105 protein-coding genes and 1 other annotated feature (1 of these 106 only partly in view) are annotated in these 115,343 nt (G+C 43.7%); of the genes, 23 read left to right on the forward strand and 82 right to left on the reverse strand.

What is annotated here, in order from left to right; genetic code table 11:
* Positions 1-70: 70 nt before the first annotated feature.
* The 16 genes from MHI15_RS01095 to MHI15_RS01170 form a co-directional block, all read right to left on the reverse strand.
* A complete protein-coding gene (locus MHI15_RS01095) occupies positions 71-934 on the reverse strand; it encodes a carbohydrate ABC transporter permease (protein ID WP_076129850.1) in 864 nt (287 codons plus the stop codon).
* Positions 935-964: 30 nt separating this feature from the next.
* Complete coding sequence (locus tag MHI15_RS01100; protein WP_076217808.1) at positions 965-1,939, reverse strand: ABC transporter permease; 975 nt, start codon at positions 1,937-1,939, stop codon at positions 965-967.
* A 195-nt stretch (positions 1,940-2,134) separates the two neighbouring features.
* Positions 2,135-4,366 carry an AraC family transcriptional regulator gene (locus MHI15_RS01105; protein ID WP_341164044.1) on the reverse strand — a complete coding sequence of 744 codons (2,232 nt, stop codon included), beginning with the start codon at positions 4,364-4,366 and terminating at the stop codon, positions 2,135-2,137.
* A 224-nt stretch (positions 4,367-4,590) separates the two neighbouring features.
* Positions 4,591-5,208, reverse strand: a complete 618-nt coding sequence (locus tag MHI15_RS01110) for a glycerol-3-phosphate acyltransferase (RefSeq protein WP_341164045.1) — start codon at positions 5,206-5,208, stop codon at positions 4,591-4,593.
* Positions 5,208-6,299, reverse strand: coding sequence for a glycosyltransferase (locus tag MHI15_RS01115; protein WP_076280111.1), 1,092 nt, complete (start codon positions 6,297-6,299; stop codon positions 5,208-5,210). Before MHI15_RS01115 ends, MHI15_RS01110 begins: the two co-directional genes overlap by 1 nt.
* Before the next feature lie 65 nt (positions 6,300-6,364).
* Entirely contained in the window at positions 6,365-7,567 is a 1,203-nt protein-coding gene (locus MHI15_RS01120; RefSeq protein ID WP_076129845.1) for an MFS transporter, read from the reverse strand.
* A 10-nt stretch (positions 7,568-7,577) separates the two neighbouring features.
* Entirely contained in the window at positions 7,578-8,615 is a 1,038-nt protein-coding gene (locus MHI15_RS01125; RefSeq protein WP_341164046.1) for an ROK family transcriptional regulator, read from the reverse strand.
* A 186-nt stretch (positions 8,616-8,801) separates the two neighbouring features.
* Entirely contained in the window at positions 8,802-9,317 is a 516-nt protein-coding gene (locus tag MHI15_RS01130) for a GNAT family N-acetyltransferase (protein WP_076307236.1), read from the reverse strand.
* 2 nt (positions 9,318-9,319) lie between these two features.
* A complete protein-coding gene (locus MHI15_RS01135; protein WP_341164047.1) occupies positions 9,320-10,522 on the reverse strand; it encodes a Gfo/Idh/MocA family protein in 1,203 nt (400 codons plus the stop codon).
* Positions 10,519-11,379: a metallophosphoesterase family protein gene (locus MHI15_RS01140; protein WP_076217815.1), complete on the reverse strand. Its 861-nt coding sequence runs from the start codon at positions 11,377-11,379 to the stop codon at positions 10,519-10,521. The genes MHI15_RS01135 and MHI15_RS01140 overlap by 4 nt, the downstream gene beginning before the upstream one ends.
* A gap of 12 nt (positions 11,380-11,391) precedes the next feature.
* Positions 11,392-12,228 (reverse strand): carbohydrate ABC transporter permease, encoded by an 837-nt coding sequence (locus tag MHI15_RS01145; protein WP_081386465.1) that lies wholly within the window; start codon positions 12,226-12,228, stop codon positions 11,392-11,394.
* An 84-nt stretch (positions 12,229-12,312) separates the two neighbouring features.
* A complete protein-coding gene (locus tag MHI15_RS01150; protein ID WP_076277788.1) occupies positions 12,313-13,203 on the reverse strand; it encodes a carbohydrate ABC transporter permease in 891 nt (296 codons plus the stop codon).
* 104 nt (positions 13,204-13,307) lie between these two features.
* Positions 13,308-14,684: an ABC transporter substrate-binding protein gene (locus MHI15_RS01155; protein WP_341164048.1), complete on the reverse strand. Its 1,377-nt coding sequence runs from the start codon at positions 14,682-14,684 to the stop codon at positions 13,308-13,310.
* A 33-nt stretch (positions 14,685-14,717) separates the two neighbouring features.
* On the reverse strand, positions 14,718-15,605 hold the full coding sequence (locus MHI15_RS01160) for a DUF6923 family protein (RefSeq protein WP_341164049.1): 888 nt from the start codon (positions 15,603-15,605) through the stop codon (positions 14,718-14,720).
* 138 nt (positions 15,606-15,743) lie between these two features.
* The gene (locus tag MHI15_RS01165) at positions 15,744-16,598 is read right to left on the reverse strand and encodes an AraC family transcriptional regulator (RefSeq protein WP_076129836.1); all 855 of its coding nucleotides are present in this window, start codon (positions 16,596-16,598) and stop codon (positions 15,744-15,746) included.
* Positions 16,599-16,782: 184 nt separating this feature from the next.
* Positions 16,783-18,894: a glycoside hydrolase family 52 protein gene (locus MHI15_RS01170; protein WP_341164050.1), complete on the reverse strand. Its 2,112-nt coding sequence runs from the start codon at positions 18,892-18,894 to the stop codon at positions 16,783-16,785.
* 173 nt (positions 18,895-19,067) lie between these two features.
* Between MHI15_RS01170 and MHI15_RS01175 the strand changes: the two genes are divergently transcribed.
* Entirely contained in the window at positions 19,068-19,982 is a 915-nt protein-coding gene (locus MHI15_RS01175; RefSeq protein ID WP_076217819.1) for a helix-turn-helix domain-containing protein, read from the forward strand.
* A gap of 78 nt (positions 19,983-20,060) precedes the next feature.
* On the opposite strand, the gene MHI15_RS01180 is transcribed toward MHI15_RS01175, so the two are convergent.
* The 5 genes from MHI15_RS01180 to MHI15_RS01200 all read right to left on the reverse strand — a co-directional run bounded on the left by MHI15_RS01180 (position 20,061) and on the right by MHI15_RS01200 (position 26,888).
* Positions 20,061-20,897 carry a carbohydrate ABC transporter permease gene (locus MHI15_RS01180; RefSeq protein ID WP_175619013.1) on the reverse strand — a complete coding sequence of 279 codons (837 nt, stop codon included), beginning with the start codon at positions 20,895-20,897 and terminating at the stop codon, positions 20,061-20,063.
* Position 20,898: 1 nt separating this feature from the next.
* Complete coding sequence (locus tag MHI15_RS01185) at positions 20,899-21,837, reverse strand: carbohydrate ABC transporter permease (protein WP_076129834.1); 939 nt, start codon at positions 21,835-21,837, stop codon at positions 20,899-20,901.
* Between the two features lie 83 nt (positions 21,838-21,920).
* Positions 21,921-23,270, reverse strand: coding sequence for an ABC transporter substrate-binding protein (locus tag MHI15_RS01190; RefSeq protein WP_076129833.1), 1,350 nt, complete (start codon positions 23,268-23,270; stop codon positions 21,921-21,923).
* A 202-nt stretch (positions 23,271-23,472) separates the two neighbouring features.
* Entirely contained in the window at positions 23,473-25,254 is a 1,782-nt protein-coding gene (locus tag MHI15_RS01195) for a cache domain-containing sensor histidine kinase (RefSeq protein ID WP_076182507.1), read from the reverse strand.
* A 32-nt stretch (positions 25,255-25,286) separates the two neighbouring features.
* On the reverse strand, positions 25,287-26,888 hold the full coding sequence (locus MHI15_RS01200; RefSeq protein ID WP_076129831.1) for a response regulator: 1,602 nt from the start codon (positions 26,886-26,888) through the stop codon (positions 25,287-25,289).
* A 279-nt stretch (positions 26,889-27,167) separates the two neighbouring features.
* Between MHI15_RS01200 and MHI15_RS01205 the strand changes: the two genes are divergently transcribed.
* The 3 genes from MHI15_RS01205 to MHI15_RS01215 all read left to right on the forward strand — a co-directional run bounded on the left by MHI15_RS01205 (position 27,168) and on the right by MHI15_RS01215 (position 29,856).
* A complete protein-coding gene (locus tag MHI15_RS01205; RefSeq protein WP_076182515.1) occupies positions 27,168-27,650 on the forward strand; it encodes a MarR family transcriptional regulator in 483 nt (160 codons plus the stop codon).
* A 156-nt stretch (positions 27,651-27,806) separates the two neighbouring features.
* Positions 27,807-29,042 carry an MFS transporter gene (locus MHI15_RS01210; RefSeq protein WP_341164051.1) on the forward strand — a complete coding sequence of 412 codons (1,236 nt, stop codon included), beginning with the start codon at positions 27,807-27,809 and terminating at the stop codon, positions 29,040-29,042.
* 61 nt (positions 29,043-29,103) lie between these two features.
* Positions 29,104-29,856, forward strand: coding sequence for a YdcF family protein (locus tag MHI15_RS01215; protein ID WP_341164052.1), 753 nt, complete (start codon positions 29,104-29,106; stop codon positions 29,854-29,856).
* Here MHI15_RS01215 and ybaK read toward each other — a convergent pair.
* From ybaK to MHI15_RS01240, 5 genes are all read right to left on the reverse strand, one after another.
* Positions 29,845-30,318 (reverse strand): Cys-tRNA(Pro) deacylase, encoded by a 474-nt coding sequence (ybaK, locus tag MHI15_RS01220; RefSeq protein ID WP_076129827.1) that lies wholly within the window; start codon positions 30,316-30,318, stop codon positions 29,845-29,847. The two genes, MHI15_RS01215 and ybaK, sit on opposite strands and share 12 nt — an antisense overlap.
* A gap of 100 nt (positions 30,319-30,418) precedes the next feature.
* Positions 30,419-30,670 carry a YolD-like family protein gene (locus MHI15_RS01225; RefSeq protein ID WP_036688306.1) on the reverse strand — a complete coding sequence of 84 codons (252 nt, stop codon included), beginning with the start codon at positions 30,668-30,670 and terminating at the stop codon, positions 30,419-30,421.
* Between the two features lie 85 nt (positions 30,671-30,755).
* A complete protein-coding gene (locus MHI15_RS01230) occupies positions 30,756-31,574 on the reverse strand; it encodes an SPL family radical SAM protein (RefSeq protein ID WP_076304455.1) in 819 nt (272 codons plus the stop codon).
* Positions 31,571-32,104, reverse strand: a complete 534-nt coding sequence (locus tag MHI15_RS01235) for a methylated-DNA--[protein]-cysteine S-methyltransferase (RefSeq protein ID WP_312149806.1) — start codon at positions 32,102-32,104, stop codon at positions 31,571-31,573. The genes MHI15_RS01230 and MHI15_RS01235 overlap by 4 nt, the downstream gene beginning before the upstream one ends.
* On the reverse strand, positions 32,094-32,714 hold the full coding sequence (locus MHI15_RS01240) for a bifunctional transcriptional activator/DNA repair enzyme AdaA (protein WP_076281633.1): 621 nt from the start codon (positions 32,712-32,714) through the stop codon (positions 32,094-32,096). Before MHI15_RS01240 ends, MHI15_RS01235 begins: the two co-directional genes overlap by 11 nt.
* Positions 32,715-32,772: 58 nt before the next feature.
* Here MHI15_RS01240 and MHI15_RS01245 point away from each other — a divergent pair, with 58 nt between their 5' ends.
* Together MHI15_RS01245 and MHI15_RS01250 are read left to right on the forward strand one after the other, a co-directional pair.
* Positions 32,773-32,904, forward strand: a complete 132-nt coding sequence (locus tag MHI15_RS01245) for a hypothetical protein (protein WP_256716016.1) — start codon at positions 32,773-32,775, stop codon at positions 32,902-32,904.
* A gap of 23 nt (positions 32,905-32,927) precedes the next feature.
* Entirely contained in the window at positions 32,928-33,470 is a 543-nt protein-coding gene (locus MHI15_RS01250; RefSeq protein ID WP_076182537.1) for a MerR family transcriptional regulator, read from the forward strand.
* A 148-nt stretch (positions 33,471-33,618) separates the two neighbouring features.
* On the opposite strand, the gene aspA is transcribed toward MHI15_RS01250, so the two are convergent.
* Entirely contained in the window at positions 33,619-35,043 is a 1,425-nt protein-coding gene (gene aspA / locus MHI15_RS01255; RefSeq protein ID WP_036689072.1) for an aspartate ammonia-lyase, read from the reverse strand.
* A gap of 398 nt (positions 35,044-35,441) precedes the next feature.
* Positions 35,442-37,118: a hypothetical protein gene (locus MHI15_RS01260; RefSeq protein ID WP_312149808.1), complete on the reverse strand. Its 1,677-nt coding sequence runs from the start codon at positions 37,116-37,118 to the stop codon at positions 35,442-35,444.
* Between the two features lie 229 nt (positions 37,119-37,347).
* Between MHI15_RS01260 and kduI the strand changes: the two genes are divergently transcribed.
* The 3 genes from kduI to kduD are packed head-to-tail and all read left to right on the forward strand — an operon-like array spanning position 37,348 to position 39,770.
* Positions 37,348-38,181, forward strand: coding sequence for a 5-dehydro-4-deoxy-D-glucuronate isomerase (kduI, locus tag MHI15_RS01265; RefSeq protein ID WP_036688322.1), 834 nt, complete (start codon positions 37,348-37,350; stop codon positions 38,179-38,181).
* Positions 38,182-38,215: 34 nt separating this feature from the next.
* Positions 38,216-38,971 (forward strand): DeoR/GlpR family DNA-binding transcription regulator, encoded by a 756-nt coding sequence (locus MHI15_RS01270; RefSeq protein WP_076129821.1) that lies wholly within the window; start codon positions 38,216-38,218, stop codon positions 38,969-38,971.
* A gap of 43 nt (positions 38,972-39,014) precedes the next feature.
* Positions 39,015-39,770, forward strand: coding sequence for a 2-dehydro-3-deoxy-D-gluconate 5-dehydrogenase KduD (kduD, locus tag MHI15_RS01275; protein ID WP_036688326.1), 756 nt, complete (start codon positions 39,015-39,017; stop codon positions 39,768-39,770).
* 309 nt (positions 39,771-40,079) lie between these two features.
* On the opposite strand, the gene MHI15_RS01280 is transcribed toward kduD, so the two are convergent.
* Positions 40,080-40,415 carry a hypothetical protein gene (locus MHI15_RS01280; protein WP_341164053.1) on the reverse strand — a complete coding sequence of 112 codons (336 nt, stop codon included), beginning with the start codon at positions 40,413-40,415 and terminating at the stop codon, positions 40,080-40,082.
* Between the two features lie 108 nt (positions 40,416-40,523).
* Positions 40,524-41,048 (reverse strand): hypothetical protein, encoded by a 525-nt coding sequence (locus tag MHI15_RS01285; protein WP_076281630.1) that lies wholly within the window; start codon positions 41,046-41,048, stop codon positions 40,524-40,526.
* A gap of 142 nt (positions 41,049-41,190) precedes the next feature.
* Here MHI15_RS01285 and MHI15_RS01290 point away from each other — a divergent pair, with 142 nt between their 5' ends.
* Together MHI15_RS01290 and MHI15_RS01295 are read left to right on the forward strand one after the other, a co-directional pair.
* Entirely contained in the window at positions 41,191-41,841 is a 651-nt protein-coding gene (locus tag MHI15_RS01290; RefSeq protein ID WP_076217832.1) for an NUDIX hydrolase, read from the forward strand.
* The gene (locus MHI15_RS01295) at positions 41,838-42,383 is read left to right on the forward strand and encodes a GNAT family N-acetyltransferase (RefSeq protein WP_076129818.1); all 546 of its coding nucleotides are present in this window, start codon (positions 41,838-41,840) and stop codon (positions 42,381-42,383) included. Before MHI15_RS01290 ends, MHI15_RS01295 begins: the two co-directional genes overlap by 4 nt.
* Before the next feature lie 49 nt (positions 42,384-42,432).
* Here the strand turns inward: MHI15_RS01295 and MHI15_RS01300 are convergent, their stop codons facing one another.
* Positions 42,433-44,508: a beta-galactosidase gene (locus MHI15_RS01300; RefSeq protein ID WP_076280096.1), complete on the reverse strand. Its 2,076-nt coding sequence runs from the start codon at positions 44,506-44,508 to the stop codon at positions 42,433-42,435.
* A gap of 155 nt (positions 44,509-44,663) precedes the next feature.
* Between MHI15_RS01300 and MHI15_RS01305 the strand changes: the two genes are divergently transcribed.
* The 6 genes from MHI15_RS01305 (at position 44,664) to MHI15_RS01330 (ending at position 49,154) form a co-directional block, all read left to right on the forward strand.
* Positions 44,664-45,569, forward strand: coding sequence for a helix-turn-helix transcriptional regulator (locus MHI15_RS01305; RefSeq protein ID WP_254847677.1), 906 nt, complete (start codon positions 44,664-44,666; stop codon positions 45,567-45,569).
* Positions 45,570-45,637: 68 nt separating this feature from the next.
* A complete protein-coding gene (locus MHI15_RS01310) occupies positions 45,638-45,940 on the forward strand; it encodes a family 43 glycosylhydrolase (RefSeq protein ID WP_341164054.1) in 303 nt (100 codons plus the stop codon).
* Between the two features lie 47 nt (positions 45,941-45,987).
* Positions 45,988-46,509 (forward strand): family 43 glycosylhydrolase, encoded by a 522-nt coding sequence (locus MHI15_RS01315; RefSeq protein WP_341164503.1) that lies wholly within the window; start codon positions 45,988-45,990, stop codon positions 46,507-46,509.
* Positions 46,510-46,529: 20 nt separating this feature from the next.
* Positions 46,530-47,516, forward strand: a complete 987-nt coding sequence (locus tag MHI15_RS01320) for a phosphotransferase enzyme family protein (protein WP_076309723.1) — start codon at positions 46,530-46,532, stop codon at positions 47,514-47,516.
* A gap of 187 nt (positions 47,517-47,703) precedes the next feature.
* A complete protein-coding gene (locus MHI15_RS01325) occupies positions 47,704-48,441 on the forward strand; it encodes a glycosyltransferase (RefSeq protein WP_076280093.1) in 738 nt (245 codons plus the stop codon).
* Positions 48,438-49,154 carry a glycosyltransferase family 2 protein gene (locus MHI15_RS01330; protein ID WP_341164055.1) on the forward strand — a complete coding sequence of 239 codons (717 nt, stop codon included), beginning with the start codon at positions 48,438-48,440 and terminating at the stop codon, positions 49,152-49,154. Before MHI15_RS01325 ends, MHI15_RS01330 begins: the two co-directional genes overlap by 4 nt.
* Positions 49,155-49,254: 100 nt before the next feature.
* On the opposite strand, the gene MHI15_RS01335 is transcribed toward MHI15_RS01330, so the two are convergent.
* A complete protein-coding gene (locus MHI15_RS01335) occupies positions 49,255-50,865 on the reverse strand; it encodes an S-layer homology domain-containing protein (protein ID WP_341164056.1) in 1,611 nt (536 codons plus the stop codon).
* Between the two features lie 94 nt (positions 50,866-50,959).
* Entirely contained in the window at positions 50,960-52,393 is a 1,434-nt protein-coding gene (locus tag MHI15_RS01340) for an MDR family MFS transporter (RefSeq protein ID WP_341164057.1), read from the reverse strand.
* A gap of 231 nt (positions 52,394-52,624) precedes the next feature.
* Here MHI15_RS01340 and MHI15_RS01345 point away from each other — a divergent pair, with 231 nt between their 5' ends.
* Positions 52,625-53,338 carry a TetR/AcrR family transcriptional regulator gene (locus MHI15_RS01345; protein WP_341164058.1) on the forward strand — a complete coding sequence of 238 codons (714 nt, stop codon included), beginning with the start codon at positions 52,625-52,627 and terminating at the stop codon, positions 53,336-53,338.
* An 86-nt stretch (positions 53,339-53,424) separates the two neighbouring features.
* On the opposite strand, the gene MHI15_RS01350 is transcribed toward MHI15_RS01345, so the two are convergent.
* From MHI15_RS01350 to MHI15_RS01365, 4 genes are all read right to left on the reverse strand, one after another.
* Positions 53,425-55,026 (reverse strand): hypothetical protein, encoded by a 1,602-nt coding sequence (locus MHI15_RS01350; RefSeq protein WP_341164059.1) that lies wholly within the window; start codon positions 55,024-55,026, stop codon positions 53,425-53,427.
* Positions 55,019-55,732 carry an ABC transporter ATP-binding protein gene (locus tag MHI15_RS01355; protein WP_341164060.1) on the reverse strand — a complete coding sequence of 238 codons (714 nt, stop codon included), beginning with the start codon at positions 55,730-55,732 and terminating at the stop codon, positions 55,019-55,021. The genes MHI15_RS01350 and MHI15_RS01355 overlap by 8 nt, the downstream gene beginning before the upstream one ends.
* Before the next feature lie 1,059 nt (positions 55,733-56,791).
* A complete protein-coding gene (locus MHI15_RS01360; protein ID WP_341164061.1) occupies positions 56,792-58,531 on the reverse strand; it encodes an ABC transporter ATP-binding protein in 1,740 nt (579 codons plus the stop codon).
* Positions 58,528-60,264, reverse strand: coding sequence for an ABC transporter ATP-binding protein (locus tag MHI15_RS01365; RefSeq protein WP_341164062.1), 1,737 nt, complete (start codon positions 60,262-60,264; stop codon positions 58,528-58,530). Before MHI15_RS01365 ends, MHI15_RS01360 begins: the two co-directional genes overlap by 4 nt.
* Before the next feature lie 150 nt (positions 60,265-60,414).
* Here MHI15_RS01365 and MHI15_RS01370 point away from each other — a divergent pair, with 150 nt between their 5' ends.
* Positions 60,415-61,284, forward strand: coding sequence for a LysR family transcriptional regulator (locus tag MHI15_RS01370; protein WP_076179895.1), 870 nt, complete (start codon positions 60,415-60,417; stop codon positions 61,282-61,284).
* 9 nt (positions 61,285-61,293) lie between these two features.
* Here the strand turns inward: MHI15_RS01370 and metG are convergent, their stop codons facing one another.
* On the reverse strand, positions 61,294-62,940 hold the full coding sequence (gene metG, locus MHI15_RS01375) for a methionine--tRNA ligase (RefSeq protein ID WP_341164063.1): 1,647 nt from the start codon (positions 62,938-62,940) through the stop codon (positions 61,294-61,296).
* Between the two features lie 43 nt (positions 62,941-62,983).
* Positions 62,984-63,245 (reverse strand) — a binding site (T-box leader).
* 125 nt (positions 63,246-63,370) lie between these two features.
* Here metG and MHI15_RS01380 point away from each other — a divergent pair.
* Complete coding sequence (locus MHI15_RS01380; RefSeq protein WP_076301612.1) at positions 63,371-63,835, forward strand: DUF4362 domain-containing protein; 465 nt, start codon at positions 63,371-63,373, stop codon at positions 63,833-63,835.
* Positions 63,836-63,896: 61 nt separating this feature from the next.
* Here the strand turns inward: MHI15_RS01380 and htpG are convergent, their stop codons facing one another.
* Positions 63,897-65,777, reverse strand: a complete 1,881-nt coding sequence (gene htpG, locus MHI15_RS01385; protein WP_076127889.1) for a molecular chaperone HtpG — start codon at positions 65,775-65,777, stop codon at positions 63,897-63,899.
* Between the two features lie 280 nt (positions 65,778-66,057).
* Between htpG and MHI15_RS01390 the strand changes: the two genes are divergently transcribed.
* Positions 66,058-66,480, forward strand: coding sequence for a VOC family protein (locus tag MHI15_RS01390; RefSeq protein WP_076179899.1), 423 nt, complete (start codon positions 66,058-66,060; stop codon positions 66,478-66,480).
* On the opposite strand, the gene MHI15_RS01395 is transcribed toward MHI15_RS01390, so the two are convergent.
* Positions 66,451-67,326, reverse strand: a complete 876-nt coding sequence (locus tag MHI15_RS01395; RefSeq protein ID WP_076127886.1) for a LysR family transcriptional regulator — start codon at positions 67,324-67,326, stop codon at positions 66,451-66,453. The genes MHI15_RS01390 and MHI15_RS01395 overlap by 30 nt on opposite strands.
* A gap of 121 nt (positions 67,327-67,447) precedes the next feature.
* Between MHI15_RS01395 and dapA (MHI15_RS01400) the strand changes: the two genes are divergently transcribed.
* Positions 67,448-68,344, forward strand: coding sequence for a 4-hydroxy-tetrahydrodipicolinate synthase (dapA, locus tag MHI15_RS01400; protein ID WP_076179900.1), 897 nt, complete (start codon positions 67,448-67,450; stop codon positions 68,342-68,344).
* 149 nt (positions 68,345-68,493) lie between these two features.
* Here dapA (MHI15_RS01400) and MHI15_RS01405 read toward each other — a convergent pair whose 3' ends face one another.
* The 19 genes from MHI15_RS01405 to sleB all read right to left on the reverse strand — a co-directional run bounded on the left by MHI15_RS01405 (position 68,494) and on the right by sleB (position 87,830).
* Positions 68,494-69,882 carry a DEAD/DEAH box helicase gene (locus tag MHI15_RS01405; protein WP_081383205.1) on the reverse strand — a complete coding sequence of 463 codons (1,389 nt, stop codon included), beginning with the start codon at positions 69,880-69,882 and terminating at the stop codon, positions 68,494-68,496.
* Positions 69,883-70,724: 842 nt separating this feature from the next.
* On the reverse strand, positions 70,725-71,297 hold the full coding sequence (gene pduL / locus MHI15_RS01410) for a phosphate propanoyltransferase (protein ID WP_036688383.1): 573 nt from the start codon (positions 71,295-71,297) through the stop codon (positions 70,725-70,727).
* Between the two features lie 138 nt (positions 71,298-71,435).
* Positions 71,436-72,401 (reverse strand): dipeptidase, encoded by a 966-nt coding sequence (locus tag MHI15_RS01415; RefSeq protein ID WP_076182593.1) that lies wholly within the window; start codon positions 72,399-72,401, stop codon positions 71,436-71,438.
* A 121-nt stretch (positions 72,402-72,522) separates the two neighbouring features.
* Positions 72,523-72,783: a stage V sporulation protein S gene (locus tag MHI15_RS01420; protein ID WP_019910496.1), complete on the reverse strand. Its 261-nt coding sequence runs from the start codon at positions 72,781-72,783 to the stop codon at positions 72,523-72,525.
* A 199-nt stretch (positions 72,784-72,982) separates the two neighbouring features.
* Positions 72,983-73,777, reverse strand: coding sequence for a TIGR00282 family metallophosphoesterase (locus tag MHI15_RS01425; protein WP_076276224.1), 795 nt, complete (start codon positions 73,775-73,777; stop codon positions 72,983-72,985).
* A gap of 211 nt (positions 73,778-73,988) precedes the next feature.
* The gene (gene rny, locus MHI15_RS01430) at positions 73,989-75,533 is read right to left on the reverse strand and encodes a ribonuclease Y (protein ID WP_370510565.1); all 1,545 of its coding nucleotides are present in this window, start codon (positions 75,531-75,533) and stop codon (positions 73,989-73,991) included.
* Positions 75,534-75,849: 316 nt separating this feature from the next.
* The gene (locus MHI15_RS01435; RefSeq protein ID WP_076127881.1) at positions 75,850-76,575 is read right to left on the reverse strand and encodes a regulatory protein RecX; all 726 of its coding nucleotides are present in this window, start codon (positions 76,573-76,575) and stop codon (positions 75,850-75,852) included.
* Between the two features lie 110 nt (positions 76,576-76,685).
* Positions 76,686-77,750: a recombinase RecA gene (gene recA / locus MHI15_RS01440; protein WP_076127879.1), complete on the reverse strand. Its 1,065-nt coding sequence runs from the start codon at positions 77,748-77,750 to the stop codon at positions 76,686-76,688.
* Positions 77,751-78,050: 300 nt separating this feature from the next.
* A complete protein-coding gene (locus tag MHI15_RS01445) occupies positions 78,051-79,337 on the reverse strand; it encodes a competence/damage-inducible protein A (protein WP_036688393.1) in 1,287 nt (428 codons plus the stop codon).
* A gap of 108 nt (positions 79,338-79,445) precedes the next feature.
* Positions 79,446-80,033: a CDP-diacylglycerol--glycerol-3-phosphate 3-phosphatidyltransferase gene (pgsA, locus tag MHI15_RS01450; protein WP_036688397.1), complete on the reverse strand. Its 588-nt coding sequence runs from the start codon at positions 80,031-80,033 to the stop codon at positions 79,446-79,448.
* A 155-nt stretch (positions 80,034-80,188) separates the two neighbouring features.
* Complete coding sequence (locus MHI15_RS01455) at positions 80,189-80,680, reverse strand: YajQ family cyclic di-GMP-binding protein (RefSeq protein WP_076127877.1); 492 nt, start codon at positions 80,678-80,680, stop codon at positions 80,189-80,191.
* A 210-nt stretch (positions 80,681-80,890) separates the two neighbouring features.
* Complete coding sequence (locus MHI15_RS01460; protein ID WP_169744781.1) at positions 80,891-81,052, reverse strand: hypothetical protein; 162 nt, start codon at positions 81,050-81,052, stop codon at positions 80,891-80,893.
* Between the two features lie 79 nt (positions 81,053-81,131).
* Positions 81,132-82,058 (reverse strand): helix-turn-helix domain-containing protein, encoded by a 927-nt coding sequence (locus MHI15_RS01465; protein ID WP_076127875.1) that lies wholly within the window; start codon positions 82,056-82,058, stop codon positions 81,132-81,134.
* A 93-nt stretch (positions 82,059-82,151) separates the two neighbouring features.
* Complete coding sequence (locus tag MHI15_RS01470) at positions 82,152-82,919, reverse strand: DUF3388 domain-containing protein (protein ID WP_036688406.1); 768 nt, start codon at positions 82,917-82,919, stop codon at positions 82,152-82,154.
* 177 nt (positions 82,920-83,096) lie between these two features.
* Positions 83,097-83,360, reverse strand: a complete 264-nt coding sequence (locus MHI15_RS01475) for a DUF3243 domain-containing protein (RefSeq protein ID WP_036688409.1) — start codon at positions 83,358-83,360, stop codon at positions 83,097-83,099.
* A 137-nt stretch (positions 83,361-83,497) separates the two neighbouring features.
* The gene (gene ymfI / locus MHI15_RS01480; protein ID WP_036688412.1) at positions 83,498-84,265 is read right to left on the reverse strand and encodes an elongation factor P 5-aminopentanone reductase; all 768 of its coding nucleotides are present in this window, start codon (positions 84,263-84,265) and stop codon (positions 83,498-83,500) included.
* Positions 84,266-85,546 carry an EF-P 5-aminopentanol modification-associated protein YfmH gene (gene yfmH, locus MHI15_RS01485; protein WP_038571902.1) on the reverse strand — a complete coding sequence of 427 codons (1,281 nt, stop codon included), beginning with the start codon at positions 85,544-85,546 and terminating at the stop codon, positions 84,266-84,268.
* Positions 85,547-85,548: 2 nt separating this feature from the next.
* Positions 85,549-86,787, reverse strand: a complete 1,239-nt coding sequence (gene yfmF, locus MHI15_RS01490) for an EF-P 5-aminopentanol modification-associated protein YfmF (protein ID WP_254848801.1) — start codon at positions 86,785-86,787, stop codon at positions 85,549-85,551.
* 176 nt (positions 86,788-86,963) lie between these two features.
* Positions 86,964-87,830, reverse strand: coding sequence for a spore cortex-lytic enzyme (sleB, locus tag MHI15_RS01495; RefSeq protein ID WP_036688421.1), 867 nt, complete (start codon positions 87,828-87,830; stop codon positions 86,964-86,966).
* Positions 87,831-88,002: 172 nt separating this feature from the next.
* On the opposite strand from sleB, the gene MHI15_RS01500 reads away from it, so the two are divergent.
* Positions 88,003-89,967: an AraC family transcriptional regulator gene (locus MHI15_RS01500; RefSeq protein WP_312148484.1), complete on the forward strand. Its 1,965-nt coding sequence runs from the start codon at positions 88,003-88,005 to the stop codon at positions 89,965-89,967.
* Between the two features lie 89 nt (positions 89,968-90,056).
* On the opposite strand, the gene MHI15_RS01505 is transcribed toward MHI15_RS01500, so the two are convergent.
* The 23 genes from MHI15_RS01505 to MHI15_RS01615 all read right to left on the reverse strand — a co-directional run.
* Positions 90,057-92,717, reverse strand: coding sequence for an FtsK/SpoIIIE family DNA translocase (locus MHI15_RS01505; RefSeq protein ID WP_076301620.1), 2,661 nt, complete (start codon positions 92,715-92,717; stop codon positions 90,057-90,059).
* A gap of 78 nt (positions 92,718-92,795) precedes the next feature.
* A complete protein-coding gene (locus MHI15_RS01510) occupies positions 92,796-93,008 on the reverse strand; it encodes a YlzJ-like family protein (protein WP_076127863.1) in 213 nt (70 codons plus the stop codon).
* Positions 93,005-93,772 carry a ClpP family protease gene (locus MHI15_RS01515; RefSeq protein WP_076136428.1) on the reverse strand — a complete coding sequence of 256 codons (768 nt, stop codon included), beginning with the start codon at positions 93,770-93,772 and terminating at the stop codon, positions 93,005-93,007. The genes MHI15_RS01510 and MHI15_RS01515 overlap by 4 nt, the downstream gene beginning before the upstream one ends.
* A 203-nt stretch (positions 93,773-93,975) precedes the next feature.
* Positions 93,976-95,655: a ribonuclease J gene (locus MHI15_RS01520; RefSeq protein ID WP_076127859.1), complete on the reverse strand. Its 1,680-nt coding sequence runs from the start codon at positions 95,653-95,655 to the stop codon at positions 93,976-93,978.
* Positions 95,656-96,165: 510 nt separating this feature from the next.
* Entirely contained in the window at positions 96,166-97,041 is an 876-nt protein-coding gene (gene dapA / locus MHI15_RS01525) for a 4-hydroxy-tetrahydrodipicolinate synthase (RefSeq protein WP_076179909.1), read from the reverse strand.
* 16 nt (positions 97,042-97,057) lie between these two features.
* Positions 97,058-98,281 (reverse strand): aspartate kinase, encoded by a 1,224-nt coding sequence (dapG, locus tag MHI15_RS01530; protein ID WP_036688442.1) that lies wholly within the window; start codon positions 98,279-98,281, stop codon positions 97,058-97,060.
* A 260-nt stretch (positions 98,282-98,541) separates the two neighbouring features.
* The gene (locus MHI15_RS01535; protein ID WP_036688443.1) at positions 98,542-99,138 is read right to left on the reverse strand and encodes a dipicolinate synthase subunit B; all 597 of its coding nucleotides are present in this window, start codon (positions 99,136-99,138) and stop codon (positions 98,542-98,544) included.
* Between the two features lies 1 nt (position 99,139).
* Entirely contained in the window at positions 99,140-100,036 is an 897-nt protein-coding gene (gene dpsA, locus MHI15_RS01540; protein WP_076127855.1) for a dipicolinate synthase subunit DpsA, read from the reverse strand.
* A gap of 536 nt (positions 100,037-100,572) precedes the next feature.
* Positions 100,573-101,019, reverse strand: coding sequence for a dUTP diphosphatase (gene dut / locus MHI15_RS01545; RefSeq protein ID WP_172628834.1), 447 nt, complete (start codon positions 101,017-101,019; stop codon positions 100,573-100,575).
* Positions 100,994-102,262, reverse strand: coding sequence for a M16 family metallopeptidase (locus MHI15_RS01550; RefSeq protein WP_341164064.1), 1,269 nt, complete (start codon positions 102,260-102,262; stop codon positions 100,994-100,996). The genes dut and MHI15_RS01550 overlap by 26 nt, the downstream gene beginning before the upstream one ends.
* A gap of 78 nt (positions 102,263-102,340) precedes the next feature.
* Entirely contained in the window at positions 102,341-103,324 is a 984-nt protein-coding gene (locus MHI15_RS01555) for a polysaccharide deacetylase family protein (protein WP_340010499.1), read from the reverse strand.
* A 235-nt stretch (positions 103,325-103,559) separates the two neighbouring features.
* Entirely contained in the window at positions 103,560-105,662 is a 2,103-nt protein-coding gene (gene pnp / locus MHI15_RS01560; protein WP_076127850.1) for a polyribonucleotide nucleotidyltransferase, read from the reverse strand.
* A 292-nt stretch (positions 105,663-105,954) separates the two neighbouring features.
* Positions 105,955-106,224 carry a 30S ribosomal protein S15 gene (gene rpsO / locus MHI15_RS01565; protein WP_036656390.1) on the reverse strand — a complete coding sequence of 90 codons (270 nt, stop codon included), beginning with the start codon at positions 106,222-106,224 and terminating at the stop codon, positions 105,955-105,957.
* A 148-nt stretch (positions 106,225-106,372) separates the two neighbouring features.
* Positions 106,373-107,320 (reverse strand): bifunctional riboflavin kinase/FAD synthetase, encoded by a 948-nt coding sequence (locus MHI15_RS01570; protein ID WP_076127848.1) that lies wholly within the window; start codon positions 107,318-107,320, stop codon positions 106,373-106,375.
* A 37-nt stretch (positions 107,321-107,357) separates the two neighbouring features.
* Entirely contained in the window at positions 107,358-108,272 is a 915-nt protein-coding gene (gene truB, locus MHI15_RS01575) for a tRNA pseudouridine(55) synthase TruB (protein ID WP_076127847.1), read from the reverse strand.
* Positions 108,269-109,246 (reverse strand): DHH family phosphoesterase, encoded by a 978-nt coding sequence (locus tag MHI15_RS01580; RefSeq protein ID WP_340010502.1) that lies wholly within the window; start codon positions 109,244-109,246, stop codon positions 108,269-108,271. The genes truB and MHI15_RS01580 overlap by 4 nt, the downstream gene beginning before the upstream one ends.
* 72 nt (positions 109,247-109,318) lie before the next feature.
* A complete protein-coding gene (gene rbfA / locus MHI15_RS01585) occupies positions 109,319-109,666 on the reverse strand; it encodes a 30S ribosome-binding factor RbfA (RefSeq protein ID WP_076127845.1) in 348 nt (115 codons plus the stop codon).
* Between the two features lie 18 nt (positions 109,667-109,684).
* Positions 109,685-112,336 carry a translation initiation factor IF-2 gene (infB, locus tag MHI15_RS01590; RefSeq protein WP_076309717.1) on the reverse strand — a complete coding sequence of 884 codons (2,652 nt, stop codon included), beginning with the start codon at positions 112,334-112,336 and terminating at the stop codon, positions 109,685-109,687.
* Positions 112,329-112,619 carry a L7Ae/L30e/S12e/Gadd45 family ribosomal protein gene (locus MHI15_RS01595; protein ID WP_445667994.1) on the reverse strand — a complete coding sequence of 97 codons (291 nt, stop codon included), beginning with the start codon at positions 112,617-112,619 and terminating at the stop codon, positions 112,329-112,331. The genes infB and MHI15_RS01595 overlap by 8 nt, the downstream gene beginning before the upstream one ends.
* A gap of 25 nt (positions 112,620-112,644) precedes the next feature.
* The gene (gene rnpM / locus MHI15_RS01600; RefSeq protein ID WP_036688467.1) at positions 112,645-112,953 is read right to left on the reverse strand and encodes an RNase P modulator RnpM; all 309 of its coding nucleotides are present in this window, start codon (positions 112,951-112,953) and stop codon (positions 112,645-112,647) included.
* A 28-nt stretch (positions 112,954-112,981) separates the two neighbouring features.
* Complete coding sequence (gene nusA / locus MHI15_RS01605) at positions 112,982-114,079, reverse strand: transcription termination factor NusA (RefSeq protein WP_036688470.1); 1,098 nt, start codon at positions 114,077-114,079, stop codon at positions 112,982-112,984.
* A 26-nt stretch (positions 114,080-114,105) separates the two neighbouring features.
* Positions 114,106-114,573, reverse strand: coding sequence for a ribosome maturation factor RimP (gene rimP / locus MHI15_RS01610; RefSeq protein ID WP_076127842.1), 468 nt, complete (start codon positions 114,571-114,573; stop codon positions 114,106-114,108).
* Between the two features lie 199 nt (positions 114,574-114,772).
* A protein-coding gene (locus MHI15_RS01615) for a PolC-type DNA polymerase III (RefSeq protein ID WP_341164065.1) crosses the window boundary here: on the reverse strand, positions 114,773-115,343 show its 3' end. 3,758 nt of this gene lie beyond the right edge of the window; 571 of the gene's 4,329 nt are visible here — the last part of the coding sequence; the start codon falls outside the window, past its right edge; the stop codon is at positions 114,773-114,775.

Raw genomic sequence — 115,343 nt, forward strand, 5'->3', positions numbered from 1 at the left:
CTTTTTTTGTTCATCTATATATTTAGACAGCCCGCGGATATAGCGGACTGTTTAAACCGTTCTAAGCCTTCTAACCCTTAAGTGATCCAACCATAATTCCTTTGACGAAGAAACGTTGTAGGAATGGATAGATCATTAATATAGGCAGCGCTGTAAACATAATAATAGCCGCTTTGACCATTTCAGGAGCCTGCTCATTGGTAGGAAGTGGTAACATCGGATCTCCTTCGGCTGAAATAACAAGCCGTCTTAAGAAAAGCTGTAGTACAATCTTTGATTGATCCTGCATATACAACATTGCATCAAACCAAGCGTTCCAGTGCCCTACTGCAGTCCATAGGGCTAATGTTGCTAGAACAGGCTTCGACAGCGGAATAACAATCGTAAATAAGATCCGCATATCATTAGCCCCATCTATTTTAGCTGAATCCTCCAGTTCCTCCGGTATACCCATAAAGAAATTTCGCAGGAGCAGAAGATTAAACGTGCTGAGCAGGCCGGGGACAATATAAACCCATAACGAATTTATAAGTCCCAGACTTTTGATTAGCAGATAGGTAGGGATAAGCCCGCCGCCAAAAAACATCGTTACGACAATGAACATTGTATAAAATCCCCGGTGCGGCAAATATTTACGAGATAGCGGATATGCTCCCAGTGACAGAAACACGAGTGTCAGAACTGTTCCTACAACTGTGCGGAAAACCGTATTCCCCATCGTTTGCCAGACCGTATCTGTTGTCAGTACACGCTTCCAAGCAAAGAAGGAAACTTCTTTGGGATAGAAATGAATTCCCGGCCGTAGTGCTTCCGCAGGGGTGCTAAACGATATAGAGAGCACATGCAAGAAGGGATAAATCATCGTAATACAAAGAATGATTACAAATAGGATTAGAAAGACTTGGAATACTTTTTCACCAGTGGATAGCTTCAATTGTAGTTACTCCTTCCTTACATTCATTCATTAATAAAGACCTTCCTGCCCCATTTTTTTCGTTATGAAGTTAGCAAATAACACCAGGATAAGACCCACCACATTTTTAAATAATCCAACAGCCGTCGTTAGACTGAACTGAAAGTTTTGCAGACCTATCCGGTACACATAAGTATCTAACGTATCCGCCACCCCATATACAGCTGGTGAATAAAGTGTTAAGACTTGATCGAAGCCAGCATCCAGCACACTCCCTACCCGAAGAATAAGCAGAATAGCAATCACCGGCAGGATCGAAGGAATGGTGATAAATAACGTTTGTTTCCAGCGATTGGCTCCGTCCAGAACTGCAGCTTCGTACATTTGGGAATCGATGCTTGCTAATGCTGCTAAGTATATAATCGTTCCCCAGCCGATTTCCTTCCATATTCCTGACATAACGAGCGTAAAGCGGAAATATTTCTCGCTGCCTAAAAAGTAAATGGGATCAAAGCCGAGCCACTGAATAATATAATTGACCACACCGGAATTCGGAGATAACAAAGCGATCAATATCCCCCCAATAACGATCCAGGATAAGAAATGGGGTAAATAGGATATCGTCTGTGCAACCTTCTTGAAGAAGGAAAACCTAAGTTCGTTAAATAACAGAGCCAATATGATCGGTGCAGGAAAACCAAAAATGATATGGTAAAAACTGATAATAAGCGTGTTCTTAATGATTTTCAAAAAGTCGGGTGAAGCTGTGAACAAATATTCGAAATGCTTTAAGCCGACCCAAGGACTTCCCCAAATTCCATCACGAATAAAATAATCTTTAAAAGCCAGTTGAATGCCATACATCGGGCCATAAGCAAATACGGTATACCAGATGATCACGGGAGCTAGTAATAAGAATAAATATTTGTTTTTTTTGTATTGGCGCCAAGTATGTGTCCACCTCGAGACTTTCGGCTTAAGATTCTCTCCCTGTTTTTGAATGCCAGCAGTGCTTGCCGGGTTCATAGTTGTTTTCTCCTTCCGAATACGATTTTGCGTTAAGACTGTGTCTGAACACCCCTTACGTTAGGGCATTGTAAGCGCTTTTTCTATTGTAAATTCATTAAAATCAGTAAATTATCTTCGTATTGGGGCTATAATTTTTCGAACAAAAGAAAAGACAATCGCGAGACGATTGCCTTTTCCACATGGATTGGAGAATTATGCACTTGAATGGTTCGAATGGTTTGCATTGCCTGCGTTCCTATACTGGACCGGTGTAACTCCGTAACGTGTTTTGAATTTGTTGTGAAAATATTGCGGGTTACGATAACCCACCTGAGCAGAAATCTCAGCCACGGACAGCTGCTTTTTTTCTCTTAATAAATCAGCCGCCTTCTCCAACCGCACTCGGGTTACATATTCAGTGAACGATTCATTCATAACGGTTCCGAACAAGGTAGAAATATACGATGGCGCCAACGAAGCAACCTCAGATAATTTATTTAGCGATAAATCCTCTTGAATATTATCATCGATAAAGATTTTTAATTTATGAATGATCTCTGTATGTGCGTGATTTCCTGACTCTTGAATATAAGCTGTAATTTGTGCCGATAAATCACGAATGGAATCAAGGGTTTCGGCCAACGTCTCCTTTTTGAACTCATCGAACAGACTGGAAGGCGAAACGATTTGTTGCAGATCAAGCTCAATAATGGTCTGATACAGGACCGTAACCAACTGAAGCAGGCCTAACTCAACTGTCTCCAATTGGACATCACCTTTCTCCATGACCCTTTGGAAATCGTCCATAAACCTGTTCATCGTAACGTCATTGCCTGCCTTTAAGGCATTTTTATAAAGATCAAAAGAGAATAAGTGTGGCGTAACATCGTTAAGCGGGATATGTGAATACCGCGCAATAGCTTCCGAACCATAGATAAACCGATATCGATAGGCATGTAAGGCATTTTGATACGAAAAGGGTATTTCTTCAGGTGCCTGAACCTTCGATCCAAGCGCTGCTCCAAAGTGTAGTTGCTCAGGCAACACATTTTTTATAAGCTCCAGTTCCTTCAATAATAAAAGCTCCAGCTCTTCGTGATCCTTATTCAACTCACTGAAATAGATAAGCGCCGCTTCCTGGGTATTTAAGCTGATAAATTTATAAAAGCTATAGGCAGCATGCTGTTCATAAAAAGCCCTGAATTCCTCGCAATCTCCCTTAGTTATACGAATATAGCTAGTCATGTAATGACATTGCAAAGGTAAATAATCGTAGTAATCCGAGCCAACGCCTGCACCTAATACCAGATTTTTTAGATCATTCACTTTAGCTTTAGATTCTAAGGTTTCGATTTTTTGACCTAGCTTTGAGATTGTACTACCAATAATAGCGAATTCATTTTGCGAATAGTTTACGGTGCCTGGATGATAAAAGCTGCGAACATTGTTAACAAGCTTCTTCATCGGAACATATACACGTTTGGAAATCAAATAAGCGAATAGAAGCCCAATTAACAATACCAGGATACAGCTGACAAATATTTGGCTCTTCAGCTGCTTTGATGAGGATACAAATGAATTCATAGGCCGTATTAATACGTATTTCCATTGATTATTCGAGGTTTGGTCATTTTTAAAAGACAACACATATTTGTCGCGTTTATTATAATGAATTTCCTTATTATTCCCTGCTGACTCCATCCATTGCTTAGCAGTCTTAAGCCCCTCTTCGACGTTCGAGCCCGTATGGATAATAGGGCTGCCCTTTTCATCAAAAGCATATAGCTTTTCCATCGGCGAGCTCATCGTGCTGGAAATCATTTTATTGATGTATTCTAAGCTAACGTCAATGTACATGGTGCCTGTTGATGTTTTTGATAAAGCACCATAGGGAAGGGCGATTGCGTAAGTCAACACCTCTTCTTCATCCGATAACGTTCTATATGTCCAGCGGTTTAAGGCTGGTGTCACTGAAGTTTTCAAGAAGGAAGCATCTGGAGAATTGTCCAGCTTCGAATAAAATTGGCTGTTATCGATGATATAATTTCCTTTCTCGAAGTATGTAGATATTTTGTAAACGCCTTCATTAGTAAGCTTGAAAATTTCGAGATCCTTGCGAAAAGCTAATATTCTGCTCGTATTGCCTTCCCATTCACTATCCAGTAAATAATTCAGCATAGATTGATTTTCTAACGACAAGGTAGACACTGCTCGGTTGCGGATACTGTTTTCGTATTTTTGCAGCAGCGTATTCTCCACAAAATCACTTGAAGTCATCAGTCGTTGCTTACTGTCTCTGGCAATCTCATCCACCATTAAGCGATTAGCCTGAACATACAGATAACTGCCCACAAGTCCGATTAAAACAACGGCTAATAATGTGAATGAAAAAATCAGATGGGTAAACCATGTGCCTCCATTTCTTAATCTGCCGCCGATCTTCATCACAAGCCCCCCTTTAGTTCATAACCCTATCTCTGTAACTTTCTAAATTGAAAGCATTTATAATTAAAGATACTAAAATACACCAACTTTAGCTATTATAAAATCTTCTGTTTAAAGATAACGCATCTTATAAAACCGAAAAAAAACAGGCTTCCCCGAAATTATTCGCTGGAAACCTGTTTATTAACCTATACAAAACATCTATCGCGACAAAGAAAGTAACTTCAATGCCCCCGCTCCCTTTTTGAATATTCCTTCACCCATGCAATCCATTCTAACCTGTGCGTATACACAAGGATCACAAAGCTCCCAAACCATACCCACAGGATAGGAGCAGACCACTTACTGATGCACAAATAAACAAAAAGGAGCAGCATTCCTCTAACCACTTGCACACCATCCGAGACAGGTGAATTCCCTCTGCTTTTGTACCCGCTGCCGAGCACTTTCAACACTGCCAGGATAACTGCTAACGCTAAAGAGGCCTTGAATCCTGTCAACGCGCTCCATACCCCAAAGGTTACGGCAATCGCCTTTCCTCCTTTTCCTTTAAGAAATAGAGAGAAGGCATGACCGGCAATAGGAGCTAAGGCTAGCGGAATAATGAAATAACCCTGACTATAATGACTTTCCATTACCCATAAAAGAGGCAAATATCCTTTTAAAAAATCCAACAACACCCCAAAAATTCCGAATTTATAGCCAGATGACTTCCATAGATTCAAAGCCCCCGGATTACCGTCGCCAATGTCTTTCAAGTTCTTTTTACGCGCAAGACCAAGCCAATAGGAAAACATAAGAGATCCCGACAAAAATAAACCCGCGACCCACAATATGATCATTAGTCCCTAGGGCCTCCCACCTGGATCTGCCTTCCTTTCCAGCTTACATGCCTCAGAAAAACGACCTGATATATCGAATAAAGCATAATCAAGATAAAGAAAACAGTTGCCACCACGTGAAATACAGGAATAACGATGCCAAATACACCTACATATTTTATAAAATAAAAGAGCTGGAACATATAAAGGAGATAACCGATCAATAAAGGCATAAACCATGAAGTATTCGCAAAAATAAACACAGTTTCTGAGATGATGAGTCCGATCACCCAAAGCGCGATTGGAATAATTGTCCGCGGGCTTAACGTTGAGGTGCTTAAGACAGCCCCTTTACTGAAGCCTTCAATCTCACTTTTTATCCCCTTCGGATACATACGAAAAGATACTAAGCCATAACCGATAAAATTTCTAATGGGAACACCTGCAGCGATAAACTTCTCTCCTAAAGACAAATCATCCAGCACTTCAGATCTAATACTTTGATGGCCATTAACTTTTTCATAATCCTGCCTTAAAGCTAGAATACACGAACCGTATAATCCTTTTTTAGCGTTATTCTTTTCAAAAACAGAGGTGAATGTGAAGATCCCCAGCACATTCATGATTAAGGCAAGTTTCTCAAACAGCTTTTCTGTATGATGAAAAGGAACTACCGAAATGACACCTTTCGATAGCTCCCTTGCTTTTAATAATGAGGCCAGAGCGTTAGGCTTTAACCGGATATCTGCATCCAAGAAAGCAAAAATATCGCCCGAGGCTTGTAAATATCCATTCCAGACTGCCCAGCTCTTGCCCGTCCATCCCTCAGGGAGACTGCTGTTGGCAATAACCTTAACTCCATAGCTTTCGGCAATTTCCTTGGTCCGATCCTCCGAGAAATCATCCACAACAATAATTTCATAGGGGGCAATGGTTTGGAGCTGGAGTGAGTCAAGCAGAAAACGCAAATTGTATTCTTCATTTCTTGCGGGGATGATGATGGACAATTTCTCCGGTCCTTGAAAATGTTCGGGATCGGCGGCCAATATATTCTTTCTAAACAATATAAAACCGGAGAGACATCCAACACCTATAATAATTAACAACCACATTTACAGCTCCCCCCTCCTATAGCTATATATATGAAGGGTTAGTCCGTAATATATTCAATTCAAACTTAACCGACATTTACTTTTGCTGAGTATTGATTTAGCTTTTCTGTACACAAGAGCATAACGATGGCGAAAAAAACGATCATCGCAGGAAAAATACCCAGCGTGAATTTCGAAGCTAATAAGCCGATAAAAGGCGGCATCAGCGTGGTGCCGGTATAAGCTGTTGCCATCTGAAAGCCCATAATCGACTGAGCATGTTTCTTCCCGAATCGTACAGGGGTTTCATGTAGCATACACGGAAAAATGGGGGCTAACCCTAAACCTATAATCATAAATCCTACAAGTGAAACTATAGTTGGAAGCGGCAATACTAACAGTACCGTACCGATTAAAGCAATGAGCTGGCCATATCGAATTAGCTGTTTATTACTCATTTTAAAAGTAATGAAACCCGTCACCATTCTACCAAAGGTAATCCCTAGATAAAAAAATGATACCCATGTCGCTGCAGTTGATGCAGGAATGTCTTTAATGTTTACAAGAAAGCTGCTCCCCCATAAGCCCATACTCGTTTCGATGGCAGAATAAAATAAAAAGGTTAACATTGCTAGCTTTACCCCTCTTAATTTCCATGGTTTTGTGTTCTCTGCGGCATGCTCTAGCTCCGGATGGTTGAACTCAGGATCACTTTCAGCATTCGGGTGGTTATTGCTCCCAGCCACTCTATCCCATAAGGGCAGTGTAACGAATAGAATAATGACTAAGCTCAATTGTATGTAAGCAACCGTAAGATAACCTTGCCGCCATAGACCTTCTCCAGAGATAAAAGAGCCCATAATAATAGGACCCAGCGTGGCGCCCACTCCCCAGAAACAGTGTAACCAACTCATATGATGGGCTTTATAATGCGTAGCCACATAACTATTTAATCCGGCATCTACAGATCCTGCACCTAAACCAAGTGGAATTGCAGCAATAATTAACCAGACTAACGAAGGTGACCCTGCAAAACCAAGCAACGCTACAGCAGTCATGATACAGCTAATAAGAGTCACTTTCCCTGTACCAAAACGTTTAAGGATAACACCACTCATCAAACTGGAGACAATTGTCCCTACTGCAATAACCATCGAAAGAATTCCAGCAGTACCTAATGAAGCATTTAAGTCCATTCTCATCACTGGCCAAGCGGAGCCAAGCAATGAATCCGGCAAGCCTAAACTAATAAATGCTAAATAAATAATAATAAGAAAAAAAGTTGCCATAGTTATCTCCTTAATTGTTCTCATCTATTTGTTGTGAAACTAATAAGCCTAATCCAAGACTTTGTAATCCATTCAGATAATCACGTTTCAAGTTACTTACCGCTAACGCTGGAAGATGCTCCTTCGGAACGTATATTGCACTCCGTTCATAGATTTGATTAAGCATGGCTGGAGCTAATTCATCCTCACAAAAAATAATATAATGCGGATTCAAAATAGAAGTCATAGTAGCCACTAATCGACTAATCGCATCCACACTATGATTCGATTGCATATTTGATCCACCAGGATCTCCAGTTAATGCCTCTATGAAATTTTTATGATCATACTGTGGCAAAAATTGAACTTCTCCTGAAAAAAACGTCTTTCCTCGCACGATTTCACCATTAACCGCGATCCCAGCCCCCGGACCATTTTTCCCTAAATACAGATACATTAGAGATATATTCTCTTTCAAATTTCGTTGCGTCATATAGCCGATTACAGCGGCATTCATATCATTTTCCACGATTGTCGGAATAGATAGTTGATCTTCTATGTGTCTTTTCAAATCTAAATTCTGATATTTCTCATAACCCGGAATCAGAAAAATCTGCCCATGATTCACCGCACCTGGAACTCCAATAGCCACAGATTGGATTTTAGGATTGGCCTTTTTTTCATCTTCAATAAGCATGACCAGTTTACTAACATCTTCCTCAAGAATACTGGGCAAACTCCCTTCTTTGATTACCTCCCCAATGCAATTATAGATGGTATAATTGGTTTCATTTTTTTCCAAAAAAACAGCCATCCCTAACCGATAATTCGGATTATAGGTGTATCTTATTGCCCTTCTTCCCCCACTTGACTCATCCAGACCGCTGACCGTTATTTCCCCTGCCTCTTCCATCTGCATTAGAAATTTACTTATCGTTGGGAAACTGTATTGCAATTTATGGCTTAACTCTGCCTTCGTTGCTTTTCCTAGTTCTAATAATGCTGTTCGAATACTTCGGATAATTTCAGATTTCATTTGCTGTGAAGGAAGTCGTTTCTCACTCGCCATGGCTCTCCCACTCTCTCACCTATAGTCATACTGACTTATTAAACGCGTTTAATAAGTCAGTATGACTATAGCAGCAATTAAACCTACCGACAAGTTAATTCTTGAATCAAGTTTCTTCCGTAGGTGCCAGAATGAAATAAGGAGGCGTATAGCCCCCCTAATCCCTAGCATTAATCATTATCAAAATCAAAGCCTTTGCAGGATTCGCTCCCACCTTCCAGGATGACTATCGTCTAAGTACACCGGCTGAAATCCTAATTTCAAATAAATACGGATGGCGGGCAGTCTGAAATCATCGGTCTCTAAAGAGGCTGCCGCTCCACCTGATTCTCTTATTTTGTGCAAAATAGCAAGACTTACAGCATAACCGAGTCCTTTGCCAGAATATTCCGGAAGCACTCCAACCATATGCAAGTACCAGCTCTTAGGGTCTCCACTGTCTAATTCCCAGGCCGTAGCTGTCGCTACAGGCTGATTCCCGCGGCAAATGAACAACAAGCGATCCGAATACAAGGGTACATGATCACTGATTTTATCTACGAATTTAACTTCTCTCGTAAAAGAATGACGGATAAGATCCTCCCAATTTCGCTCGTCCTCCGGCTGGAAGGACGTAAGTCGATACCCAGCGGGGCAATGAAAAGCAGGCAAGTCGGACAGCATTTCTTTTTTCATTACAAGTTTGGAAAGCGCCTGTTCCACCGTCAAATTCTCACCTTCGATCTAAAATCAGGAAAAGCTATAACTTTCCCACCCATCTCTACAGATTCCATAGATAATGTAAACACAGAGCTCCAAGTAACGGCATCATATACGTCCACCGAAGGGGTGCGATCCTCCTGAATCGCGGAAATGAATTCCTCAAGCACCATAAAATCACCTCCGCCATGTTTCGTCCCAGCAGCGTATTCGCCCCATTTTTTCCAGGTTGGATGATCATAAAGTGGCTGATAGCTGCTTAACGGCTCCCACAATTCCTCTCCATCCTCTATATTTTTGGGTGAAAGATTCCTGAACCAGATCAAATCTTCCTCTTGCTGATGGCGGCCCGTAATATACGCCCCTTCAGTTCCTTGCAGCAAATAATGAGTTTTATTATGAGGTCGTACAGAGCTCCAATCTACACGCAGCTCAATCAGTACACCCTTTTCCGTTTGGATGACCGCAACCGCACTGTCGCCTTGCCGCCAGAAACCTTCACGCGCTGCCGGATGATCTTTTCCATAATGCTCTCCAAAATAATATTGTAAGGATCTTGATTTAGAAACAAAAGTCGAGATGCTTTTTAATCGATCTCCATCAGGCTTATTGAGATTAATCCATTGGGCAACTGGACCTATAGAATGCGTCGGATAATTGATCCCGTTATACTGCTGATGTAATTGCCCCCGCCAAGTCAGAGATCCATCCGGATGATGAGTCAAGTGACGTAAATCATGGATGTATCCGCCTTCCAGATAAGTAATTTCACCGAACATGCCTTGATCCGCCATATGTTTAATCGTCAGATTGGAGCGCGAGAAGCAGTAATTTTCAGACATCATATATTTAAGTCCAGTTTGTTCAACAGTTTCGATAAGCTCCCAAGCTTCCTCTAAAGATTGGATCGAAATCACTTCGCTTAGGACATGCTTACCCGCTTTTAAAGCATCAATAGATTGTCTGGCATGCAAATGCATGGGGCTTAAGATAAACACCGCATCAATTACCGAATCTTTTAACATTTCATGATAATCCCGATACGTTCGGATGTCCGGAAATTTCTCTTTCCATTGATTAAGAACCCACTCATTCAAGTCACAAGTGGCGGTCAGATGTATCCGATCCGATAGAGAGTATAGTGCATTCATAAAACTGGCCCCGCGATTCCCGCCTACGATGGCTAATCTTACTGGCTGGCGATTCATTGCTGGTCCACCTGCTTTCTGTCCCTTTGAAGTCGATTGATGATTAGTTCCTGATCTCCCGCCTCCCCTTCAGCCTGCGGATATTTTTCATAATCAAAAATGCTGAGGGTAAATAATGAAGACCATTTACTTAATTGCTCGCTCGCCAGACTCACCATCTCTAACCGGATCTCATCTTCAAGCACAGTGAGAATTCGAGCAGCAGGAATATCCAGAATGGAGGCCGTTTGAATGAAATGCCAGTTTTCTTGTCTAACGATGGAATGTACATGATTATGGCCGTTAAAATAAAAACCCACACCTTGCCACTGCTTCAATATCGGCCAAATATCCAAGCTGGGATCCAGTGACATCATCGGTTCGGTTGATCTAGCCGTCGTATTATACAAGGGATGATGGCCAAAAACGAATAGTGGCTTATCTGTAGTCCGCTTCATTTGTGCTTCGAGCCAGGCTAACTGTTCATCATCAAGCGTTCCGCTCCAATCGTCACGATTTTCCCGTGCGGTATCCAGCAATATAATGATCGCATGGGTCTCTTCAATCACACTGTATCGCTGCTGCCGGGTGACGGAAAGGATTTCTTGCTTAGGATAAGTGTACGTATCATGATTGCCAAGAACATGTAGAAAACGCCTGGAATGCTTGCTGTCCTTAATCTTACCCATGATATAATTAAATTCGCTAAATTCTCCTGCATGCACCATATCTCCCACAGAAATATGATAATCGGCTGGGATGGACAAAAATAGATTCATAAATTGCTCGTAAAAAGCATCTCGTGCCTCTTTAATCAAAACCTTGTTGTTTAACAATTCGTCCGGATAATGTAAGTCTCCGATAATCGCCAGCCTCATAAATGCCTCCTCCTAACCTTTAATGCCAGAGCTCATAAAACTACCTATCACTTGCCGTTGGAACAATAAAAATCCAATCATTAAGGGTGCCGAGACAATCAGCGTAGCCGCGCAGACATCAGACCACTGTGCGCCTGATTCCGTGGCTTTTGCGAACATCGCCAATCCTACAGTTAACAAGCGATTTTCCTCTGAATTGGTTACAATTAACGGCCACAAGAAATCATTCCAATGAAAGCTGACCGACACGATGGCAAAGGACACATAAATCGGGCGTGACAGTGGAACATAGATTCTGGAAAGAATACGCAGCCGTGAGGCGCCTTCCACCCGGGCAGCTTCATCGAGCTCATAGGGTAATTGCTTAAAGGATTGTCTTAAGAGAAACACTCCAAAGGAGGAGGCAAAGTAAGGCAGCATAATCCCCAGCTTGGTATCCAGCAGACCCATTTCGTTCAACACTTGATAGTTGGAAAAGATAAGAACATCCGGCGGCACCATAATTTGCACCAAAAATAACAGGAACAGCAGCTCTTTTCCAAAGAAACGTACTCGTGCGAACGCATAAGCAGCCATTGTCATCGTGACGAGTTGCACAGCTAGCACAACACCGCACACCAGCAATGTATTCATTAAAAATCGTCCAAAAGGCGCTCCATTCCAGACATGAATCAAATTCTCGAACGTAAAGCCCCAAGACCAGCCCGAATCGATAGCGACGTCTTTAGGTAAAAAAGCCGTTCTGACCACCCATAGGAAGGGAATGATCCAGACCGCGGCAAAAGTAAATCCAACCACATGCCACAGTATCTGCTGGATTCGGCGCTTCGTTTTTTCTAAGTTCAACATGCGCTCCTCTTCTAAAGCTTTACGTGTATTCTGCCTTAATACTAAGTGCAGCTTTAATGGATTATCCTCCACGGATTCCACCTCCTATTCATAATGAATTTTCCGATCCCAGCCAAAAAACTGCAAAGAGGAAATCAGGAGCAGCAACACGATCATGACCACCGTCATCGATGCGGCCATTCCTTGATCGTAGAAATTAAAAGTGGACTCGTAGATATAATAAAGCAGCAGGTTGCTTGCATTGTTCGGGCCGCCTTTTGTCATAATCCAGAGATGGTCAACCAGCTTAAAGGAATTCGTTATCGCCACAACAGCCACGAACAATGTTGTTGGCATCGTGAGTGGAATTGTGATTCTACGAATGGAAGTGAACGTACTGACTCCGCTTACTGCAGCCGCTTCATATAAATCCTTAGGAATCTGCTGCATTCCTGCTAAATAAAAAATCATAAAATATCCGGCTTCTTTCCAAATCATCATGATGACTAATGCGCCCATCACCGTATCAGGTGTTCCCAGCAAATTCACAGGCTGATCTGCGATCCAAGAAGCCAGTCTGGCGAAAAGCCCAAAATGAGGGGTATACAGAAACAACCAAATGTTCGCCACCGCGATCATTGGGATCATATTCGGATAGAAAAAGGAAAGACGTGCCAGTCCCCGCCCTTTTATCGCCTTGTCGGCAAACAGTGCCATCAAGAAAGCCAAAACTATTGAGGTTGGTACTGTACCAAGGGCGAACCATATATTGTTACTGAACACCTTCAAAAAAACATGGTCATGCAATAGATTAGCGTAATTCTCAAATCCTACGAACAAAGGCTCAGGAGTTGCTAAGTTTTTCTCATAAAAGCTGAGCCAAAGGGATTTAAACATAGGGTAATAAGTAAACAAGCAAAGAAAGAGCAGCGAAGGCAACACAAGTCCCCAGCCGAATCCGTTTCGTCTAAGCCTCTCACTCCATCCGGCATTCATACCATTCAATCCTTCCCTGTTAAAGGTTTCTAAGATTATTGAATAATGGAATGACGCCAGAACATGCTACCAAGGCTGTCCTGGCGTACCCCATACCTTAATAATTACTTATTGAAGGGAGCTAGTGCCTGATCTGCTTCTGCTTGCGCTTTTTTGAGCGCACCTGCGGCATCAATCTCTCCTGCCAATGCCGCTTGAATCTGATTCGTTATTGCCGTCGATACTTTACCATGATTATGAGTGGATAATTCCCGGAACGCATATTCCAGCTGGTTTCTTGCAACCAATGCTTGCGGGAAATCCGCCGTATATTTCTTCATTGCATCTGTATCATATGCGGATTTTCTTACGCCAACATAACCGGATGAGCTGCTGAAGAGGGCCGCCTGTTCCGAAGCCGTCATGTATTTGGCGAATTCCCAAGCAGCAGCTTGTTTTTCAGGAGATGTGTCCTTGAAAATATACAGATTGCCGCCACCAGTGGGTGATCCAAATTGCTTTTGTGCAGGTGGGAACGCTACACCGAATTCGAATTTCGCATTATTTTTTACATTGGTTAAATTGCCACTTGTGTGCATCATCATGGCTGCTTTACCTTGAATGAAATCCGTTGGAACCGTAGCCCAATCAATAACACCTTCCGGCATCGCCTTATATTTATGGGACAAATCCAACCAGAATTGCAATGCCTCCACATTCTCCGGTGTATCAAACATCGCTTTTTTGCCATCAGAAGACATTATGTTTTGCTTCGGATCAGAAGCATTTTGCCGAGCAAGCATTTGAAACATCCAATATGAATCATCATTGCCCGGAATTTCCAGCCCAACGTGACCGTCTTTGTTCAGCTTCTCAGCATAAGTTACAAGCTCATCCCATGTAGTGGGTGGCTTCTCTGGATCAAGTCCTGCGGCTTTGAACATTTCTTTGTTGTAATACATAACAATCGTGCTTCGCTGAAAGGGCAGGCTGTACGTTTTACCTTCAGACTGAGTATCTTCCACAAAGGCGGGATAAAAGTCTTCCATTTGAATATTCGTGTCCTTTGCAATATAATCATCCAGCGGAACAATCGCATTCATATCGAGCATGCTGTATAGCTCTGTTGACATCATGACCGCTACATCCGGTGGCTGCTTAGCTTGTACACCCGCTTGGATTTTTACGGTATTATCACCGTAATTGCCTGTGTACACGGGATTAACTTTAATCTCTGGGTGCTGTTCCATGAATGTATTAGCCATCCCATCGATTACTTTAGTAAGAGGACCCCCCACATTAACCGGATAATAAAAAGTAATCTCCACCGGCTTAGTAGCTGGAGTCTCTGTGGATTCAGGAGTTGCTGCGATTGCTGTAGGCTGAGCGTTATTAGCTTTCGCTTTGGCTTCAACTGTACTGTTATTGGCTTGACCGCAGCCCGCTACTGCCAACATCGAAATGGATAATAGCGTCAGAATGATTTTGGATTGCTTTAGCATTTCTGTTAGCCCCTTTTTTCGCTTGGATTTGAATTAGAATGCATAATGGCGAAAGTTCACACTAATACGATTTGAGCCTACATCAAGAATATGAAGCTGGGCACCATCAGCGGTGGGCAATACAGCAATTCCTTGAGCTTCTGTACCACTAGGCAGATTGCGATCAAAGGCCACAGATACGTTTCCAGTCTCCGGATCAATCTGGTAAACCGTTTGGGTCGCGTTATCCGTAGAGGCATATAGAATACCGTTGTACACTTCGGCACCTTGAATTCGATCAATGCTTTGGGAAAGTGGAACGGTTGTGATTACATGCATATCGTCGAGGCTAAGGACATTCAAGACGCTTGCATTACTCCACTGAGCTGTATAAACCTGACCGCGAGCGGCATCCACCGCTACCCATGGTACACCGCCAATATGCAAATTCAGCGGCAAAGCATAGGATGTGCCCGTATATTTCAAAGTGTTCACATCATAAAGGGCGATGTAAGGATGCTGATAGTTTTTGCCGTCTTCAATAGGAGCGTATATTTTACCGTTATAGTAGGAAATATCACCGATATGGTCTCCACCTTGGGAAGCAATCTCCAGAGGAATAGCCAATTCATTTCGTGCTTTTACGGATTTGCCATCAAGTCCAGTCCGCAAGAGTCCGTACGAGGAACTAAAGATCCAAGAATTCCCGTCTGTAGCCACTCCTTGTCCTCTTTCAAGAGCATCTAGTACCCAAAAGGTTTGCTTGGATACTTCATGCCATCCAGCAGTGATCATTGAAGCTGAAGTTGACTCTGCGCTGGACTCTACCTCGGTGTTTACTAGGTTATCCGGTCCGACAGGTGTGGCAGATGCTACTAAAGATAAAGAACTGGTCGTAAGTACCCCCGCGCAAATCAGACTGAATAATCTTTTTAATCTCATGTTTTCTCTCCTCCTAATAAGGTTGTAGTTCGGCATTTGTACGCCTTACTTCAACCTTATTATAGGAGCTGGCTGCAGCTCTCTAATTGAACAAAACACTTCATTCCTTGAATAAAACTCTCATTTACAAGAATAAAATTAATAAACCATATGATTAGGCTTGGAGGCGCTTTGATTCGCATACAGCTTTGGGGTTAGGCCGGTTTCTCGTTTGAACAATCTAGTAAAATGTCCTTGATCAGCGAAACCCACCTGAGACGCAATTTCCTTCAACCCAATTTTCCCGGAACGAATAAGAAATTTAGAACGTTCGATTCGCAGCCGGATTAAATAGTTATGGGGGGTATACCCTGTCTGTTGTTTAAAAATCCGAATAAAATGTGATTGGCTCATATTAGCCATGGTTGCGAGATCAGTCAGTTGAATCTCATCTTCCAACCGCTCACGCATAAATTGAATGACCTGAAATATCTCTTGGTTGGCGGGCGTTTTACTGTTTGAGTGCAGGGGGATCACAGAAGAATAGTGTTGTAACAAATGAATAATTAACATATTCGATAAAGAGTCGCTGTATATTTTCCCTTTGGCACCGCCATTCTGCAATTCCTCCAGCATCCAAAGCCCTAATTGCAGCAGCTTGGAATCCTTGACATGAAATTTGCGGTCCAATTGGATATGTCCTTCCTTCAGATAACCTGATTCACGAGCAATCTCTTCGATGACCGCTGGTGTAATTTCAATTTTCAAAAAATAGAGCGAGGTTCTGCCCCAAGGACAAAGAAGGCTCTCATTACAAGGGGTAATATGAATGGTGTAATAGTTTTCGTAGTAGGCTGTGCAGTGAATCCCAATTAAATATTTTGACTCCGAGGATGGGGTGAAAGCTTGCTGCGGGCTATACCATTGTGAAACCTGAAGCTTATCCCAACCATAAGTATCGCTTGCAAGAACAGGCTGGGTAGTGGTAAAGGACGATTCTTCCATTTCTCTCATATTTCATCCCCCTTTTCCCCTCAATATAACAAGCCTATATACGCTCCGCGTCAATGAGCTGTAAAAGCTATATTAATTTCCTCTCAGCTTCGAAAGGTGTATACTTCGAAACAGCAAAAAAGAGGGGTAGCCCCCTCTTTGTATTTATGCATATTCCGTTTCTACTTATTGAAACTATCTATTCTTATTTCTCATCCAACCACAAAATCGCTGTAACGCCACGCGGATAATATTTACTGCCCGTGATCTCACCGGAAATAATCTGATCGCTCCAGCTCCAAATCGACAACTCCGGATGGGTAAGCCAAGCTACGTGAGCACGATCCGCTGCCGCTCCCCGTTCCTCCCATTCCAGTCCCAGAATGCTGCGGGCGATGAATTGGGAGAGATAGATTTTACTGAGCCAGCTATTATTGCTGGTTGAAGAGATTTTCCAGCCTCCGTCTTCGAATAAGCATACTCCCGGCTGTAACACCGCATGCAGATGCTTGTCGAGTGCGCCAATATAGGCGGCGAACCGTCCATTACGATCAAGAGCTTCTTTGCAGCCTGTAAAGTAAGGGAAGACAAGGCCTTCGATAGCCGGAATGATCTTGGAGTCATTGCCTTCTCCAATGACAGCCGGAATATACCCGTCTGCTGTAACACTTGCCACCATTGTTGCGGCGCATTTTTCAGCCTGATCCCCTGCTGTTTTGGACTGTTCCGCACGCCCATGCTCTGCAAATATTTTCTCCATAGCCAAGTAAGCAGCCCAGCATTTTCCTGCCAGATAAATATTGTTACGAGCCTGACCTAAAGACACATCCAGACTGTCATACGTAGTAATTTCGGCTCCGCCCATCGTACGTGAGCTATCAAGCCCCATGACACCATTTCTTTGTTCAGGATCTGGATGATCGCGATTTACCATGCTATCCAGGCATTTCTCCATAATACTCAGATTACGTTCCATCCAGCCGCGGTCGCCTGTATGCTCTGCATAAGTTGCTGCACTCAGCACCCAGTTAACCAATTGTTCATGTGTCATATGTGAGAAACAACCATCAATGCCATAGACCTCATAAGCAGAATATCCCGGACGTGAAACTACGTTGGCTACACCCATATCATGTGTGAAGCTAATTCCACCTGGATACTCTGTATCCTCACCCGGGAAACGCACCGTATCTTCGTAGCTGAATCTTTCCACGAACATATCTAGTTCATTACGTACAGTCCAAGGATTCAAACGCAGCTCATAAAATAACTGATCGACGGTAAGATCAAAGGTATTCATCATCCGGTATTCGCCTTCGTTGACGATCCAAAATGGCTTATTCTTGTAGTCCAGCAATTGCGTGGAGCCATAATAACTACGAATCGCATGCGCTAACATAAAGGTTTGATCTGCGGATAGGTCATCATGAGTAAATCTATCGTTAGCTTGCTCCGCTTCTTGCTTAAGGATATCAAATCTAGCTAATGCATATTCAGCCACTGCCTCTATATTGTTGAAATAATGATTGTAATAATAAGATGCATCAATTCCTGAGGTGACATAACCTGAACGGTGAAAACAAATAGCAAAGCGGTAAGTTTCTTTTACTCCGGCTGGAACATCCATGATCAAAGCGCCGACTCGTCCCAGTCCAAAGGTCCAATTCTCCTGCAGCTCCTCCGTTAGAATATCCTCCATCGTGAAATGCAGTGCGGACTTTGCAGTTCCTTTTTCCGCAGCAATCGCAATAAATCTTCCTTGGCCAACGCCTGTAATCTCCGATGATACATCATCCAGTCTTCTCATTCCGCTATACACATCTGTTCCCTGAAAACCAAAGAATGCACGGCGCGAGGTGGTGGATGAGGAGTTGTCCACTTCGAGTTCAACCAGCACTGCAGGCAGCAGCACATCCTTCATTTCTTCTATAGAGGCAGTTTCTGGATCCGGTACAGAACGAACGGGGGACAGAATCCGGAAGGTCAAATCACCCGCACTCCAGCTGTCTGTGGCTACATGAAAATCTCTGGAAATCTCATTCTCTTGAAAAGGGAACAGAATATTCTCCTTATCAGGATTAGGATCCGGATTCTCAATATCATAACGTTTGCTTTCGTCCTCACCCCCGATTTCATGAAATGGCAGTGTATCATATCCCTTCCCGTCAGCACGTTCTAATCCTATGAATATATTTTGTCTAGGTGGTTTTCCAATCTCCAGATCGAAACCTCCACTAGCTCCTTTGAATCCTAAAGTGAAACTCGCAAATGCACCAATCGGTGAATGATGGGCATTAAAAAATTGATTATGCGCCATAAATAATAACACTCCTTCCAGCATGGTCCCGGATACCTCCGGGCTATATCTCCATGTTATCGATCTTTCCGGAAGTACAACAGGGTTAAAGCCTTCTTTTATTTGGGCAAATCAAACATCGATAAAAACCTATGTTATAATGAAGCCAAACTTTACAGTAAAAGAGGATTGAAATGATCTCGAATGATCCCGCTTTTCATAATTCTATTGATGGCCAGATGTCTCCAGACATCCAAGCGGCTTTCCATATCTTCGCCGCGCATTGGAGAAAAGTAAATCCGGATTGGCAATATCCCGTACACACTCATCCTATGTTTGAGATTAACGTTGTACTGCAGGGTGAGCAACATATGACGGTCGGCAATAAATCTTTTATCCAGCAAAGCGGTGATATTTTGTTCATTCGTCCCGGTGTAGAACATAGCAGCCTCGGTTCGAATGCTAGTCGTGACATGACTTATTACTGCCTACATTTTGATATTGATGATCTGATTTTACGGCGAGCTTTGCTAACAGCAGACGCTGTTAGTCTAAGTGGGAATACCCCGGAGCTGCGAGCCATTCGTTCCGCTCTAGATGTCATCATAAATTCTTCCATCCTGTCAGAGTCAAAGGACACACACAGAAATCGCCTGATTACATTGCATGCTTCGCTGCAACTTCTAACCGCGCTCAGCGGCTGGGTACTTTCGGAGATGCCCCTCCTGGCAGATACAGAAGCTACGGAAAATACCGTCGCCTTAGCTAACGCCATCGAAGGATTGCTGCAAGAATCTGTCTCCTCTGCTGCAAGCACAGGCGAAAGAGGCGGCGGTATTGAGCACATTGCGGCAAAACTCGGATACAGTACAACTCACTGCAATCGTGTTTTCCACCAAATTTATGGCATGTCGCCAAGACAATATTTATCCCGCTTGATCATTCGTCACGCCAAACTGCTGCTAATGGATAATAGTCTATCTGTCGAATCGGTTGCCCACCGGCTAGGATACCGGGATGTGTCCCATTTCAGCAAGCAATTCAAACGCTGGACAGGTCTCCCGCCAATGGGCTACCGCCGTTTAACCGCGAATCCAAATACACTTTAGTGATTGTTTTCCATACAAAAAAAAGGGATGTACCCCGCAGCCCACTAAGTGGTTACAGGATATATCCCTTTTTATGAATTAACCCTTCGTTGCACCAGACGCAATCCCCTTAACAAAATACTTCTGCAAGGCGATAAACACAATCAGCACAGGCACAACTGACATTGCTGTTCCTGCAAAAATCATATCCCAACGTGAGGAGAATTCTCCGATATAACGGTAAATTTCCACGACCATAGTTTTAGCCTGTCCTGAAGGCAATACCAGCATCGGCATCAGGAAATCATTCCAGATTCCAAGTCCGTTTAAGACCACCATACTGGCTGTGACGGGTCCTAGCAGCGGGAAAACAATTTTCCAGAATATCGCATAACGAGAACATCCGTCGATCTCTGCCGCTTCTTCAATTTCTCTAGGAATGCCTTTGACAAAGCTTGTATACAGCAGGCACCCAAAGCCCACCGCACCGGCTACATAAATTAGAATTGGACCGGCAAGGCTGCCGTATAACCCCAGCATTCTAAGCTCTTTAAACAGAGGAATCATATACGCCTGAAAAGGGATCATCATTCCTGCTAAAAAGTAAACGAACATGAACCGGGTCCATCTGGCATTTCTGCGTTCAATTGCGTAGCCCGCCATCGGAATAATCAAGACCTGTGCCGCAATAGAAAATGCTGTCAAAATCAGACTATTCAGAATAGCCCGTGGAAACTCTGTTTCGGTTAACAGATATTTAAAGCTGTCCAGATAAAGGGTTTTCGGAAAAGCAATGGCATCCTTCATAATCTCTGCATTACTCTTGAAGGCTGACATCAAATTAAAGAAAATAGGAAAGAAAAAGATAATAGCCACTAATAATGTAACAATGAAAAGTGCGATTTGCCCAACTCTTTTGCGTGTTTGCATCGTCATCTTAGAGCTGCACCTCCCGCTTCTGGAGAACCTTCACTTGGAAGACTGTAATGATAAGTATGATTAAGAACAAGACCATCGCCAGCGCAGTACCAAAACCTTGTCTTAATTCACCAAACCCAACCTTATAAATAATATAAGTTAATGTCTCCGTCTCAAAGCCCGGACCACCATCAGTCATGACGGCAATCTGATCAAAAATCTTCAAGGCGCTGATCATCGATAATACCATACATACAGTCATTGACCCCGCAAGCAGCGGAAAGGTAATATGCCGGAACTGTTGCCAGCCCCCTGCTCCATCAATACTGGCCGCCTCATTCAATTCCTGCGGAATACCTTGCAATCCAGCGAGATAAATGATCATATAATACCCCGCGCCTTTCCAAACGGTAGACAAAATAATCGACAGCATCGCATATTTAGGATTGCCCAACCAATCCACAATCCAGGTTCCAAGCCCAACAGACTCCAGAATCTGATTAAATACACCAAAGTTGTAATTCAGGATCATCGCCCAGACGAAACCCATTACGATCCCACTAAGCAACGTAGGGAAATAAAATACACTTCTGAATAAATTCCGGAACCAGCGTACCTTATCGACCATCATAGCCATTGCAATTGCTGCAATATTCTCTAGAACAACAAGTGAAATAGTCATGATCATCGTATTTTTCAGTGCGTTATGCACCCTTGGACTATTCCAAATTTCCACAAAGTTAGCGAAGCCGATATACCTTACGTTGTCGCTAATGCCATCCCATGAGGTGAAGCTTAAATAGACACTGCCTACCGTAGGGACGATAACGAACAAGGTGTACAAAATAAATGATGGTAATATAAACAACAGAGCGTAGGACTGCCATTTTTTCTTTTTCTTTTTGTGCTGCACAGTGCCTATCAATGACTTGTCAGCATTTACTGCGGATGTAGCCATGGCTACTCTCCCTCCCTTAAAGACCGCGCTTGTTAAAAAGAGAACCTCTGCAGCAGCAGAGGTTGCTCGATCAGGCGCTGCTCTTACATCTGATTAGCTTTCACTTGGTTGTCATACTCTGTATCCGCATCTTTCATGTACTTCGCTACATCTCCATCTTTTACCACGAGATCCTGCAACAGCTTGTAGTACCAGTTACGGAATTGTGGAGGGATTAGATTGTCTCCCCACCAGTTATTGATCGCCAACGATTTCACTACATTCGGGTCAGCAATAAGATCCAAAGCCACCTGCATTTGTTCACTTGTGTCATAGGTTACTTTCTCTTTTGTTGAAGGAATCGCATTTATCGTTGCTAAATAGTTCGAATACTGTTCTGGGGCGAAGAAGAAACGGATAAAGTCTTTGATGGCTTCTGTTTTGTCTGCATCCTTAGCGGCTTCAGCCGATAAAGACCAGCCTGCAGGTGACGGAAGACCTATGACATTGATTTTCCCTTCACGGTCAGGAAGAGCATAGAAGCCAAATTCAAAGTTCGGGTCTGCTTCAGCGATTTGTGTAAACATCCACGTACCGGAGTACAATTGTGCTGCTTTGCCAGAAACAAGAATCGAAGCGGTCTGATTGTCGCCCGTGCTGAGCCAACCTTTATCGACATAATTCTTGAACAATTCTTTGAAGTCCGTTATGCCTTGAACTACATTAGCATCAGTGAAGCTGACCGTTTTAGCGGTACGTTTGGAGTTCCAATCTGCATCTTTCGAGTAGACCTCATCAATCAGGAATTTGTTAACCCAGAAACCCATATGGAAAATATCTTTTCCGCCTACTACAATCGGAGTAATGCCCGATGTTTTCAATTTTTCTTGGATGGCGATGAATTCGTCATAGGTTTTTGGAAGCTCGGTGATCCCTGCATCCGCATAGGCTTTTTTGCTGTAGATAATCCCTTGGGGAGCGTTCACTTGCAGCGGTGCGTTCCACACCTTACCATCCACTTGTGGAGGGGCTTCGAATAAATCTAGCAGATCGGAAGGCAGCTCTACAATCTTACCCGCATCGGCAAAAACTTCTGTATCCCGCATTTCCACCAGGTCCGGGAATTCACCCACAGCATCCTTGGTTTTCAGCCAGTCAAGATAGGCAGCGGATGAAGTTTCGCTCAAATCTTTAATAGTGACATTTGGATTAGCTGCAGTAAACTTTTTGACCGTATCTGAGATAGCTTTTTTGGTGGCCGGATCTCCGGAGGCGTAACCTATCGTAAAGCTAACCTCTTTTTTGTTCTCTTGCGGTGTATTTGAAGGCGTCTCGGATGCTGGCGTATTAGTTGCCTTACTTCCTGCATTATTATTATTTCCACCGCAAGCAGTCAAAACTGTTGTTGTGGCAAGTAACAATACGGATAGTTTCATCATTGTTTTTTTGTACATATCATAATAGCCTCCCCTTTTAGTGAACCGTGGAAACTGAAGCAAGATGTGCGCATCATCTCTCGAAAGCGTTTCCGTTGCTAATAGAATAGCATTCCTTATAAATAGTTAGAATGAACTTTTTTAAGCGGGATATGCGGTGAATTTAAGAATAAGTAAAAAAAGAACGAAAGACCGCAGTCTTCCGTTCATCGTCTATCCTTTACGCATTCTCCGAATCCGAGATTTTATACGGATCCTCTACAATCGGAAGCAACAATAGAATTGATGTCCCAATATGCTCCCGGCTGCTGATAGATACCCCGTATTCTGCTCCGTACACTGTACGAATTCGTTCATGTACATTTTTTAGTCCAACATTTTTGCTAGGCGAACTAGGCTCTTCCAAGGTTTCAGCCAACTGCTGTACCTTTTCCTTGCTCATACCGATTCCATCATCATAGATCGTAACCAACAGCATTTCATCTTTCTTTTCGATCGTCAATCCAACTGTCCCTCTGCCTTGACTGCGTAAGCCATGCTGGATAGCATTTTCAACTATCGGCTGAAGTGACAATTTCAGAATGTACCAGTTCAGATCCACTTCGGGTGAGAGATCGACTACAAGCTCAAATTTATTCTCATACCGCACAGAGATAATATAGAAATAATCCCGTAGATGCTCCAGCTCCTGTCGTATGCTTACCCTGTCCTCTCCATAGTCGATTACATATTTCAACTGGTTAGAGAGCGATAAAATCATATCTGCGACCTCATCATTATCTTTATCCACCGCATTCATTCGAATGACTTCCAGGGTGTTGTATAAATAATGCGGACGAATCTGACTCTTCAGAGCATTTAACTCCGTCTGCTTCTGCTTGATCTGGGCAACGTAAGCTTCATCGATATAGGCTTGTAAACGCTCGACCATTCGGTTAAAACCATGGCTAAGTCTACCCATTTCATCATTGCTGTTCACGACCATCTGGGTATCCAAATTACCGGATTCTACGATAGCCATTTGCTTAATTAAGTTCCGAATCGGAGCAGCCAGCCGCCTAGAGAACCAGACGCCCATGATGATCATTGCAATCGCACAAATAAACATCGCTATAAACACCGTCGTACGAGCTGAAAAAAGCTGATCGAATAAATTTGCTCGATGAATTCTGGCAGTCACCGTGCCTTTAAGAAAAGGAATCTCTTCACTGAGAACGATCATCTCCTCGTCCTTTTTAGCCCGAAAAGCCTCTCCATTCGCTGACCTTGTCTCATTCGTGAAATATACATTTCCGTCGCCATCCAGCAGAAATAATTCATCCTGTCCCCCCAGATTTAATTCTCTGAAGAACTGATTAAATAACGAAACATCCACATCCATAAACAAGGTCCCAACTATCTTGGGATCTTTGGTGACACGCCCGGAAATATCAATTAAAGTACGGCCGATGGTGAACACACTGCGCTTTGAACCTGTATAATATTCTTCGGAATGGGTAGGGAAAATTGCCACTTGTGAAGGATTTGGAGCCATTTTAGTTAACCACTCTTGATAAGGCAGCAAATCAAAATTGACCCCTCTGTTTTCTTTTTCCTGATAGTAGAGCTTATCGTCTGACTCCCTATGAAAATAAACACTGGTGATGTAGGAATCACTGTAGAGAACTGTTTTTAGAAAGGTTTCAATAGGAATCGTATTGATCTGCTCCAGCTCATTTACATTATAGGTTTGATTCTGCGAATAACTCTCGATAAAACCTTCATATCGTCCCGTATACATCAGCTTAGAGACCTCATTGTACTGATTAAAGGCTGAATTCAGGTTATAGCTCATATATAGCACCATTTGCTGCAAATTGCTTGTTGTGTAACGCTCGACATATCCGGAAAACGTCTGCACAGAAATGTAGCTAAGTGCAAAAAGCGGAATTAGGCCGACTAATAAAAAGGAAGCGGAGAATTTAACAAATATACTTTTGGATCTTCGGCCCCAGATAAACATGAATGAAGGCATCCCCTTTGCTATCCATCTGACTATTGGCTTTTGAAGGATTGCTTATATTCTTGTGGCAGCTTGCCATATTTCTTCTTAAACATATCGCTAAAATGCCGGGCATTGTTGTAGCCTACACTATCAGCAATCTCATAAACCATCATATCGCTTTGCAGCAATAAACGAAGGGCATGATTCATCCTCACCTCAGTGACATAATTCTTAAAGTTCTGTCCGGTATGTTTTTTGAAAAAGCTGCTGAAATAATAGGAATTCATAAACATCATCCCTGCCATAGATTCCAGTGTAATATTTTCTGGATAATGCTCCTCAATATAAGTCTTCACCTGGGAAAGCTGCTTCAGTTCCTTACTGCCCATGCGACTGCCAATTTGCCCGGACATTTTGTTCAAAAGCACACGGAAATCTTCCTCCACCTCTTGGAAGGTAGAATAATTAGCCAATCGTTCAAGAATCGGATTTGTATCCTGAAGTGATGGACCTGCCTCCACACCGAATTGAATAAGCTCCTGTTCAAGCTGCAAGAATGTATTGTATACGGTAGAAACGGCTTGGTTTCTATTCCCGCCTGCCGTCTGCCGGATCGTCTGAAATAATCGCAGGCACTCTTGCTCAATTTGTTCTTTGTGTTGTAATTTCATGGCAATCCCAAGGGCGGACTGGATTTCATGCAGCGGAGCTTGAATCAATGATTCACTCTCATACCTGCTCTCTTTTACTGGAATCACACGATTAGGCCCTGTAAAATATTTATAATTTAGCGCTTTCAAAGCTTGGCGATAAGATTCATCAGCATCATCCATACCGTCAACAGGATTGCCTACCCCAAGAGTCACCTTTAATTTCAGAAAACTTGTAATTTTGTCATGGAGGTCTAAGGCAATTCTCGCTGGTTCCTCAGCATATTCATGCTGGAGCAGGATACAAAAACGTTCCCCTTTACGGAACATATAGCTATTATCGCTTTGCTCCACGGTTTCTTTAATAATGTTAGACAGTGCAAAATCAATTAGCTTACGTTCGCGTTCTTCCCATCTGGAAGGCTGCCCCGACGACTCGTCCGTCTCTACCAAACAAATACTGACGTAGCGACTTAAAGCAATAATTCCCATATCAAGCAAGGTGTCTGCTGTTCCCTTATTGCCGTCCGTCAGCTTGTCGAGCAATTCTTCGATCGTTAATCTGCGGTTTCTCTGTTCATAATGGTTCAGCTTCTCTTTGTTGCGCTCGCCTTCTGTTTCTTGACGAATAAGGGAAACGGCTTTGCTCACAACCTGTTCCAGCTGATTTTTGTTCACGGGCTTCACCAAATAATCCAGCGCACCATATTGCAGTGCTTGACGGGCATACGTAAACTCCTGATAAGCGCTTATAAAAATAACCTTCACCGCTCTGCCAGCTTCATGAATTTCGCGGATGATATCAATCCCTGTATATCCTGGCATGCTTATATCACTAATAATCAGATCAGGATCACAATCCTCGATCTGTTGTTTCAGCTCAATTCCATCACTGGCCTCTCCAACAATGGTGAGTCCAAGCTTCTCCCATGAAATCAGTTTTTTTAGGCCTCGCAAAATCACCGGTTCATCATCTGCGAGCAGTACCCGAATACTCTTCATTATGCAGTCCTCCTACCTTAGAGAAATCATCCCACAGCTGTCCAATCATCTTAATCTTATGATAACAGACAAACAATCTTTGGTGCAGCTTCAAGCGGATGAACTTTCTTAAGAAGAAACCGCAGTTTCTTAAGAATATTATATCTACGCTTGTTACTACTCACCTGTTATTTTTATCTAAAGTTCAATGAAACAAACTATCCTCAACTTTAATATTGTTGAAATAGAAACAAAAAATCAATATAATTTGTTAATGTAAGAGCGCTGGGAGGACAGGCCATGAACAAAGAAGATCAGGTCATGATGGGTTTCAGGGACGTATATAACAAGATGGTTTGGCTTAATAAGGATAAGATGGAAGACAGTCTTAAGGGTTATAAACCTTCTGAAGTACATTGCATCGAATACATTGAAAAAAATGCAGATTCCAACGTCACAAAACTTGCAGAGTCCTTTTATATGACTCGCGGTGCCATAAGTAAATTAACTAAGAAGCTCATCCAAAAGGGCCTCATCGAAAGCTACCAAAAATCGGATAACAAAAAAGAAATCTATTTTAGGCTTACTGAGCAAGGGAAAGTAATTTATAAAATCCATGAGGACCTGCACAAAGAGTTCCAAGAGCGGGATAAAGCCGTATTTGAGCAGGTAACTGAGGAGCAATTTGACAGTATGCTTAGCTTCGTAGAAAAGTATAGTAGGCATTTGGATGCAGAAATAAAGAAACAGGGTATAGATTTTAATCCGAATAAATTCGAATAATGAAAATGAAACTCCATGCAGCCGGGCTTTTATGAGAAAGGCTGCATTTTTTTGGTCGTTATTTTGTTGACACGGAAACAAAATAGTGATAAAAATGGTGATGTACCAGATTTGTTTCCAAGGAATCAAAACATCAACTTTTGAGGAGAGAATTTAATGCTCAAATTCAGATCACATAATGAACAGAACACAGAGCAAACCGTAGATAAACACGCTCTAATCTTCGGTTTGATCTCTGTGTTTCTGTGCGGAATAGGCTTCAGTATCATCATGCCCGTTGTCCCATTTTTAGTGCAGCCTTATATAAGCAATCCGGGAGAACAGGCTATAGTTGTCACGCTGCTGACGTCTGTTTATGCAGTCTGCGTATTTTTTGCAGCCCCTGCACTTGGAGCTTTGAGTGACAAATACGGGCGTCGTCCATTACTTTTGGTATGCCTTTTGGGTTCCGCGATTGGATACATAGTTTTTGGGATAGGAGGAGCGTTATGGGTACTTTTTGTTGGACGTATAATAGAAGGTATAACCGGCGGAAGCATAGGTACTATCTTCGCCTATTTTGCTGACATCATTCCTCCAGAACAGAGAACCAAATACTTTGGCTGGGTGAGTGCGGTTGTAGGAGTAGGCACCGTCATTGGTCCAACGCTAGGCGGTTTACTTGCCAAGTTTGGTTATTCTGTACCTATGTATTTCGGAGCAATAATAACCTTATTAAATGTTGTTTACGGATTCTTTTTTATGCCTGAGAGCCTTGACAAGAACAATAGACTAAAAGAAATCACCTTGGTAAGACTGAATCCATTTACACAGCTTGCAAGCATATTGTCCATAAAAAACTTAAAAAGGCTACTGGTCTCAGCATTCTTACTCTGGATACCCAACGGATCTTTACAGGCTGTTTTTTCACAATTCACAATGGATACTTTCAGTTGGAAGCCTCCACTAATCGGACTGATGTTTTCAATTATGGGCTTCCAAGACATCATTTCACAGGGTTTCATCATGCCTAAGCTTTTGCTGAAATTTAGGGATAAACAGATCGCAATTCTTGGAATGGTTTCGGAGATTATAGGCTACAGTCTTATTGCACTATCTGCTTTGTTCTCATACTATCCGCTTTTTATCGCTGGAATGTTTATATTTGGTTTTGGGGATTCGATCTTTGGGCCTTCATTCAATGGGATGCTTTCCAAGTCTGTCGATTCTAGTGAACAAGGGAGGATTCAAGGCGGTAGCCAATCTATTCAGGCTTTAGCAAGAATGATCGGGCCTGTCATTGGAGGTCAAATATATGTATCACTTGGCCATGCTGCACCCGCTTTTATGGGGATGATCCTGATAGCTGCGGCAATATCCGTTTTGTATAAGGATACGCATGTAAATATGTAATCTTGCAATCTCATGTTACAATACAACCTGAACTTATATTTTTAGAAGGCGGTTGATACTGTTGATTTACATCATCAAATTTGTATACAGCTTTGTGCTTCCTCCCGGCCTGTTTATCGTGCTTCTGCTAGGTTTAGTCATTTGGTTATGGAAAAAAAACCGCCGGCCAGCACTAGTTCTACTCGGGGTTACACTATTAATGTATTTCTCCATGACACCCTTAGTCAGCGATGCGCTGATCGGCAGTCTAGAACGGAAATATCCGCAGCCGGAAACTTTGCAAGGAGATGTCATCGTCGTACTCGGCGGGGGCGCCAGCTCTGGCACACCGGATATAGACGGCGAGGGCAATTTATACGGATCAGCGGCAAATCGCCTGCTTACTGCTGTTCGCCTCCATCGGCAGACAGGTCTGCCAATCTTATTTTCTGGCGGACAAGTATTCTCCGACAGTGGTAATGAAGCGGATATCGCGCAAAGACAACTACTGGGTCTCGGCATACCCGAAGAGGACATCCTGATCGAAAATCAATCCCTCAACACGGAGCAAAACGCTGTAAATACCGCAGCCATCCTGCAACAAACCGGACTTATAAAACCTATACTAGTTACTTCAGGTTTTCATATGTCCCGAGCGATGTTGCACTTTAAGAATGCAGGGCTAACAGCGCAAGCCTATCCTACGGATTATATCGCCAGCGCTGATATTGCACTGCAGCCCGCCAACTTCAGTCCATCCCCGGGAGCGATCTCCACAACAGGGTTAGCATTGAAGGAATATTTAGGCCAGCTTGCTGCTCGGCTATTTGATTAGTTCTGTAAATTTCGCATGTACAACCTCAGCGAGTAACTGTGGGGCTACATCCATTTGCTGGCCAATCTTCCCAGCGCTGACAGCCATTGTTTCCAGCCCTTCTGCGCTGCTCTCAATGAACGTGGGGTACAGCTTTTTCATTCCAACAGGTGAACAACCACCGCGGATATAACCTGTCCATTTCTGCAGATCCTTCACTGGCAGCATCTCAATTTTTTTCTCTCCGGCGGCTTTGGCCGCCTTTTTGAGATCCAGCTCTTCGGCAACAGGGATAACAAATACATAAAGATTTGCACCGCTATGAGCGACCAACGTTTTAAAAACCGTCTCTGCCGCCTTTCCAATCTTCTCAGCCACAGCCGTGCCATGGATTAGTCCATCTTCATTGTCATAGGCGAACACTTCATAGCCGATTTTTTTGGCATCCAGCATTCGCATCGCGTTGGTTTTGGTTACTTGCATTGTTGACCTCCCTTTCTATATCCTCTATTCCTTACCTTTATGATCAAAGAGGCCCCAAAGCTATGATAGCTTTCAGGACCTCCTGTTGCTGCCGTGCCCATTAATCTCTGGGATAATTAACCTGCATGATATCCATAAAAGGAACTTTTATGATTTCTTCATGGTTACTGAGGTGTACTTTCCCGGTTCGCGAATCCATTTCCACGATCATGCCGCGTACCTCTTCTTCTTTTCCCCATACGGTCAATAAAATCTCAGAACCTTCTTGCTTAGCTTCAACTAACTGATTACCTAACTCCTCAAGCACAAATTCATCTCTTGTGGGCCGCTTGGCCACCTTTGCTTTTGCCACACTAATCCTCCAATAAGCTATTACGGATATTAAGTATATTAAATACTAAGTATGAATGCTCTCATTTATTATACCATGTTTCAGATTAAGGCTCGAACCCCTTCTGGCTCAAGAATAGCTCCTCTTCGGAAAAAACTTGCTGAAGTCCTTCATACACTCTGCGATATGCTGCAGGATCATACCAATCTTCCAGTTGCAGCTCTTCATATAGGGAATAAATCCCTAATCTCCGTGTGCGTTTGCCGCCGCTGCCGTCGCCCATAAAATAGTCATCCACACAGACTCTATCCACCAAAGCCCTTAAGGTTGCTGGAAAAGTTGGACTGCTTGGCAGTACTGGCGCTATAGTAGCTTGAATGGGGATGCCAGCTTCACGTAAAAGCTGTAACGTCTTCAGTCTTGCAGCAATGGGAGGAGCGCTTGGTGTGAATTTTTGGCGAATATCTTCTCGGTCTGTTTCTACAGTTATACTTACACGAACCTTATCCTGTAAACGTAATAATAAATCTATATCTCTGCGAACCAGCGGACTACGCGTCTGCACGAATAGGAAATCGGGCGGATCTTGAACCATAACCTCCAGTAAAGATCTCGTCACCTCTTCCTTGTGCTCAACCGGTTGATAGGGATCTGTGCTTGACGACATAAAAATAGAGACGGGACCTTTCGCCTTCGCTTTGTGTAGTTCTTTTTGTAATATTGCAGCCGCTTCTTGTTTAACATCTACCCACGTCCCCCACTCTTCTTTGCGGAACAGCGAGACAGGCATCTGACGTACATAACAATAGGAACAGCCATAAGTGCAGCCCGTATATGGATTTAAGGAATGACTGTAGCCTGACAGATAACCTGTTCCTTTATTCAGCAAGGTTTTTGGGGAGGTGTAATTGGACTCTATTTTCATATATCTGCTGTATACTCTCCTCTCTCCAACTGAAGTAGCTTGGTCTTCATATCCAAACCACCCCGGTATCCTGTTAATGTCCCATTCTTACCAATAACCCGGTGGCAGGGCACCGTAATCAGAATCGGATTCGCGCCAATGGCAGTCCCTACCGCGCGTACCGCAGCTGGTTTTTGAATATGTGTAGCAATATCTGAATAGGACCAGGTTTGCCCATATGGAATTTCACATAACGCCTTCCACACCGCAAGCTGAAATGGAGTTCCCTGATAATCAAAAGGAATGCCGAAGCTCTGCCGGTTCCCTTGCAAATATTCACTAAGCTCCCTCACATAAGGCGCCATCTTCTCATCGTTCTGCACCAGTTCACTCCCCGGAAAACGACGTCTAACCCATTCGCTTAATTCCTCAAAGGGTTGCTGCTGCGAACCCACATAACTTAACCCCTTCTCAGTGGCTGCAATATAAAAACTCCAATCCTTATCGGTTAATAATGTCCAGTATAGAATAGCATTTTTTTTATTCTCCATGATTCGGTCCCTCCAAAATAAAATCAGAAGCCAACGTTACTTTCTGTTTGTTAAGCTGACGAAACTGTGTGGGTGTATACCCCGTTTTTTTCTTATATAAAGTAATAAAATATGATGTATTGGGCAGACCCACACGTAATGCAATCTCAGCAACTGCCTGCTCTGTAGTAAGCAAATACTCAGATGCCTTAGCGATTCTCTTTTGCTGTATATAATCCACGGGAGTGATTCCTGTTACTTTCTTAAAGGTTCGATGTAAATGATAAGGACTGCCATGACATACCTCAGCTAATGTTTCAAGGGTGAGGGGGGCCATATAATTATGATCAATGTACTCCGTCATCACAGCTACCCATTCCTTATCAGGAAGACGCTCACCTGTCGGTTTACATCTTTTGCAAGGACGAAATCCGGCTGCCAGCGCTTGTTCAGCATTCTGAAAAACACACGCATTCTCCCGATTGGGTGCTTTGGATTTGCAGGAGGGTCGACAAAAAATTCCTGTAGTCTTCACCGCATAAAAAAATATGTCGTTATAAGCAACATTGTTTTGCAAAATAGCCTGCCATTGCTCCTCAGTCATTTGTTCCTCATCTTCAATCCTGTTCATCGCCTTCACCTCTAATGCAATTATACCCCTGAGCAGGCTCATCTGTACTCAATTTGGAATGGAAAAGCAAGATAGTGAAATCCAAAAGGGTGAGATTGCTCGTAATTACACTTTGTTTAGCGAATACGCACTACCTTTGTCAACCGTGCAGGGAGCCGCTGCTGGACAACGAATATTACTCATAACATGACTACGTGAACTGGAGGAATCGAAATGGATATTCTAAAAACAAAAGATGCCGCAGAGCTGCTGTCAGTTAGTCTAACCACAATTAAACGTTGGGCTGCCATGTTCCCTGATTTTTTTCCAAAAGACCGATTTGGCCATTATGTTTTCTCGGAGCAGCAAATCGACCTGCTCAATCATATTAAAGACCGTATTAATCACGGAGAGGCCTTGGAATGTATACAACTCACACTCACGAATGAGCAGCAAATTTCCACATCACAACAGGAAAATCCACTACAGCACACAGATGCTGAGCCTATGAAGGATATCTTGTCTCGCATCAACAATGTTGAACGTGCACTCGATCAAAAAGCCGATGAAGTAGTATTGATCCAACTGCTCCAGCAGCGTGAGGAGCTTGAGGACCTACGAATAATGATCAAGCAAATCGCGGCATCCATAGAACCGTTGCAAGTGTCTAACGGCAAACCGCTCACCTCTTATGAAAATTCCCAGTCCACTGCCACTACCAGACTAACGGCTCCGCCAAGAAAACGCGGCCTGTTACGTTCTTTATTTTTCTTTTAAGCCTGAAATGTAAAAAAAGAACCTACTTCAGACAATCGCGAAGTAGATTCATATAAATTAAAAACATATTTAAGCTCTCCCCCTGTCACCCTAAACGGTGGCGGGGGTTTGCTTTTTCCAAACAAAAAGCTCGATCCTCCGGAACATTCTACTCTTTATGCAATAAAGCTGCTCCTGCAATTCCCGGGTGTGTCATTTCGTATGGGTCCAGAATCAGATTAAGCTCTTCTTCGGTCAGCACATTATATTTAATGCACAATTCCCGTACAGATTCCCCAGTCAAAATCGCCTCTCTAGCGATCCGCGATACCACTTCATACCCCAGATGCGGGTTCACAGCCGTAATGATTCCGACACTCCGCTCCACATCCCGCTCAAGCTTTTCCTTATTGGCTTCAATCCCAGCCAGACAGAAGTCTGTGAAGACTTGGAAGGAATTGTTCATGATGCTGATGGACTGAATGAGATTGAACACAAGCACTGGCTCCATAACATTCAGCTCCAGTTGACCCGCTTGGGAAGCCAGACAGATCGTATGATCGTTCCCTATGACTTGAAAAGCCACCTGATTAATGACCTCTGCCATAACCGGATTAACTTTGCCCGGCATAATTGAAGATCCAGGCTGGCGTGCAGGCAATGAAATCTCATTAAACCCAGTCCGCGGACCGGAGGCCATCAACCGCAGATCATTAGCGATCTTGGACATGTTCATCATGCACACTTTTAGGGCAGCAGACACTTCTGTATAGGCATCCGTATTTTGGGTGGCATCGACGAGATGATCTGCCGTTACGAGCGGCAATTCACTGATCTCAGCTAAGTGCTCTACCACCAATTCAATATAACGAGGATCAGCATTTAATCCTGTACCCACTGCTGTTGCTCCCATGTTGACTTCATACAAATGATGGCGTGTATGCTCAATACGTTTGATATCTCTTTCAAGCACTCTGCGATAAGCCTCGAATTCTTGACCCAGACGAATCGGCACTGCATCTTGAAGATGTGTCCGACCCATTTTTATCACAGGATCGAATTCATCCGCTTTTACCGCAAACACATCATGCATTCTGTGCATCGTTACAAGTAGCTGCTCCAGCAGTGAAAGTGTGGCAATATGAATTGCTGTCGGAAACGCATCATTTGTAGACTGCGCCATATTTACATGTGAATTGGGACTTAAGTGACGATAGTCTCCCTTTTCATGGCCAAGCAGTTCTAAGGCACGGTTAGCAATAACCTCATTCGCATTCATATTTAACGAGGTACCCGCACCACCCTGAATAGGATCTACAATAAATTGCTCATGCCACTGACCCTCGATGATTTCTTCTGCTGCTTTCACTACAACTTCTCCAAGCCCTCGATAGAGACGGCCAACTTCCATATTTGCAAGCGCAGCGGCTTTTTTTACAATCCCCATCGCTTTGATTAACTCTTTGTGAACCCGATAGCCCGTAATAGGAAAGTTCTCGACTGCGCGTAGTGTCTGAATCCCATAATAAGCGTTCTTATCTACCTGTTTACTGCCTAGAAAGTCATTTTCTACACGAAATTCAGTTTCAATCACTGTTATATCCCTCGCATTCATTATGATTAGGTTTATTAGAAAATAAGTAAGCGCAATCATTTCTATCTCACTTAGATATTAACCTTTATTGTGACAAATGTCTCTCAGAAAAATAGGGTTTAATGTAATTAATTACTATTTAGTAACCTAACACCGCTATTCTAAAGGGAAATGTGCTTAGGAAGGATTGAATTACCAAATCGTTAGGTCTAGTTTATCCAGATAAATCGTCGCTCACCCCAATTATAAGTATTTTGGACAAAATCACGTTTACGGATACTTAGGTATCTATTGCGGGCTGTGCAATGGGGCATCACATCCTTTCATGTAGCTCCTTATTAAAGAAGCCGGCCAAAAAGGCCGACTCGGATTACTATTTATCACAGTAATTGTGTTTTTTATACTGAATAATGATCTAATGAGATCTGAATTCCATTAAGCTGAGCTTGCGGTAATTCTAACTCCCTACTAATACTCAAAACTAAGCTTTCACCATCCATGTTGGTATAATTCGCTGCTAATACCTCTCCCACTTCGAAATTCCTTTCTTTATGAGCCATAGCTGCGGCAAAAGCCTCTAAACCAATAATACCACATTCGGCAGCTTTCTTAATGCCCAATGCTTCAACGATCACACCGCCCGGCATCCCTGCGACGGATACCTCTATGAATCTGGACCGTTCCTGCAGCTGATAAGGGTGAGATAAATAAATAACAAAATACGTCTCACCAACTTGCCCGTACAATGTATACGGCTCTTGTTTCCATTCCCCTTGGGGAAGTACACCGATGATCGTATTCTTCTCACCCTGGGGGATTGGGAATAAAGAAATGATGACATTCTTGTGATAGAGAACCTCCATATAACGGCTTTGATGGCGGGGATCTCCCTCATTGTAGCCTTGTCCCGGATGGAAGAAATACAGCTGATTTGCGCTTCCCTCTCCACTCACAGGTAACGAAAAAGCCCAGCGAAGCTGCTCATTATCGAATTCCTCAACCCGCTCCCACATCCCGCCTGCTGCAAACTCCTCTGTAATATAAGCATAGGAATGAAGCAAAGGCTGCGGCTGTGGATCCGTTGGGACAACCTTCTGAGTAATCTTCCCTACTTCCATTGGTATCTGGCGATTCATAGCTGCGGCTAATATTTCATCGGATGCTTGATAGAATAATAAACCGGCATACTCAGTGCGCGGCATCCTCTCAGGCAGCTGGAAATCTCCAAACTGAACATAATCATGAAGTACATTAGCATCGCCGGGAACATCATGCGGCCAGCCTCTAGAATGCGCACCAACCCAAGCGCCACGCAGATAGAATTCAGCTCGTACATTCCATAAATGGTCAAGCATTTCTTTAAGGCTCGTAGTAAGCTCCGTATCCTCAGGCGGGACAAGTTCCAACGCGCAGGTGAATGCCTGCACCCAATGCCAAAACCACGGTAGGCTGCCGTATTCCGGCATCCCTTTAGTACGAATATAAGCCAGCGTATCCTTCAGACTCTGCCGGCCATCCTCAAGCAATATTTCATCCGCAAACAGGGTGCCAAAAATCAGCTTAGCAGCTGTATATTTAGCTTCATGATGCCCAAAAGTAACCACCGGCTTACGGTAGAAATCACTGCGATAAATATGTCCAAACGCTGTATTCAGAACTATGCGAAGTTGAGCATTTAATGCTCCTCCGTATCTTTTGCAAAAATACGCCAGCAGGTTGCCCATAAGCTCCACTGGTAACTCATGCGGTGACGCATCTCGCGGAACCGGATTCAAACCGAGCGGCCAATGACCATATAACTCCGTGCCGGGCTGCCGGTTCTGAAGCATTAAGATCTCCAGCAGCACATCCTGTGCTTTCTGTTTCGCTTGCTCACGATCAAAAGGCAGCTCAAAAGAATCATCAACAGCCGCTGCAAAAAGATACGAAGCATAATAAAAGTTATTTCGCACATCATCATGGAACCAGAGTCCACTTTCCAATAAAGGGCGTTGCTCTGCTTCCAGTGCTATATTAAAAATAATTTCTTGCTGACGTTCCTTATAAGTACTCTGGATATTTTTCAACCCCGGCATTACTTTTCAACCTCCATCATTTCAGTTTTATATCATCTTCCGGCATTCATGAAAATCGAGCATAATAGCTCTATTGTGCACACTTTCCGTTCATTTTGCAATTGGAAAAACCAATAAATAAACATAAATAAACGAAATAAAAAAGATTAGTACTTGTAAAATGAACATAAATGGACTAAAGTGTACCTATACGAACGATAATATGTACACAAAGGAGATTGAACATTCAATGGAAAGACGTTTCGCATCCCATCCTAATGAAGTAAAACAATTTGACACTGAGCGCCTCCGTAAGGAATTCCACATTCCCGTTATTTTTGCTCCTGATGAGCTAAAGCTTGTCCTAACCCATGAAGATCGTATGATCGTTGGTGGAGCTAATCCTGTAAAAGAAGAGGTTGCGCTAACTACTGACCTTAAAGAACTTGGGGTTACTTATTTCTTGGAACGCCGTGAACTGGGCATCATCAATGTCGGTGGTAAAGGCTCCGTGGTTGTAGATGGCACAGAATATGAAGTGGATTTCAAAGAATGTCTTTATGTAGGTCAAGGCTCTAAAGATGTAGTCTTCAAAAGTGCAGACGCTTCCAAGCCTGCTAAATTCTATTTGAATTCTGCTCCTGCCCATCAGTCCTACCCTACTACCAAAACCACACTGGCCGATTCTGAATCCGGTGCGATGGGTGGTCTGGAGAACTCTAACGAGCGGACAATCCACCGCTTCATTCACACAAATGGTGTGCAAAGTGCCCAACTGGTTATGGGTATGACCCAACTGAAACCAGGCAGCATGTGGAACACCATGCCAGCACATACCCATCCACGCCGGATGGAAGCCTATTTCTATTTTGATCTTCCGGACGATTCCGTTGTGTTCCACCTAATGGGAGAACCTGACGAAACCCGCCATATCGTAATGCATAACGAACAAGCTGTTATTTCTCCAAGCTGGTCCATCCACAGTGGTGTCGGCACTCATAACTATACTTTTATCTGGAGTATGGCTGGCGATAATAAAAGATATGATGATATGGACCCCGTATCCATGAAAGAATTACAATAGAGATAAATCAACTACGGAAAGATGAGGCAGGCGGATGAACCCGATACGACGACACGAGATGATTATGGAAGTTATGCTGAACCAAAAAGATGTAACGGTGAATGAACTGAGCGATAAGCTTCAGGTTACTGGAAAAACAATACGCGAGGATTTAAGCAGGCTGGAGGAACAAGGGCTGATCGTACGTGTACATGGCGGAGCTGTGCTGGCACAAAGCGACCAGTTTGGTATTTTGCCCTCCAAGGATCCGCTGGATAAATACTCTGACGAGAAGACGGAGATTGCCTTGCGTGCGCTTGCTCATATTGAACCGGACGATATTATCGCTCTTGATGGCGGTAGCACTACGCTTGAAATTGCTCGGCGTCTGGACAATATGCCACTAACGGTAGTCACCAATGATGTATACATCATCAGCGAACTGGTTCCCAAAGATAACATCCGTCTGGTCGTTCCCGGTGGTTATCGTGTCCGTAATATGTTGGCTGGTCCTGAAGCCGTCTCCTATGTACAAAAGCTTAATATTCAAAAAGCATTCCTTTCATCGACTGCTATTCATATAGAGCATGGGCTCTCCATTTATACCGGAGATTTAATTGAGTTCAAGCAAGCCCTTGTATCTACAGCCCGTAAGGTATTCGCGGTTGTAGATCATCATAAATTCGGCCATACTGCACTGCGTACCTTTGCTTCCCTACAAGAAGTTGACGTGATTCTGACGGACAAAGGGCTCTCCCCCGAAACGGCAGATCAGTTCCGCAGTGCAGGCGTTACCATTGAATGCGGGTAAACCCGGAATAACAATCCATTTACAATAAAGGGGCGTAATTTATATGTCATCATTATTTAGCTTGGCAGGTAAAACAGCTATTGTAACAGGCGCAGCTCAAGGTCTTGGACAAGGAATCGCGCTTGCATTTGCAGAAGCCGGTGCAGACGTTGCATCTGTCTCCCTTAATTCGAGTGAAGAAACTGTAAATGCAGCAAAAGCTTTTGGAGTAAAAGCAGTTAGTATCGAATCTGACTTAAGTGATCACAGCAAGCTGCAAAGCACTTTTGACCAAGCGCTAGAGCTGACCGGACATGTTGACATTCTCGTAAACTGCGCAGGAATGATCCGCCGTGCACCGGCAAAAGATCATAGTGAAAAAGACTGGTTTGATGTCATCAATTTGAACCTGAACACAGTTTTCCTTCTGTCGCAAATCGCAGGCCGCCACTTCCTGGAAAGAGGATCCGGCAAAATCATTAACATCGCCTCCATGCTCTCCTATCAAGGCGGAATCAATGTCCCTGGTTACACTGCGAGTAAACACGGGGTTGCGGGTCTTACTAAAGCTTTTGCCAATGAATGGGCAGGCTCCGGTCTGAACATCAATGCAATTGCACCAGGCTATATGGCTACTGAAAATACCGCTCCAATCCGTGCCGACCAAAGTCGTTCGGACTCTATCTTAGACCGTATCCCTGCAGCACGTTGGGGAACGCCTGATGACGTTAAAGGCCCTGCTGTATTCTTGGCTTCCGCAGCATCTGACTACTTGAACGGTCACGTTCTTAATGTGGATGGCGGATGGATGGCTAGATAATCCAAAAAAATGGGTGTCCCATAGGGGCACCCATTTTTTGTGTGGATATGAAGCACTATCGGACTCAGCTGACCGATCTGCACACGCAGTAGCTAAAGGACTCAGCTGACCTTATACACCGTTTTATCCGCTATTTGGATAGCTATCGGACCTCATAGCCGCTATTGGTGCAAAAAACACCAATTATAAGCTCTTTCATGAGCAATAGCGACGCTGGAGTCCGAAAACCTGCTCAAAAGACGATAAATTCGCAAATAGGGGCATCTGGGTCCGAAAATCTCAGTATCAGTGGTTGTGGATCGTTCTGCATCATTTAAATAAGCTTGCAATGGAATCCACATCAAAATCACTAGTCATTCTAAAGTTTCCCGAACTGTATTTGTCCTTCTTATCAAGATCTGTCACATACAGGAAGTTAGTATCCGTAAGATTCATGCCAAACCTCAAGCTGTTATTTACAATAATACTTATCCAGTAGGTCTCCGTAGATTTGTCCAAAGCACTACTTCTTCTCAATTTTACATCTGAAAAAGCATAAATGATCTTTTCAATTTCCTTCGGATCTTCAATCACTACCTTTTCATCCACTAAAGATTTCTCAATCTCGATTGAGGTGATTTCAGTTTCATCGATTTGATCCAACACTAAATTCTCAAATGAATTATAACTATGGTAGAGATTAATGATTACAGGGATTTCGATTAATAAAAAAAATGAGTACGAGAAATACATAACGTTTCTTCATATTCATAATTATGAACACCCTATTTCTACAAACTCCTCTGGATGAGTGCGAATATAATCGCCGATAATTCTATGCGTATTTGGTGTCAGGTTCTTATATCGTTCGAATAACCCACTAATTACTTCTAACAGTTCAGGGTCTCGATCCAAATCCGTGATGGCCGCATCCGCCCACTCTTTACCCAGTCGATGATTTCTTTCCTCGAGAAATGTCTTTGTTTCCTGAAGCAAAAGAATCATGGGTGAATCGTCAAAAAATCGTATGCCTCCTATCACCCCTGTCCAATACCCTGGCAGGTCTTGCATGTAGGAAATCCAAGCATAATATTCCCCTTCGGAATTACAGCTGTGACCATATAGCACTCTGAACATACATAAGGCTTGTTGCCCCTCTGTGAGCTTCGAGATCACTTCTGATTTGGTCGATGGCGATTTTCCGCGAATCAGCTGAAAGGTAGGCTCCATACAGGCCCATCCTAACCTTTCATCACTTAAAGTGTCCAAGTCTTCCCGCTTCATGGCTACTAAATTCATTTAACTCCTCCTTTGATTAACATCCAAAAATATACATATATTTCTTAACGATGTCAATAAAAATCACTTGGGGACATTAAGCAATTCGATCGTTTTTATGATAGGCTTTAAGCAGTAGATATTTTCACAAAGGAGCTTTTCTATGCATAATGAGATACTTACTATATTTGATGAAGCGGGTCACCGAATCGGTACAGCTCCACGGGCAGAAGTACATCGGTTAGGACATTGGCACGAGACCTTCCACTGCTGGTTTATAAGCAAAACCCAAGAAATCCCCTATATTTATTTACAGCTTCGTAGTGAGCAGAAACAAGATTATGCAGGATTGCTGGACATCACGGCCGCTGGACATTTGCTGACACACGAAACGGTAGAGGACGGGATTCGCGAGGTTCAAGAAGAACTCGGTTTGGAGCTAGCTTTTGATGAACTGATTCCCTTAGGTACGATTCCTTACAGTATGATCAAAGAAAATCTTATCGATAAAGAACGAGCGCATGTTTTTGTTTATAACAATCCTTATCCTCTGGACGATTTTAAGCTGCAAGAAGAAGAGGTCGCAGGAATAGTTATCACAAGGTTTGCCGACTTCCGAAGCTTTTGGCAAGGAGAAATACATAGTCTACAAATCAATGGTTTCAAAGTGGATTCAAACGGACAAAAAATCAACATTCAACAAAGTGTGGATCGGACTCATTTTGTGCCTCATGAAGCAGCCTATTTCACTCGGATCATTGAGGGCATCGAAGCAATAATTCTAACATCACCCATCGTCACGGAGGACATATGATCATTAATCCTCAAACATTTACAGTGAATGGAATCCAATACAGCATTAGATCTGCGGCCTCTCATGATGCTAAAGTGTTATCTGAATTAAGGGTGCGGATCGATGGAGAAACCGAGAATTTAGATCGGGAACCAGGCGAAGCCTTTATTGACGAAAAAGGGTTTGAACAGCTTATTCAAGCCGATTCTGAGAAAAATAATAACCTTTTTCTAGTCGCAGTAGTTGATAATCAAATCGTTGCGTTCTCCAGATGCGAAGGTTATCCCTTAAAAAGATTTGCTCATAAAGTAGAATTTGGAGTATGTGTGCTGCAGGATTATTGGGGATATGGTATTGGAAAAAATCTTCTCGCCGAATCGATTGCCTGGGCTGACACTAATGGTATTCAAAAGATCACCCTAAATGTGCTGGAAACGAACACCAACGCTATTAAGCTATATCAAAAGCTTGGCTTTGAAATTGAAGGGATTTTAAAGAAAGATAAACTTCTATCGGACGGCAAATTGTATAACACCATTATGATGGGAAGAGTTAAGAACTGATTCTATTCAAAAAAAAGGCAGAACCTGAAACTCAGGTCCTGCCTTTTTATTATACTAATGCTTTACGCTTCAACATCGCAAGTCCATTCACCGCTAGATTCAATAGGGCCGGAGCTGAAAGACCTGTTTCCAAGTCTGTGTATTCCGCTCCATCCAGCTCTACCGTTTGCGGACTGCCGCTGAAATTTTGCACAAAAACATAATCACTTTCGCCATCTGTGCGAAGTTGTGCAGTCACACCTGCTGGAAGCTCACTATCCATCGCTCGGGTAATTCCTGCCTTAGATGTGATCGCTGCGTATAGCTCAACATAGAACGAAGTGTCTTTCACACGGGTAGCAAGATGGTACGCATTTCCTTCACCAAAACGATTGACTGTAAGCGCTGGACGGCCCGCATAGAAATCGTTGCGATAATGCCCCAAAGCCTCTGCACCTTCCAAATGAATCAGCTCGGCTATCTCATGCGCATCGTAGTCACCGCTTAGCTTAAGTTTATTACCTACCTCCATTACTAACCCGTTCAGATCACGGCTGTGCAGCCCTTCTGTCTCCTCTGCCCAAATCCCCAGTGTTCTGCGCAGTGGACCAGGGAATCCTCCCAGATGACATAAATCCGTTTCGTTAACTACTCCTGACCAATAGGTTGCGAGGAAAGTGCCGCCTTGCTCCACATATTTCTCAATGCGCTTTCCATTCTCTTCACTAATCAGATATAACATAGGGGCAACAACCAGCTTGTAGGCAGACAGATCATCTCCAGAGCCTATAATATCAACTGGAATGCCCAGCTCCCAAAGTGCACGATAATGCTGTAGCACCGTCTCCTCATAACGTAATCCGGAATTACGGATGCCTTGCGCATCCTTTATCGCCCAGCGGTTGTCCCAATCGAAAATAATCGCCGTCTGCGCCGGAGTGGACGTACCCACTACTTCCGTCATTCCCGCCAGCGTCTTTCCTACTTCCGCTACATCTTGGAATACTCGAGTCTCGGAGTGGCCACTGTGGTCTACAACTGCGCCGTGGAACTTCTCACTTGATCCGCGGCTTTTGCGCCATTGGAAATACTGCACAGAATCCGAACCATGCGCTACCGCTTGCAAGGAAGACAGCTTGTGCATTCCGGGACGTTTCAGCTTACTGACCGATTGCCAGTTCGTAAGGGATGGCGTGCTTTCCATCAGCAGGAACGGTTTCTTTTTAAAAGAGCGCATTAAGTCGTAGTGCATCGCCGTCCATGCTGCCAATCTAGTATCGTCACCGTCTTCGGTATAATGCCAGTCTGGATAAGCGTCCCATGAGACCACATCCAGGATTTTGGCCAGCTCGCGGTAATCAATGCCATCGATCATATGCATATTCGTCGTGATAGGCAGCTCTGGATTATAAGGACGAACGGTATTGATCTCGTGCTGGCAGAAATCAATCGTCCGTTCACTAACAAAACGCCGCCAGTCAAGATTCAAGCCGTGTACTTGTGTCTCACCATGTGGAGCTGGGGATTCAATCTGTGACCATGAAGTGTAGGTATGGCTCCAAAAAGTAGCCCACCAAGCATGATTCACCTCATCCAAACTGTTATTATATTTCACTTTCAGCCATTCTCTAAAAGCATCCTGGCAGAGCTCGCAGTGACACTCCCCACCGAATTCATTCGAAATATGCCAACCGATAATGGCTGGATGCTGGCTGTACCGTTCCGCTAGCTTTGCATTCAGAATTGCAGTTTTCTCCCGGTACACTGGTGAGGTAAAGCAATGGTTATGACGGAAGCCATGCAAATTGTGAACACGGTTACGCTCCACTCTTAAGACTTCTGGATATTTTTGCGACATCCATGCTGGGCGGGCACCACTTGGCGTTGCCAAGATAGCGTAAATCCCATTCTCTGCAAAAGAATCAAGTACACCATCCAACCATTCGAAAGTGAACACACCCTCTTCAGGTTCAAGAGATACCCACGAAAAAATGCCTACGGACATGACATTGCAGCCCGCCAGCTTCATTAATCGGATATCCTCACGCAATACTTCCGGATATTTCAGCCATTGTTCAGGATTATAATCAGCACCGTGCAGCATGACACCAGCTTTTCTGCTTATCGGGGAATGTTTTTTATTCATTGTGTACGATCATCCTCTCAATTCTGCCCATTTATAGAATGGGACTATTCTCTGATGATAGGCTAGAAGCGTAAGCTATCTTATTCAGGAATCATCATTTATACTATTTATAATATAAGAAAATTCATTTCAATCAGTAGGAATATAGTCTCGAAGTGATAGCACAAAATGAAGATGAGGTGATAAACCTGCTACCTTTTTCTCTGATTGAATTACCGCGCGACTCTGGAACGTTGCCCCTATCCCCCTACTCTGTAGGTCGCCATATCCAATTCCATCATGTGCGCCCAGCAGGATTTCCTGTGTATCAAATCTTTTTAATCCGGACCGGAACCGGGTTATTTCGTGATCTGGAAAGTGGCACAGAAATCATACTGGAACCGGGGATGGCTTTTGCCTTCCCGCCCGATCGTGGTCATGAATATTATCCTACCTCTCATGAACCGTGGCATGTTGGCTTTATCGGCTTTCAAGGCAGTCAAGCTCATGGATTGCTGGAAGCGCTTGAACTGCTCCCTTCTGTTCCTTATCGAACGGATCGTTTTGAACAATGCTGGGAAGAAATCGGCCAAATCTGGCATACGGTGAATTCTCCTGCCCCCAATCGGCAGGACGAGATGTGGATGCAAGAGTTGTCTATCACACTCTATAGACTGCTCTTGATGCTGCGCCCTGCCAAGAGTTCAGAAGTCTCCGGTAATCGTCTAGCCTTTGAGTCGGTCCGAAATGAAGCCCTAACTACAGCCGTCGGGCTGATCAACGAACATTACACAGAACCGCTTCTGATCTCCAATCTTGCAGCAGCAGTCGGGTACTCCGTGCAGCATTTCCAGCGTTTATTCGTGCAGGAATATGGGGTCACTCCACATAAGTATTTGCAGAATCTGCGGCTGGAGCGGGCGCTGCAATTAATGACGGAGGATGTGGAGATTCCCGTTCAAGATATAGCGCTTCAGCTGGGCATGGAGACTAATTATTTTATACGTGTCTTCCGAAAAAACTACGGCTGTACACCCGGAGTAATGAAAATACGTTTGCTACAAGACGAGCAAATGAAGTAACGCTTCCAAGCCTAAAGAAGATATTGTAAAATTAAGCAGATGATAGCTTGTAAATTGGGGGCACCTTAATGAAAACATTATCTGATATTAACTTTAGAGATCCCTATATCCTATCTGTGCCTGAACTTGAACAATACTATTTATTTGGCACAGATGGCTTAACAGCTTGGAGTGGCGCACCTCACGGCTTCGATGTATATATCAGCTCAGATCTTCAGGAATGGTCCGGACCCATTGCTGCCTTTCGTCCAGATCCTGATTTTTGGGCTGATCATCATTTCTGGGCACCAGAGGTTCACCGCTACAACGGAAAATATTATATGTTCGCTTCTTTTAAAGGACATAGCGTTCCACGGGGGACACAATATTAAGCGCGGAAACACCTGAGGGTCCTTATCTCCCTATCAGTAATCATCCGATTACCCCTGCTTCTTGGGAGTGCCTTGACGGAACGTTATATGTAGATAAAGAAGACAAACCTTGGATGATCTTTTGCCGTGAATGGATTGAAGTGACGGATGGAGAAATGTATGCCGTTCGGCTGAAGGAGGATTTAAGTGCTACTATTGGCGAACCTATGCTGCTTTTCCAGGCTTCACAAGCTCCTTGGACGGTAGGCGGCAAAGAAGGGCAATACGTAACTGACGGTCCTTTTATGCATCAGACTAGCAGTGGTGAGCTGCTTATGTTGTGGTCTAGCAGTGGAGCTAGTGGTTATGCCATGGGTTTAGCCCGATCCGTCAGCGGTGACATTAGCGGACCTTGGCAACATGATCCTGAGCCTCTTTATGCCAAAGATGGCGGACATGGAATGTTGTTTCGTGATTTGACGGGCAGACTTATGCTGGCCATTCATGCCCCAAATCTCAACCCACAAGAACGACCGCTGCTTATTGAGGTCCAGGAAAGCTCCAGAACGATTTCGATAAAATCATTGTAATGTAGAACGGAGTAGAACCCTTGGAACAAAAGATTAAGTCCTTATTTAATGACCAGATTGTAAGTGCTGCCTGCACGAAATACGGTATCCCCATAGATGAGCTAAGCTTCATTGGCGGATTTCAAAATTTCGTTTATGAATATCAACTTAGCAATCATCAATATATTCTAAGATTTACTCATAGCTCGCTGCGCAGTATAGAATTGTTAACGGCTGAACTTGAATGGATTCTATACCTGGCAGATCATGGCGTTTCCGTATCAAGACCCGTAGGTTCTCTTCTGGGTAATCTAGTTGAGCAAATAGAGATTGGTGATTCATGCTTTATGGTATCTTCCTTTGAAAAAGCACAAGGGAAACGAATAGGTTACCCAGACTGCCTGAAGGATCTAGACCTCTATGAGCAGTGTGGCATGATCACTGGACAAATGCACAGATTAGCAAAATCTTATAAACCACAGTCCAAAAGACATGCGTGGCATCAGAACTACTACCTGCAGAATGTAACCAGGTTTATTCCTCCATCCCAAAGTGGTGTTTTGGAAAGCTGTAAGGCGCTTATGGATCAACTAAAGCATCTCGACGCTAATATAAATACCTATGGTCTCATCCATGGGGATATCAATGTAGGCAACTTTTTGGTCGACAATGGCAAGCTGACCTTGTTTGATTTTGATGAAGCTCAGTACAGCTGGTTTGTAGAAGATATCGCCATTCAACTGTATTATCTAGTCTACGTTTACGGGGATGATAGTATGGAGGACAGGCAGCTTCAATGTCAGCGTTTTATGGAGCATTTTCTAAAAGGCTACGTTAAAGAGAACAGTATTTCAGAAAATGAGCTGAAGCTAATTCCTCTTTTTCTTCGATTAAGAGAGATTATTGTTTATACAGGGATGTACCGGAGTTTTGATATGTCTAACCTAGATGATTGGACCAAAGATTATTTAACGCAGAGTAAGGCGAGAATCGAGAATAGCGTATCCATCATTGAATCTTATTTCTGAACAAACATCCAAAGCGTTTCATATGAATTGTCTCTCTTACAAAACCCACAGCTATCACTGTGGGTTTTGTGTTCTTTAAACAAGTCCATTTTTGCTTTTAAGAGGTTGATATGCCGTTACTCTATCCTAACTTGGACATATCGTATTATGAGACTTTTCCCAAAAATGCATATGAGGGGTTGGTTAAATGAGTGCTGTACCTCACAACAAAGCGAAGCAACAAGGTGTTTCCATTATTACCTGTACCAATCGCCATAATTATTTAAACAACCTACTCCAAAATTTCAGCAGACAAAGATATGCAAATAAAGAACTTATCATTATTATCAATAATAATAAAATTCCACTATCCCCCTACCAAACCTTAGCTAAAAAATACAAAAATATTAAGATATATCGTAAACCTGAACAGCAATCTCTCGGTTCATGCTTAAACTATGCCGTAACAAAATGCAAATATCATACCATCGCCAAATTTGATGACGACGATTACTATGCCCCTCATTATTTGACGGAAAGTATTCTGACCTTAAAAAGAACTAAAGCTGATATCCTTGGAAAACGGGCTCACTATATGTATTTACTAGGTTCAAAGACTTTGATTCTTCGTTTCGCAAATGATGAACACCGAATGGTTACCCATCTCCCTGGCGCTACGCTCGTCTTCAACCGAAAAGTATTCGATCATGTAAAATTTCCTAATAAAAACGTAGGTGAGGATGATCTCTTTTGCAGCAGAAGCAAAAAGAAAGGTTATAAGGTTTATTCTGCAAGTAAAAATAACTTCGTTGCCATACGTAGAAAAAACTCTTCAAAACATACATGGATCATCAGTGATAGTACACTAATAGCTAACCATAAGATCATCCGGAATATTAAAAACTACAGGAATTTTGTTGGACGCCGTCCAAAGATTTCGTTATGAAATTAACTGCTGAATCTACTTCATCTGCTGTGTCTATACTAACTTGTACAAAACGAATGGATTGTATTAAAACAATATTTGATAACTATCAACGACAGAATTTCAAATCTAAAGAGCTTATCGTGATCATTAATAATGATAGCTTGAAAATAGAAGACTATATAAATGCTGCAAAAAAACATAAAAATGTACGGATCTATCAACTACCTGAATATCGTTCACTGGGGTTTTGTCTGAATTTTGGTGTGCACTTAGCGAATTATAGTTGTATCGCTAAATTTGATGACGACGATTATTACTCTGCCAACTATTTAACGGATAGTATGAACATCCTCCATAAAACTAAAGCTGATATCGTTGGAAAACGAGCTCACTATATGTATTTAACTGATAAGAAGCTACTTTTGCTTCGTTATCTTCATATGGAAAATAAACAGGTAACCAATGTTCAGGGTGCGACCCTACTCGTAAAACGAAATGTCTTCCAGCAGATTTCCTTTCCAGATTGGAATAAAGGTGAATGCGTTAAGTTTTGTGCTGATTGCGCTGCACAGGGCTTTAAGATCTATGCAGGAAATAAGTATAACTTCGCTGCGATTCGTAGAAAAAACTCCAAAGATCACACTTGGGTCGTTAGCGACAAGAAACTTCTAGCTCAAAATGTTAAAGTTCTAAACGTGAAAAACTTCAAAAAATACGTAACGCGAGGCTGATTTAATTAATCTAATCCTACCAGCTATGCCTTAGTAACCCAATAAAAAGACTGGACAGCAATATAGCTAAGCGGCTATTCGCATCCAGTCTTTCATATTTTTAAAAAGTATAATCGTAAAATTTCTCTGCATTCCTTAAGCTGGACCATACATCAGAGCTTTCTCCGCCTATATACCAATAAGCTACTCCAGCTAGTTTTTTAGTAACCGCTAAGTTGTATTTTGTTATTAATGAACGCCCATCCTCAATCCAGATCGTATGTTTTATAGCTTGTTTCGAGTAGCCCGCGACATATTGTCCCAGCGAAGGATTCCACACGGGTCTCGATGCATAGCTGCTGATAATCTGATTTTGCTCCGGAAGCGTAATATATTGAGAGGATAAAACCGTCCCCTTCTGGTTCAATGTCCAATCCCGATTATATAAGGGCAATGCCAATATAACTTTTTGACTAGGTACAACTTTTAGGATTGTATTCACAGCCTTTTGATCATAAGAAAGCGAGGCATTGGACCCCGGAACTTGACTCCCGTCATAATGCTCATCATAACCCATCATCACCATATAATTCACTTGCTTGCCTAGGGCAGCATAGTCAAAAGCTTCTGTCCAATCCGTTCCAAGATCAGGAGATACATCCATCGACAGGATAACATCTAGCGAACGCATTTTCTCGGCTAATAAAGTAATAAACGAAGTCAAATACACACGATCTTCGGCCGCTACATTTTCAAAATCTATATTTAGTCCATCTAATCCATATTTACTCACTAAAGCAGCTAACTGATTAACTGCCGTATTCCTTGCGGTTGTACTCAACAGCATCTGATGCGTCGCTTCTTGATCCGATCGATTGCCAACCATCGCCCAGACTTGCTTTTTATTCTTTTTTGCCCAAGTTACCAGCGAGGCGTCTGTCGAATCCGTTACTGCCCCTGTTTTCCCAACATAATACCAACGTGGTGATAATGTGTTGACGTTCGATTGCAGAACATGATTCTCAAATTTTGCCGTCGTGAGACCATACTGCCAGCCTATAACAATACGTTTGTCCGGATTACTTTCCAGCTCTGCCGCCCAGCTTGTATGTTGCAGCACCCGATCCATCAGCACTGCCGTCTCTTGCCTGGTTATCGGGTCCGCGGGTCGAAAATTCCCGCTATTATCGCCTTTCATTAATCCGCGGTCATTAACCTTAGCAACAGCAGCACTTGCCCAGCTAGCAATTTGTTGCCGATCCTTAAAATTAGTTTGTGCGGCAGTTGCAGTGTTTGTTTGCTTTAGAGCTTTGGCTATCCACACAGCCGCTTCCTGCCGAGTGACTGCTTTTGCGGGTGCAAAAGTAGTTGCCGAAGTGCCGTTCGCCAGTTCAAGCTGAACCGCAGCCTGAATCCAGCCGTAATACCAAGCGCTTTTGGCTACGTCGGTATAAGGAGATACCGGACTCAACGCTGGATCAAGCTTCAACAGTCGATCAAGAACTGTTATAAATTCAGCTCTAGTAATCGATTGAGTAGGTGAAAATTTAGTATTCGAGGTGCCAGTTAATATATTCCGGTTATATAAATCTATGATTTCTTTTTTTGCATAACTAGTGTTTATATCGTCAAAAGGAACCCCGTTATCGGCCGATATATGCTGAATAAATACTCCGGCGGCTAGCACGACAGCGAGGGTTATTATAGTAAATCTAGCAAATATATTTTTCACGGGTTAAGAGATTCCCCCTTGGTTATCAATCTTTGAATTATACCAAGGATACAATCAATAAACATCGCTAAAATATTGGTAGAGTACGATAGGATCAGCTCTTCGGATTACGCAAAAAGAGACTAAGAACCACACCACACAGCGCCAAGCCCAATGAAACTAGGAACGTGTCGTGGAATCCTGCAACCATAGCCGCTGAGGGTAGTTTCTGATTCCCTTGACTCATATGTGTAGCTATATTGGAAGTCAATAAGCCCGACATTATAGCGACAGCAAAGGAACCCACAATTTGTTGCGCAGAGGCAGTAAGTGGGGTAACACGGCTGATCAGATCCTTCGGAGCGGCCTTAAGCACATGTGTACCGAGCTGCATAGTAGTTAATCCTTGGCCAAGTCCCATAATGGCAAAATAACTGATCATAACGTATACACTTGTATCATTTTGTAAACGTGACAAGAGAAAGAGTCCGGTGGACAGCAGCACAAGTCCAGAGAACACAACGGGCCGAGCTCCATACTTATCAAATAACTTTCCTCCAATAATCATGCCAGCAAAGGATATTAATGCTTGGGGAATTACTAAAAGCCCCGATTCAAAGGAAGAAAAACCTCTGACCTGCTGCAAAAAAATTGGAATTAACAGAATCGAACCAAATAAGGCGAACTGATTAATCCAGGTCAAAATCATACCTTTACTAAATTCTAGAGATCGAAAAGAGCGAAGTTCCAATAACGGTTCTTTTTGGCGCAATTCCACGAAAATAAACAAGGCTAAAGCAATGAAGCTGAACGCAAGAGATATAATCGTTATACGATCCCCCCAGCCATCTACTCCCCCTCTATGCACCCCAAATACCAAGCTGGAGAAGGCGAGCGGTGATAAAATCACACCCCAAATATCCAATTTAGCTTTATTCCCCTTCTCTATTACCGGAAGAAATTTCACTCCAACAATCATTGCAATAATGCCAATGGGAACATTAATCAGAAAAATCCAATGCCAGCTGGCATATTCCAACAGCCATCCTGACAGTACAGGACCAAGAACAGGCGCAATTAACATCGGTAGTCCAAGCAATCCCATGATTGAACCTCTTTTATCGGGAGGTGCGATTTTGAATGACATAGCCATACCAATTGGAGCAATCATCCCTCCGCCTAATCCCTGCAAAATACGAAAGATTATCAGCTCTGTTGTGGATTGTGCCATAGAGCATAATAAAGAACCTATGGTAAACAATACGATCGAAGCTAAAAAAACACGTTTGGCAGTGAACTTATCCGAGAACCAACCGGCCAATGGGATAATTACGGATAAAGCCAGCGTATAACCCGTAATGGCCCACTGTATTGTTTTTAGGCTGGCATCAAAGGTTTTTTCAAGCTGCGGGATCGCTACATTCATAATTGTACTGTCGAGCATAACCAGCAGCATTCCTGTTATAAGTGCCAGTATTACGGGAAGTATTGCTTTTATAGAAAATTCTTTGGTGACTGATTGGGATTGTTCCACTTGAAGATTACTCATGGGTCTATACACATCCTTTTTAATTTTTACTAATAAAATTGCTAACTGCTGCCTCCTTTTTTTAAAAAATCGCACCTTTAAACTAACAGTGTAAGATTAATATAGCACCCGTTTATTTGCTTGTAAATAAAAATATCTAACAGTGTAAGATAAAGCAGTAATCTAACGATGGTAGACCAGCCATTCATCTTCGCTTATGATAAAGAAAGACAGTAACAGGAGGTCGTTTCGATGAGAATCAAAAATCTGCAAATCACTGAACAAGATATAATAAAAGCTTCTTGGGTGCTGTTGGATGATATCGGCATAGAGGCATTTAGTATGCGTAAATTAGCAGAACTACTAAAAATACAAGCCGCCTCTCTGTATTGGCATTTTAAGAGTAAACAGAGCATTTTCCAGACGCTTGCTAATGAGGTCGCCAAAGAAGCCCTCGAAACTGCGAATCTCGAAGGTACTTGGCAAGAACAGTTATTTAATTTTGTGGACCGAATTCGTGGGGTTTTACATAAGTATCCTTGCTCGGCTCAGCTGATGATGAGAACCTTGCCTTCTGAACCTAATTATCTATCTTTACTGAATACTTTGCTTCAGATCGTGGATCATCTTCCTTTAAGCGATAGTGATAAATTCTCCTTGATTGCATGCGTGTTAAACTATGTAATCTCATTCGAATTGGACAAATATGAGCAGGATCGAATAGACTTAGCCATGAAAAATGAACCTAATGGAGATGCTAGAGTGGTTTTTAAACAATCGCTTGAGCACTTAACCGGGGATGGACCTAATGTTATAAAACGAATGTACGAAAACAATATTTTTAATGAAATTGGCTCCGATAAGATGTTCTATACAGGTCTAAAAATAATGGTGGGCGGAATTGAACAGTTAGCTAATGAGCGACAAGAACAACAAGAACAACAAGAACAACAAGAGCGACGGTAGAACTTAGGGATTTTTCACGAAAATAAATCTTGCACAAAAAAAAGGGCATCCCAGCAGCCAATTTCGGCTTTTGGAATGCCCTTTTTTTAAAGAGCCCGAAATAAAAATTCTCCTGTGGACTGGATGTATCTATACATCACTCCACACGCCACTAATATCACCACACCAATACCTAACATAACGAGATTACCATTTAGATCAGATAAAAGAAAACTCAAACCAAATGGAATCAGCAAGCTGATAAATCCTATAATCATCGCTACAAGGACCGAAGCACTTTGTTTAATTACAGAGACTTCATTGGTCCACTCCAGTTTAGGAAGCTTCAAGTTTACGATCACACCTACCATTGCGGTAAGACAAGCGTATAGGACGGGGATTATTAGCAATAACAAGCTCTCCATCCAGCCAGTGCCCAGAGAAATCATAAGAAGCACACTACTAACAATCACAATCGGCACAGTAATGGTGAGATTCACTGCGATTTTACTTAATAATATAGTTTTTGTCGGAACGGGAGCGCTTTTTAAAATCCAAATATGGTTACCTTCAAGCGAAATCGAACTCGAGGTCGTACAGCTTAATGCTACAAAGAGGGAAACAAATAGTGGCGCCAATCTGCTTAGATAATTAGAGAGTTCTGGTATCTCAATAATCTTTCCTAATTGCTCTGAGCTAACAAACAGTAAGGTGATCGCCATGACAAGTAGCATTACCATACCAATACTTGTATTTAGCACATATATAGAAGAACTGAAATAGCGGCGCAGCTCTTTTTTATACAATGTGTAAAGCGGTGAAGAGACTGCAAGTGACCTCATTTGATACTTATTCTTTGAGTAAGAAGTCGTAAGGCCTGTGTGTATTGCTTTATATTTGCTGCCAAGAATAAGGGTAAACAGCATAAAAGAAAGTAATGAAATTCCTATAAATAATAGTAAAGGAGCTACCTGATACGAGCAGACAGCATCTACATACATGACCGTCAAAGGATATAAGTTAAAGATTTGATCGCCAATTTGTGTGCTCATATCTGCAATTAACTGCGGGTCATTCCCATTCATTTGGCTTGAACCCAAAATAATAACAATGATTACGGCAAAAGTCAGAATGAGACTTATTAAACGACTTCCTTTAAACCGTGAGGAAATCCAACTAATCAATGCCCCTATAATCGTTGCAGCAATGATCGGCACTAATGGGATAAATAGCAGCGTTATCATGAAAAATAAATAATACACTACTGCCGGATTTACCTTTATTGCATAAACTACACCTGCTGGCACCATCACCATCAATGAGAACAGTATATTCAGCACGTAGAGCTGAACTACACGGCTTGCTACGATATGGCTCGTTTTGATAGGCAGCGACATTACGAGATCGTAATCTTTGGACCCAAATAATACCCCACTCGCCTTATAGATCGTTGTAAAAAATCCAATCAAGCAAGTAACAGCCATCATAATCGCAAGCAGCAGCTCTGGCCGGCCTATCTGTTCAAGGGTCTCTGCTATCATGAAGCTATATCCAAACGAAACCACTGCCATCATGACAATCCCTATTAAGATACCGATGCTCAGCAAAAGCATTTTTCGTCTTTCTTTCATATCTCGTGTATGCAAAGCTTTATTTAACCCAAAGGATGAGATTAGCTGAATTTTCGTCAATCTCCAGATATTAATCATGTTTTATCAACTCCAAAAACACATCTTCGAGGCTGCTGTCACCCTTCACCTTTTCTGTTTTCCCATGAGTGATCAATTCACCCGCTTTGATAATGGCGATCTTATTGCAGAGCTTCTCGGCCACGTCCAGTACATGCGTCGAAAAAAAGATCGCACTGCCCTGGCTGCAAATCTCCGCCATAATTCTCTTGAGCGTGTGTGCCGCTTTTGGATCAAGTCCCACAAAGGGTTCATCCAGAACTAGCAGCTTCGGTTTATGAATAAGCGCAGAGATAATCGCGAGTTTCTGTTTCATACCATGAGAATACGCGGAGATCAAATCCCCCAGATTAGAGGTAATCTCAAATTCATCGCTATATTTCTTTATCAGTAACTCCCGATCCGCTTTCGATACGCTAAAAAGATCACCAATAAAATTCAAGTACTGAATGCCCGTCAGATGATCGTATAAATCCGGATTATCTGGAATATACGCAGTAATCGCTTTGCAGGCTAAGGGATCTTTTTTAATGGAGTACCCACCAATCTCGATATCCCCCTCCTCAAAATCTAAAACTCCGACCACTGCTCGGATAGTCGTTGTTTTCCCTGCACCGTTATGACCGATAAAGCCGTAGATATCACCTTTTTCGACCACCAAATTCAGATCATTTACCGCCTTCTTGCCACCCTTATAGCTTTTGGTAAAATGTTTGATTGTCAACATCTTGCCACTCCCCTTCCAATCTCATAACACTCTCAATATGCCATATTTACTGTAGCTTCGTCGTCTTCAATATACGTTTCTTATAATACGTTTAGCCCGTCCAGATAGTTCATTCGTTTGCAAATATTTTATTTTGAGAATTTCACCTCTAACGGGTGGGATAAAATTACGATTAAGTGCAGCACGGTCCGTAAGGACAAACAAACTACTTTGGTGACGATGAGATAGTTAACTTTGGAACGCTAAGCGAACTACTTTCTAATCATTCTACTCCGGATCAGAAGCAATCTACCTTTGGTAGTGGCAGCCATTGCTACGTATCGGACCGAGGCGCCCTTATTTCGCAAATTCACGCTCTTTTCCACCCCGTTCGGACTCAGATGCAGCTATTGTGCCACATCCGCTCCTTTTTGCTGCAAAATCAGGCGAATAAGTGCTATGCAGTCCGTTACTTTGAAAAAAGGCACCAAAAACATCATTTAGCTGCAATACGGTCCGCAAGGCTAAACAAACTACTTTGGAACGGTAAACAAATTACTTTAGTGACGATGAGCTAACTACTTTGGAACGCTAAGCAAACGACTTTCTAAGCATTCTACTCCAGAACAGAAGCAATCTACCTTTGGTGGTGGCTGCCATTGCAACGTATCGGACCGAGGCGCCCTTATTTCGCAAATTCATGCCTTTTTCCACTCCGTTCGGACTCAGATGCAGCTATTTTGCCATATCCACTCCTTTTTCCTGCAATTTCAGCTAGATAAGCGCTATGCAGTCCGTTACCTCGAAAAAAGGCGCCAAAAACACAATTTAGCTGCAATACGGTCCGTAAGGGTAAACAATTACTTTGGAATGATAAGCAAATTACTTTGGTGACGATGTGATAGCTATTTTGGAACGGTAAGCAAATTACTTTGGTGACGATGTGATAGCTACTTTGGAACGTTAAGCAAACTACTTTGGTGACGGCGGGCTACACCCAAACCAAACAAAACTAACACAACCAAAAAAAGCATTCATCCCCAAATTCGGGATTGAATGCTCTTTTTCTAAATGCAAAGTCTAAGCTGATGCGAACTGACTGTTATATAATCTGGCGTAATATCCACCGCTGGCTAGGAGTTGGTCATGCGTGCCACTTTCGACAATGTCTCCGTCCTTCATGAAAAGAATGAGATCCGATTCTCGAATCGTTGACAAACGGTGAGCAATTACAAAGCTGGTCCGACCAGCGATCATTTTTAGAAAAGCCTTCTGAATCCGTACCTCAGTCAGCGTATCAATACTGCTGGTGGCTTCATCCAAAATGAGCATAGGCGGATCTACGAGCATCACTCGTGCTATGGTAAGCAGCTGCTTTTGTCCTTGCGACAAATTATCTCCTGAGCCACTGATCTTTGTATCATATCCCTCAGGCAGGCGTTTAATGAAGCTATGAGCATTTGCAGCCTTAGCAGCAGCGATGACCTCTTCTTCGGTAGCCTCAGGTTTGCCGTAGGCAATATTTTCTCTAATCGTGCCGCCAAACAGCCAGGTGTCCTGCAACACCATCCCGAAATTACGCCGCAGACTGTCACGGGTAATCGTCTTGATATCCACACCGTCAATCTTGATGGAACCCTTATCCACATCATAAAAACGCATAAGCAGATTAACCAGTGTGGTCTTCCCCGCTCCCGTCTGCCCTACAATTGCAACCCGGGTACCTGGTTTCACTTCCAGACTGAAATCATTAATCAGAGGACGTTCAGGATTATAAGCAAAGGATACTTTTTCAAAGGTAATCGTCCCTTGGCTTGTATTCATAATTTTGGCGTCTGTTGCATCCGCTGGTTCAGGCGAGAGGTCTAGAATGGCGAAGATCCGCTGCGCTGATGCCGTTGCCGATTGAAGCTGCGTAATCACACCTGTAATTTCATTAAACGGCTTAGCGAACAAGTTGGAGAAGATCAAAAAGCTGGACAAATCCCCTACCGTCACAAGCCCGCGAATCACCATAACACTACCGATCATCGCGATAACAGAGAAGGTAATATTATTTACTAACCGTGTTGTCGGATTGGACAAGGAACCGTAAAATTGTGATTTCACGCCAGTCTGGTACAAAGTCTCGTTTCGTTCTTCAAACTGGATCAGTGCACGGTCTTCAAAATGATAAGCTGTGACCACTTTTTGTCCGCCAATCATTTCCTCCACGTATCCGTTGAGACCGCCCAGAATTTTAGCCTGCTCCTTAAACATCTTCTGGGAGCGCATCGTAATGAATCTTGCCACAAAAAATGTAACGGGTGCTGACAGAAGAACAACTAGGGTCATTAAAGGACTAATGTACAACATAAGTACAATTGCCCCCACGATAGTGATGATCCCCGTGAGCAGTGTTGAGAAGCCTTGCAGCAGTCCATCAGAGACCGCATCCATGTCATTAACAAACCGGCTGATGCTGTCCCCTTGCGGGTGGTTATCGTGAAATTTTAACGGCAAAACATTTAATTTATCAAAAAGCTCCCGCCGTAAGTCATATACAGTCCGATAGGCAATTCGATTAGTCAGGTAGGTAAGAAGCCATCCGAAAAAGCTGCCGACAATATACACCCCTGCCAGAATCAAAAGCAGTCTAAGTACGGCGTCAAAATCAACCTCTCCCGGCCCGATCATAAAATCGATGGCGCTGCCGATGAGCAGCGGGCCAATTAGACTGGCAATCACACTGAGTATTGCGCAGATTACTGCACCTATAGCTATTTTTTTATAATGCCCTGTGTATACAATAAGTCTTTTCCAAATGTTGTTTTTGTTCATTGGCCCGACTCCTCACTTGATAGCTGGGACAGGCAGATTTCTTTATACTCTTCACAACCACGCATCAGTTCCTCATGGGTTCCGACACCGGCGATCCGCCCTTCCTCAAATACCATTATTTTATCCGCTTGTCTTACAGTGCTTACCCTCTGCGAGACAAGGAGTACGGTCATTTCCTGACTGCTCTCTTTGAGAGCCTTTCGAAGTGCCGCATCTGTGGAGAAATCCAGCGCACTGGAGGAGTCATCCAAAATAAGAATCGATGGCTTTCCTACTACTGCACGAGCTATGGTTAAGCGCTGCTTTTGTCCACCGGATAAATTTAATCCCCCACGAGATACTTGCGTATTCAACCCTTCAGTTAATTTACGTATAAACTCCTCCGCTTGAGCAATAGAGGCTGCCTGCATGATTTCTTCCTCAGTTGCATCTTCCTTGCCCCAACGTATATTCTCAGCGATCGTTCCTGTAAACAGCACAGCTTTCTGCGGTACAATCCCGATCTTCTCACGAAGTTGATGCAGCTTATAATCTCGGACATTCACACCATCCACTTTTACTTCACCTTGCACCGCATCATAAAAACGAGGGATCAAATTCACAAAAGTAGACTTACCTGAACCCGTACTGCCAATCAGGCCCACGGTCTCTCCGCGATTAATTACTAGAGATATATCCTCTAATGCCGATTCACCTGTCGTATTATACCCAAAGGATACGTGATCGAATTGTATAGCAGGGGCAGCATGGTCAGGTTCAGCAATCACAGCATTTCCTTCCTCAGACACGGAGACCTTAACACCCAGCACTTCATTTACACGATTAGCTGAGGATGAGGCTTTGGTAAAAATAATGACCAAGTTGGAGACCACTATCAGCGCCAGCAAGATTTGAGTGATGTAATTGATGAAGGCAATGATCTCCCCTTGAGACAATCGGCCCCCATCGATATGAATTCCGCCTACCCACAAAATAGCAATGATCGCCGCATTTACTACAAGTGTAGTCATCGGCCCAAGCAAAGCAGATATCCGCGAAACCCGGATCGCTGTAGTAGTCAAATCATCGGACGAAGCATCAAAACGTTCTTTTTCTGTACGTCTTTTGGCAAAAGCACGAATTACTCGAATCCCCGACAAATTCTCACTTAGTACGAGCGCAAGGGCATCCAGCTTCTGCTGGTATTTTCGGTACAAAGGAGCACTGCGGGTGATAATAAAATATAAAATAATGCCAAAAACCGGTGTTGCCGCTATTAGAATCAGCGATAATCTAAAATCCAAAATCATGGACATTAGGATAGCCCCGATGCAGATAAACGGCGCACGAATAACTAGACGAATTAGCATAGCCACAGCAATTTGCAGCTGGTTTACATCATTGGTAATCCGATTAATCAGTGTAGGCGTACCTAAGGTATCCAGCTCAGCATACGACAAAGAGGTGATATGTCTAAACATCTTATTGCGTAGTGTCGTACCGAATCCCTGTGAAGCCCGGGCTGCATAGTATTGGCATACCATGGAGCAGCCGAAGCCAAGCAGTGACATCAGCACCATTAGGCCACCCATGCGGTAAACATAGGCGCTGTCATGATTACCAACCCCGTTGTTGATGATCAATGCGACAATGGTAGGCAAAATCAGCTCCAGAATCGCTTCCATCAGTTTGAAGATCGGTCCAATGATCGCTTCTTTTTTGTACGGCTTTAAATATACTGCAATTTTGAACAAATTCATCCACACCCAACATAAGAAGTATTTAACCACTTGAAATATGTATAAGAACAGTTATGATTATGGCATATCTACTCACATATTAATAATATTGGATTCGTATCGCTCCCATACGATTAGCATATCTCAAGTTCGGAGGATTTTTATATGGATATTAGACAACTTAAATATTTTATGGCGATAGCTGAGGAAGGACAGATTACATCTGCAGCCAAAAAACTGCAAATGGCCCAGCCTCCGCTGAGCCAGCAGCTAAAGCTCCTAGAGGAAGAACTCGGTGTAAAGCTAGTGGAACGAGGTCCACGCAGCGTGCAGCTCACTGAAGCTGGAGCTATTTTGCGGGACCGTGCCCAACAAATTCTGGAGCTGGCAGATTCCACTGCCCGTGAGCTCACTGATTTTGTCAAAGGTTTAAAAGGAACCCTAGCCATTGGTACAGTTTCCTCCTCTGGAGCTACGTTGCTTCAAGATCGGCTATGTGAGTTCCACAAAACGTATAAAGGTGTGAAATTTGAGATTCATGAAGGAAATACCTTTAGAATCATTGACCTCCTGAATAAAGGTATTGTCGAAGTCGGAATTGTTAGGACACCCTTTAATGGTACAAATTTAGAATGTCTTTACACACAAGCTGAACCTATGATTGCCGTAATGACACCTGAGTATGACTGGAAAACGGATGAAACCTTTATTGAGATCGGTGAGCTAAAGGATAAGCCGCTTATTATCTACCGCCGTTTTGAGCAGCTTATCCGGGAAACATGTCTTGAGAACGGCTTTGATCCGCTGATTTTCTGTATGAATGATGATGCTAGAACAACATTGCTCTGGGCAAACGCTGGTCTTGGCATTGGAATCATCCCCAAATCCGCTTTCGAATTAACGAGTAACCGTAATTTGGTCTATAAAGAAATCAGTAGTGAATCACTACGCACGCGGGTCGCCGCCGTCTGGATTAAGGATAAATACTTATCATCATTGGCTTCCAAGTTTATTGAAAGCTTCAGGAATGGATAAATACCAGCTCTATTTATTCACTTGCTGTTGATCTAGCCTATCCTCTTCTTCTTTAATACGGCTAATATCAATTCGTTCAAACAATAATTGTAAATCAGTAACCTGTTGGTAAGGGGGCACCGAGCAAGGCTGCCAATTCGGTAGTTCTAACGACAGGAACCCCCTGATCTTGTCACAAGAGAACGGTAGAAACGGATGCAACAAATTCGCTAAGTTCGCAATAATCTGCACACATGTGTATATTGCAGAATCACAAGAAACCTGATCCTCTTTTATCCGTATCCATGGTTTTTGCAGATCGAAATACTGGTTTGCCTTGCGCACATAAGAAAAAATAAACTCCAGCGCATCTTTTAGATTCCCAGCCTCAATAAGCCGTCCTGATTCCAGATACAAGAGGTCAATATTGTCCTTCCACCCCTTATCTAATTGCCCATTTGGCACTTTCCCTTCATAAAACTTTTCTACAAAAGCCAATGAACGGTTCACTAAGTTACCAAATGCTCCAAGCAGCTCTCCATTATGGCTATAAATAAACTCTCTCCAGGAAAAATCCGTGTCCCGCTTCTCAGGTCCATTGGCAATTAAGAAATAACGAATAGAATCTGGCTGATACCGCTCTAAAATATCAGGTACCCAGACCGCCCAATTTCGGCTAGTGGAGAATTTCTGCCCTTCAAGGGTTAAATATTCGCTAGATATAATCCTGTCCGGTAAATGCAGACCTCCTGCTCCTAATAACACAGCCGGCCATATTAAAGTGTGAAATGGAATATTGTCTTTACCATGCACATAATAAGCGGTAATCGCCCCTTTTTCCTCTAACCAAAAATCCTCCCAGTTTCCTCCGGACTGTGCAGCCCACTGCTTACTGGCTGATAAATAACCACTTACCGCCTCAATCCAAACATAAATTTTTTTATCTTCAAATCCAGCCACAGGAACATCTACACCCCAAGACAAGTCTCTTGTTACCGCGCGGTCCTGCAGCTCTTCTTTTAAATAACGTTTAGTCAGTTTTATAGCGTTTTCTCTCCAAAATTGTGCTTCCTCTACATATTCCGTTAATTCAGACTGAAAATTAGATAAGCTAAGATAATAATGTTCTGTCGGCCTTTCTGTTGGTGTATTCCCACATAATTTGCAGACTCTGTCTAACAAATCGGCAGGATCTAGAATCGTAGAACAATAATCACATTGATCCCCTCGCGCCCGCTCACCACATACCGGACAAGTCCCTTCCACATATCTGTCTGGCAAAAAGCGCTGATCCACCTCGCAGTAACATTGCGCAATGGTTTTTTTATATAAATGACCATTCTCTAGCAGCTTTGTAAACAACGCTTGCACAACCTTATGATGCTGCTGTTGATCCGTTCGAGTATATAGATCATAACTAAATCCCAGCTGTTCAAAACACTTCAGAAACTCTTCATGATATCTGCTTGCAAAAGCTCCCGGCGTAATCCCTTCATTCGCAGCCTGAACTGCTACGGGTGTGCCATGGCAATCACTGCCTGATACATATAATACGTTATCCCCTTTGGAGCGAAAATATCGTGCCAGCACATCCCCAGGCAACACACTTGATAATCTCCCCAGATGTAAAGATCCATTCGCATACGGCCAAGCGCCACCTATAAACACATTACTCATTAACCTTCTCCTCCTTTTTTTAGACAACAAAAAACTCCCATCCACAAAGGGCGAGAGTTCTACTCACGTGTTACCACCTAATTTTATAAATGCCTCATGACATTTACCTCTTCAGGTACGACGTTAATTAACGTTTATACCCTAGCACTGTAACGGATGCAGGTTCCGGCGCAGCCTACAACCCATAAGGTTTCGATGCGCAGCTCTGAGACCATATTCCCAAGGGTTTTCTTTACTCCTTTTCAGCGACCGGAGCTCTCTGTTGAAAGAATTGCCGTGGTACTCTTTCTCTTCTTTGCTTTTACATATTCAAGTTAGAGAAAATAATACTCAATTTGTTGTTTATTGTCAATGTGAAACATCAAGCTCTCTGTAACTTTTCCAGTTAATCTCCGTCTTTTATATAAATACGTTACAAGGAGGTCCCTCAGTGAAAAAAGTAAATTTGCTTACACTCTCTGTTCTTTTACTAGCAGGAGTATGGGGTTGTTCCGATAATAAAGTTAATTCTGTTCCCAAAAGTGAACCCTATACTTCCAAAGAAGCCATCAGTAGAGGGGATATTGTTTCTTTTGAAAAAGTGTACAACCTCGATAAATTCGAGAAATTTATAACTAATCTCTCCAGCAAAAAAGCAGACAATATACGCGTTACAAGTTACACAGATGAAGGCGATCCCATATTTAAGGATTTAAAATTTGACGGTAACGTGATTAATTACAGCTATGATACTTCTAATGATGCATTTGGTGGAAGCAACACAGGAGTCAGAACCGATACCTGCTCCGAAGTGACGAGTAAAAAAAGCACACAAGGTGAAATTATCTATTCGATCAGCGGTTGCACAAATAATGACTCTGAAATTGATTACTACCTTTTTCGCACAACAAAATGAAATACTGAAATAAAAAAGACCACCCAATCATAATACAATTGGATGGTCTCTGTACTTCATATTATTTCATGATTTTGCAAATATCATTGGTGAACTGAACAGGATCACTAACCTGTAGACCTTCGATCAACAGGGCTTGGTTGTACAGCAGGTTCGTGTATAAACCGAGCTTTTCTTTGTCGTTCTCTGCTGCCGCCTTCAAGGACTGGAACACTTCGTGATGGATGTTGATTTCGAGTACCTTATCCGCTTGCACCTCTTGGCCATTCGGCATCGATTTCAGGATTTTTTCCATCTCGATTGTCAGTTCACCTTCAGCAGAGAGACATACCGGATGAGTCTTTAAACGTTTGGAAGCTTTGACATTTTTCACTTTGCCGGACAGGATGTCCTTCATCGCTTCAAAAAGCTCCTTGTTTTCGTTCTCTTCCGCTTCCGTTGGCTTGTCCGCTTCGTCGGCTTCGATCCCCAGATCTCCGCTGGATACGGATTTAAATTCTTTTTCCTTATAAGACTGAATCATCTTGATCGCAAATTCATCAATATCATCAGTGAAGTAGAGAATTTCATACCCTTTATCCGATACAAGCTCGGTTTGCGGGAGCTTCTCGATTCTGTCGATCGACTCTCCGGAAGCATAGTAGATATATTTCTGATCTTCTGGCATTCTTGAGACGTATTCGTCCAGCGTAACCAGCTTCTTCTCCTTAGAGGAGTAGAACATCAACAAATCTTGAAGGGTGTCTTTGTGCATCCCATAATCGTTATAGACACCAAACTTAAGCTGTCTGCCAAAAGCATTATAGAACTGCTCATATTTCTCTCTTTCATCCTTCAGCAGGCTTTGCAGTTGGCTTTTCACTTTATTCTTAATGTTCTTAGCGATCAGAGTCAGCTGACGGTCATGCTGGAGCATCTCTCTGGAAATGTTCAAGGAAAGATCCTCTGAGTCCACCATACCTTTTACAAAGCTGAAGTAATCAGGCAGCAGATCCGCACATTTGTTCATAATCAGCACACCATTGGAATAGAGCTCAAGACCTTTTTCATATTCCTTTGTGTAATAGTCAAACGGCGTATTTTCTGGAATGAACAGGATTGCATTGTACACTACAGCACCATCAGCACTGATATGAATATGTTTAAGCGGCTTATCGAAGCCGTAACGTTTCTCTGCATAGAAGTTATCATAGTCTTCTGTAGTCAGCTCGCTTTTGTTCTTGCGCCAGATAGGCACCATGCTGTTTACGGTTTGTTCTTGAATAACTTCTTCGAACTCGTTCTCCGTGCCTTCTTTTGGCTTTTGCTCCTTCACGTCCATTTTAATTGGGAAACGAATGAAGTCGGAGTATTTTTTAATGATGGATTTCAGGCGGTATTCTTCCAAATATTCATCATATTGATCTTCTTCCGTATTCTCTTTAATCTTCAAAATCACATCAGTGCCGACAGAATCCTTCTCGACAGTCTCGATGGTATAGCCGTCAGCTCCCTTAGACTCCCATTTAAAGGCCTCGTCACTGCCTAATGCCTTACTGATCACTATAACGTCATCAGCCACCATAAACGCAGCGTAGAAGCCCACCCCGAACTGCCCGATGATGTTGTGGCCATCTTTAGCTTCGTTCTCTTTCTTAAAAGCAAGAGATCCACTCTTCGCGATTGTACCTAAGTTATTCTCCAGCTCCTCTTGTGTCATCCCGATACCTGTATCGGAAATCGTCAAGGTTCTGTTCGCCTTATCGGCGGTCACTTTAATATAATAATCCTCTTTATTGAAGACCAGGCCTTCATCAGCTAATGCTTTGTAATAGATCTTATCAATCGCATCACTTGCATTGGAAATCAGCTCACGCAGGAATATTTCCCGTTGTGTATAAATGGAGTTAATCATCATTTCCAGCAATCTTTTCGATTCGGCTTTAAACTCTTTTTTGGCCATGAATAAATAAATCTCCTTTCAAAATAACCTTCTTATCCAGCACATCGTGATTAGCACTCTTCTTAGATGAGTGCTAATTCTTCTTTTTATATAACATAAACTCATTTTCAATGTCAATATTTACAGCGACTTTCATTAAATAAAGCTGTATTTTGCATACAAATTTAGGATTTGATCGATAAATAACATTCAACTTGCACATAGGATGATTCTATGTTTTAAATAGATTAGATACATAAATTACAAATAAAGGTCTAGCATCTTCTCTGGAGGGATTCAAATGCATGAACAAGCACAGTCCATTGTAAATTCTTCAGCAACAAGTCCCATTAAGAATTTGATTGGCAGTGTATTTATCCCCGTACACGATATTGAAAAAGCCCGTAACTGGTATTGCCAAGTCCTAGGACTCCAAGAAGCAGATCATTCGATTATAAACGGTCATTTATGTCCGTTAACTATGCAAGGAAGCACTGGGATCATTCTGGACACCATGCCCATGTGGGGAGGTTTAGAGCCTGAAGGGGCTCCTCCAATTACAACACCTGCTCTTATGCTTATAACCGATGATCTGCAAGCCTCTTTCAACTATATAAAGGAGCTCGGTGTAAATATAGTAACCGAAATTCAAGATCAAAAATGGTTTGTAGTAAAAGACCCTGATGGGAATAAACTAATGATTTGCAAACAGCATTTGGATTAAAAATTGCAGTGGTTGTGATTTCCACTTCTTAGGGTGCATCAGAAGCTGCAGATCAAAATGAATTTCGGGATGAACAAAGGACAGCTCAGCCAAGCTTCCCCGTTCAATTTCTTCCTCTGCCACGATTTTGGGTAACAAAGCAATTCCAAGACCATTCATTACACAACGTTTAATGGCCTCCAGATTCGAAAGCTCAAAACCTATGCGGAATATGATCCCGTGCTCTTTTAACAAATTCTCGAACAAACTCCGGTAAATACAGCTTTCCTCCGAGACTATTAGCTCACAGTTATTCAGATCCTGTAGGGTTACCGTATCCATCTGGGCAAGCGGATGATGAATGGGAGCTATCAAAACAAGCGGCTCATCTCTGACGATCGTACGCTCAAGGATGGAATCCGCAGTGGTGCGATCCAACATTAAGCCTAGATCTACTTCGCCATCTTTTATTTTGGCAAGAAGATTAGCTTCCTGCATCGTTTGCAGATGAATATCCAGCTTCGGAAATTTAGTCCTTAGCTGCTGCAGGTAAGGAGGTAAATAAAAGGCCGCTAAAGAATCTATCGTCCCAATAGTTAACGTACCTCCGATTTGCTGGGCGATGGTTTCTTTTGAACGATCATATAAATCCAAAATCTCCACGAACAGCTTCAATAACTCTTCTCCTGGCGGGGTAAGCCGCAGCTGACGGCCATGCCTCTCTATTAAAGGTACTCCATATTCCTTCTCTATCTTCTGTATCTGCATCGTCACACTTGATTGTGCATATCCCAATTCTTCAGCAGCTCGCGTAAAGCTCTGACGTTTAGCCACCTCGCGGAAGGTTCGTAAATAGGTTAAATCCATTACCTCACCCTAACATCAATATTTTTGATGATCCATATCATTTATTATAGCTAACGACGATGCTACTTTCCATGGTAAAGTGTATGTAGAGGAATTAAAATATTTTGGAGGCCGATAATTTATGCTTACAGAACAACAGATTTATGGAGTTTATGTTCCCGTGGTCACCCCGTTCAATGCTGCTGGTGAAGTTGATTTGGATTCGTATCAGCGTTATGTAAAGAACATTATTAACAACAGCATACAAGGTCTGGTCGTTAATGGAACCACCGGAGAATCGCCCACTGTAACCGTAAATGAAATGCAGCTTCTAGTAAACACTTCCCGTGAGCTTCTACAATCCACATCAATCCCCTTAGTAGTTGGTACAGGTACCAATGATACAGCCTCTACGGTTGCACGCACGGAAATTGCTGCAAACCTTGGTGCTGATTGTGCACTAGTAGTCGTACCTTATTATAGTCGTCCTTCACAAGAGGGTATCATTGCCCATTTCCGCAAAGCTGCAGAAGTAGGCATACCAATCATGGCTTATGATATTCCAAGTCGTACAGGTACGGCCATGACGGTAGATACTGCACGTACAATCCTAGAAATGAATAATGTTGTCGGTTTAAAAGACTGCTCAGGCAGTACAAAAATGGTTACAGAGTTAGTCCGTACAGGTGCTAAACCTGTGCTTGGCGGCGATGATTCCCTCTTTTATGAAATGCTTAGCTGCGGAGCAGCTGGGGGTATGCTTGCTACTGCCAACGTTTTCCCGGCAGAATGCCTTCGTATCTTTGAAGCCTTTACATCTGGTCAAGTGGACTTTGCTAAAGAAAGCTTTGAACAACTACTGCCGATCATCCGCCTATTGTTCAAGGAATCGAATCCCGCTCCAATTAAATGGATGCTTAGCCAAAACGGCCTACTGTCCTCGGATACGCTTCGCCTCCCTATGACTTCCATCAGCGCAGGACTTCAGCAAGAACTGAGCCCCTATGTTCAGGACAATACAATTGAAGCAACCGCATAAATGAAATAACAACAGCCGTTGTACAGTGAGGAACTGTTTAGCGGCTGTTTTTTGTTGTAAATTATCAGGACATAAAACATAAAAAACCATCAGATTTACTCTGACGGTTTTTTTATTTTGCTATAGAAACGATACGCATTCAAACTAACTTATCTGCTGCTCGTTTTTTGTCTTCCTTTTGTGAACCACTCGGACTTTGGCTTCAATGGAGGGTTAGACTTAGGTTTTGCTTTAGCTGGTTTAGATGCCGCTGATTTTGTTGCTGCCGGTTTTGTTGCCGCAGGTTTAGCAGTTGCTGGTTTGGAATTCGACGGTCTGGAAGACGATGGTCTCGAAGCTGCTGCTTTCGAACCTGACGGTTTCGCCGAACGATCTGTCTTCATTTGCGTTTTACGAGACATCGGATAAGGATGGTCCTTAACTTCCGGAATCGATTTTCCAATCAATTTTTCAATATCTTTAAGGAAAGGAAGCTCTTCAGCTTCGCAAAAAGAAATTGCCGTTCCGCTCAATCCCGCTCTGCCTGTACGACCGATCCGGTGCACATAGGTTTCCGGAATGTTCGGTAAGTTGAAGTTGATTACGTGAGACAGCTCATCAATATCAATTCCCCGGGCAGCTATATCCGTAGCTACGAGAACACGAGTCGCACCGCTTTTAAAATTCCGCAAGGCGTTTTGGCGATCATTTTGAGATTTATTGCCGTGTATGGCTTGAGCAGCAATGTTCACTTTAGCCAGATCGCGGGTAACACGGTCTGCACCACGTTTGGTACGAGTAAACACCAAAGCTGAGACGATGGATTTATCCTGTAACAGCAGGTTCAATTGGTTTTGCTTATTTCCGTTCTCTAATAAATAGATCGATTGATTGATTCTATCCGCAGTAGATGACACGGGTGTGATTTCTACCTTCACTGGATTCACAAGCAATGTTTTGATCAATTTAGAAATCTCAGTTGGCATCGTTGCCGAGAAAAACAGAGTCTGCTTCTTCGTAGGCATTTTGGCGATGATTCGTTTCACATCATGAATAAAGCCCATATCCAGCATCCGGTCAGCTTCATCCAGAACTAAAATTTGTACATATTGCAGATCTACACGTTTCTGATTGATCAGGTCGATAAGTCTACCAGGGGTAGCAATAAGAATATCGGCACCTTGATTCAGTGCGCGCTCTTGCACTTTCTGTGACACACCGCCAACAATGGCAGCTGAGCGGATATCTGTATATTGGCTATACGCTTTTATGTTATCAGCAATTTGAATCGCTAGTTCTCTTGTCGGTGTTAAAATCAACGAGCGAATGCGTCGCACATTATTGGATTTGTTTGGGCTCGATTGTTCGCTTAGCAATTGAATAATAGGCACGGAAAATGCAGCTGTTTTTCCTGTTCCCGTTTGCGCGCATCCAAGTAAATCTCTACCCGCTAATACAGCTGGAATCGACTGCTCCTGTATTGGTGTAGGTGATGTATAGTTTTCTTTGCTTAAAGCCTTCAAAATTGCAGGCACAATATTCAGTTCATTAAATGTCATTGGGTCTCCTTAATTTCTAATACATATATTCTTAACAATAAATCCTTTTGTCACGTCATAAACCATAATCATAACACAATAAGTTACATAATAATAGATTTTCTTTATCATCACACCAATTTTCATTAAAAATCCATTTCAGGATACTATCCGTTCTGCTCTTACAGAAATATTTTTACTAAAAAAAATACTCCTTCTCAATTTATCCTGCGGCGTATCTTTTGTTGAGCCTGTTGATCCTGTTGAGCCTGCTGAGTCTGCTGAGTCTGCTGATTCTGCTGAGACTGTTGAGCCTGTTGAGCCTGGAGACTGCTGAGCCATCGGACTCAGACGCCCTTATTTTGAAAATTCGTGGATTTTGGACATGCTATCGGACTCAGATGCAGTTATTCACACCTTCGAAGCCCAATTCAGTACAAATATAAGGCAATAAGAGCTATGCAGTCCGAAACCTTGGCAAAATAGATCAAAATGCTGAAATAGCTGCAATACAGTCCGATAAGTACAAGCCGTCGGCTAAGCCACACAATCCTTACAGCACGCAGATCAGCCACGTATTCCTTATAGCACACAGATCAGCCACACAATCCTTACAGCACGCCGATCAGACACACAATCCTTACAGCACGCCGATCAGACACACAATTCTTACAGCACGTGGATCAACCACGCAATCCTTACAGCACGTAGATCAGCCACACAATCCTTACAGCACGCCGATCAGACACACAATCTTTACAGCGCGCCGATCAGCCACGCATTCCTTACAGCACGCCGATCAGACACGCAAAAAAAGCGGAGGATTTCTCCCCCGCTTCTTATCTTTGCTATAACTATGATGACTATTCTACGATTTCAGCAGTATCGCCGTTGTTGGCACCTGCAGCGTTAGCTTCGTCAGTGTCAATATGCATATCCAGTTTAAAGCTGTCTGATACGCGTGCAATTACGTTCTCCAATACGAGACCACGGTCGCCTCCGAGGCGAACTTTAAGCAATTGCTTATCAGCAATGCCCCAAGCTTCAGCTTCAGAAGTATGGAAATGAATGTGACGAGCGGCAATGATAACGCCTTGTTCCAATTCTACTTCGCCAGCAGGTCCTTTAAGCGTAATGCCAGGTGTTCCATCAATATTTCCAGATTCGCGAACTGGAGCTTTCACGCCAAGTGCGAAGGAGTCAGTACGGGAAATTTCTAATTGGGAAGCCGGACGAGCAGGTCCCAAAATTCTTACTTTGTCAAATTTACCTTTGCTGCCGATAACTGCTACTTGCTCATTTGCTGCAAACTGTCCTGGTTGAGAGAGGGGTTTGAACTCCGTTAGTTGATATCCTGGGCCAAACAAAGCCTCCACATGCTCTTGCGTAAGGTGAATATGTCTAGCCGACACACCTACGGGTACAGTCTTACTCATAGTAAAGTCACTCCTTGTATTTTCTCTAGTATCTGTACAAGCCATTAACCATTATACATCTTCTTAACCAAAAATAAAAAGCCCCACATCATAACGAGGGCCTTTTTTTCGACAATTCATACTTTTAGAGCAGGATTGTCATGATTTAGACACCTGAGAAGGTAAGTTTGTGCGCAGGTAGGAGACCGCATTCTCATATAACCAACCTTTTACGGAAGCTTCTGGATAGTAACGAAGCAGGTGCTCCGCGAGCTCAGGGTATTTTCCCGGATGTTCCATGTTCTCTACCCAAGTGTCAATGCCGTCAAAATCCGAACCAAACATCATATGTTTCTCGCCACCTAGACTACATACATGATCAATATGCTTTAATAAATCATCCATACGAGCTTTTCCATCATCACACACAAACCACGGATAAAAGGTCAGGCCCATTCTTCCGTCCATTGCAATCAAAGCTTTAATTTGTTCATCATTTAAATTTCTAACATGCCCACAGATTGCTGCGGCGTTCGAATGGGAAGCTATAAACGGACGTGTGCTTAAGTCGGCTAGCTCCCAAAAACCTGCCTGAGACAAATGCGACACATCAAGCAGCATTCCGCTGTCGTTGCACCATTCGATCAGCATTCGCCCTTTTTCCGTAAATCCGCCGTTGCGCTGCTCCAGAACACCGTCCGCTGCCCAATTGGCATAATTCCAAGTGATTCCCAAAAACCGCACGCCAAGCTCAAAGCAGAGCTGTGCATAAAACAAGTTCCCTTCTAGACCGTCTACACCCTCCAGAGAGAGCATTCCCCATGGGGATGCTCCAGCTGTTCGTTTTCCTACCTCCTCCTTCCAACGCAGCCACTGAAGGCTCTCTGCGCCTATTATTTTTTGCCGGAACAAATCAATTTGTCCTAAAACATTCTCAAAGCTAGGTCTTCCTCTACTTGCCGAAAGGTATATTGCAAAAATCTGCAATTCCACACCGCCCGCTACCAGCCGCTCTCCGGTAACATCCAGCCGAGGATCATTCTTAAAATCCATATCTGGTGATGCTTGCATTTTACTCAGCACATCACAATGAAAATCCGCAACCTGTAGCTTATCGGTTCTCATCCCAAGCCCTCGCTTTCATGCAGCCCTATTCCAGATTCTATGCTTAAAAACGCCAGACTATATACGAAAAGCAAAAAACCTGTTTACATAAGTAAACAGGTTCATCCGTTCTATGCTTCTATTATCTGGGTTCTACAATCAATTTAATCGCGGTTCGATCCTCTCCATCAATCACAATGTCTGTAAATGCCGGAATGCAGATCAAATCTACTCCGCTTGGTGCAACAAATCCCCGGGCAATGGCAACTGCTTTGACTGCTTGATTCAGTGCTCCAGCTCCAATAGCTTGTAATTCGGCCGATCCACGTTCACGAAGAACACCTGCTAAAGCGCCGGCGACGGAATTTGGATTGGATTTAGCTGATACTTTTAATACATCCATAGTAAGTACCTCCCCTGGGAAAATAATGGTGTTCTTCCACTACTTTAGATGTTATTCGCGAGAGAAGAAATAATTCCTTCTTTTTGCGGACTACTCTGGAGAAAATGGTACAATAGATACTCTTTTTCGATATAATAAATATCACTCTTTACCCTTATTCGGCGAAATTACCCGGAAAATCACTTATCTTATCCTACTACTAGCTCATTACCCATTCATCTTCACGTAGCCGTATTTTCTCCAGACGGGTAGCCGCGCCAGTACTCTCGTCTAACTCTGCAAATAAACCATGAAGCTGCCACTTGCCTTCATCAACAACAAATCGTGCTGGAAGCTGTGTAGTGAACTTATAAAGTACTGCATCTCTTTCCATACCCAGAATCCCTTCGCTTGAACCAACCATGCCCGCATCGGTCAAGTAAGCCGTTCCACCCGGCAAAATCACATCATCATTCGTCTGAACGTGAGTATGGGTCCCTACTACAATTGATGCGCGACCATCCATGAAATAGCCCATGGCGATTTTCTCAGAGGTAACCTCTGCATGGAAATCAACGAGAATGCATTTATGATCTCTACGTAGCTCTTCCACAATTTCTTCACCCACACGGAAAGGACAATCAATCGCAGGCAAAAATGTACGGCCTTGCAGGTTAACTATAGCTAGCTCTTTGCCGTTACCTTTAACAACTGTATATCCTCTTCCCGGTGTTCCTGGAGGAAAATTAGCAGGACGGATAATCCGGGCCTCATCGTCGATAAACTCGAAGATGTCCTTGTTGTCCCATGTGTGATTACCCATGGTGATTCCGTGAACGCCCCAGTTAAAAAATTCATTTGCGATCGCTTTAGTAATACCTCTACCGGCAGCAGAATTCTCACCGTTAACTATGATTATATGTGGTTGATATTTGCTTTTTAATGAGGGCAACATCTCCCGAAGTGCCTTCCTACCTACACTACCTACGATATCTCCAATGAATAGTACTTTAATGTTTCTCTCCTCCTAATCTTAACCTCTGCATCTAACGGATAAGTCTTCATATTTAAAAGAAAAAAGGCCCCGCTTAGGGGCCAATTTTCATCAAATATAAGAAAGTATAAGTTATATCTTATCCTTTAACCTTATATTCCTAGCAGAAACATGTACAAGGAAACGATCATAAATATCGTTATTTCCGAAGCGTATGTTATCTACTTATTGCCTATTTAGCGTATTCAACAGCCCGTGTCTCACGAATAACGGTAACCTTGATATGTCCTGGATAATCCAGTTCACTTTCAATCATCTTCGTAATATCGCGAGCAAGACGGAATGCCTCTGCATCGTCAATCTTCTCTGGCTGTACCATCACGCGCACCTCACGGCCCGCTTGAATAGCAAATGATTTCTCTACGCCTTCGAATGACTCTGAGATTTCTTCCAGTTTCTCTAGACGTTTAATATACGTTTCCAGTGTTTCACGGCGAGCACCAGGTCTAGCAGCCGACAATGCGTCAGCGGCACCAACCAACATAGCAATAACCGAGGTAGCTTCGCAGTCTCCATGATGAGATGCGATACTGTTGATAACAACCGGATGTTCTTTATATTTCTTCGCTAGTTCAACGCCGATCTCAACATGCGAACCTTCCACTTCATGATCCAGCGCTTTGCCGATATCATGGAGTAATCCTGCACGTTTTGCAAGCACGATGTCTTCCCCAAGCTCACCGGCCATCAGTCCTGTTAAATAAGCAACCTCCATGGAGTGCTTCAATACATTTTGACCATAGCTTGTACGGAATTTCAGACGCCCCAGAATCTTGATCAAATCTGGATGCAAACCGTGAACGCCCACTTCGAAAGTAGCTTGTTCACCATATTCCCGAATCCGTTCGTCCACTTCTTTGCGGGATTTCTCCACCATCTCTTCAATACGAGCGGGGTGAATACGTCCATCAGCCACCAATTTCTCAAGTGCCGTACGGGCCACTTCACGGCGGATTGGATCAAATCCTGACAAAATAACTGCTTCCGGCGTATCATCAATAATGAGGTCGATACCTGTAAGAGTTTCCAAAGCACGAATATTACGGCCTTCACGACCGATAATCCGACCTTTCATCTCTTCATTCGGCAACGTAACAACTGAAACCGTTGTTTCCGCTACGTGATCAGCTGCACAGCGTTGGATAGCGAGTGTGATGATTTCACGGGATTTCTTATCCGCTTCTTCTTTCGCCTGCTGTTCAATTTCTTTGATCATTTGTGCCGTTTCATGGCGAACTTCTTGCTCAACATTGCTAAGAATGATACTTCTTGCATCTTCGATGCTTAAATTGGAGATACGTTCCAATTCAGTGACTTGGTTTTTGTAAATAACATCAATTTGCTGTTGGGTTTCATCAATTCGTTTCTCTTTGTTAGCTACTTGTTCTTCTTTTCTTTCAAGCGATTCCATTTTTTTATCCAGAGATTCTTCCTTTTGCAGCAAACGTCTCTCTTGCCGTTGGATTTCATTCCGACGTTCACGAGTTTCTTTCTCAGCTTCAGTACGGATTCTATGGACTTCGTCCTTAGCTTCCAATACTGTTTCTTTCTTCAGCGCCTCAGCGTCCTTCTTCGCATTCTCAACGATGACAACGGCTTCTCTTTCTGCGCTTTGGATTTTAGCTTCTGCAAGGGATTTACGAATAAAATAACCGAACCCAAAGAATATTGCAGCTACAACGAGAACGATAATGACCCAGATCCATGATTCCAGCATCTGTTCACCTCCTCGTTGGTTCCTCTCCAAGGTATATCCCTGGGAATTGTGCAGTTGTTTAACTATCCGTTCATCACCATACAAAAAACCGGTAAACAACCGATTGCCATACTGCACATGCTGCACATGCACACTGCCCGCCTTATCCGGCGATTACATTTCATATGAGTTGTACGTGAACCGTTTAAAACAGTCTCCTTTTTGGGAAGGAAAAAGGATTCTAATTTTATGCCGATTCATGTTATATTTTATTATTTATAAAAAGACATTGTCAAGAGAGTCGATATACGCATTAATGTCAAGAGAATCAGTGATTCTAGTAAAACTCCTCATCTTCACCTTCATAATTGTCTTCCGCAAGTAAAGTATTGATCACTTGGCGAACCATATCGCCCGAAAATCCACGGCGCATAAGGAAGGCTCCAGTCTTTCTTCGCTTATCTGAAGCTTCTCCACGGATGAGATTCCATTTCTTGCGCCCAGTTTCGAGTGCGCTCTCCAGCTCTTGTTCAGGAGTAATATTCTCCAAAGCTTCCGATATAAGGGTTTTGTCAATCCCTTTCTCACGTAGCTCTTGTCGAATCCACATCTTCCCTTTCCGCTGGTTCGCTATTCGTTGCTCTGCCCATTGCTTAGCATATAAAGGGTCATCAAGAAGTCTTTCCTCCTGCAGCCGCTGCACCACTTCCGCAATAATAGTCTCTCCTATTTCCTTCTGGCGTAAACGGCGAGTCATTTCCATAGCGGTGCGTGGTTTACGTTCTAGATAACGGAGGCCTTCTACATAAGCTCGTTGACGCTCATCAGCTACAACAATTTCAACCAAATCAGCCTTCATAAAAGAATTACCAGTAATCATTCGATATTTAATCATGACGTCCTCGTGCACAGTCATGTTATATGCTCCGAAATGTATGATATAACGGTGGTCAGATTTCTTTTGACGTTCTACTTTAGTGATCTCTAAGAGTTCTCCTTCAGGAAAATCCGATAACACCTGCTCATCTTGTTCTTCTGCTTCAAAATCCAGTTGTATTACCATAGTTGTTTGTCACCTCGTAGCAATAGATCGGTTATCGTCTTACTTTCATTACTTGTTAAGAAAAGACACCCTGCAACAATCAATCACAGGGCGTCCTATTGCTTAATATACTATTCGATTTCGAGAAGCAATTTCTCTTCTTCTTCTTGCTCTGCAATAATATCTTCATTCTTCGGCGCAGCAACAATAGTGGATAAATTACTTGCTTCACGGATCTTATTCTCAATAATAAGGGCAATATCCTGATGTTCCTTCAAAAACTGTTTAGCATTCTCACGGCCTTGACCGAGACGCTCGCCTTCGTAGGAATACCATGCACCACTCTTATTCACGATATCCATTTCAGTACCGATATCTACAAGACTTCCCTCTTTAGAAATCCCTTCACCGTACATGATATCAACATCAGCCTGTTTAAATGGAGGAGCTACTTTATTCTTCACAATCTTGATCTTAGTACGGTTACCAACCACATCGTTCCCCATCTTGATGCTCTCTACGCGACGTACATCTAAACGTACAGAAGAGTAGAATTTCAATGCACGACCACCCGGAGTTGTCTCAGGGTTACCGAACATAACACCGATCTTCTCACGAAGCTGGTTGATAAAGATAGCGATCGTATTGGATTTGCTAATGGCACCAGAAAGCTTACGAAGCGCTTGAGACATCAAGCGAGCCTGCAATCCGACGTGGGAATCACCCATATCGCCTTCAATTTCAGCCTTAGGTACCAAAGCAGCAACGGAGTCAACGACAATAATATCAACGGCTCCACTACGAACAAGTGCTTCGGCGATTTCCAGCGCTTGTTCACCCGTGTCTGGCTGAGAAAGCAGCAATTCATCGATATTTACGCCCAAGTTACGTGCATATTTCGGATCAAGCGCATGCTCGGCATCGATAAATGCAGCTTGTCCGCCTTGTCTTTGCACTTCTGCAATAGCATGAAGAGCAACTGTTGTTTTACCTGAAGATTCCGGTCCATATACTTCAATAATACGTCCCTTTGGAAGTCCGCCTATACCTAACGCAATATCAAGTGCCAAAGATCCGCTAGGTACAACTTCCACTTGCATATGCGTGGATTCTCCCAGTTTCATTACCGAACCTTTACCAAATTGTTTTTCTATTTGACGAAGCGCCATATCAAGCGCTGCACGACGATCTGACAATCAGACCACTTCCTTCACTGTTTATAGTAATATAATAACGTGTTTTTAAGGTCTTGCCAAGCTTTTTTTCGAACATACATTCGTTTTTTTTGTCTTGGGCGTTATTTATCCCTTTTATTGTAAGCCTCCCTCCGGAGATAGAAGTTAATTAAATTCCCCACTTCACCGGACATCAACGACTTATGATCATGAGTAGCCATCGTGATCAAAATCTCTGCAAATATACAAAAAACCGCAGCAAAGAAATCTCAGTGCCACGGTTCTTCCGTATGTGTTTATTATAACTGGGCTAATCTCCCATTACAAGTCTGAACCCTCAAGAGGTGTCTCCACCTTGCGTTCCTCAAGTCTCCGCCACAGACGATACAGCAGAGCCTTTACAGTACGCAACCGGATATTTTCCCGTGTACCTTTAAGATTAAGCTCATAGACCTCTGTCTTACGTCCCCGTTCAGCCAAGCCGATAAATACAAGTCCAACAGGCTTGCGTTCAGAATAACCCGGTCCGGCTACACCTGTAACAGATAAGCCGAAATCACTGTCTGCAATCATTCTCACTTGGTCAGCCAACACCTCGGCAACTTCTCGACTTACGGCTCCAGGAGCATTGGGTCCCTCCAAATAAGCACTTGGCACATTCAGTAGCTTTTTCTTTAGGTCATTCGAATAGCAGACGATTCCGCCGGCAAACATCGATGCACTGCCTGGAATATTTGTTATGCTCTCCATCAGCAAACCTCCGGTGCAGCTCTCTGCCGCACTTAAGGTCAGGCCGGCATCCGCCATCCAATCCACAATCAATTGCTCCAGCGGCACATCAATGTTCGCATACAAATGTTCCGGCAAAATCTCCTTGATTTGTTGTTCCAGTATCTCCAGCTTTTTTGTAGCTTCATGCTCAGAAGGGGCCTTTGTCGAAATACGAACAGTTACCTCTCCCTCTTTGGCATACGGAGCAATCGTTGGATCAGTCTGACTGCGAATCAGTTCGATGAGCTTGTCCTCCAGCAGTGATTCTCCGATGCCGGCAAATTTGAGCATTTTTGAATAAAGCGGTGTTTCGTTCGTCAAGGCGTGCTGCTGTAGCCACGGTACTGCTTTATCTACGAACATCGGTTTCATCTCACGAGGTGGACCTGGAAGCACAATATAATATTTCTTCTCATGCTCAAAAGCAATCCCAACCGCAAGACCGATTTCATTCGGCAACGGTGTAGTTCCTTCAATTATAAGTGCCTGTTTGCGGTTATTTTCGGTCATAACGATCTTACGATCATCAAAGAAGCGTTGTACATGATCCATCGCCAAACGATCAATATGGAGCGTTCTACCTAGCGATGCAGCCAGTGCGTCTTTAGTCAGATCATCCTCAGTGGGGCCAATTCCGCCCGTAAAGATAATAACGTCGGCCCGACTCTGAGCGATCTCGATGGCTTGCTGCAGGCGGCTGCTGTTATCACCGACAACGGTTTGAAAGTATACATCGATCCCGATGGCAGCTAGCTCTATAGACAAAAACTGGGCATTACTATTCACGATTTGACCGAGCAAAAGCTCTGTCCCTACTGCAATAATCTCCGCTTTCATACCTGGCTTTCGCCTCCTCGTTATAATGTAGGTACACTGCTTTTGGATTTCAAAAAAGGTAATAGGTGCTTCACCTATTACCTTTCCTTGTATATCCAGCTTACATGCTTACGCATTATGCAGCTGTAGCAGATCCTTATTCTTCACAAAATAATCAATTCCAGAATAAATAGTGATCAGCGCTGCGGCCCAAATAGCAATATCGTCTACAGGAATACTGACAAATTGAAATGGGAAATTATTCAACAACAGCAGTGAGATCGCAACAATTTGTACAACCGTCTTTATCTTGCCCCATTTGCTGGCGGCAACCACTTTTCCCTCTAGCAATGCAATCTGGCGAAGTCCGGTGACTGCAAACTCACGACTGATGATTACAATAGCAATCCATGAATCGCATCTGCCCAGCTCCACAAGTGAAATCAGAACTGCAGATACCAGCAGTTTGTCCGCAAGTGGATCAAGGAGTTTACCGAGATTGGTGACCATATTATATTTCCTAGCAATGTAGCCGTCTATTCCATCCGTGCTGGCCGCAAGCAAAAAGATTACAGCTGCTACCAAATGATTAACAGATAGCTGAAACGAGCCCCAATGTATCGGTTCTGGATAAAAACTGAAATCCACCAGTAAAAAAAACATCATAATCGGGATCAGGCAAATACGAGCTAGCGTGATGCGGTTGGGCAAATTCACTGAAGTTTTCCTCCCCTAAATCGTTCATACAAATTGCCTAAATCAGGCTAATCCATTTCTACTTAAGCAAGTATATTATAGCAATAAATAGGTGTCAAAAAAACAGAAAGCACCCCGCGTTGTTAGTGCTAATAAGCACTGCGGGGCACAAAATTCTATTTCATGTTCATGAATTGTAGATCCAGCGGCAAATCAGCTTTACGCAAGATCTGAATAATCTGCTGCAAATCGTCGCGGCTCTTACCGGTCACACGAATTTGATCCCCTTGGATTTGGCTCTTCACCTTTAATTTTGAATCACGGATCAGAATATTAATTTTTTTCGCATTCTCCTGATCAATGCCTTGCTTAAGCCCTAAACGTTGACGTACAGATCCCAGGGAAGCCGGTTCTACTTTACCGAAATCCAGATTTTTTAGGGTAATGCCTCTTTTCACCATCTTTGATTGTAAAATATCAATAACAGCGTTGAGCTTATATTCGTCTTCAGAGGCGATTATAAGTGCGTCTTTCTCCAGCTTCAGACTGCTTTTGCTGTTCTTAAAATCAAAGCGGTTGTCGATCTCTTTCTCTGTTTGGTGAATAGCATTCGTTAACTCCTGCATATCCATTTTGGATACAATATCAAATGAACATTCTGAACTCATTAAACTCCACGTCCTTTATACAATTAGTCTGCTACTATTATAAGAGAATGGTACTATTAAGTCTAATTTTGGATAAATCATTATGTAGCTCACCCGACATAGAAAACAGCCCCACTAAGTGGAGCTTTTCCTTCGAGTGAGTTTGGTTCAAAGGGTAGAAACACGTCTCCACCGGAAGTACGCCGTTGGAGACGTTCATTTCTACAGCTTCTATCTGCTTCGGACCGGATTACGAAACATATCCAGAATTCCTAGCACAATATGTGCAATACCGAATCCGAGAATTCCGTATCCCCAAGCACCTGGTGTCAAATAGTATCCGATGAGACTGACAACAACCCCAAGGCCAGCTACAATCCAGCTAACTGTCATAAGATGTACACCTCACTTTGGCTAAAACTGAAAACAGTCTTATGTTCTCCCTAAAGCCAAAGTCTATACATCCTATTTGTTATTCGCCTGTCCCGTCACTTTGGGTACCTTCACTTCCAGAACCGTCGTCAAGATTAAGCAGGAGACGTGAGGACGTCTTCTCATCCGTGATTACTTGACCATTTACGGTAATTTCAGTTGCTGGGGAATACCCAGACTTAATATACATGCCCTCACTACCAAGAACGAAGCTCATAGTTTCTCCTGCTGCAGTATTTCCGAAGGAGAGTTTTTCACCTTTAGAGTTTTCGCCTTTGTAAACTTCAAGCCAGCTTACTCCGGATGCAACAATCTCAACCTTAACTTCGCTTCCGGCAGGAGCTGTAACCTTAAATTTCGTTGTTTTGCCTGACTTCCCATCTGGTGTAACTGTGATCGATTGAGGAGACGGCGTTGGTGTCGGTGTTGGCGTAGGCTCCGTAGTTGGCTCAGTAGTTGCTTCTGCCGAGGAAGTAGGCGCTACTACACCGCCTCCTGATGCGGGTGGAGATGTTTGTGCTGTATTAGGATCCTGCACATTATTGGTGATATTTGTTTGATCAACTTGATCCGGGTCTGCTTTGTTTAAACTAGAAGCATAAATGTAAATCACCACAATAATCAATATAGGGAATGTCCACATCAGCACCGTTGGCAGCCATTTTGCATTCCGTTCGGTTTCGGGTCTACGGCTGCGCTTTTGAATCACCGTCTCCATGGTCGTGTCTGCGGGTGGTGCAGGTACGTTCCCATGCTCCTCGAGCAGTTCGTCAGGACTCATGCCTACTGCTTCTGCATACGTTTTGATAAACGCCCTCACATAAAAACTTCCTGGAAGCACCTTGTAGTCTCCAGACTCGATGGCTTCCAAATACTTTTTGCGAATTTTTGTTACTTCCTGGACATCGTCAAGACTCATCCCTTTTTGCAGACGTGCCTCTTTCAATTGCCGGCCCAGTTCCGACATACCATCACCTCCTGTAAGTTCTATGAATGTAAACTTCCTTAACCAGCTTTATAAAAAAACATGCTCGGAAGTGTATTCTTCATCGTTTGTGTTCTATAAATCATCACTGTAGCTCGTCGTAAATGACTCGTACAAGATTTCTTCCGTTGGATTATTCCGCAGCTCAATAATAATATCAAAGTCATCATAACTATACTCAGATTCGCGTACGAAAATATCTGGATGCTCAATAACCTTTGTGCTTGGCATGCTCATAACATTTTGCAATAAATTATAATGTTTCTCATTAGAGCGGATCGTACTAACTATACCATCAATTATAAATACATTATGTGGGTTCATCTCATCTTCAGCCAATTGACTGCGCACCGTCTGCCGCAATAATGTGGAGGAGACAAATGTCCAGCGTTTCATAGCACAGACACTGCCAGCTATAATGGATTCCGTCTTTCCTACACGGGGCATACCACGAAGTCCTATAACCTGATTCCCATCTTTTTTAAACAGTTCACCGAGAAAATCAACCAATAGACCTAGCTCATCGCGGGTGAAACGAAACGTCTTCCGATCATCCGAATCCCGTTCAATATATCGCCCATGGCGCACAGCCAGCTTGTCCACGAGCCTTGGAGACCGCAGAGCTGAAACTGTAATATTATCAACTTTTTTGAGCATTTCGCCCATCAGCATAATTTTCTCATCATCATTGGTCTCCAGCAACATTCCGCGAGTTTTTCCTTCAACTCCATTAATCGTCAGAATGTTAACTTCCAGCATCCCTAACATTGAAGCGATATCACCAAGCAGACCGGGTCTGTTCTTGTGAATCTTGTATTCCATATACCACTGTTTATATTCCACTTGTACACCTCATAGATTCCTTTTCCCTACCCTTTGCCAATACAGCAAAAAAAGCTGCCCCGGCAAAGCGGTCTTTTACACGGGTCATGTTAATGATATATAAAATAAAAATGAAAGGCAAGGTCAGTCCTGTAATAATTGCAGAAAAGCTCCCACAGGGGGAGCTTTTCCGCAAGCTTAGGCGTTGTCTTTCGCCAACTTGACCATGAGTTTAGCAATCGTTTGCTTTTCTTCATCGTTGCCGACATCCCATAGCTCTTTGATCGCACGGTTTTGAGTGTTTGCTGGATCCACTTTTTCATCAAGGAATTCCCCGATTTCAAAAGCCAGCTTTGAGATTGTATCTTGACTCATCCCAAGTTTCTCAGCCTGTACAACCCGTTTACCTAGGAATTTCTTCCAGGTGTCAAAATTTTTGATTACGCTATCGTCTTGTGTCATCTTAAATCCTCCTTCATGTTTACGGTCAAACACCTGCATACAGGCTGTAAGCCGCCTTACGAGAGATTAAAAAACAACACTTATAATATGTCTCAGACGATAGATTCTTATGCTGGAGCTTTTCTCCAAGTTAAGCATTAAGTAATCCAGCCACCGTTAGGGCTAATGATCTGCCCAGTAATATACCCGGATTCAGGCAATGCTAAAAAGTAAATCAGTGAGGAGATCTCGTTCGGTGTAGCCAAACGTCCCGCCGGAATCTCATCCTCCAGCATCCGGACCTCATCCTCCTGTAGGTTAGACAACATATTCGTATTAACCGCTCCTGGAGCTACCGCGTTCACAGTTACGCCAGAAGGTGCTAGTTCCTTGGCTAACGCCTTAGTAAAAGCATTTACTCCGCCTTTACTGGCTGAATAAGCGACCTCGCAAGAGGCTCCCGATATTCCCCACACGGAAGAAACGTTGATGATTCGACCATAACGCTGGGATACCATGTACGGCATAAAAATCTGGCTGCACATAAAGGTACCTTTCAAGTTAATGGCCATAATATCGTCCCATTCCTCTTCACTCACATCAGCCAGCATCCCATAATGAGATTTACCGGCATTGTTGACAAGAATATCCGGCTGCATTCCATTACTTTCAAGCTTCTCCGCCATTCGTACAATCTGACTGCGATCCTTCATATCCGCATTTACAGTCATTACCTTTGCTCCAAGGGCCATACAACGCCGAGCGACATCATTAGCAGCTTCATGTGAGTGCTTGTAGTGAATAACAATATTCATGCCTACAGAGGCAAACCGTTCTGCAATGGCGCCACCGATTCCCCCGCTGCCCCCTGTCACCAGAACTGTCATTTCTCCTAATGGTTTGTTGCTCTCTCCCAAAAGCGCCATTTAAGGACTCACCACTAGTGAAACAGCGAGCTGCTCCCAATTTACATGGGCATGTAAACGCTCATTCACTTCAGCTAAAGTAATCGATTCGTAAATAGGCAGAACTTCAAACAGGTCACCACCGCGGAATTGGTAACGTGTAAATTCATGTGCGATACTTTCAGGGGAGTTCAGCATGCGCAAATATCCGCCTATTTTCTTTTTCCGTGCCCGCTCGAAGTCCTTCTCAGCAAAGCCAGACTTTAAGATCTGATCCACTTCTTCTTTAATTCGTTTTAGCAGCAAATCCGGGTCCTTGGTATCTCCACCCATAGCTGAAAAAGCATATTGTTCTGAACTATTAAATTCATGGCCAAAGCTGTCTGAGATCAGTTCTTCATCATAGAGCTTTTGGTACAACGCTGTGCTGCTGCCAACCAGCAAATCAAGCATAAGCTTTGTGGCGAGATCACGCTTAAGCGCAGCTTCGCCTGTAAGACCATCAACTTTTTCCTTAAATCCAAACATAATCTTAGGCATCGAAACAGCGAGTTTGCTTTCTAAGCGCTTCGTAGCGACTTGTTCCGGCTCCTCTTCAAAAATACGCTTAATCTCACCTTGTTTACCATAAGATTTCCCCTGCTGATTGCTGCGAATCAAGGAGAATACCTTCTCCGGATCCACACCACCCACTACGAACAACAGCATATTGCTGGGATGATAAAAAGAGTTGTAACAAGTGTACAGTGTTTCTTTCGTAATCGTACTAATCGACTCTATTGTTCCGGCAATATCAATCCGAACCGGATGTTTCGAATACATGGCCTCAATAAGGCCAAAGTACACGCGCCAGTCTGGATTATCTGCATACATATTGATTTCTTGACCAATGATCCCTTTTTCCTTTTCTACATTCTCATCCGTAAAATAAGGTCGTTGCACAAAATCAACGAGTGTACTAAGGTTGGTCTCTATGTTCTCTGTTGCCGAGAAAAGATAAACCGTCTGATCAAAACTTGTAAAAGCGTTAGCTGAAGCTCCATTTGAGGCAAAAGTGGCAAAAATATCGCCTTCTGGCTCTTCAAACATTTTGTGCTCCAAAAAGTGAGCTATACCATCAGGAACAGTGGTCTCTTCTCCACCTGCGACATGAAAATGGTTATCTACAGAACCATATTTAGTTGCAAATGTGGCGTAAGTTTTTTTGAATGTTGGTTTTGGCAATACATAAACCTGAAGCCCATTATCCATCACCTCATGATAAAGGGTCTCTTGAAGTCTGTCGTATTGAATCTGTTCCATCTCTATTCCTCCTTCCCTGTCAAGAAATAAATCGTATCCAGCTGAAAGGTCTCCGCTGCAGCTTTTACTTCCCCTGCACCGATTTGTTCCACCTCTTCTAGCAGCTGATCCGCTGTCCGTTCTTTTCCTGACAACTGGCGGTTGAAGTCGTAAGAGATCATCTCAAAAGCAGAATCCGGAATCTCGGAAAGCTGATTGCGGATCATGGCTTTGGTCTGGCTTAACTCCAGATCACTGATATTGCCAGCTTTCATCTCTTCCAGTTGTTTCTCTATAATTTCAACAGCTTTGTTGTAATTTTGCGTTTCAATACCTGATTGTATCGTTCCAATCCCCTTGTGACCGTCATAGCGTGAAGAAGCATAGTATGCAAGACTGGCCTTTTCCCGTACATTGACGAAGAGTTTGGAGTGTGGATACCCTCCTAATATTCCGTTATACATAAGTGCGGACGCATATGTATCGTCCTTATACGTAATTGATGTGCGCAGACCCATGTTCAACTTGCCCTGACTGACATCCAGCTTCTCCTCTACCGTCCGTACCTCGCTGACGGATACTGGGACAAACTTGGAGCTATATAAGCCCACCTCCGACTGAATGCGTCCGAAGTGATGCTGCACAAGCTTTTCAACTTCCTCAGTAGTCGTATCTCCCACTACATAGAGATCCAAAATAGCTCCATCCAGCCATGAGTTATAGGATTCGTACAAACTTTTTGGAGTAATCCGATCCAAATCCGCTCTTTGACCCAGTGGATGAAGGCGATAGGGCTCGTTACGGCACATTTCTTCGATACAGCGTTCCGCAGCATAACGAATCTTATCATTTACGATAGATTCCAGCTTCTTGCGCACTGTTTCACGCTCTGTTGCAACATAGGAAGAACGGAAGCTTCCATCCTCCACCAACGGACGGGTCAGGACTTCTCCTAGGAAAGCAAAGGATTGTTCAAGCAAGCTCTCCTGACTCTGCACGAAGGAGTCATTAATGGTGTCCATGCGAAACTGAACAATCTGATAATCGCCTCTTTTATAAATATCAAAACCAAATCCAGCGCCATACAGCTCCTCCAAACGCTCGCGGAATTGAGTAGTCTCTGGATAAGAAGCGGTACCTCTGCGGAGCACAAATGGGGCAAGTGCTGTAGGGGTTACCGTATCCTCATTAAGTGGGACGCCGGCATAAAGTGAGATGGCGTAGGTCTTGAACGCCTTGGTAGGCATCACGTGAATACGCATACCTGCAACGTTGCCATGCTGAAATACATTATTAGTCAAGTCCAAAACTCCTTTACCGCGTGGATAGTTGCTCATTAACATGTTTATGAATTAATAACCATTCTAAACCATTCCAAAGTAAGGAAGCAACCGGATGCCTCTTCCCGGTTGCTCTCTGGATTTACTTCTTTACTTATCTACATACAGAAAATATGCTGGCCGATAGTCTTGACCTGTGGACGAGTCCAAATCCATTTGGAGGTCGCCGTTTTAGGGTTGAAATAATACAAACACCCACCCGAAGGATCCCAGCCATTCAGCGCTTGCTGCACTGCTTTTCGTGCCTGCTCATTTGGCTCCAAATAAATCTGCCCGTCAGCTACAGCTGTAAAAGCTCCCGGCTGAAAAATAACGCCAGACGGCGTATTTGGAAAGCTCGGAGATTTTACCCTGTTCAAGATTACTGCAGCAACAGCAACTTGTCCTTCGAAAGGTTCACCTCTTGACTCACCATAGACGGCATTAGCCATAATTTTGAGATCATTTTCTGATAATCCCATCGTATTCCCTGAAGACAGAGACGCTGAATCCGAATTATTGGTTGTATTTGTTTTGTTACCGGTGTTGTTGTTTGCTGTATTATTTCCGGTTGCTGAAGCCGACTCTGTCGGCTTCCAGTTCTTAGTTGCGTTATACAATTTCAGCTTAGTCTTAGCGCCTACGATGCCATCAGACTTCATTCCAAACTTCCATTGAAACCACGTTACTGAATTTTTCGTTTTCGGACCAAACTGACTGTCTATTTTCCCTTCATAAAAGCCCAGATGTTTTAAACGTCCTTGCAACTCATAAACATCCTGACCAGAAGAACCGAGTTTAATCGGAGTCGTGCTGAAGGCAGGCAAGGCCTCTTCTTCAGGATGATTTAGTTCATGGACAAATGACGCAGCAGCACTTTGCTTGGTCTGTACTATGCCATTACCCTGGAGCAGCATTCCTGCAAACGGCGCGGCAGCAAGTGCAAGGGTTAAAGAAGCAAAGATCCACAACTTATGTTTCTTCATAGGGGTTCGCTCTACCTTTCTTTTGTGAGTTCTGCATGGATGGCTAAAGTTATTATGACGACTGTCAGGACATCCTATGCATTACTAAAAAAGAAGTAATAGCATTTCATTGTAATTGAGAATAATTATCAACTATAATCCAAATAAGAAAACGTTGGAGTTGATATTAATCATGAATTTAAAGGACCACATTTTATTGTGGAACCACGCATTAATAGAAATTATTGATATACGCCATACTTTTCAACGATCAAGTGATCTGAATTCACATTATCAGCTGCCCTCAAGCGCATTCTTGTTGATCATAAACGGCAAGGCCGAAATACTGATTGACGAGGTCCCGCACGAGATCGGCAACTTTCATATCCTTCATGGTGGAAAAGGAATGAACATTCAATTTTTACGCACGGAGGAACTACTGGAGTATTACTTAATTTTATATAAAGCAAACCTTTCACTCGCCTCACGCAACAATCTAAAAGCAATTATGGAACACAATAATCCCTTTAATCTTCAATATGGATTTACGCCTACTAGTCCACTGCCCTTATTTGATAAGATGGAGAACATGTTTACTGATTGGGGCAAAACAGGTCTTTTGGATCGGCTGCATGTTAAAACACTGTTTTATCAATGGATTTATGAGCTGCTTAGGCAGCTGCATACGCTGGAAACACAGTTAATACAACCTGATCCGCTAAATCAAGCAATTCGCTATATGCAGACTTATTATAAGGAAACCTTCTCTCTTGAAAAATTAGCTAAAGCGGTAAACAGCAGCCCTAGAACATTATCCAGATTATTCAGAACACGACTGCAGACTAGTCCTGCTCAGTACTTAATCAGCATCCGCATGGAAAAATCGAAAATACTGCTCCTGAACACTGAGGCGAGCTTGCATGACATCGCAATTGCAGTAGGTTATCCTGATGGCTATTATCTAGGAAAAATGTTCAAAAAATATTACGGAACCTCCCCTGTCCGATACAAAAATAAATTGATCACCCAACCCAGTTGGCGTGATATGCCATCCCAAGGTGCGCAAACTGACATTGCCCGAACACAACCTCTCCGTTATATTGATTATGATAATCATTATCATTATAACGGAGAAGGGGAATTACCAATGTTTAGAAATGCCAAACCATCATTACTGCTCACCCTGTTATTATGCTTTACCATAGTGTTAAGCGCTTGTTCCACGGGAACCACAAATTCAAATGCGTCAAGCAATGGGACACCAACCCCCTCAGCAGAAACAAGTACAGGAGCAAATACAGACAAAGCTGCTGTCGAAGCACAAACCCGGATAATTTCCACAGTTAAAGGAGACATTGCCGTTCCCACTAGTCCACAAAGAGTCGTAGTTCTTTATTTGCTCGGTGATGTACTGGCTCTAGGCATTAAACCTATAGGTGTATCCGATGTGTCCGAGGGTGCTGCATTTGAAGATGAGCTAAAAGATGTGCAAAAGCTTGGCACCTGGTTTGAGGCTAGCCCTGAAGCAATCCTTGCTCTAAATCCTGATCTTATCATCGTGCCGTCAGAGGAAACTTATGAAGCCCTCCACCAAATTGCACCAACAGTGTTAGTTCCGTATGAAAAAATGTCAACAGAAGAACGGGTGTCCTTTATTGGACAAGTCGTAGGCAAAGAAGATCAAGCAAAAGAATTATTTACTGATTTCCATAAAAAAGTTGAAGACAGCAAACAAAAGCTGCAAGAAGCTGGTATTCTGGATCACACAATATCCATCATGGAAGGTGGAAAAGACAACAGTATGGCTGTTGTGGCAAGCAAACAATTCGGACGTGGTTCGCAAATCATTTATGAATATTTAGGCATGAAGGCGCCGGAAATCATTCAACAGAAAATAGATACGGCGACTGGTGCGGATGGCGAATCCGTATCCTTTGAAGTCCTTGGCAAATACAGCGGTGACTATATCTTCCGCTCCTCTTATGATGGTATGGCTGATCTGACCCAAAACCCAATTTGGAACAATATCCCTGCCGTGAAAGAAGGCCGTTTGATGGAAATTGATTTTGGATTAGGTTATTACAGTGATATCTATTCTCTAAATGTGCAACTGGATTATATTGTTGAAGCTTTGCTTGCTGCACCAAGAGTCAAATAAGTACTCAGGATACAAAAAAGAGATGGTCCACTTCATAAAGTGGCCATCTCTTTTACTGTCTATTGAAGGTTTCGACGGGCTTGTCCAGCTTAGGAGCTGATCTTGTTATGCTGATATTGCTCAAGTGACACCAGCACCTCACGCGGCTTGCTGCCCTCGTAAGGACCGATGACTCCACGAGCCTCCATAGAGTCAATCAACCGGGCTGCACGGGTATAACCGACACGCATACGACGCTGTAGCAGCGACACTGAAGCCTGCTTAGCCTCCAGCACAATTTGTACGGCCTGCTCGTATAATTCATCCTGTGGCTCCTGATCCTCAGTGATTGTATCATCCACTTCAGGAACGATGGACTCATCGTATTCGGCTTCACCTTGACTGCTGACATATTGAACAATAGTCTCTACTTCTTGGTCGCTCATAAAAGCTCCCTGTACACGAATAGGTTTAGATGCGCCCATTGGCAAGAACAACATATCACCTCGGCCTAACAGCTTCTCTGCACCGGGCATATCCAAAATGGTACGTGAATCCACATTGGACGATACGCCAAAAGCGATCCGGGATGGAATATTAGCTTTAATTAAACCTGTGATTACATCTACTGAAGGGCGTTGTGTAGCGATAATTAAATGAATTCCAGCCGCCCGCGCCATTTGTGCAAGTCGGCAAATTGCATCCTCGACATCATTGGCTGCAACCATCATCAAATCCGCAAGCTCGTCCACAATAACAACGATATACGGGAGAATTGCCGCTGGATTCTCAGCCATTAGCTTATTATAACCTTCCATATTCCGTGTTCCCGATTTGGAGAATAGCTCATAACGCTTCTCCATTTCCACAACAATCTTCTTCAAAGCTAGGCTAGCCCGCTTTGGATCTGTGACAACCGGAGCCAAAAGATGGGGAATTCCATTGTACACATTCAGCTCTACCATCTTAGGATCGACCATGAGGAATTTAACTTCATCAGGTTTAGCTTTGTATAAGATGCTTGTTATAATCCCGTTGATGCAGACAGATTTACCGGAGCCAGTTGCACCGGCCACCAATAAATGGGGCATCTTAGCCAGATTGCCAATAATGGTCTGGCCGGAAATATCACGGCCAAAAGCAATCGATAATCTGGATTCAGCCTCCTGAAAAATCTGTGTTTCCATAACTTCGCGCATGGTAACAATAGACACCTCAGAGTTCGGAACTTCTATTCCTATTGCAGATTTACCCGGAATCGGCGCTTCCATCCGAATGTCTTTGGCTGCAAGTGCAAGGGCAATGTCATCCGTCAGATTTACAATACGGCTAACCTTAACCCCAATATCCGGTTGTATCTCATACCTCGTAACCGCTGGGCCTCTTACTACCTCCAGCACCTTAGCCCGTACCCCAAAGCTTTCAAGTGTTGCTTCTAACTTACGGGCAGTCTGCATATAATCATTCTGATCTCCAGCTTTGCCACCATTGTTAGGTTTGGCTAGAAGACGGAACGATGGCAGCTTATATGGCTTCGGTGGCGGTGGTGCTGGAGGAGCAGGAATAATCTCTCCATCTGGAGAAGCACCTAGCAGGCCTTCCAAGTCTATGCTTACATTCTCCTCAGACTCATCCGTAGGCTGCTGCTTAACGGCATTAGGTCCGGCTACAGCAGGTTTAGCTGCTTCACCACGAGCTGCGGGTGAGAATTCACTCCACTCTTCCCGGTCTTCTTCGTTTAACCCTTCTGAACGGATATGTTCAAAAAAGTCACGAATAATAGGCGTCACAGGTTCAATATCCAGATCCGCATCATCAAAATCATGATCGATATCGTCTAATGGAATTACATGACTATCTGGAGTTAATCCCGAAATAATCGGACCGGTTGAAGCACTTGTCACAATTGGACCCTGATCGTCATCCTCAGAATCTGCTTCCACCTGTGAACGCGTGGAGCCTGAGAACCAGCCAGATATTTTTTTCAAAAGGACAGGTTGTTTGCGATTAGGCAAATACCGATCGTCTTCGTCTTCTTCCTCCTCGTCATCATAGACAGGCTGCTTCACCTGCCGAGCTTTAGCTGGAGCAGCGGCTCTAGAAGGTCTGGCCGCTACCGGAACCGCCTTCGGACGGTTTGCAGCATGGAGACGAATCCCCTCCACAAACTTAACCAAGCGCACTCGCAAAAGCGTAAAAATCTCCACATAGGACAAGTTGGTAATTAGCATAAAGCTGATCGCCAGCATGACGATCATAAGCAGCTTAGCGCCCAGACTACCAAAAAGCCATAACAGCGCTGCATACTCCAACCCGCCGATGTACCCTCCGCTTATATCCTTACCCAGCATATAGACATTGCTTTCGTTCGAGCCAGGTGAAAGTGATCCCGAAAGATCATTATGTATTTGTGTCATTACATTGCCAGGATGTAACAAAGACAACGGGCCAAGCTTCTGCTCCATTGCAGATATTGTGCTCATAAGGCACATAGACAATAGAAGCAGAAGCACGCCAGTATGCCTGCTGTTCCACGAGGAAGGCCATCTTCGATGGATCATCACCATAAGTCCATAAAAAATGCCGATAAGCGGCAACACAAAATAAAATCTCCCTAATAAGTAACCCGCCATACTTGAAAGTGAGCGCCCTACGGCTGCTTCACCAGACAGTGCAATGACGGAAATAGTTATTAATAAAATTCCATATATTTCATATTTTAAAACGCTGCCGAGCAGCGCTTTTTTCTTCTTCTTTTTTCGTTTAGCCACGCCAGCCACCCCCGGAACAACATTATACCATATAATGGCGTGGCGTACCTATGTTCTCTTTTGTCAGAAAATGAATCTTTATGTTAATGTAATTATCGAACCTGGAGAGAACGCCGGATCTAGATAACGGTTCAGCGGACAATCCAATAATCTCACAATCCGCGCACGTCCTTCCTCCATCGGTTCAACCTGCATCAGCATGCCCTGCACACTAACTTCTCGGGTTGCGGCATAATTGTTAAATGCCCCCTCCCACACCTGTTCCATTGCAACTACTGTGTACAGTGTCATTGCGTAATCCCTCCTGGAGTCGATGCTGAGAAATCCCCGCCGATCATTCGGTTAAGATGCGCAAGTGCCGCTCCGATCCCGCCGACCTCATCCATCAGACCATATTTAACGGCATCCAAGCCCCCCACAGCCGTCCCGATATCACGATTGAGCTCACCTGTCTTAAACATGAGATCACGGAACTGTTCTTCAGAAATGCGCGAATGGGAAGTCACAAATTTAACGACACGTTCCTGCATTTTCTCCATATACTCGAAAGTTTGCGGCACTCCGATCACTAAACCATTCATTCGAATCGGATGAATCGTCATCGTTGCACTTTCAGCAATAATCGAATAAGTGGAGGAAACTGCAATCGGCACCCCGATGCTGTGCCCGCCTCCAATGACTACGGTTACCGTTGGCTTGGAGAGGGATGCAATCATTTCCGCAATTGCTAATCCCGCTTCTACATCTCCACCTACCGTATTTAAAATGATAAGCAGGCCTTTGATGTTTTTATTCTGCTCAGCTGCCACCAGCTGCGGAATGATATGCTCATACTTTGTTGTTTTGTTCTGTGGAGGCATAACAATATGTCCTTCAATCTGACCAATAATCGTTAAGCAAAAAATATCAGGCTCTCCACTTGGGACTACTGTTTGTCCTAGCTCCTTAATCGCTCCCATTGTAGTGGGCGGCATATTTTCATTAGGATTCGGATTAGTTTCTCCTGGGACAACTTCCTCATTTTTTGCTCCATTTGATCCTTCGATGTAGTTCATCTTCGCAGCTCTCCCTTGTTATATGCAGCTCTAGTCTGCTGTTGCCTTACTAACAATCCTTAGTATGACGTTTCAGGGTGCTGCATTATGCAATTTTCAGCTTATGAACATACAAAAACCCCTTCTCCCGTGGAAACCGTCCAATATTTCCGGGGAAAAGGGGCTCAGCCCTAGCTATATATTCATTGAAGGAGAAACTCTCCTTACACTTCCATGATAATTGGCAAAATCATCGGTCTGCGGCGCGTTTGTTCATATAAGAAACGGCCCAGCGAATCTTTTACGCTTGTTTTAAGGGAAGCCCACTCATTTACTTTTTCACTCATCAGGCGTTGCAATGTACTGGATACAATTCGGTTAGCTTCGTCGAGCAGCCCTTCGGACTCCCGAACATAAACAAAACCACGTGAAATGATGTCAGGTCCAGAAACAATTGCACCATTCTGCTTGCTAAGTGTAACCACGACAACCAAGATACCATCTTGAGACAGCAACTTACGGTCACGCAATACAATGTTACCAACATCGCCTACACCTAGTCCGTCAATCAATACGTTACCAGCTGTTACTTTACCAGCCTTACGAGCGGCACCGCCCTGGATTTCAACAATTTCACCGATTTCAGTGATGAAAATGTTCTGTGGCTCTACGCCAACCGATTCTGCCAGTAAAGCATGTTTGCGCTGCATGCGGTATTCACCGTGGATCGGAATGAAGAATTTCGGTTTCATCAGGTTAAGCATAAGCTTAAGTTCTTCTTGACTACCGTGACCGGATACGTGAACGCCGGAGTTGGAACCGCTGTAAATCACATTAGCACCAAGACGGAACAATTCATCGATAGTACGGCCTACATACTTCTCATTACCTGGCACAGGTGTTGCCGCAATAATAACGGTATCGCCTGGCAGGATATCTACTTTACGATGACTAGAACGTGCCATACGTGTCAATGCAGACATTGGCTCGCCTTGGCTGCCTGTGCAAAGAACAACTACACGATTTGCTGCCATTCTATTCATTTCTTCCGGTTCGATCAGCATTCCGTCAGGTACGTTCAAATATCCAAGCTCTGAAGCGATGGATACAACGTTGACCATACTGCGGCCAATTACCGTAATCTTACGACCCGTAGATTCTGCTGCATTAACCACTTGTTGAATACGGTGCACATTGGAAGCAAAAGTTGCTACAACGACACGTTGCTCAGCCTTGCGGAAAATATCTTCCAGCACAATACCGACATTCTTCTCAGATGGGGTAAAGCCTGGTTTCTCAGCATTCGTACTATCTGACAAAAGAGCAAGTACGCCCTTTTGGCCAATCTCTGCCATCCGATGCAGATTTGCAAATTGACCGTTGACTGGGGTGTGGTCAAATTTGAAATCGCCCGTATGAACAACATTTCCTTCCGGAGTCTCAATGCATACACCCACGGAATCAGGAATACTGTGGTTGGTTCTAAAGAAAGTTACCTTAAGTGAGTTCCCCAATTGAATTTCTGAATCTTCGTTGATCAGAATCCGTTTGGTGTCACCCAGCAGGTTCGCTTCCTTCAATTTGTTCTCTACAAGACCTAAAGTCAATCTTGTTCCATAGACTGGAACATTCAAATTCTTCAGGACATAAGGTAGACCACCGATGTGATCCTCGTGTCCGTGAGTAAGCACAATACCTCTTACCTTGTCACGGTTCTCTGTCAAATACGAGATATCAGGAATTACGATGTCAATACCGAGCATATCCTCTTCCGGAAACTTGAGTCCCGAATCCACGACTACAATGTCAGCTCCGTATTGAATAACATACATGTTTTTCCCGATTTCTCCGACTCCGCCCAATGCGAAAATCGTCAATTTATCGTTGTTGTTTTTTTTGGACAAATGAATCTAACCCTCCTATGATGTTGGACGTCATACTTTTATTGGTAAATATCGAACTTCGATTATTTCAGCGGCGCTGAACACATTTCTTTCAAACAGCCAATAACTTCCAATCGACGAGGAAATTCCTGAAATCTGTAAAATGCGCAATGCGAAAGCTCCCGATTCCGGGCAGTAAAGTTCATATTGAAGCGGACAAACGCCGTCAAAATTCACCGTCGCGCCCCTCGCGCGAAGACATGTCATTTATTTAAACAGACTCATCTTGGGACCTATCCTGTCTCACAATGTATTACATTGACGGAAGATTACCGCATATTTAATTTTAACCGCACCCAGTCACTTAAGATCATTATACATGATTTTTTTGGCAAAAGACAAGTCATCCGCCTCGTATCCAAATTCTTTCCTTAAATTCGCCTCAATATTTCAGAAAAAAAATATAAATGCAAAAACCGGCTCCCTCAATAGAGTAGCCGGTTTAGAACGTACATCAGCAATGATTAATTCTTAGTGAAAAAGTGCTTCAATAAAAGCCGCTTCCGCTTCCGTTGGCGAAATAAGCGGCAATCTGACTCCGCCCACAGGAATCCCCTTGAGTCCTAAAGCATATTTTACAGCTGAAGGATTGGGCAGCGGTTGTGGGCATTCAAACATTCCTTTAAAAATCGGGAACAGCTGGCGATGAATCTCTCCAGCAAGCTGAACATTGCCGGAGGTATAAGCGTAAATCATTTCTGACATCTGCGCACCAACCACATGGCTAGATACACTTATAATTCCGTATCCACCGACAGCCAGACTGGCAAGACCTGAGGCATCATCACCCGTATATACACGGAAATCATCTGAACAATCAGAGGCAATAAGTGTTACCTGATCTACAGACGCGCATTCTTTCGTAGCAACGATGTTCGGAATCTCAGCAAGTCGCAGGGTAGTGGCCACGCTCATACTTACACCTGTTCGACCTGGAACATTATATAAAATCACTGGTAATGAAGTCTCTGAAGCAATCGTGGAAAAATGCTGATAAAGACCTTCCTGATTCGGTTTATTATAATAAGGAACGACCAAAAGCACTCCATCTACGCCTATTTTCTCCGCTTCCTTCGTCAGATGAATGGAATGTTTCGTGTTATTGCTGCCAGTTCCAGCAATAACTTTACAACGTCCATTCGCCTTTTCCAGCACAAAAGAAAACAGCTGCAGCTTTTCCTCATCGCTTAACGTAGGCGATTCCCCTGTCGTTCCGCAGACAACCAAAGCCTCTGATTTCTGTACCTCAATTAAATAATCGACAAGCTGTGAAGTTACATCCCAGTTGATTTCTCCATCCCCATCAAAAGGGGTTACCATGGCTGTTATTAATCTTCCGAAATCCACTTTGAATTCCTCCTTGTCAGCGGTGCAATTCAAACATAGCATGCAGCGAACGCAGGGACTGCACCATATCTTCTTTTTTCACAAGCACCCATATCGTTGTATTCGAATCCGCGGATTGTAGAATTTGAATGTTTTGCGAGCTAAGCGCCTCAACAATGCGCGCCATAATACCAGGCACACCATTAATTCCGCCCCCGATAACAGAAACTTTGGCACAACCCGACAAACTCTTAGGTCGCAAACCCAGCTGCTGTAGAGCAGAAATAGCCTTCTCTGATTTGTCATCAAAAACCGTATAAAGAGCTTCCGTAGGTGTTACATTAATAAAATCAACGCTTATCCCGTTATCTGCCATACTCTTAAAGATTTGCAGCTGCACTCCGGTTCCGTTACCGTCCGGGCATTCCACAGAAATCTGTGTAACATTGCTGACATAAGCAATCCCTGTAACGAATCGATCCACAATTCCCCCTGCTTGGATATCGTTAAATCCTTCTGGATTCGTAACCAACGTACCTTCAGCTTCTGAAAAGGTTGAACGAACACGAACTGGGATCTGTGCCTGCATAGCAATCTCAACCGCACGTGGATGAATGACTTTTGCTCCCTGATGAGCCATATTGCAAATTTCAGTATAACTAACGTAAGTTAATGGCTTAGCATCTTCAACGATCCGTGGATCTGCTGTAAGAATTCCGTTCACATCCGTATAAATATCCACCATATCAGCATGAAGAGCAGCACCCAGTGCTGTAGCAGAGGTATCACTGCCGCCACGGCCTAAAGTTGTCAAATCACCCGCTTCAGTCTGGCCCTGGAACCCGGTAACAATAACTACCTTATCCTCACGCAGCTCACGGAGAATGCGTTCCGGACGTACATCCAGAATTCTGGCATTACCGTAGTTGCTGTCTGTCAGAAATCCTGCCTGAGCTCCCGTTAATACTGTAGAAGCGATGCCTTCATTCTCCAGCAGCCCACATAGAGTAGTAGCTGAAATAATTTCACCACAGCACATCAAGAGATCTTTTTCCCGGTCTGGAAGTGCATCTCCGTTCTGCACGGCCCAATCCAGCAAAGTGTCAGTTGCGTAAGGTTCTCCGCGACGGCCCATAGCCGATACAACAATTACAAGACTATAGCCACTTGCCAGCTCCCTTTTGACATTGCGGATTACGTGTTCTCTAGCTTGCGGTGTGGATAGCGATGTTCCTCCGAATTTTTGTACCAGAATACCCATGTATAATTCCCCCATTATTATCAAAGCAAACACACTAATCATTCGTGAAAAGATTACGGTACGTGAGCTTATTCGTTAAGTAAGTTGTTAAATGGCTGTACCGCCCTCGAACCTGAGGACGGTAGCAATACTGCTTATATTTTTTTGATAGCAATGAACTTAGCTGGTTCCACTACGTTATCTTGGCACTTCTCATTGCTCATTTGGTGCATCTCCCCTTTTATTGTCCACAACAAAATCAGCCGAGATCTGTCAATTTTCTATGCTGAATGAAACCGTTCGATGATCATCGGCTGTAGTTGTTTACCTTGCAAAGCGGCATAGCAAGCTTCCGGGATAAGATCCATGCGTGCCACGAGCGAGTTAGGTTTACCCTCAGGGTTATCTTGACCGAATGGTACAAAATAAATATGTTTAGCCACCAGAAGCTTAGCAATATTCGCGGCATTTAGGCCCAATCCATCATTTGTAGATATCGCTAGAACTAGTGGACGTCCGTTGCGCATCTGCGATTTAGCTGCCATTAGCACGGGACTATCCGTCATGGCATTAGCCAGTTTACTCGTTGTATTTCCTGTGCAAGGTGCTATTGTCAGCACATCCAGCAGCTTGGAAGGACCCAGCGGCTCCGCTTCAACAATTGTAGAAATGATATCATTCCCTGTTATATCTTTCAACTGTTTTAACCAATTTTGCGATGTCCCAAAGCGGGTGTCTGTTCCTAGTACAGAGGCAGAAACTATAGGTACTACGTTTGCTCCCCCGTCTACGAAGCGCTGAATTTGTGGCATTACCTCAGCAAAAGTGCAATGAGATCCAGTGATCGCATACCCTACTGTTTTTCCGTGCCAATCCATTTTATTCGTCCCCCTTGATTAAAGCCTCGTCCGAAATCGACTGTACCAGCGCATTTGCCATAATAATCCCAGCGCTTTTTGGAGCTACAATGCCAGGGAGTCCTGGAGCCAGCATCGCCTTAATCCCACGTTTCTCAGCATAACGAAAGTCACAGCCGCCTGGTGCAGATGCCAGATCAATAATTACGCAATGCGGCGCAAGCCGCGAGAGCACCTGCGCGGTGATGATCATACTTGGTATCGTGTTAAATATAAGATCCACATCCGGTACGTGAAGCAGCAGCTCATTGGTCATAAAAGGCTTCCAGCCCATTTCCTCAGCACGTGCATAATGTTCTTGTTTTCTGACACCAACCTTTACACTGGCCCCCAGTCCCTGTAGACTTCGAGCCATTGTAAATCCAGTTCTACCTAAACCAAGCACCATTGATTTCGAGCTGTGAATCGTAAAATCCGTGTTCTGAATGGCCATTACCAGCGCTCCCTCCGCTGTCGGGATAGAGTTGTAAATAGCCACATCATCACGATTAAGCAGTTCGATTAACTTCAGTGAGTGCTTGGTACACATCCCGCGCAAGTAACTTTTAGCCATACCGGTATACACTAAACAATCGGATGGCAGCGCAGTGAAATGCTCCTCCAGAATCGTTAAACGCTCAGAAGAAAATAGAGCACTAATATTTCCTTCATCATCACAGCCTACCGTAGGCAACACTAATACATCTGCATTACTCAGCAGCTCTACCGTCAATTGTTCCAGGCTCACCCCTGGGCTAGGGGTCTCCCACTTATCGAACCCGGCAGCGCTTACCGTCGCATCCAATTCCACACATTTCCGAATCACTTCAAGCTGTCTCGCGTCCCCGCCCAGGAACACGATCCTGACGCCAGTAAGCATAGGGATGACGCTCCTTTCAACATACACTATCGACTATAAAGCATCTTATGCTGGGCATAGTTAATGGGTGAAGAGCGGAAATGAAATCCCCGGCACGCATGGCTGATGATGAACTAATGGGTTACGGGTTACGGCTGATGAGTTAAGGACCGAGATGCAACTATTTGTGTGTTTTTTGCCTTTTAGGAGGAGTTTCGGACTGGAGAGCTCTTATTCGATGTAAACAGGCTCGATATCAGGTGTTTTTGATCAAATAGTGACACTGGGGTCCGAAAACAGCCGAATTAAGCAGAATTGTTATAAATAAGAGCACTGGGGTCCGATAGGGGCTTCGTCTTTAATTTGATGGTAGGGTTAGAGTAGTGGCAGAGCGCCAATGAAAATGCTGAGTTTATTCGATGGGGAAGTCGGGGTTAGTTGTATAACAATCGAAGAATTAAAACTTTGGATAATTAACTCTGCATATCAAAAAAAGCTCACGAATCATACCTTGGGCATGAATTCGTAAGCTTTTTAAATGAATTGTAACAACAATCTTACTTGCCAGTATGGCCAAAGCCTCCGGCTCCGCGTTGAGTTTCGGACAACTCTTCCACTTCCACCAAATTAACCACTGGAACGGCTTGAAATACCATTTGGGCAATCCGCTCATTGCGAGCGATAGCAAAAGGCTCCTGCCCCAGATTGATCAAGAGCACTTTGATCTCTCCGCGGTAATCGGCGTCTATAGTTCCAGGTGTATTCAAGCAGGTAATCCCGTGCTTCAAGGCCAGTCCACTACGCGGACGGATCTGCGCTTCAAGCCCCTCTGGCATAGCCAGTGAAATCCCTGTTGGAATTAATGCCCGCTCTCCTGGTGCAAGTACAATTTCACCCGCAACGGCAGCATAAAGATCATAACCGGAAGCTTGCTCCGACATTTTACAAGGAAGATTTACATCCTCGTTTCCAGCAAGTTTATTGATTTGTACGTAATAAGACAAGATCATCTCTCCTAACATTTGCAATAGCTTTATCTGATGAGCCTACCATCGCTAAAGAAAGCGGCTCCGCGAACATATGGTCCAGCACACTGTTGATATTGTCCATCGTCACTAGCTGAATTTTGGCGATCATATCGTCCAATGTATTATGTCTTCCGAGCATAAGTTCATTTTTTCCGATACGGTTCATTCGGCTGCTAGTGCTTTCGAGACTAAGAATGAGGCTGCCTTTAAGCTGCTCCTTACCTTTTCTCAGCTCATCTTCACTGAGGCCGTTGGTAGCAAGTTCGTACATCATTTCCTTGATTAACTCCATGACATCCTTTGTTTGCTTGGGCGCTGTTCCAGCATAGACCGTAAACAGACCAGAATCTGCCTGGGAGCTGTGATAGGAATACACCGAATAAGCTAATCCGCGCTTTTCACGAATTTCCTGGAACATGCGGGAGCTCATCCCTCCGCCTACGGCATTATTAATCAGCACCATAGCATACTGCAGGGGATCGCCAGAACGGACACCTGGTAAGGAAAGACAGATGTGATTCTGCTCTGTTTTCTTGCGGTGAAATAAGAGCTCTCCATAGTAATCTGGTGGAGTCAGCGGCGCACTTATACCATGATTATCAAAAGAACCAAAATGCTGTTCCAGCAGTTCAATCAATCCATCACTAATGTTGCCGGCAACGCTTATAACCGTATTCTCAATCGTGTATTGTTCCTTCATATACGCCCGAAGATCATCCGGCTTCATCTCCATTAGCCGTTCCTTCAAGCCAAGGATGGAATACGCAAGCGGATGGTCCTTGTAGGCAGCAGCACACATCAAATCATGCACAAGATCATCCGGCGTGTCCTCGCACATGGAAATTTCCTCAAGGATGACATTCTTTTCTTTCTCCAGCTCTTCAGCGTCCATCCGTGAACGGAAGAACATATCCGCTAACACATCTACAGCGATAGGCAGATGCTCATCTAATACTTTAGCATAATAACATGTATATTCCTTTGAGGTAAACGCATTTACATTGCCGCCGATGGCGTCAAACTGCTCAGCAATATCCTTGGCGCTGTACCGATCCGTACCTTTAAAAAGCATATGTTCTACAAAATGGGATACCCCGTTGTTTCCAGGATGTTCATTCCGAGAGCCTGTCTTTACCCAGATTCCGAAAGAAACGGACCGGCCGGTCGGGATTTTCTCCATTACCACTCGTAAACCATTGGATAACACTATTTTTTCCACTTCAAGTCCTCCTGGCTAATAGCCATGTTCTATCTAATTTAATTACACGTGCCTATAATCCTACCAGAAATACATCTCTCACTCAACATTAGAGGGGATTAGCCGCTCTGCTGAGAGCGTTTGACTTACTGTGCCTAGCTGTAACCCTTTTGCTTTGATTCCACGTATCATGGCCTTCAGAGCTTTGGAGGATGCGGCTGTGGGATGCATTAGGACTAGAGTGCCGGGTTCCGCTTTGCTTGTGATTTTGGCAACCACAGATTCAGGAGACGGATTTCGCCAATCTACGGTATCTACGGTCCATAGTACGGTTTTGAGCCCTAAGCTGCCTGCAATTTCTACCGTCTCCTGATCGAAATCACCAGAAGGGGGGGCGAACCATTTATTAGTGACTCCAAGCGATTCCTTTAACAGCTTTTGTGTCTTCTCAATTTCTACAGTAGCTCGTGCACGACTTAAAGTACTCATATTAGGGTGGGTATAAGCGTGATTCTCCATCTCATGACCGCGTTTTAGCATTTCTTTAGCCAGTTCCGGGTTTTTACTCAGCCAGCTCCCATCCAGAAAAAACGTAACTTTAACGTTCTCTTCATCCAAAACATCCAACATTGGCACAATGTACTCATTTCCCCACGCCACATTAATCATCAGCGATACCATCGGCTTAGCCGGATTCCCACGATATATGGGTTCAGCTCCCAGTTGATTCAGGGATATCTGTGGTTCGATCTGCCGATACACAAATTTTATAGGTTCTTTTGGTGCCAAAAGAGCATTCCGATATGTACTCTCTACATCAATTTCAAGCCCGTTATAACCCGGAATCGCCTTCCATACCCGATCAACCACAGCATTCACTGGAGGGGCATTAAGCTTGGCTGCGGCGGTCTCAATCCGTGCCCGAAGATCATTGTTCTCCGCCTTAGAAATATCCTTCCACACAGCTAGGTCCTCCTGCAGCTTCAATTGCGCAAGCATGTCCTTTACCGGTCCCTGAGTGCTGCCAATTCCTATCACGATCGCAATACAAGCAACCACTAAAGCCACTTTTTCCGTCTTCATGACGACTTCCTCCCCGGTAGAAACGACTTGTAGTCCGTTCCACACGAATACAAAGACACTTTGTCCCAATCTATGAGACAAGAGAGGAATTTATGTCATAAGAACAGAGGCCAGAGGCGTGATAGTGATGCACATTACTTTATTTCATATAAAAAAAGAGCCAGAACGCAATCGCTTCTGTCTCCTTTTATTATGCTATTAGGTACTTTAGAAAAGGTACCTCTACAATCGAAACTTAAGCTTTAGCTCCAGTTTCCGAAGTCAATACCGCTTTACGCGACAGGTTAACCCGGCCTTGTTGGTCGATTTCGGTAACTTTAACGGTAATTGTATCCCCGACAGCTACAACATCTTCAACCTTAGCTACGCGCTCAGTAGACAATTGGGAAATGTGTACCAATCCGTCTTTACCCGGAATTAGTTCAACAAATGCTCCAAATTTCTCAATACGTCTAACTGTACCCACATAGATTTCTCCGACTTGTACTTCACGCACAAGTCCTTCGATAATCGAACGCGCCTTTTGGATCATTTCTTCATCTGAAGAACCGATAAAGACACGGCCATCTTGTTCGATGTCGATTTTCACGCCGGTTTCTTCAATAATTTTATTGATAATCTTACCACCAGCACCGATAACATCACGGATTTTGTCCGGATTGATGTTGATAATAATGATTTTTGGAGCATATTTGGACAGATTAGGTCTTGGCGCAGAGATCGCTTCATTCATTTTGTCCAAGATGAACAGACGGCCTTCTTTAGCCTGCTGAAGTGCATCCTGAAGAATTTTGCGGTCGATACCGGCAATCTTAATGTCCATTTGAATAGCTGTAACACCTTCTGCTGTACCAGCTACCTTGAAGTCCATATCTCCGAGATGATCTTCCATACCTTGAATATCCGTCAGGATGGAGACATGCTCTCCGTCTTTGATCAGACCCATTGCTACTCCGGCTACAGGTGCTTTGATTGGCACACCAGCGTCCATCATAGCCAGAATGCTGGCACAGATACTTGCCTGGGAAGTAGAACCGTTAGATTCAATCGCTTCTGATACTAAACGAATCGTGTACGGGAATTCAGTTTCACTAGGAATAACCTTGGATAATGCACGTTCTCCAAGTGCTCCATGACCGATTTCACGGCGTCCTGGTGCTCTAAGCGGACGAGCTTCCCCTACGCTGAACGGCGGGAAGTTGTAATGGTGCATGAAACGTTTCGTTTCAGTAGGATCGATTCCGTCAAGAATTTGCACATCACCTAGTGCCCCAAGAGTACAAACGCTAAGGATTTGTGTTTGTCCACGTGTAAACAGACCGGAACCGTGTGTACGCGGTAACAGACTTGTATCACATTCAATCGGACGGATTTCATCAAGTTTACGTCCATCTGGACGAACCTTATCATGTGTGATTAGACGTCTTACTTCATCCTTCACGATATCATGTAGGACTTCTTTAACATCTTTCAGAAGCTCCGGTGCTTCTATGTACTTCTCTACGAAATACGCAACCGCTTCATCATTAACGACATCAATCGCTTCCTGACGCGCATGTTTTTCAGCTATTTTAACGGCTTCCACCAGACGAGCCTCAGCAAATGCACGGACCTCAGTATTCACGTCAGCATTCACTGTATGCAGCTTCACAGCCATTTTTTCTTTACCAGCCACTTTAACCAGTTCTTCAATGGTTGCAACGATCTTGCGGATTTCATCATGACCGAACATAATCGCTTCGAGCATCACATCTTCCGTCACTTCGTTCGCTTCTGCTTCAACCATCATGATTGCATCCTTCGTTCCAGCAACCACCACATAAACATCACTGATTGCTTGCTGAGACATATCCGGATTGATCACGAACTCTCCATTAATCCGACCTACAGCAACGCCGCCGATGGGTCCATCAAAAGGCACATCGGAAATACTAAGTGCAGCTGAAGTACCGATCATAGCAGCAATATCTGGTGCGCAGTCCTGATCCACACTCATTACCATGTTCAATACCTGAACATCGTTACGGAATCCTTCAGGGAATAGTGGTCTGATTGGACGGTCTGTCAAACGGCTTGACAGAATCGCTTTCTCACTCGGTCTACCTTCACGTTTAATAAATCCGCCAGGAATTTTACCTACCGCATATAATCTTTCCTCATAGTTAACTGTAAGCGGGAAAAAATCCAGATCCTTAGGTTCTTTTGAAGCCGTAACGGTACATAATACCGAAGTATCCCCGTAACGCACCATAACGGCTGCGTTTGCTTGTTTAGCCAGGCGGCCCGTTTCCAGCACAAGGCGTCTTCCACCCAGCTGCATTTCTACACGTTTTTCCATAAATACCTCCTTGAATAGTAGTAGACCCGCAGTCTAAAATAGCAGGTTCACATATCGATCTAATTGAATTGGAAAGGCTTGTCCCAAAGGAGGCTGCCTATTCTGTATGCATATAAGAAGAAACGGCTGGGCCTTACTGAAAAGTAAAGTCGCCGTTTTTGCGAATAATCTCATCGATCCTAATATTAAGTTTTCCCTAAATTTTCAAAAAGCAACCCAGCTGTCCCGCTGTCGCTCCGAGAAGGACATACGGTATACAACCAGGCTGCTTTAAGAGTAATCTTATGGAAAATTAACGACGCAATCCCAGTCTTTCGATCAGGGCGCTGTAACGTCTGATGTCTTTGTTTTTCAAATACGCCAGAAGTTTACGACGTTGTCCAACCATTTTCAACAATCCACGACGGGAGTGATGATCTTTCTTGTGCGTACGCAAGTGGTCAGTCAAATTAACGATGTTCTCCGTTAGGATAGCAACTTGCACCTCAGGGGATCCAGTATCGGATTCGTGAGTTTTGTGCTCGTCGATCAATTGATGTTTACGTTCTTGAGTTAATGCCATCCTGTTCACCTCCTTCAATATAATCGCCACTAGCCTCGTCACCGTCGGTGAGAACGTGCAACCAAGCTAAGGTTATGATGCTGTAAGCCAGCAACGTTACTTAGTATAGCATCTCCATTAACAAAAGTAAACGGCTTGTCCGGGATGACTATAAATTATACTCCAGAATCTTCTTCGCGGTTTCTGCATCCTCGCCAATCTGAGTAATCAATGCTCCAATGGAGTCAAACTTCCGTTCTGGACGAATGTAAGCTACCAATTCTACCTTAAGCTCTTGATCATACAGGTCACCCTCGAAGTCAAAAAGATGAACCTCAAAGCTTGGAGTTAACACACCCTCATGAAAGGTTGGTTTAACACCCACATTCATAACCCCGTACAGAACTTTATCCTTATAAAAGACTCGGACCGCATATACACCTTTGGTCGGAATGACAAAATGATCACTGAGCTTCAAATTGGCAGTTGGAAAACCAATTGTGCGGCCTCTCTTCTCACCATGCCCCACTTCACCACGCAGATGATAGCAACGTCCGAACCAGGAGTTTGCCAGCCCCAGATCTCCATTTTGGAGACTTTTACGAATGCCGGAGCTGCTAACCTTTTCACCTTCAAGCAGAAAAGGAGGAGCAACTTCCACATTCATAACACCTTCACCCAGTTTGCGAAGCATCTCAACATCGCCTTCACCTTGGTAGCCAAAGCGAAAGTCAAAGCCAACAACTGCTGTTACAATATGTAGCGGTAAAAGCATAACAGAGACAAAATTCTGTGGACTAACCCGGGAAAGCTGCTCATTAAATTCAACAACATACAGGATATCGACACCCATGCTGGCAAGAATCTCTTGCTTTTCAAAGGGTGGCGTCAAGTACCCTTCATAATCTCCCTTACCCATAACATCTTTGGGATGAGGATGAAATGTAAGGACTGCAGCCGGCACACCTTGTTTACGGGCTAAGGCTACAGCGGATGTAATGACGCTGGCATGTCCACGATGCAGGCCGTCAAACTGCCCTAGAGCAGCCACTTGAGGTTGTGCCCATTCGGCAGCAGTCTCCGGCGACATCGGATAGGTTAACGTTACGGTTCTCACGCTGTTTCTCACCTACAATTCACTTGGTAAAATTGATTTAAGCTTGTGCAAACACCTTTACTGGGGCAATAGCACCTGTCTCTTCCAGCTCATAAATGCCAAGAAACAATCCCTGAAGATCGTATAGCCGAATTTGACCTGTTGTCTTCACTTCTGGAGCAATGAACCGCGAAGACAAACGTTGACCCTGCAGTGCTGCCTTCTTCTTCTCATCCATAACGGTATGCTTAGGCAAATGCGAAATTGCCTCATCAGCAGCGATTAAATGATCTTCCAATGTTCCGGCTTCCTTGTGCGCGGCAATATCCTCAAGGGATAAGCAATGGCTGGCAGAAATTCCTGCCGACATTGTTCTCTCCAGCTTCACCATTACACCCGGCAGTCCAAGCGCACGACCGATATCTACACAAAGTGTACGAATATACGTGCCTTTGGAGCATAATACCCGGAAAGTGATGTCGGGATGATTACCTTCCCAAGTCATATCCGTCATTTCGATTTCATAAATCTCTACTTCGCGACTTTTCCGTTCAACGGTTTTGCCTTCTCTAGCCAATTCATAAAGACGTTTGCCGTCGACTTTCACCGCAGAGTACATGGGAGGAACCTGAGAAATTACGCCTTTGAAAGAGGCAAGCACTGCAAGAATCTCTTCCTCAGTTACATGAACCTCATCAACAGTTTCCGTAATGGTTCCAGTTAAGTCTTCAGTATCACTGGACATCCCCAGTCTCAGTGTTGCCACATATTCTTTGGGCAGCTCCTGAATATACTCCACAACGCGAGTCGCACGTCCCAGACAAAGCGGCAATACACCAGTCACTTGGGGATCTAGTGTCCCCGTATGACCAATTCGTTTCATGCCGAGAATCCGACGTGCCTTGGCTACAACATCATGTGAAGTGAAGCCTGCCGGTTTATAAACCGCCAGAACACCTTCTAATTCACTCATAAATGACGTCTTACCTCCTCAAGCACCTGAGCTATTGCCTCTTCAAGCGTAGCTTCTATACGCGCACCTGCAGCACGGGTATGACCGCCGCCTCCAAACGTTTGCGCCAATGCAGCCACGTCAACTTTACCGGCAGAACGCAGGCTAACCTTGACCGCATGTTCGTGAATAACTTTAAAAAGAATGCCTACTTCCACGCCCCGAATATTACGAGGGTAGTTTACGATTCCTTCCAAATCTTCATTAGCAGCAGCACATTCGATCATATGCTCGGGTGTAACATATAGCCAGGCAATATCTCCTTCAGGAGATAATTCCAGCGTATTTAAGGCTTTATTTAATATTTTAACCTGTGGCAGCGTCATTTCTTCAAGCAATGTCTCAGCGAGTTCAGGACCGTTAACCCCAAGGGATAATAGCTCAGATACAGCTGCCATTACTTTTGGTGATGTGTTGGTATAACGAAAACCACCGGTATCTGTTAACAGACCCGTATATATAGCTGTGGCGATATCAATATCCCATTCGATCTCGAATGTCTTCAGCAGGTCGAACAAAATTTCCGCTGTCGCAGCTGCATCCGGTTTGATTAAATTAACGAATCCATAACCGTTATTTGTTGGATGGTGATCAATGTTCAGGATAAAAGCCTCATTCGCAAAATAGCGATTTGTCAGCCCTACTCGCTGAAAATCCGCACAATCCACACAGATGACGTTGCTGTATTGACGGGGCGGTTCACTAGAGGCCATATTGATGATTTCATCCGAATGCCATAGGTATTCCATTCGCTTCGGGATCGGTCCTTCATTCAGCATAGTATATTTTTTGCCCAGACATGAGAGAAGCCAGCCCACCGCAAGGGTGGAGCTGACTGCATCTCCGTCCGGCTGAACATGCGACACTACAAGGTAATCGTCGTGTTCCAGCAGAAACTCACGGGTCTGCTGGAGACTTTGTTCATAGCTCTGCATTCGCCGTCTCCTTTTTAAAGGTTGTTCAAAATAGCATAACGCTATTTTGAACCCCACTTTAATCACTTATTTCTAATCGTTCTTATGAAGCTCTCCAAGAAGCTTCTCAATATGACTGCCATAAGCGACAGATTCGTCGAACTTGAAGATCAGCTCCGGTGTATGCCGAAGGCGAATGGCCTTGCCAAGCTCTGAGCGAAGAAAACCATTGGCTTTCTCAATCGCTTTAAGCGAGTCTGACTTCTGCTCTTCATCCCCGAACACGCTTAGGTATACCTTGGCTTGCGATAGATCGTTAGTCACGTCTACGCCAGTTACAGTTACAAAACCGATTCGAGGGTCTTTCAGACCGCTTTGGATAAGTTGACTAAGCTCTTTCTTGATCTGCTCGCCCACTCGTCCTGCTCTAATTTTAGACATCTATATTCACCTCTTCGCTTAGCGCTCTACAGTTTCCATAAGAAACGCTTCGATAATGTCGCCCTCTTGGACGTCATTATAGCGTTCCAAAGTTATGCCACATTCATAACCTTGCGCCACTTCTTTGGCATCATCTTTGAAACGTTTCAAAGTATCAACCTTACCTGTGAACACTACGATTCCGCTACGGATCAAGCGCATTTCAGCATTACGGGTAATTTTACCGGAAGTAACCATACATCCTGCAATGGTACCCACTTTGCTGATTTTGAACACGCTGCGAACTTCGGCGTGACCGATAACATTCTCTTTATAGATAGGATCGAGCATACCTTTCATGGCACTTTCGATTTCTTCAATTACATTGTAGATAATGTTGTGCAGACGAACATCTACTTTTTCTTGCTCAGCAGCTGCTTTGGTCTGTGCGTCTGGACGAACGTTAAAGCCGATAACGATAGCATTCGATGCTGCTGCAAGCGTAATATCGGATTCAGTAATCGCACCAGCACCGCTGTGAATGATCTTCACGCGCACGCCTTCCACTTCGATCTTAGCCAAGGATCCTTTAAGCGCCTCGACTGAACCTTGTACGTCAGCTTTGATAATCACGTTAAGGTCTTTGATCTCGCCATCTTTAATGTGCTGGAACAGATCATCCAAAGTTACACGGGTGTTCGTATTCAGCTCAGATTGACGTTGGGAAGTAGAACGTCTATCAGCAATCGCACGCGCTTTACGCTCGTCTTCAAAAGCCATAAACGGATCGCCAGCTTGTGGCACCTCAGTCAAACCAGTAATTTCTACTGGAGTAGATGGTCCAGCTTCTTTGATCTTACGACCTTTATCATTGACCATCGCACGTACACGTCCGAAGCAGTTACCTGCTACAAAGGCATCGCCGACTTTCAACGTACCGTTCTGAACGAGTATACGAGCAACTGGTCCACGGGATTTATCAAGCTCAGCTTCTATAACAGTACCGCGTGCCCGTTTGTCAGGGTTCGCTTTGTACTCATTAACTTCAGCTACGAGCAGGATCATTTCCAGCAGTTCTTCCAAGTTAATACGTTGTTTCGCAGAGAGGTTAACGAAGATGGTATCTCCACCCCACTCTTCAGGAACAAGTTCATAACTTGTAAGCTCTTGCTTCACCTTATCAGGATCTGCACCCGGTTTGTCGATTTTATTAACAGCGACAATAATCGGAAGTCCAGCAGCCTTAGCGTGTGCAATAGCTTCAACGGTCTGAGGCATAACACCGTCATCAGCAGCTACTACGATAATTGTCATATCCGTAACCTGTGCACCACGAGCACGCATAGCAGTAAATGCTTCGTGACCAGGTGTATCAAGGAACGTGATTTTCTTTTGGTTGATTTCGACTTGATAAGCACCGATGTGCTGAGTGATTCCGCCGGCTTCGCCTAGCGTCACATTGGTCGAACGAATAGCATCAAGTAGTGTAGTTTTACCATGGTCAACGTGACCCATAATAGTAACTACTGGAGGACGAGTCTGAAGATCCTCTTCATTGTCATTCTCTTCCACTGTTTCGAAGCTGTCCTCGTCAACAGGAATCTTCACTTCTACTTCTACGCCAAATTCAGCAGCGAGTAGCAAAATGGTGTCGATATCAAGTTCTTGGTTGATGGTAGCCATAACACCCATCGAAATCAGCTTTTTGATTACTTCAGAAGCATCCTTGTGAAGCAATTTCGCTGTTTCACCAACGGTCATGCTGCCACGAACGATGATTTTCTTAGGTGTGTTATCGATCTTCTCGCGGTGTACCATTGGCTGGTTCTTGCCACGGCCATTCTTACCACCACGACCGCGGTAGTTACCACCTTTACCATCATCGAAACGTCTTTGATTATTATTCGGTCTGCCACCAGTTGTGTTCTTTTTAGGACCTCTGTCATCACCGCGTGTGAAACCTCCGCCTGTGCCAGATTGACCTTGTGGACGGCTGTCAGTGCGTGGTGCACTGCTTTGTCCTTGCGGACGGCTGCCACTTGTGTTGCTGCCTTGTGGACGGCTTCCACCAGTGTTGCTGCCTTGTGGGCGGCTACCACCAGTATTGCTGCCTTGCGGACGGCTGCCACCAGTATTGCTACCTTGTGGACGGTTGCCGCCAGTATTACTGCTTTGCGGACGGCTGCCACCGGTATTGCTACCTTGTGGGCGATTGCCGCCAGTAGTGCTGCCTTGCGGGCGGCTGCTGCTAGTACTGTTAGTACGTGGAGCACCGCTTTGTTGCGGACGTGCATTCTGCGTTGAACCTGTTTGTGTTCTGCGGGAATCTTGTCCGCTTTGGGGCCTTGGGGACGTCGTCGATTGGTTGTTGTTTTGGTTACTGTTCATACCTACCTGCTTTTCCTGTTGATTTTTGTTGGCATTCTGAGCACTTTGAGGTTCGGCTGTTACCGCACCGGTTGTTACCGGCCGGCTGCTGGTGCCGGTATCCCGCTTGGCTGCAGCGTTTGATTTGATATCCTTAAAGAACTGTTCAACTTTGTTCACGGATCCATTCTCCATGACACTCATATGATTATTCACAGGGACATTCAAACGCTTCAGAATAGTAATAATTTCTTTACTGCTCATGTTTAGTGACTTGGCGTATTCGTACACGCGCAATTTATCTTTGTTCTCTTCTTTAGTCAATAAATCCACCTCCGACAGTATCTCCGAGTTGCTTGGAGATCATTTCCGCGAATCCTTTATCCGTAATGGCCAGTACTACACGCTGGTCTTTACCAATACTTGCACCGAGTTCATCCCGGTGAAATGCGATTACTAGTGGAATATCGTAAGTTCCGCATTTATCACGGAACTTTTTTTGGGTATTATCTGAAGCGTCACCTGCCAGAACGACCAGCTTCGCCTCTGAAGACCGTACAACTTTGAGTACAGCCTCGTCACCGGTGACTATCTTGCCTGCTCTCATGGCAAGCCCTAAATAAGAAAGCGCCTTACTCATTATCCTCACTATCCTTTGCTGCTAGAAACTGCTCTTCCACGGAAGTAAACTCCCGGGCTAGCTGGGCGTAGATTTCAGGACTCACTTGACATTTCAATGCACGGTCAAGTGCTTTGTTCTTTTGTGCCAGCTGAAAGCATTCAAGCTTGCCGCATATGTAAGCACCACGGCCTGACTTCTTGCCCGTCAGATCAATCAGCACTTCACCTTCAGGCGTTCTTACCACACGAATCAGCTCTTTTTTAGGCATCATCTCTTGGGTAGCAACGCATTTACGCAGCGGCACCTTTTTTTGTTTCATAACAAACGCCTCCCGTCAAGCAGGTTAATTAATCTATGGAGACGGAATCCTGATGCATTTCATCAATAGAAGATTTCGGTCTGCCGTATTCCTGCTCCGCTTGAGTTTCACTCTTGATATCAATCTTCCAGCCGGTAAGTTTAGCGGCAAGACGTGCATTTTGCCCTTTAATACCGATAGCCAGTGACAATTGATAATCAGGAACGATAACTCTCGCCATCTTCTCCGCTTCAAAGACTTGAACTTCAAGAACCTTTGAAGGGCTAAGTGCATTCGCAACATATTCCTGCACCAGATCAGAATAACGGACGATATCGATCTTCTCACCGCGAAGCTCAGTAACGATGGTCTGAACGCGTGTGCCTCTTGGACCTACGCAAGAACCAACGGGATCTACTTCTGGATTGCGGGAATACACAGCAATCTTCGAGCGGAAGCCAGCTTCACGGGCTACAGAACGAATCTCAACTACACCGTCAAATATTTCAGGAACTTCAAGCTCGAACAGACGCTTCAGTAATCCAGGATGACTGCGGGAGAGCATAATCTGCGGACCTTTTGTTGTATTCTCAACTTTTGTGATATAAGCCTTGATGCGTTCGCTTTGTTTGAACTTTTCACCTGGCATCAATTCGCTAAGCGGAAGAACCGCTTCGATTTTGCCAAGATCAATGTAAATGTTCCGCATATCTTGACGTTGAACTAGTCCAGTAACGATATCATCTTCTTTGTCGATAAAAGCATTATAGATAAGTCCACGCTCTGCCTCGCGAATTCGTTGAGTTACAACCTGCTTAGCAGTCTGTGCGGCAATACGTCCAAAATCACGCGGTGTCACTTCAAGCTCAGCGATATCTTCCAGCTGGAAATGCGGGTTAATTTCTCTGGCTGCCGGCAATGAGATTTCAGTCCTTGTATCCAGGACCTCCTCAACAATTAACTTGCGGGCAAACACTTTAATGACACCTGTATTGCGATTCATGTCAACACGCACGTTCTGTGCTGCATTGAAATTACGTTTATAACTAGAGATCAGCGCCGCTTCAATCGCTTCAAACAGCACATCTTTACTGATGCCTCTCTCCCTCTCCAGCTCATTCATTGCTTCAATAAACTCCATACTCATGAATTTCCGGCCCCCCTTTCAAGACGTTAAAAAATAATGGCCAATCTCGCACTTGCGACCTTGGCGTACGGTACTACATGTTCTTTTTTGCCCGCGGAGATGAGCAGTTCCTCGTTCTCGAACGAGAGCAAACGACCTTCAAATTCTTTGAGTCCTTGAATCGGCTCATAAACAGTCACATACACGTCCTTACCTACCGCTTTAGCTACATCCGCAGCTTTTTTGAGAGGACGCTCTGCTCCCGGCGAGGAAACCTCAAGGAAATATGCCTCAGGAATAGGATCATTCTCATCTAACTTCTGACTGAAATATTCGCTAATGATCCCGCAGTCATCAATATCAATGCCGCCTTCTTTATCTACGAATATACGCAGAAACCAATTGGAGCCTTCCTTCACGTATTCAACGTCCACCAGTTCGAAACCATTGTCGTCGAGATAGGGCCCGAGCATCTGCTCTACCGTTTGTTTAATTTTAGATTTGGGTGTGCTCAAAAGAAAATTACCTCCACGAACTTGTCTTTTGCTATATACCAAAGATAAAGAGTGGGTTTCCCCACTCTTTACACAACGGACTTATCTCATTATTACCAAAGAAATTATACCATAGGGAAACTGGACTGACAAGTGCTAGCCCTTGACTCCCCCTTTGGAGCACTCTTTTCTAGCCATGAAATAAGTGTTGTTAAAGCCTTTAAAATAGGGAAAGTTGATTGCTTTCCGGTAAGCCGCGGAAGCAGCCCATGCCGGTCAGCAGCTCTATAACCGTCTTACTTGCCTTTGATTTCTGCTGGAAATCTTCAATAGACAGGAACTCGCCAGCATCTTTCGCAGCAGCTATGTTGATAGCAGCATTCTCACCAATTCCCGCTAAAGCAGAAAACGGAGGAATCAAACTCTTGTCATCAACAATAAACTTATTCGCTTCTGAGCGGTAAAGATCAATGTTTTTGAATGTAAACCCACGTGCCGTCATCTCCAAAGCCATCTCAAGGACAGGCAACATAGCCTTTTCCTTAGGCAAAGCTTGAAATCCTTTTTGCTCAATTTCTACGATCTGACGGCTGATGGCTTCATACCCCTTACAGCACAATTCAATATCAAAATCTGCTGCACGTACAGAGAAATAAGTCGCATAATATTCAATAGGATGATACAGCTTGAAGTAGGCGGTACGTACTGCAGAAATTACGTATGCAGCTGCATGCGCCTTCGGGAACATGTATTGAATCTTTAGACAAGAATCAATATACCATTGTGGGACC

Source organism: Paenibacillus sp. FSL H7-0918, from assembly GCF_038007025.1.
GTDB lineage: Bacteria > Bacillota > Bacilli > Paenibacillales > Paenibacillaceae > Paenibacillus_AQ > Paenibacillus_AQ odorifer.

Coding starts and splice junctions, on each gene's coding strand:
- MHI15_RS01100 (WP_076217808.1), bottom strand. CDS start 1,939: ATGAACCCGGCAAGCACTGCTGGCATTCAAAAACAGGGAGAGAATCTT.
- MHI15_RS01105 (WP_341164044.1), bottom strand. CDS start 4,366: ATGAAGATCGGCGGCAGATTAAGAAATGGAGGCACATGGTTTACCCAT.
- MHI15_RS01110 (WP_341164045.1), bottom strand. CDS start 5,208: ATGATCATATTGTGGGTCGCGGGTTTATTTTTGTCGGGATCTCTTATG.
- MHI15_RS01115 (WP_076280111.1), bottom strand. CDS start 6,299: ATGTGGTTGTTAATTATTATAGGTGTTGGATGTCTCTCCGGTTTTATA.
- MHI15_RS01120 (WP_076129845.1), bottom strand. CDS start 7,567: ATGGCAACTTTTTTTCTTATTATTATTTATTTAGCATTTATTAGTTTA.
- MHI15_RS01125 (WP_341164046.1), bottom strand. CDS start 8,615: ATGGCGAGTGAGAAACGACTTCCTTCACAGCAAATGAAATCTGAAATT.
- MHI15_RS01135 (WP_341164047.1), bottom strand. CDS start 10,522: ATGAATCGCCAGCCAGTAAGATTAGCCATCGTAGGCGGGAATCGCGGG.
- MHI15_RS01140 (WP_076217815.1), bottom strand. CDS start 11,379: ATGAGGCTGGCGATTATCGGAGACTTACATTATCCGGACGAATTGTTA.
- MHI15_RS01145 (WP_081386465.1), bottom strand. CDS start 12,228: ATGTTGAACTTAGAAAAAACGAAGCGCCGAATCCAGCAGATACTGTGG.
- MHI15_RS01150 (WP_076277788.1), bottom strand. CDS start 13,203: ATGAATGCCGGATGGAGTGAGAGGCTTAGACGAAACGGATTCGGCTGG.
- MHI15_RS01155 (WP_341164048.1), bottom strand. CDS start 14,684: ATGCTAAAGCAATCCAAAATCATTCTGACGCTATTATCCATTTCGATG.
- MHI15_RS01160 (WP_341164049.1), bottom strand. CDS start 15,605: ATGAGATTAAAAAGATTATTCAGTCTGATTTGCGCGGGGGTACTTACG.
- MHI15_RS01165 (WP_076129836.1), bottom strand. CDS start 16,598: ATGAGAGAAATGGAAGAATCGTCCTTTACCACTACCCAGCCTGTTCTT.
- MHI15_RS01170 (WP_341164050.1), bottom strand. CDS start 18,894: ATGGCGCATAATCAATTTTTTAATGCCCATCATTCACCGATTGGTGCA.
- MHI15_RS01175 (WP_076217819.1), top strand. CDS start 19,068: ATGATCTCGAATGATCCCGCTTTTCATAATTCTATTGATGGCCAGATG.
- MHI15_RS01180 (WP_175619013.1), bottom strand. CDS start 20,897: ATGACGATGCAAACACGCAAAAGAGTTGGGCAAATCGCACTTTTCATT.
- MHI15_RS01185 (WP_076129834.1), bottom strand. CDS start 21,837: ATGGCTACATCCGCAGTAAATGCTGACAAGTCATTGATAGGCACTGTG.
- MHI15_RS01190 (WP_076129833.1), bottom strand. CDS start 23,270: ATGTACAAAAAAACAATGATGAAACTATCCGTATTGTTACTTGCCACA.
- MHI15_RS01195 (WP_076182507.1), bottom strand. CDS start 25,254: ATGTTTATCTGGGGCCGAAGATCCAAAAGTATATTTGTTAAATTCTCC.
- MHI15_RS01200 (WP_076129831.1), bottom strand. CDS start 26,888: ATGAAGAGTATTCGGGTACTGCTCGCAGATGATGAACCGGTGATTTTG.
- MHI15_RS01205 (WP_076182515.1), top strand. CDS start 27,168: ATGAACAAAGAAGATCAGGTCATGATGGGTTTCAGGGACGTATATAAC.
- MHI15_RS01210 (WP_341164051.1), top strand. CDS start 27,807: ATGCTCAAATTCAGATCACATAATGAACAGAACACAGAGCAAACCGTA.
- ybaK (WP_076129827.1), bottom strand. CDS start 30,318: ATGCAAGTAACCAAAACCAACGCGATGCGAATGCTGGATGCCAAAAAA.
- MHI15_RS01230 (WP_076304455.1), bottom strand. CDS start 31,574: ATGAAAATAGAGTCCAATTACACCTCCCCAAAAACCTTGCTGAATAAA.
- MHI15_RS01235 (WP_312149806.1), bottom strand. CDS start 32,104: ATGGAGAATAAAAAAAATGCTATTCTATACTGGACATTATTAACCGAT.
- MHI15_RS01240 (WP_076281633.1), bottom strand. CDS start 32,714: ATGAACAGGATTGAAGATGAGGAACAAATGACTGAGGAGCAATGGCAG.
- MHI15_RS01245 (WP_256716016.1), top strand. CDS start 32,773: ATGGAAAAGCAAGATAGTGAAATCCAAAAGGGTGAGATTGCTCGTAAT.
- MHI15_RS01250 (WP_076182537.1), top strand. CDS start 32,928: ATGGATATTCTAAAAACAAAAGATGCCGCAGAGCTGCTGTCAGTTAGT.
- MHI15_RS01260 (WP_312149808.1), bottom strand. CDS start 37,118: ATGCCGGGGTTGAAAAATATCCAGAGTACTTATAAGGAACGTCAGCAA.
- kduI (WP_036688322.1), top strand. CDS start 37,348: ATGGAAAGACGTTTCGCATCCCATCCTAATGAAGTAAAACAATTTGAC.
- MHI15_RS01270 (WP_076129821.1), top strand. CDS start 38,216: ATGAACCCGATACGACGACACGAGATGATTATGGAAGTTATGCTGAAC.
- kduD (WP_036688326.1), top strand. CDS start 39,015: ATGTCATCATTATTTAGCTTGGCAGGTAAAACAGCTATTGTAACAGGC.
- MHI15_RS01285 (WP_076281630.1), bottom strand. CDS start 41,048: ATGAATTTAGTAGCCATGAAGCGGGAAGACTTGGACACTTTAAGTGAT.
- MHI15_RS01290 (WP_076217832.1), top strand. CDS start 41,191: ATGCATAATGAGATACTTACTATATTTGATGAAGCGGGTCACCGAATC.
- MHI15_RS01295 (WP_076129818.1), top strand. CDS start 41,838: ATGATCATTAATCCTCAAACATTTACAGTGAATGGAATCCAATACAGC.
- MHI15_RS01300 (WP_076280096.1), bottom strand. CDS start 44,508: ATGAATAAAAAACATTCCCCGATAAGCAGAAAAGCTGGTGTCATGCTG.
- MHI15_RS01310 (WP_341164054.1), top strand. CDS start 45,638: ATGAAAACATTATCTGATATTAACTTTAGAGATCCCTATATCCTATCT.
- MHI15_RS01325 (WP_076280093.1), top strand. CDS start 47,704: ATGAGTGCTGTACCTCACAACAAAGCGAAGCAACAAGGTGTTTCCATT.
- MHI15_RS01330 (WP_341164055.1), top strand. CDS start 48,438: ATGAAATTAACTGCTGAATCTACTTCATCTGCTGTGTCTATACTAACT.
- MHI15_RS01340 (WP_341164057.1), bottom strand. CDS start 52,393: ATGAGTAATCTTCAAGTGGAACAATCCCAATCAGTCACCAAAGAATTT.
- MHI15_RS01345 (WP_341164058.1), top strand. CDS start 52,625: ATGAGAATCAAAAATCTGCAAATCACTGAACAAGATATAATAAAAGCT.
- MHI15_RS01350 (WP_341164059.1), bottom strand. CDS start 55,026: ATGATTAATATCTGGAGATTGACGAAAATTCAGCTAATCTCATCCTTT.
- MHI15_RS01355 (WP_341164060.1), bottom strand. CDS start 55,732: ATGTTGACAATCAAACATTTTACCAAAAGCTATAAGGGTGGCAAGAAG.
- MHI15_RS01360 (WP_341164061.1), bottom strand. CDS start 58,531: ATGAACAAAAACAACATTTGGAAAAGACTTATTGTATACACAGGGCAT.
- MHI15_RS01370 (WP_076179895.1), top strand. CDS start 60,415: ATGGATATTAGACAACTTAAATATTTTATGGCGATAGCTGAGGAAGGA.
- metG (WP_341164063.1), bottom strand. CDS start 62,940: ATGAGTAATGTGTTTATAGGTGGCGCTTGGCCGTATGCGAATGGATCT.
- htpG (WP_076127889.1), bottom strand. CDS start 65,777: ATGGCCAAAAAAGAGTTTAAAGCCGAATCGAAAAGATTGCTGGAAATG.
- MHI15_RS01390 (WP_076179899.1), top strand. CDS start 66,058: ATGCATGAACAAGCACAGTCCATTGTAAATTCTTCAGCAACAAGTCCC.
- MHI15_RS01395 (WP_076127886.1), bottom strand. CDS start 67,326: ATGGATTTAACCTATTTACGAACCTTCCGCGAGGTGGCTAAACGTCAG.
- dapA (WP_076179900.1), top strand. CDS start 67,448: ATGCTTACAGAACAACAGATTTATGGAGTTTATGTTCCCGTGGTCACC.
- MHI15_RS01405 (WP_081383205.1), bottom strand. CDS start 69,882: ATGACATTTAATGAACTGAATATTGTGCCTGCAATTTTGAAGGCTTTA.
- pduL (WP_036688383.1), bottom strand. CDS start 71,297: ATGAGTAAGACTGTACCCGTAGGTGTGTCGGCTAGACATATTCACCTT.
- MHI15_RS01415 (WP_076182593.1), bottom strand. CDS start 72,401: ATGAGAACCGATAAGCTACAGGTTGCGGATTTTCATTGTGATGTGCTG.
- MHI15_RS01420 (WP_019910496.1), bottom strand. CDS start 72,783: ATGGATGTATTAAAAGTATCAGCTAAATCCAATCCAAATTCCGTCGCC.
- rny (WP_370510565.1), bottom strand. CDS start 75,533: ATGCTGGAATCATGGATCTGGGTCATTATCGTTCTCGTTGTAGCTGCA.
- MHI15_RS01435 (WP_076127881.1), bottom strand. CDS start 76,575: ATGGTAATACAACTGGATTTTGAAGCAGAAGAACAAGATGAGCAGGTG.
- MHI15_RS01445 (WP_036688393.1), bottom strand. CDS start 79,337: ATGAAAGCGGAGATTATTGCAGTAGGGACAGAGCTTTTGCTCGGTCAA.
- MHI15_RS01455 (WP_076127877.1), bottom strand. CDS start 80,680: ATGAGTTCAGAATGTTCATTTGATATTGTATCCAAAATGGATATGCAG.
- MHI15_RS01460 (WP_169744781.1), bottom strand. CDS start 81,052: ATGACAGTTAGCTGGATTGTAGCTGGCCTTGGGGTTGTTGTCAGTCTC.
- MHI15_RS01465 (WP_076127875.1), bottom strand. CDS start 82,058: ATGTCGGAACTGGGCCGGCAATTGAAAGAGGCACGTCTGCAAAAAGGG.
- MHI15_RS01475 (WP_036688409.1), bottom strand. CDS start 83,360: ATGACACAAGACGATAGCGTAATCAAAAATTTTGACACCTGGAAGAAA.
- ymfI (WP_036688412.1), bottom strand. CDS start 84,265: ATGGCGCTTTTGGGAGAGAGCAACAAACCATTAGGAGAAATGACAGTT.
- yfmH (WP_038571902.1), bottom strand. CDS start 85,546: ATGGAACAGATTCAATACGACAGACTTCAAGAGACCCTTTATCATGAG.
- yfmF (WP_254848801.1), bottom strand. CDS start 86,787: ATGCGTATTCACGTGATGCCTACCAAGGCGTTCAAGACCTACGCCATC.
- sleB (WP_036688421.1), bottom strand. CDS start 87,830: ATGAAGAAACATAAGTTGTGGATCTTTGCTTCTTTAACCCTTGCACTT.
- MHI15_RS01500 (WP_312148484.1), top strand. CDS start 88,003: ATGAATTTAAAGGACCACATTTTATTGTGGAACCACGCATTAATAGAA.
- MHI15_RS01510 (WP_076127863.1), bottom strand. CDS start 93,008: ATGACACTGTACACAGTAGTTGCAATGGAACAGGTGTGGGAGGGGGCA.
- MHI15_RS01515 (WP_076136428.1), bottom strand. CDS start 93,772: ATGAACTACATCGAAGGATCAAATGGAGCAAAAAATGAGGAAGTTGTC.
- dapG (WP_036688442.1), bottom strand. CDS start 98,281: ATGGGTATTCTGGTACAAAAATTCGGAGGAACATCGCTATCCACACCG.
- MHI15_RS01535 (WP_036688443.1), bottom strand. CDS start 99,138: ATGGATTGGCACGGAAAAACAGTAGGGTATGCGATCACTGGATCTCAT.
- dpsA (WP_076127855.1), bottom strand. CDS start 100,036: ATGCTTACTGGCGTCAGGATCGTGTTCCTGGGCGGGGACGCGAGACAG.
- MHI15_RS01555 (WP_340010499.1), bottom strand. CDS start 103,324: ATGAAGACGGAAAAAGTGGCTTTAGTGGTTGCTTGTATTGCGATCGTG.
- pnp (WP_076127850.1), bottom strand. CDS start 105,662: ATGGAAAAACGTGTAGAAATGCAGCTGGGTGGAAGACGCCTTGTGCTG.
- rpsO (WP_036656390.1), bottom strand. CDS start 106,224: ATGGCATTAACTCAAGAACGTAAACATCAATTGATCGACGAGCACAAA.
- truB (WP_076127847.1), bottom strand. CDS start 108,272: ATGAGTGAATTAGAAGGTGTTCTGGCGGTTTATAAACCGGCAGGCTTC.
- MHI15_RS01580 (WP_340010502.1), bottom strand. CDS start 109,246: ATGCAGAGCTATGAACAAAGTCTCCAGCAGACCCGTGAGTTTCTGCTG.
- rbfA (WP_076127845.1), bottom strand. CDS start 109,666: ATGTCTAAAATTAGAGCAGGACGAGTGGGCGAGCAGATCAAGAAAGAG.
- MHI15_RS01595 (WP_445667994.1), bottom strand. CDS start 112,619: ATGAGAGCAGGCAAGATAGTCACCGGTGACGAGGCTGTACTCAAAGTT.
- rnpM (WP_036688467.1), bottom strand. CDS start 112,953: ATGAAACAAAAAAAGGTGCCGCTGCGTAAATGCGTTGCTACCCAAGAG.
- nusA (WP_036688470.1), bottom strand. CDS start 114,079: ATGAGTATGGAGTTTATTGAAGCAATGAATGAGCTGGAGAGGGAGAGA.